A 110,543-nucleotide genomic window follows, 5' to 3' on the forward strand; every position below is an offset into this window, starting at 1 on the left:
CCCCGACTACGTGCCCACCAGCCCCAAGATCATGAAGTACTGGCGGCACACCACCGAGAAGTACGCGAAGGACTGCGGCCGGTCCAAGGCGAAGCGGCTCCTCGGGCACGTCCGCACCACCGACACCGCCACCGACTTCGACCTGCTCCGCCAGGCGATCGGCGTCGACAAGGTCACCTTCTTCGGGTTCTCCTACGGGACCTACCTCGCGCAGGTCTACGCGACGCTCTTCCCCGACCACGTCCAGGCGCTGATCATGGACGGCGTCATCGACCCCGACCGCGTCTTCTACCAGTCCAACCTGGACCAGGACCCGGCCTTCCAGAAGTCGTTCAACGCCTTCCTCGCCTGGGTCGGCAAGTACCCGAAGACCTACCACCTCGGCCGGGGCCGCAAGGCCGTCGAGCGCACCTACGAGCACCTGCGCGCCCGCCTCAAGCGGCACCCCGCGGGCGGCAAGGTCGGCCCGGACGAGCTCGACGACGCCCTGCTGAACGCCGGCTACTACAACGGCTACTACCCGTACGTCGCCGACGCGCTCGCGTCCCTGGTCAACGACGGCAACCCGGCGGGGATCAAGGAGCTCTACCGCAGCTCGAACCCGGTCGGGAAGGCCGCCGACAACAGCTTCGCGATGTACCTCGCCGTCCAGTGCACCGATGCGGTGTGGCCGAAGAGCTGGAAGAAGTGGCGCAACGACAGCCGACGGCTGGACCGCAAGGCGCCGTTCCTGACCTGGGCCAACAACTGGTTCAACGCCCCGTGCCGCACCTGGCCGGTCGCCGGGAAGTCCCGGGTCGACGTGACCGCCGCCGGCCTCGACGACGTGCCGGTGCTGCTGCTCAGCGAGACCCACGACCCGGCGACGCCGTACGCCGGGGCGCTGGCCGTCCGCAAGCTCTTCCCGAGCGCGCGCCTGGTCGCCGGTGTCGGCGGCTACTCGCACGCGGTGTCGCTGTCGGGGGTCGCGTGCACCGACAACGCGATCGCCGCCGTCCTCCGGGACGGCTCGCTGCCGGCCCGCAAGGCGGGCAACCGGGCCGACAAGGAGTGCCGTCCCCTGGCACCGCCGACGCCGCCGAAGGAGAAGGACGCCCGGACGGCGCCCCTGCAGCTGAGGAGCTGGTGGAGCCGGTAGGTCCGACCTGCCGGTCCGACCTGGCAGCCCTCAGGCGTCCCAGGTCCGCAGCCAGATGGTGTGCTCCGACTCGGTGAGCTTCGCGAGCGCGTCGTCGGGCAGTGGGTCCAGGGTGTCGGTGACGACGTACCCCTGCTCGCCGCGCGTGGAGAGGTACTGACCGGTCACGTTGGCGCCGGAGTCCGCGAGGACGCCGTTCACGCCGGCGAGCACGCCGGGGACGTTGACGTGCAGGAAGCCGATCCGGTGGCCGGCCTGGAGCTGCGGCGCGAGGACGGCGGGCACGTTGACCGAGAGCTCGGTGCGGCCCTCGAGGGAGAAGCCCGCGAGCTTGCCGGCGACGAAGTAGCCGATCTCCTCCTGCGCCTCCTGGGTGGAGCCGCCGACGTGTGGGGTGAGGATCACGTTGTCGAGGCCACGCAGGACCGACTCGAACTCGTCGCCCTGTGCCTTCGGCTCGACCGGGAAGACGTCCAGTGCGGCGCCGGCGATGTGGCCGGAGAGGATGTGGTCGCGCAGCGACTCGGTGTCGACGACCATGCCGCGGGCGGCGTTGATGAAGATGCTGCGCGGCTTCATCTTCGCGAACTGCTCGGCGCCGAAGAAGCCGGCGTTGCCCGGCCGGCCGTCGACGTGGAGGCTGACGACGTCCGCCTTCTCGAGCAGGTCGTCGAGGGTCTTCATCCGCTGCGCGTTGCCGTGGGCGAGCCGGTCGGCGGTGTCGAAGAAGATCACCCGCAGGCCGAGGGCCTCCGCGAGGTTGGACAGCTGGGTGCCGATGTTGCCGTAGCCGACGATGCCGAGCGTGCGGCCGCGGACCTCGTGGCTGCCCTTGGCCGACTTGTCCCAGACGCCCTCGTGCATCTTCTGGGTCTTCTCGGTCAGCCGCCGCGCGAGCGCGATGATCTCGCCGATCACGAGCTCGACGACGCTGCGCGTGTTGGAGTACGGCGCATTGAAGACCGCGATGCCGCGGTCCGCCGCGGCCACCAGGTCGACCTGGTTGGTGCCGATGCAGAAGCAGCCGATCGCCAGCAGGTCGGGCGCGCCGTCGAGGACCGCCTCGGTGATGTGGGTGTTGGAGCGGATGCCCAGGAGGTGCACGCCGGGCAGCGCCGCCAGCAGCTCCTCCTCGGAGAGGGAGCCGGTCCGCAGCTCGACCTCGAATCCGCGCGCCTCGAGGATCTCGACGGCGACCGGGTGGATGTTCTCGAGCAGCAGCACCTTCACGATCGACCAGCCTAGGCGCGCCGCGCGCCGGAACCGAACCCGCGCCGGAGCGTGGACTCGGTCAGCCGTCAGCGGAGGTCAGGGTCGCATCCAGTGGGGATGGCTGCGGCTGCCCTTGCAGACGTAGCGGCGGCCCTGGGCGTCCCAGCCGCTGCGGCCGTACTTGCTCTGCGGGCAGAACTGGCCGCCGCGGATGCAGCTGCCACTGGACGTGTGGGTGCACGAGCGCACCTGCGCCGCCGTGGAGCCTGGCCGGAGGCCGTGGTGCCGGCGGTGGCCGGCGTCGCGACGAGTCCGGCGAACACGAGGGTGAAGGTCACCATCAGGGTCCGGAGCTTCATGCCGTGACGCTAGGCACGAGATCCGCTCCTGGCTGCCGGACGGCCGAGTCTTTGCCGAGCCGACCAGACCAGCGAGTTCGACGTCGCTCCGGGTGGCGGGGCGGCATAGTTCGCCCCATGCCTCGTCGTACCGGCCGGACCGCGGCCCTCGTCTCGCTCGCCCTCGCTGCGGCCCTGCTCGTCGGAGGGCTCGTCGTGACGGGGGGCGGGGTCGCCGCGGCGCCTGCTGGCCGGTCGGGCGCCCGGGGCGCCTGGGAGGTCCGCTCGCTCGGCGCCGGGCAGTACGCCGTGAGCTGGACGTCGCCGTCCCGGCTGCCCCTGACCTCGGACCGGCCGACGGTCGTCGGCCCGGCCGGGTGGCTGATCGGCACCTCGACGATCGCACCGGACGGCCGCACGGTCCGGGCGCGGGTGGCCGCACCGACCCGGCCGGACGCCGACCGGCTCGACGTGGTGCTCTCGGGGGACCGTCTCGACGTGGTCGGCCGCGACCGCTCGCAGCGCGGCGCCGCGGCGGTCGACCCGCCGCTGGACCTGCCGGGCACCCAGACCCTGCCGGTCGACCCGGCGACGCCCGGCCCGTACGCCGTCACCACCTCCGACTACACCCTCGACCCGGTCTCGGTGCCGGGCATGCGCACGCCGATCGAGATGGTCGGCCACGTCGTCGAGCCCGGAGCAGCGGAGGCGACCGGACCCCGGCCGCTGGTGCTCTTCCTGCACGGCCGGCACGGTGTCTGCTACGACCCGTCCGACCCGGACGCCTGGTCGGAGAACTGGCCCTGCACGGCGCCGTTCCAGGAGATCCCGAGCCAGCTCGGCTACGACTACATCCAGCAGGTGCTGGCCTCCCAGGGCTATGCGACCGTGTCGATCCGGGTCAACGGCATCAACGCCCAGGACTTCGCCGCCGCCGACGGTGGCGCCGACGCACGTGCCCGCCTGGTGCAGGCCCACCTCGACCACTGGGTCGGCCTTGCCGCCGCGCACCAGGTCGACCTCTCCCGGGTCGTGCTGGTCGGGCACAGCCGTGGCGGCGAGGGCGTGGACCGGGCATCGATCCGGATCCCGCTGACCGCGCCGTACCGGGTGGTCGGCCAGGTGCTCATCGCCCCGACCGACTTCGGCGCCCAGGCGGCGCCGTACGTGCCGACCGTGACGCTGCTGCCCTACTGCGACGGCGACGTCAGCGACCTCCAGGGCCAGAAGTTCACCGACAGCGGCCGCGACCTGACCGCTGACGACACGTCGCTGAAGAGCAGCGTCCTGGTGATGGGCGCCGACCACAACTTCTTCAACTCCGAGTGGACGCCCGGCGCCTCGGCGGCGCCCTCCTCCGACGACTGGGCGGGCGCGACCGACCAGACCTGCGGCACCGGCGACCCGCAGCGGCTCAGCGCCGCCGAGCAGCGTGCGGTCGGCACGGCGTACGTCGCCGGCGCGGTGCACCTCTTCGCGGCCGGCGACCAGTCGGTGCTGCCGCTCTTCGACGGCTCGCGGGCCCGGGTCGCCTCGCAGGGCGACGCCCAGACGCTGAGCGCCGCGATCGGCGGGGGCCGGGCGCTGCGGGTGCCGGGGACCTCGACCGGGCTCACGCTGGCCGACGGCGCGACGACCCGCTTCTGCTCGGGCGTCTACGACAGCGGCCGGATCGCCCTGTGCGGGCGCGACGCGGGTGCCGCCGCCGCGACGCCGCACTGGCCGATGAGCGGTGAGCGGATCCCGGTCCGCACGTTCTTCGAGATGGCCTGGACGGCGAGCGGCCAGACCGGCGGGATGCTGCTCAGCAGCCCGCTCGACCTCACCGGCCGACGGCTGGAGCTGCGCACCATCGTGGACGGCCGGGCGAGCACGGCGGTCCGGGTCCGGATCACCGACGCCGACGGTGCGAGCGCGCTGCTCGACCCCGTCGGCGGCGACGCGCTGCCGACCCTCGGCTCAGCACCCGAGGTGCGCAAGCTCTGGGCGCAGACCCTGGCCGTCGACCCGGCCGGCGCCGCGGTGGACCTGACCCGGGTCGTGGCGGTCGACCTCGTCGGCGTCAGCAACCGGGGTCGGCTCTGGGTGGCCGACCTGTCGTCGGCGCCGGCCACGCTCGCCGCCGTACCGGCCCGGCGGCTGCCGACCATCGACCTCTCCCGGGTGCGGATCGCCGAGGGCGCGGGCGGCGCGAAGGTCGCCCAGGTCCCCTTCCACGTCAACGGCGTGCTGACGGCGCCCGCGCGCTTCGTGGTGCTGACGGTCGGGCAGGCGCGCGGCGACCTGCAGCGGTTCCCGGTCGACCTGGCGCCCGGGCAGACCGGTGGCACGATCCCGGTCGGGTACGTCGCCGACCGGCGCGCCGACTACCGGCGTCTCGTGACCCAGGTCGCCGCTTGGCCGACCCACAACGTGGTGACGGACCGCTACGTCGGCGACCTCACCGTCCAGGACGACGATCCGCGACCGGTCATCCGCGTCCGCACGGTCGCGCGGCGGGTGACCGAGGGGCAGCCGGCGCAGTGGCGGATCCGGATCGACCGCCCGGCCGACCTCGACGTGACCGTCACCGGTCGGGTCGTGCACGGCCCCGGCCGGCCCGTCCGGGTCGCCGACATCGCGTCGTCCTGGACCGACCTGCACGTCGGCCCGGCCAACTCGAGCAAGCCGCTGTGGTCGCTCGGCGCGATGACGTACGACGTCCTGGCCTCGGGCCAGCGCGAGTTGCTCGTCTCGATCCCGACGGCCAGGGACGACGAGACCGAGGCGCCCGAGACGCTCACGCTCCGCTTCCGCGTCGGGAAGGAGTCCTACCGACGCACGGTGACGGTCGTCGATCGCTGACGCGCGTCAGAGGAGCGACGCCACGATGCCGATGACGATGACGGCGAGCGCCACCGCGAGGATCGCGACGAAGATCCCGGGGCCGGCCCGCTTCTGGCGCTCCAGGCCGAGGCGACCGCCGGAGAACTGGTGGTACGGCGGCGCGTAGAACGTGTCGACGGTCTGCCCCTCGACCACGTCGACGTCGAGCGCGGCGCGGCCGTAGGTGCGGACCCAGATGCACTCGACGTCGATGTGCCAGGCGCCCGGCGGCACCGGGAAGACGTTCTCGCCGTAGTGGGACGCCACCGGGTACCCGTTGAGCCTGACCTTCGGCGAGATCATGTTGCTGGTCATCACGCTGCCCTGGACCGTCATCCGGATCCATCCGGTCGGTGCCGGGGCCGGCTGCTGCTGCGTCACGAGACCCAGCATGGCGTGCAGCCGACCCCGGTGGGAATGCCCGGGACCGACGGATCAGTCGCCCTTCACGTTCACGATCTGGCGCAGCGTGTGCCGGACCTCGACCAGGTCGGCGGCGTCCGCCATCACCTGGTCGATGTCCTTGTACGCCGCCGGGATCTCGTCGATGAACGCGTCGGTGTCGCGGTATTCGATCCCGACCATCGCCTCCCGCAGCTGGTCACGGGTGAACGTCCGCCGCGCCCGCGACCGCGAGTACTCGCGGCCGGCACCGTGCGGCGCCGAGTTGAGTGCCACCGCGTTGCCCTTGCCGGAGACGACGTACGACGCCGTGCCCATCGACCCGGGGATCAGCCCGGGACGACCCGCCTCGGCGTTGATGGCGCCCTTGCGCGAGAGCCACACGTCCTTGCCGAAGTGGCGCTCCTGCTCGGTGTAGTTGTGGTGGCAGTTGATCTCCTCCTGCCGCTCCACCGGGCCGTCGACCCACTCGGAGAACTGACGGACGACGCGGTCCATCATCTCCTCGCGGTTGAGCAGCGCGTAGGTCTGCGCCCACCGCATCTGGCCGATGTAGGCGTCGAACTCGTCGGTGCCCTCCGCCAGGTAGGCGAGGTCGCGGTCGGGCAGCGGCACCCACCACCTCTCGCAGAGGTCGCGGGCGACCCGGATGTGGTGCTGAGCGATCCGGTTGCCGACCCCGCGCGACCCGGAGTGCAGGAAGAGCCAGACGCGCTGGAGCTCGTCGACCGTGACCTCGATGAAGTGATTGCCCGATCCCAGGGTGCCCAGCTGGAGCTCCCACCGCTTGGCGTACGCCGCAGGGTCGAAACCGGTCTGCTCGGCCAGCTGCGTCAGCTGCTCGAGGCGCTCGCGGGTGTGCTCGCGGCTGACCTTCCGGTTGCTGGCGCCGGCCGAGAGCGGGACGGCCCGCTCGATGGCCTCGCGGAGCGGTCGGCGGTCGGCCGGCAGCTCGTCGGCGGCGTACTGGGTGCGCACGGCGATCATGCCGCAGCCGATGTCGACGCCGACCGCGGCCGGCATGATCGCGCCGAGGGTCGGGATGACCGACCCGACGGTCGCACCCAGTCCCAGGTGGGCGTCGGGCATCAGCGCGAGGTGCGGGAAGATGAACGGCATCGTCGACGCCGTCATCGCCTGCTCGCGGGTGCCCTGCTCGAGGATCGAGGCCCAGCTCATGAGCCTCGTGGTGATCTGCTCCATCGTCTTCTCCTGCTCGGTCCTTCCTTGCGCTCTTCTCGCCGACCGGTCGGTCGGCGACGCGTCAGGCTAGGTACGCCGAATGGGGTTGCACATCGCATTTCGGGTGTGCGTCGGCGCGCCGCTCGCTACCGTCGTGGGATGGCGCGCGCGGGACGGCTGGCCCTGGTGCTGGGGGCGTCCGCCGCTGCGCTCGTGCTGGTGCCGCTCGCGGGAGGTGCCGAGGCCCGGCACGGGTCGGGCGCCGTCGCCGTGCCGGACCGGCTCGCGGGCTACTCCCACCTGATGGCGGACGTCTCGGCCGCCCCGCCGGGCCGCGCGGTGGCGCTCTACCAGCACGGCTTCGGGGTGGAGCTCCTGGACGCCCCGCAGGCCGTGGTGCTGGCTGCCGACGACGACGTCTACCGCCGGCTCGGTGCCGCCGAGAGCAGGGGTGGCGCGGAGACCCAGGGCGACCCGGGGCCGATGCTGCTCTCGCCCGACGGGCTCCACGTCGCTCTCGGTGACCACGACTCCCGCGCCGCGGACCTCGGGATCGTCGACCTCGGCTCCGGTGACCTCACGTCGTACGACCTGCCCGAGGCACGCAGCGTGATCCCCGTGGCGTGGGCGCCCGACGGCAGCCGGGTCGCGTACGTGTCGGACGGCACCGCGACGAACCCGTACGCCGGTGGGCCGGTCGTGGGCGACCTCGTGGTCCTCGACCTGGCGTCGGGGGAGACGTCGCCGGTGCCGGGTGGGATCGACGTGTCGGTGGCGGCGTTCTCGCCGGACGGCGACGAGCTGGCGATGCAACGCAGCTCCGGGTCCGGTGGCCTGGCGGTGGTCGACCTGTCGTCCGGCGCCGTACGCCGGGTGGACGCCGTCGGCCGGCTCGCCGGTCCCGACGCCTGGTCGCCCGACGGCAGCCTGCTGGCGCTGGCCGGGCCGTCGGAGCTGTCCTTCGTCGAACCGGGAGGGGCGGGCGCACCGCTCACACTGGCCCGCCCGGACCTCGACGGCATCCTCGGGTGGACGGGCAGCCGCGAGGTCGCCGTGCTCGAGTCCTCCGGCTCCGACGACGCCACGATCACGGCGTACGGGCTCGACGGGGGCAGCCGCCCGCTGACCGCGATCCGCGACCTCGGCAGCTACGGCGTCGGCCGCCTCCAGCTCGCCTCCGGCCTGATCGCCGACCTCCAGGTGCGCCCCGCCGGCTCGCCCGACCACGGCCCCTGGCCGCCGGCCTTCCGGATCGGCGTCGCCCTGGTCGTCGGCCTCGTGGTCGCCCTGCTTGCGGCGTTGGTGACCCGTCGCCGGCGGCCGACGACCGGCTGACGGGTCGCAATCTCGTTGCGCCAGGGGTTTCCGCCGTGCGTCACTGCCTTGCGTGACCCCGACCGTCGATGACTTCCAGGCCCTGGCGCGCAGCTCGCCCTGGCGCTGGACGACCCTGCACGTCCGGCACCGGGCGACACTGGTCGAGGACGGCGTGGAGGCGTGGGTGCGACGACCGGGTGAGCTCGTGGTGCGCCAGGCCGATGGCGAGGTCCACCGGGTGCACCAGCAGCCGGGGGCCGGGCGCGGCTACCTCTCGAGCGACCCCGACTTCGTGCCGCCCGAGGTGCGGGTCCCGCAGGACGTCGCGCCGACGTACCGGCCCGACGGTCTCGTCGCCGCCCGACCGGACGACTGGGCGATCGAGTACGACGACCCGATGTGGGTCAACTACCGCTGGGTGGCCGCACTGGACCCGGTCGAGCTGAGCCACCACGTGGCCGTCGACGACCTGCGGGTCGACACCGTCGGCGGCCGCCTCGCGTGGCGGGCGTCCGTGCGCGCGCTGCCGGGCTACGACCCGCGCTGCGGCGGCACCTGCTGCGAGCTGATCTGGAGCGATGCCGGTCGGCTCTGCGAGGTCGAGGACCCCGCGGAGGCCTACCACCCGCCGGGCTACGACTACCCGGACCACTACGCCGTGGCGCTCGACGTGCAGACCGGGATCGTGGTGCGCTGCCTGCCGGTCGACGGCGATCCGCGGAGTCCCTGGCTCGAGAACACCATCCTCGACGTCGGCTGACACACCACGCACCGCTTTCGTGCGGAAACAGGTGCCTGGTGTGTCACCGGCCGCGCGTCGGTCAGGCCCCGACGTCCTCCGCGTCCACGATCCGGTAGGCGTAGCCCTGCTCGGCGAGGAAGCGTTGCCGGTTCTGGGCGAACTCGGCGTCGACGGTGTCGCGGGAGACGATCGTGTAGAAGTGCGCGGTCTTGCCCTCGGTCTTGGGCCGCAGCAGGCGGCCGAGGCGCTGTGCCTCCTCCTGGCGTGAGCCGTAGGAGCCGGAGACCTGGATGGCGACCTCGGCCGACGGCAGGTCGATCGAGAAGTTCGCGACCTTCGAGACGACCAGCAGCCCGACCTCACCGGAGCGGAAGGCGTCGAAGAGCCGCTGCCTCTCCTTCACCGGCGTCTCGCCCTTGATGACCGGGGCGTCCAGCGCCGCGGCGAGCTCGTCGAGCTGCTCGATGTACTGCCCGATCACCAGCGTGGGCTGGCCCGGGTGCGACTCGACCAGCGACCGCACGACGTCGATCTTGTGGTGGGTGCAGGACGCCAGCCGGTAGCGCTCCTCGGGCTCGGCGGTCGCGTAGGTCAGCCGCTCCGACGACGGCAGCGTCACCCGCACCTCGACGCAGTCGGCCGGCGCGATCCAGCCCTGCGACTCGATGTCCTTCCACGGGGCGTCGTACCTCTTGGGGCCGATCAGCGAGAAGACGTCGCCCTCGCGGCCGTCCTCGCGCACCAGCGTCGCGGTGAGGCCGAGCCGGCGCCGTGCCTGGAGGTTGGCGGTCATCCGGAAGATCGGGGCGGGGAGCAGGTGCACCTCGTCGTAGACGATCAGGCCCCAGTCGCGGGCATCGAGCAGCTCGAGGTGGGAGTAGACGCCCTTCCGCTTGGTCGTCAGCACCTGGTACGTCGCGATGGTGACCGGTCGGACCTCCTTGACCGAGCCGGAGTACTCGCCGATCTCGTCCTCGGTGAGCGTCGTACGCCGGACCAGCTCGTCCTTCCACTGCCGCGCGGAGACGGTGTTGGTGACCAGGATCAGCGTGGTCGCCTTGGCCTCGGCCATCGCGGCCGCGCCGACCAGCGTCTTGCCGGCGCCGCAGGGGAGGACCACGACGCCGGAGCCGCCGTGCCAGAAGGACTCCGCCGCCTCGCGCTGGTAGTTGCGCAGGTGCCACTCGGTCTCGTCGAGAAAGATAGGGTGCGCCTCGCCGTCGACGTAGCCCGCGAAGTCCTCGGCCGGCCAGCCCAGCTTGAGCAGCGCCTGCTTGAGGTTGCCGCGCTCGGAGGGGTGCACCGCGACCGTGTCGTCGTCGATCCGCTCGCCGAGCATCCCGGCGACCTTCTTGGCGCGCAGCACCTCCTCGAGCACCGGGCGGTCGTTGGAGACCATGACCAGCCCGTGGATCGGGTTCTTCTCCAGCCGCAACCGTCCGTAGCGGGCCATCGTCTCCGCGACGTCAACGAGCAGCGCGTGCGGCACGGCGTACCGGCTGAACTCGAGCAGCGTGTCGACGACCTGCTCGGCGTCGTGGCCCGCGGCGCGGGCGTTCCAGAGCCCGAGCGGCGTCAGCCGGTAGGTGTGGACGTGCTCGGGGGAGCGCTCCAGCTCGGCGAACGGCGCGATCGCCTTGCGGCAGTCGGCGGCGCGCTCGTGGTCGATCTCGAGCAGCAGCGTCTTGTCCGACTGGACGATGAGGGGGCCGTCATTCACCGGACAAGCCTACGGACCGGGCGAAGTGCGCAGCCGTCGAGGCGCTCAGCTGTAGAGGCAGAAGGGGTGCCCGTCGGGGTCGAGCATCACCCGCACGGTCTCCTGCGGCTGGAACTCCGCCTGCGTCGCCCCGAGCTCGATCGCGTGCTCGACGGCGGTGGCGAGGTCATCCACCTCGAAGTCGAGGTGCAGCTGTTGCTGCTGGAGGTCGGCGGCCGACGGCCAGACCGGGCGCACGTGCTGCTCGTTGAGGTGGAACGCGATGTAGGCGATGCCGTCCGGCGCCCGCAGGGTCACCCAGTCCTCGTCGTCGTTCGCGATCTCCCACTCGAGGAGCGATGCGTAGAAGCGGCCGAGCTCGCGTGGCGTGCGCGAGTCGAGGACGACGCCCCAGTAGTCCTTGCGGGCCTTGCGGTCCGGGTTCGGGTCGTGCGTGATGCGTCCGCGCATGGGGTGACGCTACGCCTCGAGGGTTTCGTCGGTCGGCCGACAGAACTCACGCTTGGACGATGAAGCTTTGTCGTCCAAGCAGGAGTTTCATCGGTCGGCCGATGAAACTCACCCACGTGGCCGGCGGGGGCGCCGCTACGCCTCGATCGCGGCCTTGCGCCGTGCCCGGTACGCCGCGACGTTGGCGCGCGACGAGCAGCGCTCGGAGCAGTAGCGCCGCGAGCGGTTGGGCGAGGCGTCCACGAACGCGTTGGAGCACTGCGCCGAGGAGCACACGCCCAGCCGGTCGGCGCCGAGGTCGCAGACCAGCGTGGCCAGCCCGAGCAGCGACTCCCCGACCACCTGCTCAGCCACGCTGCCCGACCCGGTGCCGACGTGCAGGTGCAGGTTGGACGCGTCGTGGTCGGAGATCTGCGGCGTCATCGGGTGCCGGGTGAGCAGCCCGTTGAGCCCGCTCACGACCGCGGTGATGTCGCCGGCCTCACCGGCGTCGAAGATCGGGCGCAGCTCACGCTGGAGCTTGCGCAGCAGCATGCAGTCGCGATCGATCGCGCGCTCCTGGAGACCCGGGCGCCCGTCCAGGTACGCCACCAGCCCGTCGACCTCGCTGAGGTCGGCGTTCAGGAGCGAGGCCGCTGCCTCGGCGTACCGGATGAAGTCCACGATTCAATCTTACGGAGGGGTGCCTCACGGGGCCGGCAACGGCCGCACCGTGGTGATCCGGTGCACGGCGAAGGTGCGGACGTCGTCGCTGCGGTGGTCGTGGGCCGTGAGGCTGCCGCCGTCGAGCGACACGGGGTCGACGACCCGGTCGGTGCTGGCGCCCTGGTTGTCGACGTAGCCGATGACGACGGTGGTCCCGGTCTCGATCGCCTCGCGCAGCGCGGCCATCGATCCGGTCGGGGTCAGCCGGTCCGTCGGCACCGCTGGCCGCGTGGACTCGGCCCGGTCGCCGGCGCGGATGGCGCTGACCACCTGGCTCGCGAGGGCGGTCTCGCGGGCGGAGCGCTGGGCGCGGCCCCGCGACTCCTTCGGCGTCCGCGCGCGCAGCACGTCGGCCCGCGCGACGTGCACGCTGCCGTCGGGTGACTCCACGACGGGTGCGATGCCGAGGTCGCGCAACCGGGGGAGCAGCACGTCGATCGGCGTCGTGCTGATGACGACCGTGGGGGCCAGGCGGCGCAGGCCGAGCGTGGCGGCCTTGGGGTGGTGCAGCAGCTCGACCAGCGCCGCCTCGTCGTCGGCGCGCAGGAACGCCTCGGCGTGACCGACCCGCACCGAGCCGAACGTCCGGGCGGTGTCGTCGACCAGGTAGGTGAGCGGCTGGGGCACCGGGGTCCGCGAGACCGACGCGATGAACTCGTGCAGCTCCACCGCGGACCAACCGGTGTCGAGCGCGCGGCGTACGGACCCGGGCGTGAAGCGGTAGACCGTGGCCCCGCCGCGCGACTCGACGTCCGCGACCAGCTGGAGCTGACGAGCCAGCTGCGACTCGAGCGGACCGGGCGCGACCGCGGTCAGGTCGGCCTGGAGCAGCACGTGCTCGACCGGTGTGGGCAGCAGTGCGGCGAGGCCGGCGGACGCCTGGTCGTGCTCGCCACCGATCAGGAGCCGGCCGTACGACGCCAGCCCGCCGAGCGCCGCGACGCCGAGCGCGGTGGCCTCCTCGACCGCCCACACGACCTGGTCGGCGCGGGTCCGCGGGCGACGGGGACGCAGCCACTCGACCTGTGAGCGCAGCGACGGGACGCCGGTGCCGGTGGCCAGCACGGTGCCGGGCGCGAGCTCCTCGAGCACCCCGAGCGAGAGCTGTCGGGTCTCGACCTGGTGCACCCCGGAGAGCTCGGGGGCGAGGGCGTTCCACGTCTTCCCGGCGGGGTCCCGCGAGCCGACGAGACCGGGCAGCCGGGGGCTCTCGAGCCAGGCGCCGACCAGGGTCAGCCACCGCTCGGCGGTCGGCCGCGCGGTCCAGGCGTCGAAGGCGTCGGTCGGGATCCACCGCGGCGAGCCGTCGGGACCGGCGGCGGTGGACAGCAGGCCGGCGGCCGAGGCCACCTCGACGAGCAGTGCCGCCACCGGCTCGGTGGCGTGCAGCTCGATCGCCAGCGCGCGCAGGTCGCGGACGCCGAGCCCGCCGCTGCGCAGCGCCCCCGGTGGCCGGGTGCTCCATGCGTCGAGCATCAGCTCCACCTGGTGCACGGCCTCGAACGCCGCACCGGCGGCGGCGCGGTCGACCAGGTCCTGGCCGCGCTCGGAGGTCGCCAGCTCGGGCGGCTCGTCGACGGCGTACGACGTCGTGTGCCCGCCGCGCAGCGCGAGCCCCACCTCGCCGGGAAGCACGACACTGGTGCCCGGGCGCGGGACCAGCAGGCGGCGGGCCAGCAGCTCCTCGGCCGGGGTGCTCGCGTCCTCGGGCAGCACCGTGTGCCGCGACGTGCCGGTGGTGGCGGTGCCGCCCGCCTCGAGGACGTGGTCGAGGAGCGCCCGGGCCTGGGGGGAGATGGCCTCGAGCCGCTCCGCGACCTCGGCTGCGGTCAGCGGGTCCGCGGACACCGGGCGCAGCCCGCTCACTCCCGGCGTACCCGGCGCGAGAGCCTCGGCGACGGTCGTGAGCGGCCGGATCCCCTGCGGGCTCTCCCAGGCGAGGGCCAGGTCGAGCAGCGACTCCAGCGCCGCGCGCACCGACGCGGGTTCGGCGTGCACGACGTCCACCAGCTCGTCGGCGCTGGTTTGACCCACGACGACAAGGGCATCAAGCACACAGAGCTCGCAGCGGTTCAGCTGGTCGAGCGCGCGTAGGACAGAGGACCGGGTGGCCGCCCGCGAGGCGAGCTGGCCGGAGTCGTGAGGGGCTGGAGTGGCGAGATCGGGGCGCAGGTGCAGCAGACGGGACAGCCGTTCGACCGGCCAGCCGCGGAGCTGGTCGGCGAGCGTGCGGTACGCCGTCGTGGACATCCCTCCCACGCTACCGGTCCACGCCCAGGGGGTCCGGTCGTGAGCGCCGGCGGTGGACCCGCCTGGTCGTTCCGCGGTGGTGAGTGGTTCGGCATCTTCGGGCCGAGCGCGACCGTCGTGCTGCCGCCGTCGGAGAAGGACCGTGTGGCCCGGCTCTGGGAGCTGGTCGACGACGGCGCCGGCTTCGACGAGACGCTGGACGCGCTGATCTCGGCCGGCCTGCGCGAGCTGCCCGGTTTCGTGCTGGTCAGCGACGACGACTCCGAGACCAAGGTCGTGATCCGCGGCGCCGCCCGGGTGCACCTGGCCACCGGTGCCGAGGTCGTGCACGTCGAGGGCGACGACGCGACCACCTGGGTCGAACGCAGCGTCCGCGGGGTGACCCGCGTCCGGATCGAGGTCGCGGACGAGGCCGAGCCCGCCGAGGCGCTGGACGGGGTCCTCGACGGTGGCCTGGTCCGGCTCGCCAGCGCCGAGCACCCGCCCGCGGTCGAGGAGGCCGAGCCCTTCGTCGAGGTCGAGCCCGAGGACGTCGCCGACCACGACGGGCTCACCCGCGCCCCGGAGACCGTGCCCGTCGACCTCGTCGCCCCGCGCGAGCCCGGGATCCCCGGCCAGCCGCCCGCTCCGCCGGTGACCGCCCGTCCGGTCGCCCGCCTGCTGCTGCCCGACGGCGACACCGTCGACGTCGACCGCTCCGTCCTGGTCGGCCGGGCTCCCGAGGCGAGCCGCATCGTCACCGAGGGCGAGCCGCGCCTGGTTGCGGTGGAGAGCCCGCACCAGGAGGTCTCCTCGACCCACCTGGAGGTCCGGCCCGGCTCCGGTGCCGACCACGGCTGCGCGGTCGCCACCGACCTCGGCTCGACCAACGGATCGGTCGTCGTCCAGCCCGGCCTGCCGCCCGAGGACCTGCGGCCCGGCGTCACCGTCCAGCTCGTCCCCGGCGCCGTCGTCGACCTGGGTGACGGCGTGAGCATCGAGGTCATCGACGCGTGAGCGGAGAGACCACCCCGCTCGCCACGGTCGCCGACCTCGACCGACGGTTCTACGCGTTCGCGATCGACCGCGCCGTCGCGTGGGGCATCGACGCCGCCGCGGCGGTCGTCATCGTCCAGCTGCTCATCGAGCCCGGCGACGTGTGGGCCGGGGTCGCGGCCATCCTCGGCGTCGTGCTCCTCGTCGGTGCGGTGTTCGCGGTCGTCCTCGGCCTCACCGGCAGCTCGCCCGGCATGGCGGTCTCCGCGATCCGGGTCGTGCACGAGGGCAGCGGTACGCCGATCGGCGTGCGCTCCGCGCTGCTGCGCCAGCTGATCCTGGGTGTCGCCGCGCTGCCGACCCTGGGGCTCGGTATCGCGACCCTGGCGTGGACGGCCGTGATGGACGCCGACGGCCGCCGCCGCGGCTGGCACGACCACGTCACGCACTCCGTCGTCGTGGACGTGCGGCCCACGCCCGAGGAGGTGGAGGAGCCCGACGTCGGCCCCCGCCACGTGGTGAACCTGACCGCCCTCCGGCTCGTCCCCGCGCCTCCTCCCGAGCAGGTCAGCGCCACGGCTCGCACGCCGCGGCCGGCCGCACCCGCGCCCGACGGACCGCCGCCGGCTGCCCCGCCGAGCCCGAAGCACGCCGCCGTCGCGACCGTTGCCCCGCCGGTCCCCGAACCGGCACCGCAGCCGGTTCCCGAGCCGGTTCCCGAGCCGGAGCCCGTCCCCGCCGCGCGTCAGCAGCTCGGCTACCCCCTGGTGCCCGAACCGCGTCCCGACGCCGAGCCGGCCGGCGGTGCGCACGCGGCGCGCGCCGTACCCACGTCCTGGCGGGTCAGCTTCGACACCGGCGAGTCCTTCCGGGTCGAGGGCCTCACCCTGGTCGGTCGGCGACCCGAGGCCCGCGCCGACGAGCAGGTGCGCCACCTGGTCGCGCTGCCGTCCACCGACATGTCCCTCTCCAAGACGCATGCCCAGGTCCAGGTCGCGGCCGACGGTGCGCTGGTCGTCATGGACCGCGGCTCGACCAACGGCTCGTTCCTGGTCCGCCAGGGGGTCCCGCGCGGGCTCCCGGCCGGCAAGGCCGCGACGCTCGTCGACGGCGACCACGTCCGGTTCGGCGACCGCGAGATGACCGTCGCGCGCGAGGGCTGAACCGGCGCTAGATTGCGCTGCATGACCTTCGAGTACGAGCGCACCGTCACCACCACGGCGTCCGCGGCCGACGTCTGGGCCCTCTGGAGCGACATCGGCACCTGGCACGTCTGGGACCCGTCGATCGAGCGGGTGGCGCTGGAGGGTCACTTCGCCGAGGGCGCCGCCGGGACGATGGGGCTGGCGGGCGGCATCGAGGCGCCGTTCACGCTCGAGGTCGTCGAGCCGGGGGCCCGCTTCCTGGACCGGCTCACCATCGGCGACCTGGTGATCAGCATCGACCACGTCGTCGCGGCTTCGGACGGAGGCGCGGAGGTCACCGTCAGCACCGTGGTGGAGGGACCGGGTGCCGACGACATCGGGCCGATGGTCACCGGCGACACCCCCAAGGCCCTCGCTGCGCTCGTCGGGATGGCCGAGCAGAAATCCTGACCGGACCTGTCGTAGCGGCGCCCATCCGTTCGTGGTGTGGGTGAGAACCCATCGAGAGGACCCCCATGCGCAGCCTGATCACCACCCACTTCGTCTCCCTCGACGGCGTCGCCGAGGCTCCCGGCGGCGAGCCCGGATACGCCCACAGCGGCTGGACGATGGACGTCGAGCCCGACCCGGCGCAGTACGCACGCAAGGGCCAGGAGCAGGAGGAGGCGACGGCCTTCCTGATGGGCGGGCGCTCGTACGACGCCTTCGCCGAGGTCTGGCCGACCATGGACTACTTCGCCGGCTGGAACGCGATGCCGAAGTACGTCCTCTCCAGCACCGTCACCGACCCGCAGTGGTACAACACCTCGGTGCTCTCGTCGCTCGACGACGTCCGGGCCCTGAAGGAGACCGACGGCGGCCCGATCTTCGTGCAGGGCAGCATGCTGCTCACCCAGAACCTGCTGAAGGCCGGCCTCGTCGACGAGATGCGGCTGATGGTCTTCCCCGTCGTCCTCGGCAGCGGCCGCGGGCCGTTCCCGACCGACGCCGAGGACAAGGTCAGGCTCACGCTCGTCGACTCCACGACGTACACGAACGGCGTGCAGTACCAGGTGCTCCGCACGCAACGATGAACCAACGTCGCTCGGCGTAGGTTCGGAGCATGGAGTCCTACGCCCAGGGTGAGACCGACCCGCCGCTGCTCGAGGAGACCATCGGCGCCAACCTGGAGCGCACGGTCGCGGCGCGTCCCGACGGCGAGGCGCTCGTCGAGTTCGCGAGTGGCCGTCGGTGGACCTGGGCGGAGCTCGACCGGGACGTGAACGCCGTCGCGCGCGGGTTGATGGCGGCCGGGCTGGAGAAGGGCGACCGGGTCGGGATCTGGGCGCCGAACTGCGCCGAGTGGACCCTCACCCAGTACGCCGCGGCGAAGGCCGGGCTGGTGCTGGTCAACGTCAACCCGGCGTACCGCACCCACGAGTTCGCGTACGCCGTCAACCAGTCCGGCATGAAGCTGCTCGTCGCGGCGACGCGCTTCAAGACCAGCGAGTACCGCGAGATGGTCGAGGCGACCGCGGGGGAGTGCCCGACCCTCGGCCGCACCGTCTACCTCGACACGGATGACTGGGCCGCGCTGGTGGCGAGCGGCGAACAGCTGCCCGACGGTGTGCTGGCCGAGCGGATGGCGACCCTCGCGCCGACCGACCCGATCAACATCCAGTACACGTCGGGCACCACCGGCCGCCCCAAGGGCGCGACGCTGAGCCACCGCAACATCCTCAACAACGGCGACTTCACGACCGAGCTGATCGACCTCGGACCCGACGACCGGCTCTGCATCCCGGTGCCCTTCTACCACTGCTTCGGCATGGTGATGGCCAACCTCGGCTGCACCTCCCACGGCACCACGATGGTGATCCCCGCGCCCGGCTTCGACCCGGAGATCACCCTGCGCGCGGTCGCCGAGGAGCGCTGCACGGGCGTGTACGGCGTGCCCACGATGTTCATCGCGATGCAGCACCACCCGACCTTCGCCGACCACGACCTCTCGTCGCTGCGCACCGGGATCATGGCCGGCTCCATCTGCCCGGTCGAGGTGATGAAGCGCTGCGTCAACGACATGCACATGGCCGAGGTCTCGATCGCCTACGGGATGACCGAGACCTCGCCGGTGTCCTGCCAGACCCGTTCCGACGACGACCTCGAACGTCGTACGGCGACCATCGGGCGGGTCCACCCGCACGTCGAGATCAAGGTCGTCGACCCGGTGACCGGCGAGACCGTCGAGCGCGGCCAGCCGGGCGAGTTCTGCACCCGCGGCTACTCCGTGATGCTCGGCTACTGGGAGGACGAGGAGAAGACCGCCGAGGCCATCGACGCCGACGGCTGGATGCACACCGGCGACCTCGCCGAGATGCGCGAGGACGGCTACTGCAACATCGTCGGCCGGATCAAGGACATGGTCATCCGCGGCGGCGAGAACGTGTACCCCCGCGAGATCGAGGAGTTCCTCTACCAGCACCCCGACATCGAGGACGTCCAGGTGATCGGCGTTCCCGACGAGAAGTACGGCGAGGAGCTCTGCGCCTGGATCAAGATGCGCTCCGGCGCCGACCCGCTCGACGCCGCCGCCGTCCGTGAGTACGCCACCGGCAGGCTCGCGCACTACAAGATCCCGCGCTACGTCCTCGTCGTCGAGGAGTTCCCGATGACCGTCACCGGCAAGATCCGCAAGGTGCAGATGCGTGAGGAGTCGGCCCAGCAGCTCGGCCTCGGCTGACGCCGAGACTGTCGAGACCCGTCAGATGGTCGCCCGGAGCGCCTCCTGACAGCCATCTGACGGGTCTCGACGACGAACCCCCACCCGAAATGGCCGGGCTCTGCGTGAATAGGGGTGTGGAGGACTTCGAGGCCTGGGTGCACGCGCGCGGCAGCGCGCTCGCCCGTACGGCGTACCTCCTCACCGGCGACGTCCACCTCGCCGAGGACCTGGTGCAGGACACCCTCGCGAGGGTCGCCCAGCACTGGCGGAAGGTCGGAGGAGAGCCGGACGCCTATGCCCGTCGGGTGATGCACAACCTGGCGATCGACCGGTGGCGCCGTCGCTCGGTGCGACCTCACGAGGTCGGTGGCGACCATCCCGAGGTCGGACGGACCGGACCGGACGTCGAGCGCCGTCTCGTGCTGCGTGATGCCCTCCTGCGGCTGACCCCGAAGCAACGAGCCGTGCTGTCGCTGCGGTTCTACGAGGACCTCACCGAGGTCCAGGCGGCGGCCGTGCTCGGCTGCTCGCCCAACACCGTCAAGTCCCAGACCCGAACAGCCCTCGAGCGGTTGCGCACCCTCGCCCCGGACCTGCTGGCCGACCTGGCCGGGGAGGAGTCCCGATGAGCGATCTCCAGCACCGACTGGACGACCTGGTCGCCGACGTCCCGGCGTACGTCGTGCCCGACGCCAGCGCCGCCTGGTCGGCCGGCGCGCGACGGCGCACCCGCTACCGGATCGCGGTCGGCGCGGTCGCCCTGGTGGTGCTCGCGGTCCTCGCCAGCGCGGTCACCTGGCTGCCCCGCACCCTCGACCCCGCACCCGCCGACCCCGACGGTGCCGGCGTCGACGGCTACCCCACGCGCGTCGACGACCCCTGGCTGCACCGCGACCTCCCCAGCCAGGCCGGGGCGGTGGCCGGCCTCATCTGGGGCGGGAACGGCACGGTCAGCGCTGTGTCCCCGCGCGGCCGCGTCTGGGAGGTGCCGCAGGACGCAGGGCTCCACGACTTCCCGGTGGCGCTGTCGGCCGACGGCACGAAGCTCGGGTACCTGGAGGCGGACGACCGGTTCGTGCTGCGCGACCTGGTGACCGGGGCGACCACGGTCGCGCAGGGTGTCGACGACGGCAGCGTGGCCGCCTCGGGGTCGGTGGGGGCGCCGTACGCGGTACGGCCGGGGCCGTGGGGCTACTGGTCACCCGACGCCACCCAGCTGTTCGTCGATGGAAGGTCGACCGCCGAGGGTGGAGCCACGGATGCGCTCCTCATCGGCGTCGACGGGACAGTCACCGCGGTGACCGGCCCGGTCGCCCGCGGCGACCACTTCCCGTCGTCGGCCGGGTGGACGAGGGACGGCGCGCTGGTCTGGCTCGCGACGAACGCAGACGGCGTCACAGCGGCGCGGGCGACGGTGGTCGTCACCTCGATGAGCGGTCAGGAGCTGCGCCGCGTGCCCCTCCGGCTCCGCGCCGAGGCGGGATGGAGCCCGATGTTCGGATACGTCTCGCCCGACGGCAGCCGGATCGTCCTGGTCGGCACCCCTGACACGTCCGCTCCGGTCTTCTCCCTCACCGACGGGCGGCAGGTCGGTGAGGTCGTCGCGGAGCTCCTCCAGTGCCCCGTGTCCTGGGCGCGCAACAGTCCTCGACCCGCGTTCCAGGGGAGCGACGTGGTCGCCGCGCGCGACGACGGAGGACGTCCGCTGATCACCGTCGACCCGGCCTTCGAGGCGACCTGTGCGACCTGGGCCGACGACGCGCTGTCGGGGGACGCCCGTCGAGGTGTCGCCGGCCGGGTGCTCGGGTCGAGCAACGCGTGGGCCGCCTGGCGCTGGCAGGAGATCGGCCTGGCCCTCCTGTTGCTGGGCGCCGTCGCCGCTCTGCTCGTCGTACGACGCCGTCGAAGGACGTTGGTGCCGACCTCCTAGGCTGACCCCATGGCAGATCAGCTGGTCGTGGGCTTCGACCTCGACATGACGCTGATCGACACGGCGCCCGGCTTCCGCGACGTGCTGGCGGCGCTGGGCGGTGAGCTCGGGGTCGAGTTCCCGGTCGAGGAGATGACCAAGCAGCTCGGGCCGCCGCTCGACATGCTGCTCGAGCCCTACCTCGACGCCGAGGCGATCCCGGCCGCCGGCGACCGGTTCCGCGCGCTCTACCCCGACCACGCGATCGTCGGCACGTCCGCCTTCCACGGGGCGCACGAGGCGATCGCCGCCGTACGCCGTCACGCCGGCCGCGTCGTCGTGGTCACCGGCAAGTTCCCCGCCAACGCCCAGCTCCACCTCGACCACCTCGCCTTCGACGTCGACCACCTCGAGGGCTGGGTCTGGGGTGTCGGGAAGGCCGACGCGCTGCGTCGCGAGGGCGCGACGATCTACGTCGGCGACCACGTGCACGACGTCGAGGGCGCCTTGGCCGCCGACGCGACCAGCGTCTCGGTGCTCACCGGCGGCTGCACCCGCGAGGAGCTCGAGGCGGCCGGCACCCACGTCGTCCTCGACAGCCTCGAGGACTTCCCGGCCTGGCTCGACCAGCACCTCCTGGACCTGCGGCTGGCCGCGCTCGACGAGGACCTGAAGCGCCGCGGCTCGGTCCTGGTCGCCTACAGCGGCGGCGCCGACAGCGCGCTGCTCCTCGCTGCCGCGGTCCGTGCCCTCGGCCCCGACCGGGTCGCCGCCGCCACCGGCTACTCCCACTCGCTGCCGATGTCCGAGCGCGACCCGGCCCGCGAGTTCGCCGAGAGCCTCGGCGTCGAGGTGCTCACCCCGGAGACCCACGAGATGGAGCGCGAGGGCTACCGCGCCAACGCGGGCGACCGCTGCTACTTCTGCAAGGCCGAGCTCCTCGACGTGCTCACGCCGATCGCCGCCGAGCGCGGCCTCGCCCACGTCGCCACCGGCACCAATGCCGACGACCTCGTCGCCGGCTTCCGGCCCGGCATCCGTGCCGCCGCCGAGCGCGACGCGATCACGCCGCTCGCCGACGCCGGCCTCACCAAGGAGCAGGTGCGCGTCGCGTCCCGACGCTGGGACCTGCCGACCTGGGACAAGCCGGCGGCCGCCTGCCTCTCGTCGCGGATCGCGTACGGCGTGGAGGTCACGCCTCTCCGGCTCGGCCGCGTCGAGCGCGCGGAGGTCGCCGTCCGCGCCGCGCTGGCGGACCTCGGCCTGGCCAACCTGCGCGTCCGGGACCTCGGCGACCGGGCGTCGGTCGAGGTCGACGCCGCCCTGCTGCCGCTCGCGCCCGAGGTCGAGGCGGGCCTGCTCGACGCCGTACGCGTCGCCGGCTTCGACGAGGTGGTCGTCGACCCCCGCGGATTTCGTTCGGGATCCATGAACGAAGCCCTCTAGGCGCGTCTGCTCATCCGGAGGTGCCTGCTACGCGGAGTTTCGCATCCGAGCTGGCGGCGTTGTCGGCGACTCGACGGGCCTCCGGCCCGCCTTCGCACCTCCGCCTTGCCAGATCGGCGCGAAACCCCGCTCGCGACGGCGCCGGATGAGCAGACGCCCCCTAGACTCGGCCACCGCAGCATCCGAGCAACCGAGAATGAGGTCAGACCCGTGCCCACTGGCAAGGTGAAGTGGTACGACGCCGAGAAGGGCTTCGGCTTCCTGTCGCAGGAGGACGGCCCCGACGTCTACGTGCGCGCGGAGGCGCTCCCGGAGGGGACGAGCCTCAAGGCCGGCACGCGGGTCGAGTTCGGGATCGCGCAGGGGCGCAAGGGCGACCAGGCGCTGCAGGTGCGCGTCCTCGACCGGCCGGCGTCGGTCTCGCGCAACCAGCGCGACGCCAAGCGCAAGAAGCCCGACGAGATGGCCACCATCGTCGAGGACCTGATCCGCCTGCTCGACGGCGTCGGCGAGGCCTACCGGCACGGCCGGCAGCCCGACCGCCAGGCCGCCAAGCCGGTCGCCAGCCTCCTGCGCGCCGTCGCCGACGAGCTCGAGTCCTGACGGACTAGTTCCCGGTCCGTACCTCGCGGGACGCCCGGCTCGGGCGCCGGACCAGCACGAAGACCGACCACGCAACCAGGACGGCGGTCGCGACCCCCAGCCCCAGGCGCGGCGGGTCGAGCGGCATCCCGATGCCGATGAAGCCGCCGATCACCCAGGCCAGCTGGAGTGTGGTGTCGCTGCGCGCGAACGCGCTGGCCTGCACCCGGTGCGGTACGTCGCGCTGGATCGTCGCGTCGAGCGAGAACTTCGCCAGCGCCTGACCGAGCCCGGCCACCAGGCCGAGCAGGATCAGTGCGAGCACGCCGTAGAGGACGAAGCCGAACACGACGACCGCGACGTCCGTGACCAGCACGGCCGAGACGGTGACGGACGGGTTGATCCGCTTCAGCATGGATGCCGCGATCACGCCCAGGAAGTTGCCGGCGGCGGCGCCGCCGACGACCAGCGCGGTGAGGACCTCGACGCTCCAACCGCCGATCGGGTTCTCGCGCAGCTGGAACGCCATGAACATGATCAGGAAGCCGGACATCCATCGCGGGCCGCAGTTGGCGCGCAGCGCGTAGGCGACGGCCGGCGGGATCCGGACGCTGCCGGTGCGGGCCCGTCCCTCGGCGCCTCCGCGCAGCACGAGGTCGCCCTCGCCCTCGCTGGAGTCGACCCGCGCGGGCAGCCGGACGGCTGCGACGGTCGCGGCCACGAAGAGCAGGAAGGCGTAGCGCAGCACCCACTCGGGCCCGGCCACCGACGCGAGTCCCGCGATCGGCGCCGACACGGCCACGCCGACGATGCCCGACATCGAGACTCGGCCGTTGGCCTTGACGAGCGTGAAGTCCCGGGGGAGCAGCCGGGGCACGGCGGCGGCGCGCGTGACGCCGTACGCCTTGGACGCGACGAGCACCCCGAGCGCGGCAGGGAAGATCCAGGGCGAGTCGGTGACGACGGCGCCGGCGAGCACCCAGCACAGGAAGGCGCGGATCGCCATCGTCGCGCCGATCGCCCAGCGGCGCCCATGGGCGAAGCGGTCGAGGAACGGCCCGATCAGCGGCGCCACGATCGCGAACGGCAGCATCGTCAGGCCCAGGAAGAGAGCCACCTGGCCGCGCGCCTCGCCCGACGGCACCGTGAAGAAGAGCGTGCCGGCCAGTGAGATCGCCACCGCCGCGTCGCCGGCGGTGTTGAAGAAGTGCATCTGGATCAGGCGGGACAGCCCGGACTCGCCCGCGCCCTGCGCCTCGGCGGCGCGTCGCGCCTGGCGCATCGTGTAGCGCCCGGCCCGCCCGGTCGCGCGGGCGGCACCACCCAGACCCCGGGTGACCCGGGCCCCGCGGCCCGTGGTCGGGGGGCTGCTGGGCTCGTTCATGGGCCCATCCTGCCCGGTCGGACCAGCCCCGACCTGACATCGACGTGCCCGATGCGTCATGATTTCGTCGTGATCACCATCGCGCGCCCGAAGCCCGACTCCGCCACCGTGGCGGCGGTCGACCTCGCCCGCGCCGCCCTCGTCGAGGAGGTCGGTGCCGCCGACGTCGGCGACCACCTCGGCCACGTGGTCGAGGGGGAGCGGGTCGTCACCCACCTGTTCGCCTGCGCCCGCGCGGGCTACGTCGGCTGGCAGTGGTCCGTCACCGTCGCCCGCGCCAGCCGCACCAAGGACGTCACGGTCGATGAGATCGTCCTGGTCCCCGGCGACCGCGCCATCGTCGCCCCGTCCTGGGTGCCCTACCGCGAGCGGATCAAGCCCGGCGACCTCTCGCCCGGCGACCTGCTGCCCGTCGACGACGACGACCCGCGCCTGGTCCCGACGTACTCCTTCGGCGACGACCCGCTCGACGCCGACGAGAAGGCGCAGGTCCGCGCCGTCGCGCAGGACCTCGGCCTCGGCCGGGTCCGCACCCTCGCGCCCGAGGGCCGCGAGCTCGCCGCGCAGCGGTGGTACGACGGCGACGGCGGCCCCGACGCCCCGATCGCCCGGTCCGCGCCGGACCAGTGCACGACCTGCGGCTTCCTGGTGCGCATCGCCGGGCCGCTGTCGGAGATGTTCGGCGTCTGCGCCAACGGCGACGCCAACGACGACGGCCGCATCGTGTCGTTCGACCACGGCTGCGGAGCGCACTCCGAGGTGCGGCTGGCCAAGAAGCACGAGCCGCTCCCGCCGCCTGTCCCCGTCATCGACACGATGACGCCGGACGACGTCGAGAGCTTCTGAGCGTCCGGCGTACCGAGATCTAGGGCTCCTCGCCCTCGATCTCGGCGATCGCGGCGTCCCGCTCGGTCCGTGCGACCCGGCGGCGCCGGCAGTACTCGAGCCCGATCAGGCCCAGGCCGACGCCGGCCATGCACGTCCACAGCCACCACAGGCGGCCGGAGTCCTCGAGCCGCCCGTAGAACGGCAGCAGGGCGAGGAAGCCGATGAACCACAGCGCGGTGCCGACCTCGACGGTGCGTACGCCGTCGACGTCCAGCGGCTCGACGTCCGCGATGAAATAGGTGCGGTTGCCGAACTCGTGCTGCAGCGGCTGGCCCTCGTCGTACTCCACGCACCCACGCTAGTCGACGCCCGTCGGGTCTGGAATGCTGCCGCCCGTGAGCACAACGAACACCACCCCCGCGAGCGGCCTGGACCGCTACTTCAAGATCACCGAGCGCGGCTCGACGGTCGGTCGTGAGGTCCGAGGCGGCCTCGTCACGTTCTTCACGATGGCCTACATCATCGTGCTGAACCCGCTGATCCTCGGCTTCGCCACCGACGAGGACGGCAAGGTCCTCGGCGGCGGGACCGAGCCCAACCTCGCCATGATCGCCGCCGGTACGGCGCTCGTCGCCGGCATCATGACGATCCTGATGGGCGTGGTCGCCAACTACCCGCTGGCGCTCGCGACCGGGCTCGGCCTCAACGCGTTCGTCGCGTTCTCGATCGCCAGCCAGATGACCTGGGCCGACGCGATGGGCCTGGTCGTGATCGAGGGCCTGGTGATCCTCGTCCTGGTGCTCACCGGCTTCCGGGAGGCGGTGTTCCACGCCGTCCCCGCCCAGCTGAAGGTCGCGATCTCGGTCGGCATCGGCCTCTTCATCGCCCTGATCGGCTTCGTCGACTCCGGTTTCGTGCACCGCATCCCCGACGCCGCCAACACCACCGTCCCGGTCCAGCTCGGCGCCACCGGCCAGCTGTCCGGGTGGCCCGTCGTGGTCTTCGCCTTCGGCCTGCTGCTCGTGATCGCCCTGTGGGTGCGCCACGTGAAGGGCGCGATCCTGATCTCGATCGTCGCGACCACGGTCCTCGCCGTGATCGTCGAGGCCATCGGGAGTCCGAAGGCCTGGAGCCTGACCACCCCGGCCTGGCCCGACAAGATCGTCGACACCCCCGACTTCGGCACGCTCGGTCACTTCAGCCTGCTCGGCTCCTTCCAGAACGTCGGGCTGGTCACGTCGGTCCTGCTGATCTTCACCCTCCTGCTGGCCGACTTCTTCGACACGATGGGCACCATGACGGCGATCGGCGCCGAGGCCGGCCTGCTCGAGGAGGACGGCACGCCGCCGAACACCCGTCGGATCCTGGTGGTCGACTCGCTGGCCGCCGCCGCGGGTGGCGCCGCGGGCGTCTCCTCCAACACGTCGTACATCGAGTCCGCCTCGGGCGTCGGTGAAGGCGCCCGTACCGGCCTCGCCTCGATCGTGACCGGGGTGCTCTTCCTCTTCGCGATCTTCTTGGCCCCCCTGGTCGCGATCATCCCGTCCGAGGCCGCGGTGCCCGCGCTCGTCCTGGTCGGCTTCCTGATGATGCAGCAGGTCAAGGGCATCGACTGGGACGACCTCGAGATCGCCATCCCGGCGTTCCTGACGATCGTCCTGATGCCGTTCACGTACTCGATCTCCGTCGGCATCGGTGCCGGTTTCATCGTGTACGTCGTGATCAAGGTCGTCCGCGGCAAGATCGCCGACATCCACCCGTTGATGTGGATCGTCGCCGCTCTCTTCGTCGTCTACTTCTGCATCAACCCGATCACCAGCTGGCTGACCTGACCTCGAGGGGTCGTCCGCTGCGGCGGGCGACCCCTCCTGTCGGTGGAATAGTTAGCATGGGTAATGAGTTATGCTAACGACATGCCCACCGTGGAGAAGGTCGCCCGCACCGATGCCGGGCTCGCCGCCGAGCTTCGCCTCGGCGTGATGCGGCTGCGCCGGCGCCTGGCCGGCGAGCGGCACCCCGACAACGAGCTGAGCCTCAACCAGATGGGCGTCCTCGGCGTCCTCGCCCGTCGCGGCGAGCTGACCGTCGGTGAGCTCGCCGCCGCCGAGAAGGTCCAGCCGCCCTCGATGACCCGCACGGTCAACTGCCTCGAGGAGAGCGGCGACGTCGTCAAGAGCGCGCACCCGACGGACGGCCGTCAGGTCGTCGTCGGCCTCTCCGAGCAGGGCCGCGACCGCGTTCTCGCCGACCGCGCCCGCCGCGACGCCTGGCTGGCCCAGCGTCTCCGCGAGCTCACCCCCGAGGAGCGCACTGTGCTCCGCCAGGCCGCCCCCATCCTCGACCGCCTCGCCCAGCAGGACTGACCAGAAAGCAGCATGAGCCCCACCTTCCGCGCCCTCCGCAACCCGAACTACCGGCTCTACCTCGCCGGTAGCGTCGTGTCGAACACCGGCACCTGGATGCAGCGGGTGGCGCAGGACTGGCTGGTGCTGCACCTGCCCGGCAACAGCGGCACCGAGCTCGGCATCACGACCGGCCTCCAGTTCCTGCCGATCCTGCTGCTCTCGCCGTACGCCGGCGTGATCGCCGACCGGTTCCCCAAGCGTCGGCTGATGCAGCTGACGCAGGCGACGATGGCGTTCACCTCGCTGCTGCTCGGCCTGATCGCCGTGCTCGGGGTGGCCCAGACCTGGCACGTCTACGTGCTGGCCCTCCTCTTCGGCGTCGGCGCCGCCTTCGACACCCCTGCCCGCCAGGCGTTCGTGTCCGAGATGGTCGGCCCCGACGACCTCACCAACGCCGTCGGCCTCAACTCGGCCAGCTTCAACGCGGCGCGCATCGTCGGCCCGGCGGTCGCCGGCCTGATGATCGGCGCGCTGGGCGGCGGCCCCGAGGCCACCGGCTGGGTGATCCTGATCAACGCCTTCTCCTACCTCGCGGTGATCTGGCAGCTCGAGCGGATGGACGTCACCCTGCTGCAGTCGCCGAAGCGGCGACCGCGCGAGCCCGGCATGCTCGTCGAGGGGGTCCGCTACGTCCGCAGCCAGCCGAAGATGATCCTGATCCTGGTGATCGTGTTCTTCGCCGGCACCTTCGGCATGAACTTCCAGATCACCTCGGCCCTGATGGCCACCGAGGTGTTCGGCAAGGGCGCCGGCGAGTTCGGCCTGCTCGGCTCCGCGATGGCGGTCGGCTCCCTGACCGCCGCCCTGCTGAACGCGCGACGGACCCGGATCCGCCTGCGGCTGGTGATCGTGGCCGGCGTCGCCTTCGGCCTGGCCGAGATCGTCGCGGGCCTGCTCCCGACGTACCTGACGTTCGCGCTCTTCGCCCCGGTCATCGGCTTCTTCGCCCTGACCATGCTCAACTCCGCCAACGCCACCATGCAGACCGAGTCCGACCCGGCGCTGCGCGGCCGCGTGATGGCGCTCTACTTCACCGTCGTCATGGGCGGTACGCCGCTGGGCGCCCCCGTGATCGGGTGGATCGGCCAGCACCTCGGCGCCCGCTGGACCCTGGTCGTGGGCGGCGCGCTCTGCGTCGTGGGTGTGCTCCTCGCGGTGGCGATCTACGAGCGGCTGCGCCGAGGCTCGGACGCTGGGATCGAGGCCCGGGACGACGCGGTGCTCGCGCTCCGCTGAGCGTGCCGACGGCGTTTTGACCGTGCTAGGGGCCCCGGGTAGTCTTTTTCCTTGTGTCTGGGACAACCGGACCGCTGTGCGTGCCCGGAAACGTTCGGGCGATCACGATGCTCCTGTCAGGCGACACGCCCGACCTCGGGGGCTAGCCCAGCGGGTTGACCTAGCACCGCCCGGACACACAGCTCCAACACCGTGCGAGCAGGGCGCTCGTACTGACAGCAAACCAGAAGGGGAACCACCCGGTGCCCACTATTAACCAGCTGGTCCGCAAGGGCCGCCAGGACAAGGTGTCGAAGAACAAGACGCCTGCCCTGAAGGGATCTCCGCAGCGCCGTGGCGTCTGCACCCGCGTCTACACCACCACCCCGAAGAAGCCGAACTCCGCCCTCCGCAAGGTCGCCCGTGTGCGCCTGTCGAGCGGCGTCGAGGTCACGGCGTACATCCCGGGCGTCGGTCACAACCTCCAGGAGCACTCGATCGTGCTCGTCCGCGGCGGCCGGGTGAAGGACCTCCCCGGTGTCCGCTACAAGATCATCCGCGGCACCCTCGACACCCAGGGCGTCAAGAACCGCAAGCAGGCTCGCAGCCGCTACGGCGCCAAGAAGGAGAAGAGCTGATATGCCGCGCAAGGGTCCCGCTCCGAAGCGGCCTATCGACATCGACCCCGTCTACGGGTCGCAGCTGGTCTCCCAGCTCGTGTCGAAGGTCCTCCAGGACGGCAAGAAGCAGGTTGCCCAGCGCATCGTCTACACCGCGCTCGAGGGTTGCCGCGAGAAGACCGGCACCGACCCGGTCGTCACGCTGAAGCGTGCGCTCGACAACGTGAAGCCGACCATCGAGGTCAAGTCCCGCCGCGTCGGTGGCGCGACCTACCAGGTCCCGATCGAGGTCAAGGGCACGCGCGGCACCACGCTCGCGCTGCGCTGGCTCGTCGGCTACGCCTCGGACCGTCGCGAGAAGACGATGCACGAGCGGCTCATGAACGAGATCCTCGACGCCTCCAACGGCCTCGGTGCCGCGGTGAAGAAGCGCGAGGACACCCACAAGATGGCCGAGTCCAACAAGGCCTTCGCGCACTACCGCTGGTGACCACGGGCGCAGGCGTGCCCCGCCCACAGGACGGGCCGCCTGCGCTCCACCCGCAATTCCTACTTTCTAAGGAACGCTGACAACAGTGGCTGTCGACATCACCACGGACCTCAACAAGGTCCGCAACATCGGCATCATGGCGCACATCGACGCCGGCAAGACCACCACCACCGAGCGCATCCTCTTCTACACCGGCATCACCTACAAGATCGGTGAGGTCCACGAGGGCGCGGCCACGATGGACTGGATGGAGCAGGAGCAGGAGCGCGGCATCACGATCACGTCCGCCGCGACGACCTGCTGGTGGAAGGACCACCAGATCAACATCATCGACACCCCCGGGCACGTCGACTTCACCGCCGAGGTCGAGCGCTCGCTGCGCGTCCTCGACGGCGCCGTCGCTGTCTTCGACGGTGTCGCGGGTGTCGAGCCCCAGACCATGACCGTGTGGCGCCAGGCGAACAAGTACTCCGTGCCCCGGATGTGCTTCGTCAACAAGCTGGACCGCACCGGCGCGGACTTCTTCCGCTGCGTCGACATGATGGTCGAGCGCCTCAACTCCACCCCGCTGGTCCTCCAGCTGCCGATCGGCGCCGAGTCCGACTTCCTCGGAGTCGTCGACCTCGTCGGCATGCGCGCGCTGACCTGGCGCGGCGAGACCACGATGGGTGAGGACTACACCGTCGAGGAGATCCCCGCGGAGCTGGCCGAGCAGGCCGCCGAGTACCGCGAGAAGCTCCTCGAGACGCTGTCCGAGGCCGACGACGAGATCATGGAGAAGTACCTCGAGGAGGGTGAGTTCACCGTCGAGGAGCTCGAGGCCGCGATCCGTCGCGCCACGCTCGCCGACAAGCTCAACCCGGTCCTGTGCGGTACGGCGTTCAAGAACAAGGGCGTCCAGCCCCTGCTCGACGCGGTCGTCAAGTACCTGCCGTCGCCCCTCGACATCGGCGAGATCATCGGCCACTCGACCAAGGACGAGGAGGAGAAGATCGCGCGCAAGCCGGCCGACTCCGAGCCGTTCTCCGGCCTGGCCTACAAGATCGCGTCGGACCCGCACCTCGGCAAGCTGATCTACGTCCGGGTCTACTCCGGCAAGCTCGAGGCCGGCTCGACCGTGGTCAACTCGGTCAACGGCCGCAAGGAGCGGATCGGCAAGGTCTACCAGATGCACGCCAACAAGCGTGAGGAGATCGCGTCGGTCGGCGCCGGCCAGATCGTGGCCGTCATGGGTCTGAAGGACACCAAGACCGGTCACACGCTGAGCGACCCCAACAACCAGGTCGTCCTCGAGTCGATGACGTTCCCGGCCCCGGTGATCGAGGTCGCGATCGAGCCCAAGACGAAGGGTGACCAGGAGAAGCTGGGCACCGCGATCCAGCGCCTCTCCGACGAGGACCCGACCTTCACGGTCAAGTCCGACGAGGAGACCGGCCAGACGATCATCGCCGGCATGGGCGAGCTCCACCTGGAGATCCTCGTCGACCGGATGAAGCGCGAGTTCCGCGTCGAGGCCACCGTCGGCAAGCCGCAGGTCGCCTACCGCGAGACCCTCCGCAAGGAGGTCACGAACCACAGCTACACGCACAAGAAGCAGACCGGTGGTTCGGGTCAGTTCGCGAAGGTCGTCGTCTCGCTCGGCCCCAACATCGACCCCGAGACGGGCACCGGTGCGGGCTACGAGTTCGTCAACAACGTGTCCGGTGGTCGCGTCCCGCGCGAGTACATCCCGTCGGTCGACCAGGGTGGCCAGGACGCCATGGAGTTCGGCGTCCTCGCCGGCTACCCGATGGTCGACGTGAAGTTCACGCTCGAGGACGGCGCCTACCACGACGTCGACTCGTCGGAGCTCGCGTTCAAGATCGCCGGCAACCAGGCCTTCAAGGAGGCCGCCCGCATGGCCAAGCCCGTGCTGCTGGAGCCGATGTTCGCGGTGGAGGTGACGACCCCCGAGTCGTTCCTCGGCACCGTCATCGGTGACATCAACAGCCGTCGCGGCCAGATCCAGGCACAGGAGGAGCGTCACGGTGACATGGTCATCAACGCCCTCGTGCCGTTGTCCGAGATGTTCGGGTACGTTGGCGACCTGAGGTCCAAGACCTCCGGCCAGGCTTCGTACTCGATGGAGTTCGACTCGTACGCCGAGGTTCCCACGAACATCGCCGACGAGATCATCAAGAAGGTCCGCGGCGAGTAATCCTCGTCAGGACCCTCGGCAGCAACAACCAGTACGAGTCAAGTAACAACCCACACAGGAGGAGCCCCAGTGGCTAAGGCGAAGTTCGAGCGGACCAAGCCGCACGTCAACATCGGCACCATCGGTCACATCGACCACGGTAAGACGACGCTCACCGCGGCGATTACCAAGGTGCTGCACGACAAGCACCCGGACCTCAACGCCGCTTCGGCGTTCGAGGACATCGACAAGGCTCCCGAGGAGCGTCAGCGCGGCATCACGATCTCGATCGCGCACGTGGAGTACCAGACCGAGGCGCGCCACTACGCGCACGTCGACTGCCCGGGTCACGCCGACTACATCAAGAACATGATCACCGGCGCGGCTCAGATGGACGGCGCGATCCTCGTGGTTGCCGCCACCGACGGCCCGATGCCGCAGACGCGTGAGCACGTGCTGCTCGCCCGCCAGGTCGGCGTGCCGGCCCTGGTCGTGGCGCTCAACAAGTGCGACATGGTCGACGACGAGGAGCTCATCGAGCTCGTCGAGATGGAGGTGCGCGAGCTCCTCTCGGAGTACGAGTTCCCGGGCGACGACATCCCGGTCGTTCGCGTTGCCGCCTTCCCGGCGCTGCAGGGCGACGCCAAGTGGGGCGACTCGATCATGGAGCTCATGGACGCGGTCGACGAGGCCATCCCCACCCCCGAGCGTGAGACGGACAAGCCGTTCCTCATGCCGGTCGAGGACGTCTTCACGATCACCGGTCGTGGCACCGTCATCACCGGTCGCATCGAGCGCGGCATCGTCAAGGTCGGCGAGGAGGTCGAGATCATCGGCATCCGCGAGGCGGCCCAGAAGTCGACCGTCACCGGCGTCGAGATGTTCCGCAAGCTGCTCGACGAGGGCCAGGCCGGTGAGAACGTCGGTCTGCTGCTCCGTGGCACCAAGCGCGAGGACATCGAGCGCGGCATGGTCGTCATCAAGCCGGGCACCACGACCCCGCACACCAACTTCGAGGCCTCGGTCTACATCCTCTCGAAGGAGGAGGGCGGCCGTCACACGCCGTTCTTCAACAACTACCGCCCGCAGTTCTACTTCCGTACGACGGACGTGACCGGCGTCGTGACCCTCCCCGAGGGCACCGAGATGGTCATGCCCGGCGACAACACGGAGATGTCGGTCGAGCTGATCCAGCCGATCGCCATGGACGAGGGTCTCCGCTTCGCGATCCGGGAGGGTGGCCGCACCGTCGGCGCCGGCCGGGTCACCAAGATCACCAAGTGATCCAGCACTGACACGAAGGGCCCCGACAGCCGCAAGGCTGTCGGGGCCCTTCTGTCTGTGCTGAGAAGGAGCCGAGCCGGCGCCAGTTTTCCGATGCGCGCAGCGCTCCCGGTGAAAACTGGCGCCGGCTCGGCGATCCCACAGCGGACAGCGAGCCGTCGCGCGAGCGCGGAGCCGTAGGGTCGCCTCGTGAGCAGACGTGTGGACGCGGCAGCCGTCGAGGCTGCGGCCGAGGTGCTGGCCCCCGTCGTACGACGCACCGAGCTCGAGCACAGCGTCCGGCTCAGCGAGATCGTCGGGGCGCCGGTGCTGCTCAAGCGGGAGAACCGCCAGCTGACACGGTCCTACAAGGTGCGCGGCGCCTACCACCTGATCAACGGTCTCACCGACGCCGAGCGCGCCCGGGGCGTCGTGTGCGCGAGCGCCGGCAACCACGGCCAGGGCCTGGCCTGGAGCTGCGCCCGGCTGGGTGTCCAGGGCCGGGTCTACGTGCCCGGCAACACCCCACGCCAGAAGCGGCAGCGCATCCTCGCCCTCGGTGAGGGACGCGTCGAGCTGATCGTCGAGGGCAGCACGTACGACGTCGCGGGCGCCGCCGCGCTCGCCGACTCCCAGCAGACCGGCGCCGTCTACGTCCCGCCGTTCGACGACCTGCGCACGATCGCCGGGCAGGGCACGGTCGCCGTCGAGCTCATGGAGCAGTCGACCGTCCCGATCCACACCGTCGTGGTGCCTCTGGGCGGCGGTGGACTCGTCGCCGGGATCGCGACCTGGCTGCGCGAGCGGCACCCGCAGGTGCGCATCGTCGGCGTCGAGCCCCAGGGAGCGGCGAGCATGACGGCCGCCCTCGCTGCCGGTGGTCCGGTGCTGCTGCCCGACGTCGACACGTTCGTCGACGGCGCGGCCGTCGGCCGGGTCGGTGAGCTGACGTTCCCGATCGTCCGCGACCTGGTCGACGAGGTGGTCACCGTCGAGGCGGGTGCCGTGTGCACCGAGATGCTCGACCTCTACCAGGTCGAGGGCATCATCGCCGAGCCCGCCGGTGCCCTGGCGAGCGCCGCCGTGCGCGACCTCGCCGGCACCTTCCCGGCCGACGGCGCCGTCGCCTGCATCGTGTCGGGCGGCAACAACGACGTCAGCCGGTACGGCGAGATCGTCGAGCGATCGCTGGTCCACCAGGGGCTGCGGCACTACTTCCTGGTGTCGTTCCCGCAGGAGCCCGGCGCGCTGCGGCACTTCCTCGACGACGTGCTCAGCGAGACCGAGGACATCGTCGTCTTCGACTACGTGAAGAAGAACAACCGCGAGACCGGGCCCGCGCTGGTCGGGGTCGAGCTCGACACCGCCGCCGGCCTCGCCGGCCTGCTCGACCGCATGGAGGCGAGCCCGCTCACCATCGAGCGCGTGCCGCCGGGCTCGCCGCTGTTCACGTTCCTGATGTGAGCGCGGCGACCGCCTGACCGAAGACCTCCGTGTGCCGGTCCACGTCGGCGACGGTGTGGTGCGGGCTGAAGAGCGCCATGTTGTGGAACGGCGTCAGCAGCACGCCCCGGTTGAGGCACCACAGGTGCAGCAGGCCTTCCAGCTCCTCGTCGACGGCCGCGGCCGCGGCTGCACCGTCGCGCGGCGGCGGGCAGAACCAGTACTCCGCGCGGCAGCCCAGCCGCTGCACGTGCCACGGCAGCCCGTGGTCGGCGATCACGCCGGCCACGCCGGCCGCGAACCCTTCCGCAAGCGGCACCGCGACCGCGAAGTCCTCCTCGCGCAGGCAGGTCGACAGCGTGGCCCGGATCGCGGCCAGCGCCAGCGCGTTGCCGGTGAGGGTGCCGCCGACGCCGGCGACGTCGATCTCGTGGCCCAGCATCGGCCCGGAGAGCCGCTCGGCCAGCTCGGCGCTCAGGCCGTACGCCGCGCACGGGATGCCACCGCCGATCGGCTTGCCGACCACCACCATGTCCGGGTCGAGGCCCCAGGCGACGGTGGCGCCGCCGGGCCCCGCGCAGAGCGTGTGGGTCTCGTCGTTGACCAGCAGCACGCCGTGGCGGCGGGTCACCTCGCGGACGCCTTCCAGGTAGCCCGGCTCGGGCAGCACGATCCCGATGTTGGTCAGCGCGGGCTCCATCAGGAGGCAGGCCACGTCGCCGACGGCCAGGCGCCGGTCCAACGCGTCGAGGTCGTTGAACGGCACCACGGCCGTGGTCTCGGCGACGTCGACCTGCGGGCCGAGGGCTCCCGGCCGCGGCACCACCCGCCCCGCTTGTCCTGAGCCTGTCGAAGGGTCGAGGACGGCGAGCGTCTCGTCGACGGTGCCGTGGTAGCACCAGTCCATCACCGCGATCCGCGGCCGACCGGTGAGGTGGCGCGCGAAGCGGAGCACGAACCGGTTGGCGTCGGTCGCCGACATCGCGAGCTGCCACGACGGCAGGCCGAAGCGCCGGGCCAGCTCCTCGCCGACCCAGATCGCGTCGGCCGACGGCAGCATCGTGGTGATGCCGCGCGAGGCACGCGCCGTGAGGGCCTCGGTGACCTGGGGGAGTGCGTGACCGGTCATCGCGCCGGTGTCGCCGAGGCACAGGTCGACGTACTCGACGCCGTCGACGTCGGTGAGCCGGGCGCCGGACGCCGACTCGAAGAAGAGCGGGAAGCGGCCCGGCCAGCGCGTCATCCACGGCATCGGCACGCCGGCGAGCAACGGCCCGCGGGCCTGCTCGGCCAGCTCGGCCGACCGCGGGTGCAGCTCGGCGAAGAGTTCCTCCTCCTGGGCGCGGAGGGACGCGATTCGGGTGCGGTCGGTCATGACGGGAAGATAGACGACATGAACGACGAAGGCGTCCGACCCGCGCGCCCGCACCACAAGCTGACCGACGACGGCCGCCGGATGCGCGAGGTGCTCACCTACTCCCGGCGAGGCAGCCGGTTCACCCCGCGGCAGCAGGAGGCGTGGACGGCGTACGCCGAGCGGTGGTGGGTGCCCGACGAGGCCGTCGACGACCCGGCGTTCACGCTGGCCGGTCTCTTCGGGCGCGAGGCGCCGCTGATCGTCGAGATCGGGTCGGGCATCGGGGAGTCGACCGTCGAGCTGGCGCGGACCCGGCCGGACCACGACGTCGTCGCGTTCGAGGTCTGGCGTCCCGGCGTCGCCGACACCCTGGGCCGGATCGGGGACGCGGGCCTGACCAACGTGCGGATGCTCAGCGTCGATGCCGTCTGGTCGATCGAGCACCTGGTCGCGCCGGACAGCCTCGCGGGCCTGTGGATCTTCTTCCCCGACCCGTGGCACAAGGCTCGTCACCACAAGCGTCGCCTGGTCACCCCGGCCTTCGCGTCCCTCGCCGCCCAGCGACTCGCGTCCGGGGCCGAGTGGCGGCTGGCGACGGACTGGGCCGACTACGCGGAGCAGATGGTCGAGGTCCTCGACGCCGAGCCCCTGCTCAGCGGCGGCATCGTCGAGCGCTGGGCGGAGCGTCCGGTGACGAAGTTCGAGCGCAAGGGCATCGCGGCCGGGCGCGACATCGTCGACCTCGCCTACGTGCGCGGCTGAGCCGTCGTCCCGCGCACGACCAGCTGTGTCGGCAGGATCACCTGCTCGGGCTTCCAGTCGTCGTCGGTGAGGGCGGCGAGCACCTGGGTCGCCGCGACCCGGCCCTGCTCGTGCACGGGCTGCGCGACCGTGGTGAGGTCGAAGTAGGTGGCCATCTCGTGGTCGTCGATGCCGATCACCGACAGGTCCTCGGGCACGCGTACGCCGAGCTCTCGGGCGGCCCGCAGCGCACCGATCGCCATCTCGTCGGACGCCGCGAAGATCGCCGTCGGCGCGACCTCGAGGCCGAGCAGCTGCCGAGCCGCACGCTGGCCGCCGGCGACGGTGAACTCGCCGTCCTCCTCGAGCTCGGCCCGCAGCGCCACGCCCGCACCCTCCAGCGTGCACCGGTAGCCCGCCAGGCGCGCCGAGGGAGCGGTGAAGTCGAGGACGCCCTCGGTCGCGCCACCCAGGTAGGCGATGCACCGGTGCCCGAGGTCGACCAGGTGCTGGGTCGCGGTCGCGGCCGCCTCGTGGTCGTCGATGCGCACCGTCGCCCACCCGGGCATGTCGGCGCCGATGATCGTGACCGGGCGACCGAGCCGCGACAGCCGCTCCAGCTCGTCCGGGCTCGGCTTCAGGCTGAGGATCAGGACGGCATCCACGCGCTTGGTCAGCAGGCTGGTCTCGAACACGCGGTGCCGGGCCGAGGGGTCCCCGGCCAGGTTGTAGAGCAGCAGGTCGTAGCCGCGCTCACGGAGCACCTCCTCGGCGCCCTGCACGAGCGCCGCGAAGAACCACTGCGTCACCCGGGGCACGATGACCGCGACCGTGCGGGTCTGCCCGCTGGCCAGCCCGGCGGCGCTCGGGGAGGGCACGTAGCCGAGCCGGCGGGCCGACTCCATCACGCGTTCCCGGGTCTCCTCGGAGACACCCGCGAGCCCGCGCAGCGCGCGCGAGACGGTCGCCGTGGACATCTCCACGTCGCGCGCCACGTCCTTGATGCTCGTCACAGCGGGAGCGCTCCCACTTTCCCGGCCCAGGCACTACGGTGGTGCCCATGACTGTGCACCTCCCGGACGGATCCACCCTCGCCTTCGGTGCCGCGACCGCGGCGTACCAGATCGAGGGGGCGAGCACCGAGGACGGCCGCGGGCCGTCCATCTGGGACACCTTCGCCGCGAAGCCGGGCGCGACCCGGGACGGGCGCGACGGGTCGGTGGCCTGCGACTCCTACCACCGCTACGAGGAGGACCTCGACCTGGTGGCCGGCTTGAACGCCGGCTGGTACCGCTTCTCCGTCGCCTGGCCGCGGATCGTGCCGGCCGGCACGGGAGCCGTCGAGACGCGTGGGCTGGACTACTACGACCGCCTCGTCGACGCGGCCCTGGCGCGCGGGGTGCAGCCGACCGCCACGCTCTACCACTGGGACCTGCCGCAGGCGCTCGAGGACCGCGGCGGCTGGCTCGAGCGCGGCACCGCCGAGGCGTTCGCCGACTACGCGATGGTCGTCCACGACCACCTGGGCGACCGGGTCAAGGTCTGGGCCACGCACAACGAGCCGTGGTGCGCCGCCTACCTGGGGTACGCCGCGGGCATCCACGCGCCGGGTCGCAAGGAGGGCGCCGCCGGGCACCGGGCCGCCCACCACCTCAACCTCGCCCACGGCCTCGCGGCCGCCCGCCTCCACGAGGCCGGCGTCCACGACGTCGGCATCGTGCACAACCTGGCGCCGTTCTGGCCCGAGACCCCGGAGGCAGCACAGGCCGCCGACGAGCTCGACGCCGTGCGCAACCGCATCTGGACGGGCCCGCTCGTCGACGGCGCGTACGACGAGGGCCTGCTGCGGGTCGCCCCGGTGCTCGCCGACGACACCCTGGTCCGCGACGGCGACCTCGCGCTGGTGCACGGCTCGGCCGACTGGCTCGGCGTCAACTACTACACGCCGTTCCGCCCGACCCTCGCCGACCCCAGCCTCGACGTCCACCCCGAGGTCGAGGCCTACCCGGGCGTGACCCCGGTGTCCTTCGTGGTCCGCGAGCCCCGCACCGACATCGGCTGGGAGGTCGACGGCTACGGCCTCGAGGAGCTCCTCGTCGACACCCACAAGCGCACCGGCCTCCCGATCGTGGTGACCGAGAACGGCGCGGCGTACGCCGACGACGTGCTCGTCGAGGGCGCCGCCGGTCACGTGGTCGACGACCAGGACCGGATCGGCTACCTGCGCGACCACATCGCCGCCACCGAGGCCGCCCGAGCGGCCGGTGCCGACGTCCGGGGCTACATCGTGTGGACGCTCCTCGACAACTTCGAGTGGGCCGAGGGCTACACGAAGACCTTCGGGGTCGTGCACATCGACCCCGAGGACCTCGCCCGCACCCCCAAGGCGTCCTACCACTGGCTGAGCGAGCACATCGGCTCCGCTTCGTCCTGACCGCCGCGCCGTCGATCAGCCCTTGACGCTGCCGGCCATCAGGCCGCGCACGAAGTAGCGCTGGAGCGACAGGAAGACGATCAGCGGCACCACCAGCGAGACGAAGGCGCCCGCGGAGAGCAGGTACCAGTCCTGCCCGCGGGTGCCCGACAGCTCGGCGAGCCGGACCGTCAGCGGTGACGTGTCGAGGCTGCCGCCGCTGAACACCAGCGCGACCAGCAGGTCGTTCCAGACCCACAGGAACTGGAAGATGCCGAACGCGGCGATGGCGGGCGCCATCAGCGGCAGCATGATCCGGCTGAAGATCTGCACGTGGCCGGCGCCGTCGACGCGTGCCGACTCGATGAGCTCGCCCGGGATCTGCGACATGAAGTTGTGCAGCAGGTAGATCGCCAGCGGCAGCGCGAAGATCGAGTGCGAGAGCCAGATCGTGTAGAAGCCGCCGCCGGGTGCCTCGGAGCCTGCGAGGCCGAGGTCGACGTACAGGGACTGCAGCGGGATCATCGTCACCTGGATCGGCACGATCTGGAGCGCGAAGACGGCGACGAAGAGCAGGCTCCGGCCCGGGAACCGCATCCAGGCGAAGGCGTACGCCGCCATGGTCGCGATGCTCACCGGGATCAGCACGGCCGGGATCGTGATCACGATCGAGTTGATGAAGAACGTCGCGAAGTCGGTGTTCGGGTCGTTCAGCACCGCGTCGTAGTTGTCGAGCGTGAACGACGGGTTGGTGAAGATCGTCCACCAGCCGCTGGTCTTGACGTCGCCCTCGGGACGGAACGACGTGATGAACAGCCCGATGGTCGGGATCGTCCAGAGGACCGCGATCACGACCGCGGCGAGCGACGCCCAGGGCGAGGTGAGCGCCTTGTGCGCGCTGGTGGCGACGGACTCCTTGGCGACCGTGGCCTCGACGTCGGTGACTGCGGTGCTCATCGTGCCTCCAGCTTGCGCATCTGACGGACGTTGTAGACGACGATCGGGATCACCAGGATGAAGATCAGCACGCCGAGCGCGGCGCCGAGACCCTGGTTGAACGACGTGAAGCTCTGGCGGTAGAACTCGAACGCCAGCACGCTGGTGTCGAAGTTGCCACCGACGGTGGTGCGCACGATGTCGAACGCCTTGAGGGTGGTGATGCTGATCGTGGTGAGCACGACGATCAGCGAGGGGCGGATGCTCGGGACCGTGATCTGGCGGAAGAGCTGCCACGGGCCGGCGCCGTCGAGACGGGCGGCCTCCATGATGTCGTCGGGGATCGCCTTGATCGAGGCGGACAGGATCGTCATCGCGAAGCCGGCCTGGACCCAGATCATGATCACGATCAGGAACAGCGTGTTCCAGGGGGACTCCTGGAGGAAGCGGTAGGTCTCGAAGCCGAGCGACTTCAGGATCTGGTTGGCGATGCCGATCTGGGCGTTCTCCGTGTCGCTGTAGCTGTAGACGAACTTCCAGATGATCGAGGCGCCGACCAGCGAGATGGCCATCGGCAGGAAGATGAGGGCCTTCGCGAACTTCTCGAACCGGGCCCGGTCGATGAGCACGGCGTACACGAGTCCGAACACGGTCGAGAACAGCGGGACCAGGACGACCCAGGCCACCGTGTTGAGCAGCACCCGTACCTGGTCGTCGTCGGTGAAGATCGTGACGTAGTTGTCGAACCCGATGAACTCCTTGCCGCTCGCGTTGAAGAACGACTGGTACATCGTGACGATCGCGGGGTAGACGAGCCCGACGCTGATCATGGCGATCGCGGGGAGGACGAAGGCGGCCGACTGGGCCAGCTCTCCCTTGCGCGACCGCATCCGTTGGGTCGCGAGCAGGATCACCGCGACGACTCCGAAGAAGAGTCCGATCGCGATGAACATCTGGACGAACTTCTCACCTGCGGACATGAAGCACTCCCGGTGGTCGGGCGGCGTAGCGGCGGCTCACGCGGCCGGGTGGACAGGAGAAGGGTGCCGGGCCGCGAGGCCCCCGTCCAGAGGAGGGGGCCCGCGCGGCCCGGCGGGGTGTGGCTGCCCGCCGGCCGGTCAGCGACCGGCCGGCGGGCGGTCGATCACGGCCAGGACGCCTCGATGTTGTCGAGGGTGTCCTGCGTGCTCTGGTTCTCGCCGATCCAGGCAGTCATCTCCTTCCAGAAGGACCCGGCGCCCACGGCACCCGGCATCAGGTCGGAGCCGTCGAAGCGGAAGACCGCGTCGGGGTTCTGCAGGATCTCGACCGACGTCTTGTCGATCGGGCTGGCCACGTTGGCGATGTCCAGGTTCTTGTTCGCGCTGACGAAGCCACCGTTCGGGGTCGCCTTGCCCTTCTCGTTGACCCACTCGCCACCGGAGATGTAGGTCATCAGGGCCTGCGTCTCGATGCTGTCGGTGAACGCCGTCACGAACTCGCCGCCGCCGAGGACCGGGCTGCCGAACTCGTCACCCATCGGGGGCAGGTAGAACGCGTAGGCGTCGCCGTTCTCGGAGACGTCCGTGCCCTCGGGCCAGTTGGCGGCGTAGAAGCTCGCCTGGCGGTGCATCGCGCACTTGCCGTCGAGGATCGGGAGACCCGCGTCGGTGAACTCGGTGCTGGCGATGGACTTCGAGTCACCGAAGCCACCGTTGACGTAGTCCTCGTTCTTGAGGATGTCGCCGACCTTGTCCAGCGCGGTGACCACGGCCGGGTCGTTGAACGCGATGTCGTGGTTGACCCACTGGTCGTAGACGTCCGGGCCGGCGGAGCGCAGCATCACGTCCTCGAGCCAGTCGGTGGCCGGCCAGCCGGTGGCGTCACCGGAGCCGATGCCGGCGCACCAGGGCTTCATGCCGCTGGCCGCGATGGTGTCGGAGAGCTGCAGCATCTCGTCCCACGTGGTCGGGACCTTCCAGCCCTTCTCCGCGAACATCTTCGGGGAGTACCACACGAAGGACTTCACGTTGGCGGTGAGCGGCGGCGCGTAGAACTTGCCGTCGACCGTGCCGTAGGCCTTCCAGTCCGGGCCGTAGAACTCGTCCACGTTGTCGGACACCGTCTTGGGCGCCTCGACGACCTTGCCCGTGTCCTGGACGAGCGTCTTCAGCAGACCGGGCTGCGGGATGAACGCGATGTCCGGCGGGTTGCCGCTCTTGACGCGGACGACCAGCTGGGCCTCGAACTCCTTCGAGCCCTCGTAGTCGACCTTGGCGCCGGTGCAGTCCGTGAACAGCTTGAACGAGTCCTTGTACGGCTGGTCCTCGGGGGCGACGATCGAGGTGTAGATCTTGACCGACTTGCCGCTGAGGTCGCCGAACTGCGTCAGCTGCTCACATTCGGCCTTGCCCTCGCCGGGCGAGGTGCCGCTGGCCTTGTTGCTGCCTTCTGAGTCGCTGCCGCCACAGCCAGCGAGGACGAGTCCTCCGCTGACGAGAACGGCAGCGACTGCCATTCCGCGACGCGTGTTGCGTGATCGCATGCGTGCATTCCTCTCTGGGTTGTCAGCAGGTCCGTCTAGTCCGCGCGCCTTCAAACCCGCTCCGTCGAGGACGATGCAAACGTTTACGCGCGTGTCCGTCAAGGACTGCCGATCACGATTCTGTAACGCAGGTCACATTTCAATGGGAACGCTCCCACGACCGGATGATAGCCACATCTGCCGGGATCGCGCCGCAGGATCTCCGAGTTTGTTTCGGGCAGGTGACGCCCGGTCTGCACCACCGCTGCGGCGCTCGGTCCGTCCGGCGCGAGGCTCCGCTCGCCGCAGAACTTGCGGGCCGACCGCCCGTTCGGGCCACATCAAGGGTTATCCCCCTTGGTCTAGACCAGTGTCTTCGGAAGGGTCGATGGCGTCAGACGGTCCCGACGGAAGGTTCAGCATGTCGAAGAGAGCAGTCATCGCCGTGGCGGTGCTCGCCACCGGTTCGCTCACCGCACTGGGAGCCACCAGTGCCCCGGTCGGCGCGGCGCCCGCGGCGGACAGCGGTCGCGCACCCCTGGTCCGCTCGACCGACGCGGTCGACGGTCAGTACATCGTCGTCCTCGACCACGGCACGACCACGACAGCCCTGAAGGACACCCGGCAGGACGTCCGCCAGGACGGCGGCACGGTCACCGACACCTACTCGCACCTCGGTGCGTTCGCCGCGACCCTCACGGCCGCCGAGCTGTCCGAGGTCCGCGACGACCCGGACGTCGCCTTCGTCCAGGAGAACGGCGTCGTCTCGATCCAGGCGAGCCAGCCGGGCGCGACCTGGGGCCTGGACCGGATCGACCAGGCCGACCTCCCGCTCTCCGGCTCCTACGAGTACGACGCGACCGGGTCCGGCGTGACGGCGTACATCATCGACACCGGCATCAACGCCGGGCACAACGACTTCGGAGGCCGGGTCGGCTCCGGGTACGACGCGGTCGGCGACGGCAACGGCAGCAACGACTGCAACGGGCACGGCACCCACGTCGCGGGCACGGTCGGCGGCGCGACCTACGGCGTCGCGAAGGACGTCGACCTGGTGCCGGTGCGGGTCCTCGACTGCGAGGGCAGCGGCACCGACACCGGTGTCATCGACGGCATGGACTGGGTCGCCGGCCAGGGCGGGTCCGGAGTGGCCAACATGAGCCTCGGCGGCGGCGCGAGCGCGGCGATCGACGCGGCGATCGACCGGATCGTCGCGTCCGGCATCACGGTCGCGGTCGCGGCCGGCAACGAGACGACCGACGCCTGCGACAGCTCGCCCGCGCGGGCCGCGTCGGCGATCACCGTGGCGGCCTCGAACATCGACGACGAGGCGGCGTACTTCTCCAACTACGGCTCCTGCGTCGACCTCTACGCGCCGGGTGAGGACATCACGTCCGACTGGATCGGCAGCAGCTCGGCGACGAACACGATCTCGGGCACGTCGATGGCGACGCCGCACGTGACGGGCGCGGCCGCGCTCTACCTGGAGGAGCACCCGGGGTCGTCCCCGGCGCAGGTCACCTCCGGGCTGCTCGCCGCCGCCACGTCCGGCGTCGTCTCCGGCACCAACGGCTCGCCGAACCTGCTCCTGAACACCGGCTTCTGACGACCGGGTTTTGAGTCCTCGACGTCCTCGACCGGGTGCTGCTGGAGAATCGGCAGCACCCGGTCTCAACCTTTCCGGGGCCCAGACGCTCTTCTCCTCCTGACGGCGGCGAAAGGCTCGGAGGATGAGGACATGACAGGCGCGGAGCTCGGGTTCAGCGAGTTCATGGCTGCTCGCTGGGCGCCGCTCTACCGCACGGCGTACCTGCTCTGCGGCAACGCGCACGAGGCCGAGGACCTGCTCCAGGGAGCGCTCGCCCGCACCTGCGTGCGGTGGGACTCGATCCGTGACAAGGGTGCCGCTGACGCCTACGTACGCCGCGCGATGGTGCACGCCGCCTCGCGGCAGTGGGGCCGGCGCGGCCGCGAGGTCGTCACCGACGAGGTGCCCGACCTCGGCCACCTCGGTGGCCTCGACGTGCGCGCCGACCACCTCGCGCTGTGGGCGGAGATCCGCAGGCTGCCCCCGCGGATGCGCGCCACGCTCGTGCTGCGCTACGTCGAGGACCTCACCGAGGCCGCGACCGCCCACGAGCTCGGCTGCTCCGTCGGAGCGGTCAAGAGCCAGACCCACCACGCCCTGAAGCGGCTGCGCGCAGCCCTTCCCGACCTGCAACTCGCCGAGGAGAAGTCATGACCACCACCGAGGTCCGTGAGGCCCTGTCCGAGGTCCGCGACGCCGTCGCGGTCCCGTCCGTCGACCGGCTCGCCTTCGAGCGGCGGGTCCGCGCCGAGCGGCGACGCCGTACGACGGGCCGGGTGCTGGTCGCGAGCGCCGCGTCGGCGGTCGTCGTGGGCAGCGCCGCGCTCTGGGCGGTGCAGGGCCGGGAGCCGGTGGCTCCGGACGCGACGCCCTCCGCGGTCGCCCCGACGCCCACCGCGCCTGGGCTCGCCGTGGTCGCCCTCGAGGGCGAGCTCAACGTCATCGACCCGCAGGGCGACGGCGGCTACGCGCCCGGCATCGTCGTCGAGCAGGTGCTCGGCCGCACCGCCGGCGGCGTCGCGATCGTGCGCCAGGCCGACCCCGGCAGCCGGGTCGTCGTCGTGCCGATGGAGCCGGACGGGGAACTCGACCGGGACTCGAGCCGCTGGACGGGGTACGGCGGTCCGGTCGTCCTGAGGGCCTGGCTCTCCGCGGACGGCACGACGTTCACGACCCAGGAGGTGGACGGCGCCGTGCACCTGCGCGACGTCGCCACGACCGACGACACCGTGCTCGCCCACCTCGCGACCGGGTCGCAGGTCGCCGCCGCCGACGCAGATCGGTGGGTCGAGCGGCTCGGCGCCGGCACCCTGCGACTGCACACCCCGGACGCCGTGCACGACCTGGACGTCACCGGGTCGTCGAACGCCGTCGGCCGGGTCGAGATCGCCGGTCCGACCGTGGCCGTGCACACGCGTGGCGGCGTGCAGCTGTTCTCCGCCGAGGACGGCAGCCGGGAGGCCGTCGACCCCGGCGACCCCGTCGGCGCCCTGTCCCGTGACGGCAGCCTCTACGCTGCCGCCGATCCCGACACGGTGTCCGTCACCGACCTCGGGACCGGTGCGGTCGTCCGTCTCCGCGGACTCGACGGGGCGCCGCTCGACGCGTCCGTGCCGGTGCGGTGGCAGGACGACGACCGCTTCCTGGTGGTCGGTGTCGACCAGGTCCGGACCGGCAACCACATCCTGTGGGACTGCTCCTACGCGCTGGGTCGCTGCACCGAGCGCTACGACGACCCGACCGGGACGCTCGCGCTGCCTACGAGCTGAGGTCCGCGGGGGTGAACTCCCGCGGCTCGACCAGCACGATCCAGTTGCCCGAGTTGTCGCGGCACAGCGCCTCGACGCCGTACGGCCGCTCCTCGGGCTCCTGGAGGAACTCGACGCCCTTGGCGCTGAGCTCCTCGTAGGTCTTCTGGCAGTCGTCGACGCTCATGCCGAGACCGTTGAGGCCACCGTCGGCCTGGGCGCGATTCATCGCCTCGACCAGCTCGGCCGAGAAGGGCGGGCCCGGGACCGTGAGGTGGACGGCGAGCTCGGGCTGGCTCGGGTGGTTGACGGTGCACCAGCGGTAACCCTCTCCGAGGGTGATGTCGTCCTTGAGCTGGAAGCCGAGCACGTCGACGTAGAAGTCACGGGAGGCGTCGATGTCCTGCACGAAGACCGACGCGATGGCGATGTGGGTGATCATGCGACCACGCTAGGAGCCGCTGACCTCGCCTGGCTTCTCCTGGCTTGCGCGTTCGTGCCCGGACCGTTCGGCCAAGCCCCACTGGAAGATGTAGCAGCCCGGGATCCGCGGCGCGCCGTCCGCGGCGTACCGGCGCTGGAACTCGCTCGGGCTCTCGCCGACCAGCTCGCTGAACCGGCTGCTGAACGAGCCCAGGCTCGAGTAGCCGACCGCGTGGCACACCTCGGTGACGGTCAGGTTGGTGGCGCGCAGCAGGTCCTGGGCGCGCTCGACCCGGCGCTCGGTGAGGTACGCCGCGGGCGTGCGGCCGTACGTCGCCTTGAACAGCCGCTGGAAGTGGAACTTGCTGAGCCCCGCGACCGCGCCGAGCGTCTCGAGGTCGAGCGGCTGGGTGTAGTGCCGGTCGATGTGGTCGCGGGCCTGCCGCAGGTGCACCAGGACGTCGCCGGGCGCGCGCACCGGGGTGCTCATCGACGGGCGACCAGCCGGTGCCGGAGCTGAGCCTCACGGGCGAGCCGGGCGCTGTCGCGCTCGCGGCGGGCCGCGACGACCGCCGCGAGGTAGGCCTCCGGAGGGGTGCCCGGCGGCGGTGCCGGCGCGACGTACTCGCTGACGGCGCTGGCGAGGCGCTCGCCGATCGCGGCCCGGGCGGCGGGGTCGATCTGCTGGCGCCCGAGGAACTGTCGTACGGCGAGGGCGAGCCCGGTCGGGAGCCGTGCCATGTCGGCCTGGGCGGCCCAGGCGGCGAGCGGCGGCGGCATCGCGGCGGGCGGGCCCAGGACGAGCCGGACCCGGTCGCGGACGACGTACGTCCCGGCGGCGTAGTCGCCGAGCCGCTTGCCGCGCGCGCTGACCAGGGCGGAGAAGAACGCCGGCGCCCCGAAGAAGACGTAGATCTCGACCACGCCGACCAGGGCGCGCACGAACGCGTGCTGGAAGGAGATCGGGCCGGCGTCGTCGCGGACGGTGCGCAGGCCCAGGGCGAGCTTGCCGAGCGACTTGCCCCGTGTGAGGGTCTCGAACGTCGTGGGGAAGACGACCAGGGACACGATCACCGCGCCCAGCGACGCGACGGCGATCAGCGCCGCGTCGGCCTGGAGCGCCGCGATGACCAGCGCGAGGACGAGCCCGATCAGCAGGCAGAACGTGGCGACGACGTCGATCAGGCCCGACGCGATCCGGGTGCCGAGGCTGGCCGGGGGCAGGTCGAGCGCCACCGCCTCGCCGGTCACGAGGTCGTCGGTGGTGAGCGTCGCGAACTCCGGTGTCGCCATCGTCGGTGAGTCTAGGGCCGGGCCAGGCCCTAGGCTCCGGGCCATGGACCTCGACGCGTACGTCGCGGCGCACGTCGCCGAGTGGCGCCGGCTCGAGGAGCTGTCGCGGCGCCGGCGGCTGTCGGGTCCGGAGTCCGACGAGCTGGTGGAGCGCTACCAGCAGGTCGCGACCCAGCTCTCCGTCGTACGCACCTCGGCGCCCGACGCCAGTGTGGTCGCCTACCTCTCGACGCTGCTGGCGCGGGCCCGCAACCGCGCGTCCGGCACCCGCACCAGCACCTGGCGCGGCGTCCGCGGGTTCTTCGTCGACCGCTTCCCGGCCGCGCTCTTCCGGCTGCGCCGGTGGTGGCTCGGCACGCTCGCCGCCAACGTGGTGGTGACCGGCGTGATGATGGTCTGGCTGCTCGGCCACCCCGACGTCGAGCAGAGCCTGCTCTCGCCCGAGCAGGTCGACCAGCTGGTCAGCCACGACTTCGAGGACTACTACAGCGACTACGCCGCCAGTCACTTCGCGGCGCAGGTCTGGGTCAACAACGCGTGGGTGGCCGCCCTGTGCATCGCGCTCGGCGTCCTCGGGCTGCCGGTGATCTACCTGCTCTTCCAGAACATCGCCAACCTGGCGATCGTCGGCTCGATCATGATCCGCCACGACCACGGCTCACACTTCTGGGGGCTGATCCTCCCGCACGGCCTGCTCGAGCTGACCGCCGTGTTCGTCGCCGGCGGCACCGGGCTCAAGCTCTTCTGGTCGTGGGTCGAACCCGGGGCGCTGACCCGCACCCAGTCCCTGGCCCGCGAGGGCCGCACCGCCGGCACGATCTCCCTCGGCCTGGTCGCGGTGCTGTTCGTCAGCGGGGTCATCGAGGCGTTCGTGACGCCGTCCGGCCTGCCCACCTGGGCGCGCGTCGGGATCGGCCTGCTCGCCGAGGCCGTCTTCTTCGCGTACGTCTTCGTCCTCGGCCGCCAGGCCTTCCACCGCGGTCAGACCGGCGACCTCGACGCCGCCCTCCTCGAGGACCGCGTCGCGACCCAACCCTGAACCGACCGTCAGAGGAGGCCGCGGGCCTTGAGGGCGAGGTAGTGGTCGGCGAGCACGGGCGGCAGGTCGTCCGCGTCGACGACGTCGACGCCGAGCGCCCGCAGCAGCCCGGCGGTGTAGCGCCGCCGGCCGATCACCTGCTCGGCGGCCGCGGCGTCGTACACCTCGTCGAGGGTCGTGCGCGTGCCGCTGAGCTGCTCCAGCTCGGGGTCGCGCACCGACGCGAGCACGACCCGGTGGTGCCGGGTCAGGGCGGCGAGCACCGGCAGCAGTCCCTCCTCGACGGCCGACGGCTCGAGCGGCGTGAGCAGCACGACCAGCGCACGCTGCCTGCCCAGTCCGTTGACGGCGCCGGCCAGGGCGTCCCAGCTCGCCTCGGCGATCACCGGGTCCAGCTCGGCCATCGCCTCCTGGAGCCGGGCCGCGATGTCACGGTTGCCGGCGAAGCGGAGCCGGCTGCGGACCCTGCGGTCGCCGGCCACGAAGTCCACCCGGTCGCCGGCCCGGGTCGCGAGCGAGGCGAGCAGCAGGGCCGCGTCCATCGCCGAGTCGAGCCGGGGCACGTCGCCGATCCGGCCCGCCGACGTACGCGACGTGTCGAGGACCAGCACCACCCGGCGGTCACGTTCGGGCTGCCAGGTGCGCACGACCACGCTGCGACTCCGGGCGCTGGCACGCCAGTCGATGGAGCGTACGTCGTCGCCCTGGACGTACTCCCGCAGCGAGTCGAACTCCGTGCCCTGGCCGCGCACCCGGACGGCGGCCCGGCCGTCGAGGTCGCGGAGCCGGGCCAGCCGGCTGGGCAGGTGCTTGCGCGAGTCGAAGGGCGGCAGCGCCCGGACGCTGCCCTCCACCACCCGGGTGCGCTGGCGGGCGGCCAGCCCGAGCGGCCCGCGCAGCCGCACGGTCACGCCGATCGCGCGCAGGTCGCCCCGGCGCCGGGGGAGGAGCGGCGTCGTGAGCACGACCCGGTCGCCGGGCGGGAGCGAGACCCGGTGCCGGTTGGGGTCGGCGCCCGCGGTCGGCTGCCACGCGTCGCGTACGACGCCGTGCAGGCGTCGGCGCGAGTCGTTGGTCGCCAGCAGCACGGTCGCGGTCGGCTCGCCGAGGCGGACCGCACCGACCGGGGGCCGCACGAGGCCGAGGATCGCGGGCGACGGTGCGAGCAGCAGGTCGACGACCACCAGCAGCAGCACGGCGAGCACCCACAGCCACACGGTGCTCATCTCCGGGCGCAGCACGACCGCCCCTGCTCCCAGCAGGAGCAGCAGCGGGACGCGTCCGGAGATCGACACGGCTACCTCGGCACCGGCACCGAGCCGAGCGCGGACGCGAGCACCTGTGCGACGTCCACGCCCTCGAGCTCCGCCTCCGGGCGCAGCCCGAGCCGGTGCACGAGCGTCGCGTGCGCGAGCGACTTCACGTCGTCCGGCGTCACGAAGTCGCGACCGGTGAGCCAGGCCCAGGCCCGCGCCGACCGCAGCAGCGCGGTCGCGCCGCGGGGGCTGACGCCGAGGCTGAGCGACGGCGACTCCCGGGTCGCCCGGGCGATGTCGACGATGTAGCCGGCGACCTCCGGGCTCACCTGCACCTGGCCGACCGCCGCCCGGCCGGCGGCGATGTCGTCGGCTCCCGCCACCGGTCGTACGCCGGCGCCGGCGACGTCGCGCGGGTCGAACCCGGCGGCGTGGCGACGCAGGATCTCCAGCTCGCTGGCGCGGTCGGGCACCGGCAGCATCACCTTGAGCAGGAAGCGGTCGAGCTGTGCCTCGGGGAGCGGGTAGGTGCCTTCGTACTCGACCGGGTTCTGGGTCGCGGCCACCAGGAACGGCCGCGGCAGCTGGCGCGAGACGCCGTCGACGGAGACCTGGCCCTCCTCCATCGCCTCGAGCAGCGCCGACTGCGTCTTGGGGGGCGTCCGGTTGATCTCGTCGGCGAGCAGCAGGTTGGTGAAGATCGGCCCCTCGCGGAAGTTGAGCTCGCCCTGCCGGCTGTCGATCACCATCGAGCCGGTGATGTCGCCCGGCATCAGGTCGGGCGTGAACTGCACGCGCCGGGTGTCCACGGACAGCGCACCGGCGAGGGTGCGCACGAGCAGCGTCTTGGCGACGCCGGGCACCCCCTCCATCAGCACGTGGCCGCCGCAGAGCAGCGCGACGAGCAGGCCGGAGACGGCGGCGTCCTGGCCGACGACGGCCTTCGCGACCTCGGTGCGTACGGCGGCCAGGCGCTCGCGGGCCTCGTCGCCGGTGGGGGTCTCGCTCATGAGCGGCGTACCTCTTTCTCGAGCTCGGCCAGCTGGTCGGCCAGCGTGATCAGGTCGTGGTCGGTGGAGGGGGGAGTGGCGCGGGGGCCGATCAGGGCGTCGACCTCGGCGAGCGGGCGTCCGGTGTGCCGGGCGACGTCGCGGACCAGCGCGTCCGGGTCCGGGTGCGCACCCAGGCGGAGCAGCTCCGCGACCCGCCCCCGCGCGGCCGAGCGCAGCACGGCGGCGGCGTGCGCACGGTCGCCGGCCTTGCGGTAGAGCCGGCCGCGGCTGCGGGTGGTCTCGATCGCCTTCACGGCCACCGGCAGCGGCTCGATCGCCAGCGGGCCGAGCCGTCGCGCCCGCCACACCATCAGGCCGAGCGTCGCGATCGCGACCAGCCACAGCGCCGGGCGCAGCCACGGCGGCAGCAGCGTGGAGACGCTGACACCGTCGTCGGCGACCAGGTCGTCGAGCGACGGGACGTACCAGACGAGCCGGTCGGACGTGCCGAGCAGCCGCAGCCCGACGGCGGCGTTGTCGGCACGCAGCACCTGGTCGTTGCTGAGCGCCTGCCCGGCACCGAGCAGCTCGACGCGGGGCCGGGGCTCGACCAGGAGCGAGCCGTCGTCGGTGGGGAAGCAGCCCCCGTCGACGGCGTAGGCCAGCGCGTCGTCGACGGCCACCGACAGCCCGGCGTACGTCGGGTCCGCACAGCCGGCGCTGACCGCGTCGTCGACCTGCACGGTGGTCGGGAGCTCGGTGACGCCGAGGGCGTCGGTGGTGCCGGGACCGGGCTCGACGACCACCAGCCGCCCCGCCGCGGTGCGGTCGAGCAGCCGGTCGGTGGTGCTCCGCCCCAGCAGCTCCGTCGACGTCACCACCACGGTCGTGTCGGCGTCGACGTCGGTGTCGTCCAGCGCGTCGGCGCTGCGGACGACGGTCAGGTCGACGCCCTGGTCCTCGAGCACCCGCGCGATCGCCTGGGCGCCGCCGGGGCCAGGGTTGTCGGGGTCGAGCGCGGCGGTCCGGCCGGAGTCCTGCCCGGCGAGCACGATCGCGGTGACCACGGCGAGGACCAGGCCCCCGACGATCAGCACCGTGGACCCGCTCGGCCTGCGGCTGGTCCGCTCCACGGTCGGCGCGCTCATCGGTGTCCCGCCAGCGCGTCGTCGAGCGCGAGGACGTCGGCGGCCTGGTCGCGGGTGGCGGGCCGGTCGCCGTACCGGACCGCGTCGAAGAGCGCCGCGCTGCTGGACACCGGGACCTGCTGGTCGGGGTACGTCGAGGCGAGGGCGCCCGCGACCTCGCGGGCCGTCGCGCCGGGCCGGTCGTCGAGGCGACCGCGCTCGACCTGCCGCACGGTCAGGGCGCGGAACCCGTCGACGAGCGCCGCACCGTTCCGGCCCTCGGCGAGCGCCCGCTCCGCCGAGGCCCGCAGCTGGGCCGCGGTCACCGTCGAGTCCTCGACGACCGGCCCGGGACGGGCCGCCGCCCGCGCCGTACGCCGCGCCCGCGACAGCAGCCAGGCCAGCGCCAGCCCGAGGAGGAGGAAGGCGACGATGGCGGCGAACGCCGACAGCGGCGGAGTGTCGGCGGCGGAGTCGATCAGCCCGTTGAGCTCCCGGTCGAGCCAGTCCAGCAAGCGCAGGAAGAGGTTGCCGTCGTGGTACTCCGGGTGCGCCAGCTCGCGGCGCAGCAGCGAGTGCGCCTCGTCCCCGGACGGGTCGAGCGGCGGATCCGCGGTCAGCACCCGCAGCAGGAGGCTCACGACGCGGTGATCCCCGCCTGCGTCATCAGCTCGACGTCGTACGCCTCCTTGCGCATCCGCTGGTCGAGGTACTGCAGCGAGCTGACCGCCGAGGTGAACGGCGCCACGAACGCCGTGGCCAGCACCGTGCCGAGCGCGTTGACGACGACCAGGATCAGGACGGCGGCGCCCTCGTCGGAGACCGCCAGGCTCGCCAGCGGTCCGATGATCGCGAACGGCACGACGATGATCTGCGAGGCGACGCTGGTGACCACGACCGTCAGCAGCGCGATGCCGAACGTGCGCCAGAACTGGCGCCGGGTGAGCCGGTAGCCGCGGCCGATCGCCGCGAAGACGCCGATCCGCTCGATCATCAGCGCGGGCACCGGCAGGTAGGTCACCCGGATCCAGAGCCACCACGTCGCGGCCACGACCGCGGGACCGGTGACGACGAACCAGACGAGCACGACGACCCACGAGCCGGCGAGCACGATCAGCACGACCGACAGGAGCGCGTACACGCCGAACAGGCCGACCCAGATCAGTCCGATGACGGCGGTCAGGCCGAGCAGCCGCCACCGCGAGCCGCGCGTCGCCGCCCAGGCCTCGCCGAGCGAGAGCCGGCGTCCGATCGCGGCGGCGGCGGTGACGTGGGCGATCATCCCGGTCACGAAGATCAGGCCGACGTACTGGAGGATCGAGCCGACGACGGTCGTCAGGTAGAGCGCACCGACGCCCACCAGGTCGGCGGAGTCGTCGCCCAGGGAGTCGCTGGACAGGTCGACCACCGAGGTCGCGACCGCGGTGACCAGCACGGGGATGGCCATGGCGACGGCCGCGACCAGCACCGCCGACCCCACGGTCGCCTTCGGGTTGAACCGGATGATCCGGAACGCCGCGTCGTAGAAGTCGCCCAGCCCGAGCGGTCGCAGCGGCATCGCGCCCGGCTTGTGGGCCGCGCCGAGCATGCCGGGCGCCCACTGCGGTGGCGGCGGGCCGGCGCCGTACCCGGGAGGCGGTCCCCACTGCTGGGGCGGTGCTGGCGGAGGCGGAGACCATCCCGGCGGGGGTGGGTCGACGGGGCCACCGCCCGGCGGTGGGAACGGCTGGCTGCCCGACATGGGCACAAACCTAGTGCCCGGTCTGCTGCGGTACGGCGTGGCTGGGCAGCACGCACGCCGCATCGAGGCCGAGCACGTGGTTGAGACGGCCGAACGCGAGCCACGACCCGAGGCACATCGAGATCTCGACGATCTCCCGGTCGGAGTAGTGCTCCTTCATCCGGGTCCAGAAGCCGTCGTCGAGCCCGTGGTGGTCGAGGGCGTACCGCTCGGCGTACTCCGCGGCGAGGCGGGTGCGCGCGTCGAAGCTCGACGTGGTGCGCCAGGCGGTCACCGCGTCGGCGAAGGTGTCCTCGACGGTCACCCCGTCGCGCTCGGTGCGCCAGTCCTGGCAGAAGAGGCATCCGTTGATCTGGGCGATCCGCAGCCGGGCCGCCTCGAACTCCCGCAGCCCGAGGGTGGTGTGCTCGTAGACGCTGCCCGCGAACTTCGAGGCGGCGATGCCGATGCCGGGCACCATCTCCCCCCACACGTACATGATCGGGTCCTTGTCCTCGGGCAGGTCGATGATCACGGTGTGCTCCTTCCGATACGGCCGTGCGCAGGGGTGAGGGGTACGTCGAGCCCGCCGTACAGGCCCGGTTGCGCCGCGGTCAGCCACGGGATGGCGTTGACCAGGCGGTTGGCGGCCGTGGCGTTGCCGCCGGCGGCCCGGTTGTCGCCCTCGTCGGTGGCCTCGAGGCTCACCTCGATCCGCGGGCGACCCTCGATCACGACCTTGTGCGCGCCGGCTCCGCCGTCGGGCGGCAGCGGCCAGTCGGGTGCGCAGTCGGGGGAGATCCGGGTGACGTGCTCGACCACGATCCGGGGTACGCCGTCGACCACGCCCTGGACCTCGAAGCGGAGCGCACCCTGCGTGCCGGCCTCGAAGAGGCCCATCGCGTTGGAGACGTCGGACTCCAGCGGACGGCGCTCCAGCGTCTCGCGGATCTCGTCGAGCTCGACCCCGAGCGCCCGGGCGATCATCCGCACCTGACCGCCCCAGACCATCGTGGGGACGCCGGCGGCCACCATCGGCGGCTCGTGGTCCATCGGCTGCCCCATGCCGACCAGCAGTCGCACGGAGTCGGGCTGGTCGTACGTCGAGTAGTCGAAGATCTCCTGGCAGCGCACCTCGTCGACGGTGCCGGCGACCCCGGAGAGCAGGGCGGGGAGCACGTCGTTGCCCCAGCCGGGGTCGACCCCGCTGGCGAACAGCGCACTGGCACCTTCCTTGGCCGCCTCAGACAGCGGGCCGGTCAGCTCCGGCGGCGCGCTGCGGTGGTCGTACAGGGCGTAGAGCGCCGGGGTCACGACGACGGCACCCTGCCGCAGGCACCGCTCGACGTCGGTCGCCGCGTCGTCGGGCCGGATGTCGCCGGACGCCATGTAGGCGACGGCGCCTGCGCCGCCGAGCGTGACCAGGGCCGCGTCGACGTCGGTCGTCGCGGCGACCCCGAGCACCCGGTCGAGGTCGGCAAGGTCGCCGGCGTCCCGGCCGGCCTTGGCGGGGGAGGAGACGACCACGGCCGCGAGCTCGAGGCCGGGGTTCGCGTCGATCGAGCGAATCGCCGCGCGGCCCATGTTGCCGGTCCCCCAGACGACCACGGGTACCCTGGCGCCGACGCGGGCCGCCGGGTAGAACGTGTTCTCGTCCTGCATGTGGGGACGATAGCCGAACTGGTCGGGTTTCGAGACGCGTCGCGAGCCTCCGGCCGAGCGGCCGGTGAATTTGGCGTCGCGCGGGATCTCTGTCAAGATAGTTCGGTTGCTTCGGTGGGTTGCCGGGGTGCACCGCACATCTTGACTTCTGAATCGCGTCTCTAGGACTTGTTCAGTGCTTGGCGTGTGTGGCCGCACCGAACCTGGAGACCCGATCTGCCTGACGAACCGTCGGGCGCCACCAACACCAAGAGCGAGATCCCGGTCTCGTGTTGTGCTCACCAGCGCGACACGCCCGACCGCGGGGGTCGGAGCAGGCGGGGTGGAGGAGCAGCAGGGAGGGGCCGACTCAAGCCGGAGGACGCCTCGGAACACGCACGCGGTACAGAGCGAGAAGGACGAGAGAGACCTATGGCGGGACAGAAGATCCGCATCAGGCTCAAGGCCTATGACCACGAGGTGATCGACACCTCGGCGCGCAAGATCGTGGACACGGTCACCCGTACGGGTGCCAAGGTCGCCGGCCCGGTGCCGCTGCCGACCGAGAAGAACGTGTACTGCGTCATCCGCTCGCCCCACAAGTACAAGGACTCCCGCGAGCACTTCGAGATGCGCACCCACAAGCGCCTCATCGACATCATCGACCCCACCCCGAAGACGGTTGACTCGCTGATGCGGCTCGACCTTCCCGCCGGTGTGGACATCGAGATCAAGCTCTGAGGTCGAGGACATGACTTTCGAACGCAACGTGAAGGGGCTGCTGGGCACCAAGCTCGGCATGACCCAGGTCTGGGACGAGAACAACAAGGTCGTCCCGGTGACCGTCATCGACGCCGGCGCCAACGTGGTGACCCTGGTCCGCACGCCCACCGTCGACGGCTACAACGCCGTCCAGGTCGGGTACGGCGAGATCGAGGGCCGCAAGGTGAACAAGCCGCAGGCCGGCCAGTTCACCAAGGCCGGCACCACCCCCCGTCGTCACATCGTCGAGATCCGCACCGCCCTCGCGACCGACTACACGGTCGGCCAGGAGCTGCCCGTCGACACCTTCGCCGCTGGCGAGGAGATCGACGTGACCGGCACCAGCAAGGGCAAGGGTTTCGCCGGTGTCATGAAGCTGCACGGCTTCCACGGTGTCTCTGCGTCCCACGGCGCGCACCGCAACCACCGCAAGCCCGGCTCGATCGGCGCCTGCGCGACCCCCGGTCGCGTCTTCAAGGGCACCCGGATGGCCGGCCGGATGGGTTCCGACACCGTCACCACCCAGAACATCACCGTGCACGCCGTCGACGTCGAGAAGGGCCTGATCCTCCTCAAGGGTGCCGTTCCCGGCCCCAAGGGTGGTCTCGTCGTCCTCCGCACGGCCGCCAAGAAGTCGCAGGAGGTCTGAGCATGGCTACTACCGAGAAGCCCGCAGCGAAGAAGACTGCCGCGAAGAAGACCACCGCGAAGAAGGCTGCCGCGCCGAAGAAGGCCAGCGTCGACCTGCCCGCCGAGATCTTCGACGTCGAGGTCAACATCCCGCTGATCCACCAGGTCGTCGTGGCCCAGCAGGCGGCTGCCCGCCAGGGCACGCACTCGACCAAGCGTCGTGGCGAGGTCCGCGGCGGTGGCCGCAAGCCCTACAAGCAGAAGGGCACCGGTCGCGCCCGTCAGGGCTCGACCCGCGCGCCGCAGTTCGCCGGCGGTGGCATCGTCCACGGCCCGAAGCCGCGTGACTACGACCAGCGGACCCCCAAGAAGATGAAGGCCGCCGCCCTGCGTGGCGCCCTGTCCGACCGGGCCCGCAACGACCGCGTCCACGTCGTCGACGCGCTGGTGGGCACCGAGGCCCCGTCGACCAAGGCGGCCATCGCCGCGCTGGCGACCCTCTCCGAGCGCACCAACTTCCTGGTCGTGCTCGAGCGGACCGACTCGGTCACCTGGCTCTCGCTGCGCAACGCCCCCGAGGTGCACATCGTGGCGGTCGACCAGCTCAACACGTACGACGTGCTGGCCTCCGACGACGTCGTCTTCACCCAGGGTGCTTTCGACGCGCTGGTCAACGGCGGCAAGACCACTGAGGAGGATGCCAAGTGAGCACCCTGCACAAGGACCACCGCGACGTCCTGCTCGCGCCGGTCGTGTCCGAGAAGAGCTACTCGCTCCTCGACGCGAACAAGTACACCTTCCTGGTGCACCCGGACGCGAACAAGACCGAGATCAAGATCGCGGTCGAGAAGATTTTCAACGTCAAGGTGACCGCGGTCAACACGCTGAACCGCCCCGGCAAGACGCGGCGCACCCGCAACGGCCTGGGCAAGCGCAAGGACACGAAGCGGGCGATCGTCAGCCTCGCCGAGGGCGACCGGATCGACATCTTCGGAGGCCCGGTCTCCTGACCGGCGCGGACTAGAGGACTGAAGACACATGGCTATCCGTAAGTACAAGCCGACCACCCCGGGCCGTCGCGGCTCGTCGGTCGCCGACTTCGTCGAGATCACCCGGACCACTCCGGAGAAGTCGCTGACGCGTCCGCTGCCCAAGAAGGGCGGCCGCAACAACCAGGGCCGGATCACCACCCGGCACCAGGGCGGCGGTCACAAGCGTGCCTACCGCATCATCGACTTCCGTCGCTACGACAAGGACGGCGTGCCGGCCAAGGTCGCGCACATCGAGTACGACCCCAACCGCACCGCGCGCATCGCGCTGCTGCACTACGCCGACGGCGAGAAGCGCTACATCATCGCGCCGAAGGACCTGACGCAGGGCACGCCGGTCGAGTCGGGTCCCAACGCCGACATCAAGCCGGGCAACAACCTGCCGCTGCGCAACATCCCCGTCGGTACGACGATCCACTGCGTGGAGCTGCGTCCCGGTGGCGGTGCGAAGATCGCCCGCTCGGCCGGCAACAGCGCCCAGCTGGTCGCCCGTGAGGGCTCCCGCGCCACGCTGCGTCTGCCCTCGGGCGAGATGCGCTTCGTCGACGTGCGCTGCCGCGCCACGGTGGGCGAGGTCGGCAACGCCGAGCAGTCCAACATCAACTGGGGCAAGGCCGGCCGCATGCGCTGGAAGGGCAAGCGCCCGACCGTCCGCGGTGTCGTCATGAACCCGGTCGACCACCCGCACGGTGGTGGCGAGGGCAAGACCTCCGGTGGCCGTCACCCGGTCTCCCCGTGGGGCAAGCCCGAGGGCCGTACGCGCAAGCGCAAGGCCTCCGACTCCCAGATCATCCGTCGCCGCAAGTCCGGCAAGGGTAGGAAGTAACTGAGATGCCTCGCAGCCTGAAGAAGGGCCCGTTCGTCGACGACCACCTCCAGAAGAAGGTGGACGCCGAGAACGCCAAGGGTTCTCACAACGTCATCAAGACCTGGTCGCGCCGGTCGATGATCGTGCCGGACATGATCGGTCACACGATCGCCGTGCACGACGGTCGCAAGCACGTGCCGGTCTTCGTGACCGACGCGATGGTCGGCCACAAGCTCGGGGAGTTCGCTCCCACCCGCACCTACCGCGGGCACGTCAAGGAAGACCGGAAGGGGCGTCGTCGATGAGCACCACCGAGCGCCAGCGCACCAGCGCGCGCCGCGACTCGCTTCTCGGCGACCAGCCGGGAGCCTTCGCCAGCGCCCGCTTCGTGCGGATCACGCCGATGAAGGCCCGCCGTGTCGTCGACATGGTCCGCGGCCTGTCCGTCGAGGAGGCTCGCCCGCTGCTGCAGTTCGCGCCGCAGGCCGCGTCCGAGACCGTGCTGAAGGTGCTGAACAGCGCCGTCGCGAATGCTGAGACCACCGAGGGCCTCGCCACGAACGACCTGGTCATCTCCGTGGCCCAGGTCGACGAGGGCCCGACGATGAAGCGGTGGCGTCCGCGTGCGCAGGGTCGTGCGACCCGGATCAACAAGCGCACCAGCCACATCACGCTGGTCGTCCAGCCGGCCGACGTCGTCGCCGCGGCGAAGACGGCCCCCAAGAAGAGGAAGAGTGCCTGATGGGCCAGAAGATCAACCCGAACGGCTTCCGCTTGGGCATCTCGACGGACCACAAGAGCCGTTGGTACGCCGACAAGCTCTACAAGTCGTACGTCGGCGAGGACGTCGCCATCCGCAAGCTGCTCTCCAAGGGCATGGAGCGGGCCGGCATCGCCAAGGTCGAGATCGAGCGCACCCGTGACCGCGTCCGCGTGGACATCCACACGGCCCGCCCGGGCATCGTCATCGGTCGCCGTGGCGCCGAGGCCGACCGCATCCGCGGCGAGCTCGAGAAGCTCACCGGCAAGCAGGTGCAGCTGAACATCCTCGAGGTCAAGAACCCCGAGATCGACGCGCAGCTGGTCGCCCAGGGCGTCGCCGAGCAGCTCACCGGTCGCGTGCAGTTCCGTCGCGCCATGCGCAAGGCCATGCAGACCTCGATGCGCTCCGGTGCCAAGGGCATCCGGATCCAGTGCTCCGGCCGCCTCAACGGCGCCGAGATGTCGCGCACCGAGTTCTACCGCGAGGGTCGCGTCCCGCTGCACACGCTGCGTGCCGACATCGACTACGGCTTCTACGAGGCCAAGACCACCTTCGGCCGCATCGGCGTGAAGGTCTGGATCTACAAGGGCGAGGTCGCCGGCACCCGTGCCGAGCGTCAGGCCCAGGCCGCCGCCCGCGCCGGTGTCCCCGGTCGCAGCGGTCGCCCGCAGCGTGACGGTGCCCGCGGTGGCGAGCGCCCGACCCGCGGCACCCGGTCCGACCGTCCGACGCGTGCGGACCGCGGCGACGCCGCTCCCGCCGCCGAGGCCCCGGCCGAGGCCGCGGCTCCCGCTGCTGAGACCCCGAAGGAGGCCTGAGCCATGTTGATGCCCCGTCGTGTCAAGCACCGCAAGCAGCACCACCCCAAGCGGACCGGTGCGGCCAAGGGTGGCACGAAGCTCGCCTTCGGCGACTTCGGCATCCAGGCGGTCGAGGGTCACTACGTGACCAACCGGCAGATCGAGTCGGCGCGTATCGCGATGACCCGTCACATCAAGCGTGGCGGCAAGGTCTGGATCAACATCTACCCGGACCGCCCGCTGACCAAGAAGCCTGCCGAGACCCGCATGGGTTCCGGCAAGGGTTCCCCGGAGTGGTGGATCGCCAACGTGAAGCCCGGCCGTGTCATGTTCGAACTCTCCGGCGTCGACGAGACGGTTGCCCGCGAGGCCATGCGCCGCGCGATGCACAAGCTCCCGATGAAGTGCCGGTTCGTCTCCCGTGAGGCAGGTGAATTCTGATGGCAGTCAAGTCTCACGAGCTCGACGACCTGAACGCTGTGGACCTCGAGTCCAAGCTGCGCGAGGCCAAGGAGGAGCTCTTCAACCTCCGTTTCCAGGCGGCCACCGGCCAGCTGGAGAGCCACGGCCGTCTCCGGACGGTCAAGAAGGACATCGCCCGGATCTACACCGTGGTGCGTGAGCGCGAGCTCGGCATCCGGCCGACCCCGGGCCAGGACAGCAGCAACGAGGATGGTGACGCATGAGCGAGCAGACCGCTGAGCGGAACGCCCGCAAGACCCGCGAGGGCCTGGTCGTCTCCGACAAGATGGACAAGACCGTGGTCGTGTCCGTCGAGGACCGCGTCAAGCACGCCATGTACGGCAAGGTCCTTCGCCGGACCAGCAAGTACAAGGCGCACGACGAGAACAACGAGTGCGGCATCGGCGACCGCGTGCTCCTCATGGAGACCCGCCCGCTGTCGGCCACCAAGCGCTGGCGCGTCGTCGAGATCCTCGAGAAGGCCAAGTAATCCACCCGTTCGGCCAGGCTCACCGCTCGTGAAGCGTTGAGAACCGGCACGACAAGCAGGAGAAGAAATGATTCAGCAGGAGTCGCGACTCAAGGTCGCCGACAACACCGGTGCGAAGGAGATCCTCTGCATCCGTGTTCTCGGTGGCTCGGGTCGCCGCTACGCCGGCATCGGTGACGTCATCGTCGCCACCGTCAAGGACGCGATCCCCGGTGGCAACGTGAAGAAGGGCGACGTCGTCAAGGCGGTCGTCGTTCGCACCGTCAAGGAGCGTCGCCGCCCCGACGGTTCGTACATCCGCTTCGACGAGAACGCCGCCGTCATCCTCAAGACGGACGGCGAGCCGCGAGGCACCCGCATTTTCGGCCCGGTGGGCCGCGAGCTGCGCGAGAAGAAGTTCATGAAGATCATCTCGCTCGCACCGGAGGTGCTCTGACTCATGGGCAAGAACAGCGTGAACATCAAGAAGGGCGACACCGTCAAGGTGATCGCTGGCAAGGACAAGGGCGCCGAGGGCAAGGTCATCCAGGTGCTCCGTGAGGAGCAGCGGGTGATCGTCGAGGGTGTCAACCGCATCAAGCGGCACACCAAGGTCGTCAACCAGGGCGGCCGCGCCGGCACCACCGGCGGCATCATCACCGCCGAGGCCCCGATCCACATCTCGAACGTGATGCTGGTCGACGGCGACGGCGTGACCCGGATCGGCTTCCGCCGTGACGAGGTCACCAAGCGGCGCCCCGACGGCTCGACCTACCAGGCTGAGCGCAGCGTTCGCATCTCGCGCAAGACCGGTAAGGAAATCTGATGACCGAGACCATCAACGAGTCCGGCACCACCGCCTCGGCGGCGGTGACCCCGCGTCTGAAGACCCGCTACCGCGAGGAGATCCTCCCCGCGCTCAAGAGCGAGTTCGAGATCGCGAACGTCATGCAGGTGCCCGGCCTGACCAAGATCGTGGTCAACATGGGCGTCGGCGAGGCCGCGCGCGACTCGAAGCTGATCGAGGGTGCCGTCAAGGACCTCACCGCGATCACCGGCCAGAAGCCGCTCGTGACCAAGGCCCGCAAGTCCATCGCGCAGTTCAAGCTGCGCGAGGGCATGCCGATCGGTGCGCACACCACGCTGCGCGGCGACCGGATGTGGGAGTTCCTGGACCGCCTGCTGTCGCTGGCGCTGCCCCGGATCCGTGACTTCCGCGGCCTGAACCCGAACCAGTTCGACGGTCGTGGCAACTACACGTTCGGTCTGACCGAGCAGGTCATGTTCCACGAGATCGACCAGGACCGGATCGACCGGTCGCGCGGTATGGACATCACCATCGTCACCACCGCCACCAACGACGAGCAGGGTCGCGCGCTGCTGAAGCAGCTCGGCTTCCCGTTCAAGGAGAACTGACATGGCGAAGACCGCTCTCAAGGTCAAGGCGGCCCGCAAGCCGAAGTTCGCGGTGCGTGGCTACACCCGTTGCCAGCGCTGCGGCCGGCCGAAGTCCGTCTACCGCAAGTTCGGCCTGTGCCGGATCTGCCTGCGGGAGATGGCCCACCGCGGCGAGCTCCCCGGCGTGACCAAGTCCTCCTGGTAATCACCTCTACACGTTGAAGGTCGCCCCAGCCGATGGCGGGGCGAAACCACGGCGAGAAAGAACCACATCATGACGATGACTGACCCGATCGCAGACATGCTCACTCGTCTGCGCAACGCCAACCAGGCGTACCACGACGCGGTTTCCATGCCGTACAGCAAGCTCAAGCAGGGTGTCGCCGACATCCTGAAGCAGGAGGGCTACATCACGTCGTACGACGTGGCCGAGCCCGCCGAGGGCGAGGTCGGCAAGACGCTGACCATCACGCTGAAGTACGGCCGCAACCGCGAGCGTTCCATCGCTGGCGTGCGCCGCATCAGCAAGCCCGGCCTGCGGGTCTACGCCAAGCACACGGGTCTCCCGAAGGTGCTCGGCGGCCTGGGCGTCGCGATCATCTCGACGAGCCAGGGTCTGCTGACCGACCGCCAGGCAAACCAGAAGGGCGTGGGTGGGGAAGTCCTCGCCTACGTCTGGTAACGACGAGACCGAGAAGGAGAAGAACAGCATGTCGCGTATTGGCAAGCTCCCCGTCGCGGTCCCGTCCGGTGTCGACATCGCGATCGACGGTCCGCTGGTGACGGTCAAGGGCCCCAAGGGCACCCTGTCCCACACCGTTGCGGCGCCGATCACGGTCGAGCAGGGCGAGGGCGTCCTCGACGTCAAGCGTCCCGACGACGAGCGTCAGAGCAAGGCTCTGCACGGCCTCACCCGCACCCTGGTCAACAACATGGTCGTGGGTGTGACCGAGGGCTACGAGAAGAAGCTCGAGATCGTGGGCGTGGGCTACCGCGTCCTGTCCAAGGGTCCGACCCAGCTGGAGTTCCAGCTCGGCTACTCGCACCCCATCACGTTCAACGCCCCCGAGGGCATCACCTTCACGGTGGAGGGCCCGACCAAGCTCGGTGTCCAGGGCATCGACAAGCAGCTGGTCGGCGAGGTCGCCGCCAACATCCGCAAGCTGCGCAAGCCGGAGCCGTACAAGGGCAAGGGCGTTCGCTACTCGGGTGAGCACATCCGCCGCAAGGTCGGAAAGGCTGGTAAGTGACCATGGCGATCTCGCTTTCGAACAACAAGCACACCGCAGCGCGCACGAAGTCGCGCCTGCGTCGCCAGGTCCGGGGACGCAAGAAGATCTCCGGCACCGCCGAGCGTCCGCGCCTGGTGGTCACCCGCTCGACGAAGCACATCACCGTCCAGGTCGTCGACGACCTGGTCGGCAAGACGCTGGCCTACGCCTCCACCATGGAGGCGGACCTGCGCGGCTTCGACGGCGACAAGACCGCGAAGGCCACGAAGGTCGGTGAGCTCGTCGCCGAGCGCGCCAAGTCGGCCGGCGTCGACTCGGTCGTCTTCGACCGGGCCGGCAACAAGTACCACGGTCGCATCGCGGCCCTGGCGGACGGCGCTCGCGCCGGCGGCCTGACCTTCTGATCGCGATAGATACGAAGTAGAGAGAAGAGGAAGTCTCATGAGCGGAGCCCAGCGCGGACAGCGTGGTGGCGGGCGCCAGGGGGGCCGTGACGACCGTCGCGGCGGCCAGGGTGCCGAGAAGACCGCCTACATCGAGCGCGTCGTCGCGATCAACCGTGTCGCCAAGGTCGTCAAGGGTGGTCGGCGCTTCAGCTTCACCGCCCTCGTGATCGTCGGCGACGGTGACGGTCTCGTCGGCGTCGGCTACGGCAAGGCCAAGGAAGTCCCGGCTGCGATCGCCAAGGGTGTCGAGGAGGCGAAGAAGAACTTCTTCCGCGTCCCCCGCATCCAGGGCACGATCCCGCACCCGGTCCAGGGCGAGAAGGCCGCAGGCGTCGTCATGCTGCGTCCGGCCGCGCCCGGTACCGGTGTGATCGCCGGTGGCCCCGTGCGCGCCGTGCTCGAGTGCGCCGGTATCCACGACATCCTGAGCAAGTCGCTCGGGTCGTCCAACCAGATCAACATCGTCCACGCGACGGTCGAGGCCCTGAAGATGCTGGAGCAGCCCGAGGCTGTCGCCGCTCGTCGTGGCCTGCCCGTCGAGCAGGTCACCCCGGCCGCGCTGCTCAAGGCGCGCGTCGAGGTTCCCGCGGGTGTCTCCGAGGAGGTGTCCCACTGATGGCTCAGCTCAAGGTCCAGCAGAAGCGGGGCACCGTCGGCATCAAGGCCAACCAGCGCGAGACCCTGCGCACGCTCGGTCTGAAGCGGATCGGCGATGTTGTCGTGAAGGAAGACCGCCCGGAGATCCGGGGCATGGTCAACACCGTTCGTCACCTCGTGACGGTTGAGGAGGTCGAGTGACATGACGCTCAAGCTGCACCACCTGCGTCCGGCGCCCGGCGCCAAGACCGCGAAGACCCGCGTGGGTCGCGGTGAGGCCTCGAAGGGCAAGACCGCCGGTCGCGGTACCAAGGGCACCAAGGCCCGCTACCAGGTTCCGGTCGCCTTCGAGGGTGGCCAGATGCCGATCCACATGCGGCTCCCGAAGCTCAAGGGCTTCAAGAACCCGTTCAAGGTGGAGTTCCAGGTCGTCAACCTCGACCGCATCAACGACCTCTTCCCCGAGGGCGGCACCATCGGTGTCGACGACCTCGTGGCGAAGGGCGCCGTCCGCGACGGTCACCCGGTCAAGGTCCTCGGCCAGGGCGACCTGTCCGTCAAGGTCCAGGTGAGCGCCAACGCGTTCTCCGGCTCCGCCAAGGAGAAGATCGAGGCGGCCGGCGGCACCACCACGGTCGTCTGATCGTTATCACCAACGTCGAGGGCGCGGCGGTCCTGTCTTTGACAGGACCGGCCGCGCCCGACGCGCATTCTGGCCCCTCGTGGTGGCCTGTTAGGCTTCACCGGGTCCTTGCGAGTGAGTCGCAGGGGCCGCTTCACGCTTGGAGAAAGAGGATCTCGTGCTGAGCGCGTTCGCGAACGCTTTCCGGACTCCGGACCTGCGGCGCAAGCTGCTGTTCGTCCTGTTGATCATCGTGATCTTCCGCCTCGGGTCGCAGATCCCGACCCCGGGTGTCGACGTGGCCAACGTCCGTACCTGTGTCGACATCGCCAAGGACGGCGACTCCGCCGGGCTCTACAACCTGGTGAACCTGTTCTCCGGCGGTGCGCTGCTCCAGCTGACGATCTTCGCGCTCGGGATCATGCCGTACATCACGGCCAGCATCATCCTGCAGCTGCTCGTCGTGGTGATCCCACGGCTCGAGGCCCTCAAGAAGGAGGGGCAGTCGGGTCAGACCAAGATCACCCAGTACACCCGCTACCTCACCCTCGGCCTCGCCGTGCTCCAGGCGACCGGCATCGTAGCGCTCGCCCGGTCCGGCAACCTCCTGGCCGGCTGCAACGAGAAGCTGCTGCACAGCGACGGCACCGCGACCTTCCTGGTCATGGTCGTGACCATGACCGCCGGCACCGCGGTCATCATGTGGCTCGGCGAGCTGATCACCGAGCACGGCATCGGCAACGGCATGTCGATCATGATCTTCACCCAGGTCGTCGCCGGCTTCCCGGCCTCCCTGTGGGCCGTCCAGCAGTCCAAGGGCTACTGGGTCCTCGGCGTCGTGCTGGCCATCGGCATGGTCATCATCGCCGCCGTCATCTACGTCGAGCAGGCCCAGCGCCGCATCCCCGTGCAGTACGCGCGTCGGATGGTCGGTCGCAAGATGTTCGGCGGCAGCTCGACGTACATCCCGCTGAAGGTCAACCAGGCCGGCGTCATCCCGGTCATCTTCGCGTCGTCGCTGCTCTACCTGCCGGCGATGATCGTGCAGTTCAACCAGAACTCCAGCAGCTCGGTGCTCGACTGGATCAACGCCCACCTGGTGCGCGGCGACCACCCGCTCTACATGATCCTGTTCTTCGCACTCATCGTCTTCTTCACGTACTTCTACGTCTCCATCACCTTCAACCCGCAAGAGGTGGCAGACAACATGAAGAAGTACGGCGGCTTCATCCCCGGGATCCGGGCGGGCAAGCCGACCGAGGAGTACCTCTCCTACGTCCTGTCCCGCATCACGCTGCCGGGTGCTCTGTACCTCGGCCTCGTCGCGCTCATCCCGCTGATCGCCTTCGCCGTGATCGGTGCCAGCCAGAGCTTCCCGTTCGGCGGCACCAGCATCCTGATCATGGTCGGCGTCGCGCTCGACACGGTGAAGCAGATCGAGAGCCAGCTCCAGCAGCGCAACTACGAAGGATTCCTCCGCTAATGCGCTTGATCATCATGGGTCCGCCCGGGGCAGGAAAGGGCACGCAGGCGAAGTTCATCGCCGAGCACTTCAAGATCCCGGCGATCTCGACCGGCGACATCTTCCGCGCCAACGTCTCCGAGGGGACGGAGCTCGGTCTCGAGGCCAAGCGCTACATGGACGCGGGCGAGTACGTCCCGGACGAGGTCACGAACCTCATGGTGCGCAACCGCATCGACGACCCCGACGCCGTCTCCGGCTTCCTCCTCGACGGCTACCCGCGCACGCTCGCGCAGGTCGAGGAGCTCGACGGCATGATCAAGTTCACCGGCCACTCCCTCGACGCGGTGGTCTGCCTGACCGTCGACCAGGACGAGATCGTCGCGCGCCTGCTCCAGCGGGCCCAGGTCGAGGGCCGTGCCGACGACACCGAGGACGTCATCCGCAACCGCCAGCGGGTCTACCTGGAGCAGACCGAGCCACTCATCTCGGTCTACCAGGAGCGCGGGATCGTGCACGAGATCGACGGCCTCGGCGAGGTCGCCGAGGTCACCGCGCGGATCTTCGAGGCCCTGGACATCATCCCCGAGTCGTAATGGGGCTCCTCGACCGCGGCGTCGAGATCAAGACGCCCGAGCAGATCGACGGGATGCGCAAGGCCGGCCTGGTGGTCGGCCGCACCCTCGAGCTGCTGCGCGGCCACGTCCGCGCCGGCATCACGACCGGCGAGCTCGACGGGATCGCCGAGGACAGCATCCGCTCCGCGGGAGCTACGCCGTCGTTCCTCGGCTACCACGGCTTCCCCGCCTCGATCTGCGCGTCGGTCAACGACGAGGTCGTGCACGGCATCCCGGGCGACCGCGTGCTCGCCGAGGGCGACCTGGTCTCGATCGACTGCGGCGCCATCACTCTCGACGATTCTGGGCGTGGCTGGCACGGCGACTCGGCCATCACCGTGTCGGTCGGCCCGGTGCCCGCCGAGGTCGAGGCCCTGATGGCCGTCACCGAGGAGGCCATGTGGCGCGGGATCGCCGCCGCGCACCTGGGCGGCCGCGTCACCGACATCTCGCACGCCGTCGAGCGGCACGTGCGCTCGCAGGGCGGCTTCGGCATCGTCGAGGACTACACGGGTCACGGCATCGGCTCCGCGATGCACCAGCCGCCCGACGTCCCCAACGTCGGGCGCCCCGGCAAGGGTCCGCGCCTGGTGCCCGGCCTGGCGCTCGCGGTCGAGCCGATGATCACGCTCGGGACCAAGGAGACGGACCTGCTCGAGGACGACTGGACCGTCGTCTCCACCGACGGCAGCTGGGCCGCCCACTTCGAGCACACCTTCACGATCACCACCGAGGGCACCTGGGTGCTGACGGCCCTCGACGGCGGGGAGCAGCAGCTGTCCGAGCTCGGCGTGAAGTTCGGTGGACGCTAGCCGTGTGACAGGATGAGTCCTGCAGGGGGGAGTATTCCTTCGCTGCGGGTTCGTCAACACGAGTGAGAGCTCCGGGCCCGCAGGTCGTCCGAGACGGCGGGAGAGACCTCTGACGACTTGTCGTCCCCCAACTGCAGGAGCTGTCCGTGGAGATCTCCACCCTCGAATGGACCGTCACGATCGGCATCACCGTCGCGGTGCTGCTCTTCGACGTCATCGTCATCGCGCGTGACCCGCACGAACCGTCGTTCAAGGAGTGCGCGATCGCGCTCAGCGTCTACATCGGCGCCGCCGTGCTCTTCGGCGCCTGGATCTGGGCGTCCCACGGCCACGACATGGGGATCCAGTTCTACGCCGGCTGGCTGACGGAGTACTCGCTGTCGATCGACAACCTCTTCGTCTTCATCATCTTGATGGCGGCGTTGCGGGTGCCTCGTGAGTACCAGCAGGAAGCCCTGATGGTGGGCATCATCCTGGCGCTCATCTTCCGTGGCATCTTCATCGCGCTCGGCTACCAGCTCATCAACAACTTCAGCTGGATCTTCTACGTCTTCGGCGCCTTCCTCGTCTACACGGCGGCCACCCTGGTGAAGAGCTACCGCAGCCACGAGGAGGAGCACCCGGAGAACAACCGGGTCGTGCGGTTCGCGCAGAGCCACCTGAACGTCGGTGAGGAGTACCACGGGCTCAAGCTCTGGTACCGCGAGAACGGCGCCCGGGTGATCTCCCCGATGCTCATCGTGATCGTCGCGCTCGGCACGACCGACCTGCTCTTCGCGCTCGACTCGATCCCGGCGATCTTCGGCATCACCCAGGAGCCCTACCTGGTCTTCACGGCCAACGTGTTCGCCCTGATGGGGCTGCGCCAGCTCTACTTCCTGCTGGGCGGGCTGCTGGAGCGCCTGGTCTACCTCTCGCTCGGCCTGGCCTTCATCCTCGCCTTCATCGGGGTGAAGCTGGTCCTGCACGCGATGCACGAGAACGAGCTGCCGTTCATCAACGGCGGCGAGCCCCTGCACGTGCCCGACATCTCGTCCCTGGCCAGCCTCGGCGTCATCATCGTGACGCTCGTGGTGACCGGTGTCGCGAGCCTGGTCAAGGACAAGAAGGACAACGAGGAGCAGGCGGCGACGGCGGAATAGGCACCCGGGGCGGGAGGGTTGTCCCAGGGATGAGCGAACGACGTACGACCCTCTCCGTCCTGGACCTGGTGCCGGTCCGCAACGACCAGGCCACCGCCGATGCGTTGGCGTCCACGCTGGCGCTGGCGCGCGTCGCCGACGAGCTCGGGTACGAGCGCTACTGGCTGGCGGAGCACCACAACATGCCGGCGGTGGCGGCGACGAACCCACCCGTGCTGATCGGCCTGGTCGCCGGTGCGACCTCGCGGATCCGGGTCGGCTCGGGCGGCGTGATGCTCCCCAACCACGCACCGCTGGTGGTCGCCGAGCAGTTCGCGCTCCTCGAGGCGGCGTTCCCGGGCCGGATCGACCTCGGCATCGGCCGGGCGCCGGGCAGCGACCCCGTCACCAGCTTCGCGCTGCGGCACGGTGCCGGCGGTGTGAGCGACGAGGCGGTCACCCACTTCCCGGAGTACGTCGACAACGTGCTCGCGATGATGGAGCCCGACGGCGTCGGCCTGTCGGTCCAGGGCCGCAGCTACCCGCTCAAGGCGACACCGTCGGCCCGTTCGGTCCCGACGATCTGGCTGCTGGGCTCCTCGGACTACTCGGCGCGGCTGGCCGCGGAGAAGGGGATGCCCTACGTCTTCGCGCACCACTTCTCGGGCCAGGGGACCGCCGAGGCGCTCGAGCTCTACCGGAGCACCTTCCGGCCCTCGCCCGAGCTCGCCGAGCCGCGCACGTTCCTGACCGTGAACGCCTCCGTCGCCGCCACCGACGAGGAGGCGCAGCGGCTCGCGCTGCCGCAGCTCCAGGCGATGCTGAGTCTGCGCACCGGCGGCGAGCTGAAGCCGCAGCGCCTGGTCGAGGAGGCCGAGAAGGTCGAGCTGCCCCCGGCGCACGCCGACCTGGTGGCCGCGATGGCGGCACGCTGGGTCATCGGTGCCCCGGAGGCCGCCCGCGCGCGGATCGACGAGCTCGCCGCGACGTACGGCGTCGACGAGGTGATGGTCCACCCGGTGGCGGGTGCCTACACGGGCACCGAGCCCGGTCGGAGCCCGGCGCGCGAGGAGACGCTGCGCCTGCTCGCCGGCTGATTCGTGTTTCTCGCCGGTTTCCGACTAAACTGGCGTGTCGGCCCAACGTGGGTCTGCTTCGTGGTGCCTCGCGGCTGCCCGGGAGCCTGAGAACTCGCTCGAGAGAGTGGTTCGGTGGCGTGCCCGGGATGAGGATCCCGGAGCGGCTGCACGAGGTCCACCACCGCTCGCGGTGGAGGTTCCCGGGCCACCCGGTTCCGGCCCAGTCCGGCTCCGGTGCACCACGGTAGACAACCGATCGACAGATTGTGGAGGACATGCCGAAGAAAGAAGGCGTGATCGAGCTCGAGGGCACCATTACGGAAGCCCTGCCGAATGCCATGTTCCGCGTCGAGCTGAGCAATGGCCACAAGGTTCTCGCCCACATCAGCGGCAAGATGCGCCAGCACTACATCCGGATCCTCCCCGAGGACCGTGTGGTGGTGGAGCTGTCGCCGTACGACCTCACCCGAGGTCGGATCGTCTACCGCTACAAGTAAGCAGCCAACCTGAAAGGGCCTCCCCAGTGAAGGTCAAGCCGAGTGTCAAGCCGATCTGTGACAAGTGCAAGGTGATCCGTCGCCACGGCCGCGTCATGGTGATCTGCGAGAACCCGCGCCACAAGCAGCGCCAAGGCTGATTCAGCCCAGCTCCACCGAACAACCCAACAACGTGATCGCTTAGCCGTCGTACGACGGCGAACCACCTCCGGAGCAGACGGCCGGGGCCCGGAACACCACGAGGCCGGGACGCGACACGACCGAAACCGCTGCGAACAACCGTAAGGAAACCGCCACATGGCACGCCTCGTCGGTGTTGACCTCCCGCGCGACAAGCGCATCGAGATCGCACTCACCTACATCTACGGCATCGGCCGTACTCGCGCCCAGCAGCTGCTGGAGACCACCGGCGTCAGCCCGGACCTCCGCGTGCACCAGCTGGGTGACGAAGAGCTGGTCAAGCTCCGTGACGCCATCGAAGCCAACTTCAAGATCGAGGGTGACCTCCGTCGCGAGGTCCAGGCCGACATCCGTCGCAAGATCGAGATCGGCAGCTACCAGGGTCGCCGCCACCGTCAGGGCCTTCCGGTCCGCGGTCAGCGCACCAAGACCAACGCTCGTACCCGCAAGGGCCCGAAGCGCACGGTTGCCGGCAAGAAGAAGGCCAAGTAGGTCTCGATACGCCGTTCGCTCGCACCTCGCGAACTGCTACTCGACCACCGAACGCCGTCTGATCAACCACCAGACCAGCTACTTCAGGAGATAACTGCATGCCTCCCAAGAGCCGCACCGCGGCCGGCGCCAAGAAGGTGCGCCGCAAGGAGAAGAAGAACGTCGCCGTGGGCGAGGCCCACATCAAGAGCACGTTCAACAACACGATCGTCACGATCACCGACCCCACCGGGGCGGTCATCTCGTGGGCCTCGGCCGGCACCGTCGGTTTCAAGGGTTCCCGCAAGTCCACCCCGTTCGCTGCGCAGATGGCTGCTGAGGCCGCCGGTCGCCGGGCGATGGAGCACGGCATGAAGAAGATCGACGTCTTCGTCAAGGGTCCGGGTTCGGGCCGCGAGACGGCGATCCGGTCCCTGGGTGCGATCGGCCTCGAGGTCGGCACCATCCAGGACGTCACGCCCACGCCCCACAACGGCTGCCGCCCGCCCAAGCGTCGCCGCGTCTGATCTGCGACTGAGAACAGGAGACTTGTAGAAATGGCCCGTTACACCGGACCCATGACCCGGAAGTCCCGCCGTCTCGGCGTGGACCTCGTCGGTGGCGACTCGTCCTTCGAGCGCCGCCCGTACCCCCCCGGCCAGCACGGCCGCGCGCGCATCAAGGAGAGCGAGTACCGCTCGCAGCTCCAGGAGAAGCAGAAGGCCCGCTTCACCTACGGCGTGATGGAGCGTCAGTTCCACAACTACTACGTCGAGGCCTCGCGCCGCGCCGGCAAGACCGGTGACAACCTGCTCCAGCTGCTCGAGTGCCGTCTCGACAACGTCGTGTACCGCGCCGGCTTCGCCCGGACCCGTCGCCACGCGCGCCAGCTGGTGACGCACGGCCACTTCCTGGTGAACGGCAAGAAGGTCGACATCCCGTCCTTCCAGGTCACCGCCCACGACGTCATCGACGTGCGTGAGAAGTCGCTGGAGATGACCCCGTTCATCGTGGCTCGCGAGACCCACGGCGAGCGCGTCGTCCCCGCCTGGCTCGAGGCCATCCCGTCGCGGATGCGCGTCCTCGTGCACCAGGTCCCGGTCCGGGCCCAGATCGACCTCCCGGTCCAGGAGCAGCTCATCGTCGAGTACTACTCGAAGAAGTGACACCCGGTTCCTGTCCCGTCCTCGCGGCGGGGCAGGCACCAACCATCCTTCCGTCACCAGCACATTCGGACCTGTCAAATAGCGGGTAGGTCCGGAAAGGAAAGAACCAGTGCTCATCGCACAGCGCCCCACCCTGTCGGAAGAGTCCGTCGACGAGTTCCGCTCGCGGTTCGTGATCGAACCGCTGGAGCCCGGCTTCGGCTACACGCTCGGCAACTCGCTGCGTCGTACGCTCCTCAGCTCCATCCCGGGTGCGTCCGTCACCAGCATCAAGGTCGACACCGTCCTCCACGAGTTCTCGACCATCGAGGGCGTCAAGGAAGACGTCACCGAGATCATCCTCAACCTGAAGGGCCTGGTCGTCTCCTCGGAGCACGACGAGCCCGTCACCATGTACCTGCGCAAGTCGGGTGCCGGTGACGTCACCGCTGCTGACATCGCGCCCCCGGCCGGTGTCGAGGTGCACAACCCCGACCTCAAGATCGCCACCCTGTCCGACAAGGGCAAGCTGGAGATGGAGCTCGTCGTGGAGCGTGGCCGTGGCTACGTGTCTGCCGTCCAGAACAAGGGCGCGGACAACGAGATCGGCCGGATGCCGGTCGACTCGATCTACAGCCCGGTCATGAAGGTGACCTACAAGGTCGAGGCGACCCGTGTCGAGCAGCGCACCGACTTCGACAAGCTCGTCATCGATGTCGAGACCAAGCCGTCGATCCGTCCCCGCGACGCGATCGCCTCGGCCGGCAAGACCCTGGTCGAGCTGTTCGGCCTGGCCCGCGAGCTGAACGTCGAGGCCGAGGGCATCGACATCGGCCCGTCGCCGGTCGACGAGCAGCTGGCTGCCGACCTCGCCCTCCCGGTCGAGGACCTGCAGCTGACCGTCCGCTCGTACAACTGCCTCAAGCGCGAGGGCATCCACACCGTGGGTGAGCTCATCAGCCGCTCGGAGCAGGACCTGCTCGACATCCGCAACTTCGGCGCGAAGTCGATCGACGAGGTCAAGGCCAAGCTGGTCGAGATGGGCCTGTCCCTCAAGGACAGCGCGCCCGGCTTCGACCCGCACGCCGCCCTCGCGGCGTACGGCGACGACGACGACGATGCCTTCGTCGAGGACGAGCAGTACTGACACCCAAACCGACCGTCATCGTGGCGGTCGTCTACCCCGGTACCTGACACGGCCGGAGAGAAAAGAGAGAAGCAATGCCCAAGCCCACCAAGGGTGCCCGCCTCGGCGGTAGCGCCGCTCACCAGCGCCTGATCCTGGCCAACCTCTCGACGCAGCTGTTCGAGCACGGCCGGATCACGACGACCGAGTCCCGGGCCCGCGCCCTGCGCCCGGTCGCCGAGAAGCTGATCACCAAGGCGAAGAAGGGCGACCTGCACAACCGTCGCGAGGTCCTCAAGACCATCCGCGACAAGTCGGTCGTCCACGTGCTCTTCACGGAGATCGCGCCCACCTTCGCCGAGCGTCCGGGTGGCTACACCCGGATCACCAAGATCGGTCCGCGCAAGGGCGACAACGCCCCCATGGCGGTCATCGAGCTGGTGACCGAGGCCTACCAGCCGAAGCCGGCTGCCAAGGCCAAGAAGGCTGCTCCGGCCCCCGCCCCGGTCGAGGAGGCTCCCGCCGAGGAGACCACCGAGGTCGTGGCCGAGGAGGAGACTGTCGTCGAGGTCGAGGGCGTCGACGCCGACGTCTTCGAGGAGACCGAGGGCGGCACGTCCGGCAAGTACGCCGGGTCCAGCGCGCCGCTCGAGGACGCCAGCGTCGCCCCCGAGGGTTTCCCGATCAAGGGCAACGAGGACTCGATGAAGTACCACACGCCGGACGGCCAGTGGTTCGAGCAGACCGTTGCCGAGGTCTGGTTCGACACCGAAGAGTCGGCGATCGCCGCTGGCTTCACCAAGGCCGGCGAGACCGAGTAGCACCCAGCAGTCAGCCGAAGGCCCGTCACCTGAGAAGGTGGCGGGCCTTCGTCTTGCCGACCGGTCGGCCGCCCAGGTCCGCCCGCTGGCCGGCAACCCAGCCGTCGGCGGCTCCGGACCCCGACAGGGTGCGGGGGCGGGCCGTGGTGAGGCCGGGGTAGGTGGCGTTCATCGTGGCCTCCACCTGCGCGGAACGGTCGGCGAGCACGAGGGCGGAGGTGCGGCCGGCGGCCGCGAACCGCGACGCGGCCGCGTCCTCCGCACGGATCTCGGCCGCGGCGAGCCGGCGTCCGACAGCCAGCCGGAAGCCAGCCAGCCAGGAGCGTCGGAAGGCGGCCTTGTGCTCGTACGGCGGAACCGGTGCGCGGGCCAGCCCGGTCGCGCTCTGGAGCAGCAGACTCGTGTAGAGCAGCTCGGTGCGCTCGAGGTCGGACGCGTGACCGAAGAGGTGGGTCGAGCGCTGCTTGCCGCCCACCGTGTGACGGGTCCGGACGACCGCACGACAGCGCAGGTGCGCGGCGATCGTGGAGAGCAGCTCGGCCTTGTCGGCGGCGTACGGCGCGTCGAGGTCGAGGACGCGGTCGCCCACCGGGTCGGAGCCCGGTCGGGCGACGGCCAGCAGCGCTGCGTCGATGCCGTAGTCAGCGATCAGCTGGGCGGCCTTGGCGGTGTAGGTCTCCGCCTCGTGGGTGGTGGCAGCGGGATCCTCGGCCAGGGCGAGCAGCTTGCGCACCTTGGCGAGGATGGGGTCGTCACCGGTGGTCGTCATCCGTCCTCCGAGAGTGTCTGGATCGTGGTGGTGACACCCTGACAGCGACCGGGGACATCGGCGCCGTCGCCGGGCTACCAGGACCGTTCGACGAGGTGGACGGCCTCAGCCTGCGTGAGTCCGAGGCGACGCGCGTCGGCGATGTACGCCGCGGCTGCGGCGACCGCGTCCGTGGACCCGGCGGCGGCTGTGGCGGACACGAACGTGCCGCGGCGTCCCTCCGTCGTGATGACTCCGTCGGACTCGAGGGCACGGTAGGCCTTGGCGACCGTGTTGACCGCGAGCCCGAGCTCGGCGGCGAGCGCACGGACGGTCGGCAGGCGGGTGCCCGCGGGCAGGTCGCCGCTGGCGGCCCGGGTCGCCACCTGGGCCCGCAGCTGCTCGAACGGCGCGACGGTCGAGGACGGGTCGAGCGGGTGCACGTGCATGTCCGCATGGTAGAGACAGGGCATGGATCGTGACGTGCTGGTGGTGGGCGAGGCCCTGGTCGACATCGTGCACGCCGCGGACGGGTCGACGCGGGAGTACGCCGGGGGCAGTGCCGCCAACGTGGCCGTGGCGCTCGCGCGGCTGGGCCGCCCGGTGCGGTTCGTGACGGCGTGGGCCGACGACGCCCGCGGAGCCGTCCTCGCCGAGCACCTCGCCGGGGCGGGTGTCGCGATGGCGAGCGACCCGCAGGTGCTGGAGCGGACCGCGACCGCGGCGGCGACGATCGGGGCAGACGGCTCCGCGTCGTACGACTTCGACCTGGACTGGCGGCTGGGAGAGGTGGAGACCGGGGACCCGGTGGCCGTGCACGTGTGCTCGATCGGCGCCGTGCTCGAGCCGGGCGCCGGGCAGGTGCTGGACCTCGTCACCGGGCTGCGCGGCTCGGCGACGATCAGCTACGACATCAACGCCCGCCCCGCGATCACCGGCACCGGCCCCGACCTGGTGGCACGGGTGGAGCGGATGGTGGCGGTCGCCGATCTGGTCAAGGCCTCCGACGAGGACCTGGACAACCTCTACCCACAGCTCGGGATCGCCGAGGCAGCCGCGCACCTGCTGGCGCTCGGACCGGCCGCGGTCGTGGTCACCCGGGGCGGCGAGGGAGCAACCTGGGTGAGCGTCGGGGGCACGGTCGAGGTGGCGTCGCTGCCGGTCGAGGTGGCCGACACCATCGGGGCCGGCGACACCTTCGGGGCCGCGGTCATCGACGCGCTGTGGGACCGGAAGGTCGCGGACCTGACCACCGGCGAGATCGAGGGGATCCTCGCGCATGCGGCCCGCGCCGCGGCCGTGACCGTGTCCCGGCCGGGCGCGGACCCGCCGTACCGCTCCGAGCTCTAGACCGTCTGCTCCTCCGGGGCGGGCGCGAGCCACGCGTGCACGAGGGGCACCACCGAGGCGCCCTCGCCGCTGGCGGACGCCACCCGCTTCATCGAACCGGAGCGGATGTCGCCGGCGGCGAAGACCCCGGGGACGGTGGTGGCGAGGTTCTCGGGCGGCAGGCCGTCGGACCACTGGTCCCGCGGCACGTCGCGGCCGGTGAGCACGAAGCCGCGCTCGTCGCGGGCGACATCGTGCGGCAGCCAGTCGCACTGGGGCTCGGCACCGAGCAGCAGGAAGAGGCCGTACGCCGGCACCCGGTCGACCTGGCCGGTGCGGACGTCCTCGAGGCCCAGCCACTCGAGCCGGCCGTCGCCGCCGCCGTCGACGACCTGGCAGCAGGTGCGCACGGTGATCCGGGAGTTGTACTCGATCTCGCCGATCAGGTACGCCGACATCGTCTCAGCGAGGTCGGGGCGCCGGACCAGGATCGTGACCGAGCGGGCGAAGCGGGCCAGGTGGACGGCGGCCTGGCCGGCGGAGTTGCCGCCCCCGACCACGAAGACGTCCTGGTCCTCCATCTCGCGTGCGGCCGTCATCGCGGCGCCGTAGTAGACGCCCATCCCGACCAGCTCCTCGATCGGGTCGACGCGGAGCTTGCGGTAGGCGACGCCGCTGGTGATCACGACCGAGCGGGCCCGGACCTCGCCGCTCTCGGTGCAGAGCACGTGCGGCTCGCCCTCGAGGCCCACGCGCAGCTCGTCGACGACCTGGCCGGTGAAGAAGCGGGTGCCGAAGCGCAGCGCCTGGTTGCGGGCGCGCTGGGCGAGCCGCATGCCGGAGATGCCGCGCGGGAAGCCCAGGTAGTTGCGGATCATCGAGCTGGTGCCGGCCTGGCCGCCGATTGCCTCGGCCTCCAGCAGGACCGTGTTGAGGCCCTCGGACGAGGCGTAGACCGCGGCCGCGAGACCGGCCGGGCCGCCGCCGACGACTGCGACGTCGACGACGTGGTCGAGGTCGATCTCGGTGGGCGCGCCGTACATCGTGATCGCGACGTCTCGCACCGAGGTGGCCACGATCGTGCCCCGGCTGGGTGCGTAGACGAGCGGGAAACCGACCTCGCCGTCGTAGAGGTCCAGCACGAACCGTCCGGCCTCGCTGTCGGGGGCGTAGACGCCGCTGGGCATGCCCATCCGGTCGAGGAAGTCGCGGATCGCGAGGGTGAGCCCGTCGCGGGTCGGGGAGATGATCTTGATCGACACGATCTCCGGGTCCGGCACCGTGGAGCCCCAGTCGGAGAGCAGGTCGGTGATCGCGTTGTGGAACTCCTCGTCGCGCACGCCGCGCGGCATCAGCAGGTAGGCGTCGAACTTGCCCTTGGCCATGCCGGGGCGCAGCGCCGGTGCGTCGGTGATGAAGCGGTCCCAGTGCGCCGCGACGAGGCGGCGGGCGGTCGGGACCTTCTCGCGCAGCTTGTGGAACGCCATGTGCACGTCGGCGTCGGGGAGCACCGACTCGGTGACGAAGAGGGCGACGGTGCCGCCCTCGGCGACGATGTCGTGGGTCGTCGTCAGCGCCTCGCGGAGCGAGCCCGTCACGCGGACGTCGTACTCGTGGGTGTAGCGGGCGAAACCCGCGACCATCTCGGTCGGGTGCTCCTCGGAGATCAGCACGATGGCCGGCATCGGAGTGCTCACATGAGAAGCCTAGAGAGCAGCGCAATAGGATTGCCCACCGTGCGCATCCGTCTCGACCTCGCCTACGACGGCACGGACTTCCACGGCTGGGCGACCCAGCCGCGGTTGCGCACCGTCCAGGGCGAGCTGGAGGCGGCGCTCGCGACGATCCTGCGGGTCGGGTCGGTCGCGGTCGTCTGCGCGGGACGCACCGACGCGGGGGTCCACGCCCGCGGCCAGGTCGTGCACCTCGACGTCGAGCAGGCACCCGACCTGGAGAGGCTGGTACGACGCCTCAACGGCGTCCTGGCCCCCGACGTGCGGGTGCGGCGTGCGGTCGAGGCGCCGGCCGGCTTCGACGCGCGGTTCGGCGCGCTGCGCCGGCGCTACGCCTACCGGATCGCCGACACCCCGGCCGCGGTCGACCCACTGACCCGGCGCGAGGTGCTCGCCTGGCCGCGTCCGCTGGACCTCGACGCCATGAACGCCGCGGCGGCGCTGCTCGTCGGACGCCAGGACTTCGCGTCCTTCTGCAAGCAGCGTGAGGGGGCCACGACGATCCGCACGCTCGAGGAGCTGTCGTGGGTGCGTGACGAGTCAGGCGTCGCGGTCGGCACCGTCGTCGCCGACGCGTTCTGCCACAGCATGGTGCGCGCCCTGGTCGGCTGCCTGATCGCCGTCGGCGAGGGCCGGCAACCGGTCGCGTGGGCCGGCGAGATCCTGCGCGCCGAGGCCCGCAACCCGGCCGTGGCGGTCGTGCACGCGCACGGCCTCACGCTCGAGGAGGTCGTCTACCCCGCCGACGACGAGCTGGGCGCGCGGGCCGAGCAGACGCGAGCGAAGAGGGTGGCCGATGCCTGAGTCCGAGGATGAGCACTACTTCAGCGCCGACCCGTCGGTGCCGTTCACGCGCGAGTCCTTCACCTGCGAGGTGTGGGGCCACGAGCTGACCCTGGTCAGCGGGGCGGGCGTCTTCAGCCGTGGTCACCTCGACCACGCGACGGCGATCCTCTTCCGCGAGGTCGAGCCGCCCGCGCAGGGCCGCTTCCTCGACCTCGGCTGCGGGTACGGCGTGATCGGGCTGGCGATCGCCGCCGCCGTACCCCTCGCCACGGTCACCGCCGTCGACGTCAACGACCGCGCGATCGCACTGGCCAACGAGAACGCCCGCACTCTGGGCGTCCACGGCCGCTTCGTCGCCTGCCGGCCCGAGCAGGTGCCGGGGGGCGACGTGTACGACGAGATCTGGTCCAACCCGCCGATCCGGATCGGCAAGGACGCCCTGCACGACCTGTTGCTCACCTGGCTGCCCCGGCTCGTGCCGGGTGGCCGGGCGGTGATGGTCGTCGGCAAGAACCTCGGTGCCGATTCGCTCCAGCGGTGGCTGGGGGAGCGGGGCTTCCCGACCGAGCGGCTCGCCAGCGCGAAGGGCTTCCGCGTCCTCGAGACGCGCCCGGCCGATCGAGGCTAGGTTGCGCCCATGACTCTCGAGGCGATCGCGGCGCCTGTGCGGACGACGCCTCCGCAGCCGCTGCGACACCTTGCATTCTGCGGCATCGCCTGGGCGCTGCTCCTCTGCAGTGCCGCGCTGCTCGCCACCGGTCTGCTCGCCGGTGAGCGGGCCTCGACGTACGACGAGCTGCAGCACGCGGTCGCCAGCGGTGACGTGCGATCGGTGGTCGTGACGGGCGGGATCTCGGAGTCCTTCCGAGGACGACAGGGCGTGACCGTGCACTGGCGGGAGGGGGCGATCGGCCACCAGGCCACCGTCATCGAGCAGCACCCACTGCGATGGACGGTGACGCCTGCCGGGCTGCCGGTGGTCTACAGCGTCGAGCGAGACCTGGCATGGCTCGATCCGGACATCTCGGTCGAGCGACGACCCCACGATTTCCCGGACTACTACGAGGTGCACGGCTGGCGCCTGCCCCAGTGGACCTCGGTCGTGACGGTGGTGCTCGGTCTCGGAGGCCTGCTGCTGCTGATCGCAGGTCCCCAGCCGCGTCGGGCGACGCGCTGGGCGTGGTTCTGGATGATGTCGACGGCGCCGCCGCTGGGGTTCGTCGCCTTCCTGACGCTCGGCGGCGCGCTCTCGCCACGACCGCGGCCGGACCTCGGACGTCGACTGACGGGTGGCCGGGCCTTCCTGCTGTCGATCGTCGTCGGCGCCGCCCTCAGCGCGATGGCGACCGCGTTTCTCTAGTTCGCGTCCTGAGTCGGACGGCCCATCCGCACCGGACCGGGCGCTCGAGGGTGACGTGGACGTGTGCACGCACGTGCGTTCAGCATGAACACACGTGCGTGCATGTGGGATCCGACCACCCTCCGACCCAGGTCGCCGGTGGGGGTCGCGGCTCAGCTCAGGGCGCGATCGGCAGCGCGAGCAGGGCGGCGGCCGCGGGATCCGCGCACTCCTGCCGGTGCCACAGCATGAGCAGGACGTCGGCCGCGGGCGCGACCACCTCGACCACCGGCTCGGCCTCGCCGATGCGGACGGGCGTGGAGCCGGGGAGGTCGGCGGCGACCAGGTGCAGGGTGCCGGGGATCGGCTCGGTGCGACCGAGCCGCACCTGGCGGGGGTAGAACTCGGTCGCGACCTCGTGCACGCCGTCCCAGGCCAGCTCGGGGGCCAGCTCCCACTCGTCGACCCAGCCGCCGGCCTCGAGGAGGTCGCGGGTGTGCATCCGGGTCTCGTGGGTCTGGCGCCGCAGCCACCAGCCGGCGGTCGACTCGGTGCCGAACGTCCAGGCCGGTCCCGTCGGTCCGGCGGCGGCCAGCGCGTCGCGGAGCGAGCCCGCGTGCCCGGCGTACCAGCCCACGAGCTCGGCGGGGTCGGCCGGCGCCGGCTCCGGCTGGCCGTCGGCGTTGCCGAAGACCACGGCGTGCCACGCCCACTGGTGCACGCCGCCGAGGTGGTCGACGAGGTCGGCCACGGTCCAGCCCGGGCAGGAGGGGACGGGGTCGGTGGCCTCGGAGTCCTCGAGGACGTCCGCGAAGGCCGAGGTCGCCGCCGCCAGCAGGTGCTCCCAGTCGTCCGTCACGACCGGAATTGTTCCAGCCGCGACGGACGACCCGGGACCCACCCCAGGACTCAGTCCACGGGGTCGACGTCCGGGATGCCGCTCTCCGGCGGGGCGTCGTCGGCCTGGCCGGAGCCGTCCTCGGTGATCTCGGCGTCGCCGACGTCGGTCGTCAGGACCTTGGTGAGCGGCTCACCCTTGCCGTTCTCGAGCTTGACCAGCTCCATGCCGGAGATGCCGAGGTGGCTGTCGTCGCTGTAGCGGTACGGCGCGAGGTTCGGCCCCTCGAGCGAGGAGCCGACCTGCTCGAGCGCGTCGACCAGGCCCTCACGCGTCAGGTCCTTGCCGGCGGCCTGGAGCGCCTGGACGAACGTGTAGGCCCAGGACATGCCGTAGATCCGGTAGTTGGTGAGCTCGCCCTGCCCGCCGTTCTGGTCCCAGACCTTCTGCCAGAGCTTGACCCAGGCGTTGTCCGGGGCGTCGATGCCGGGGATGTACTCGGACGACATCACGCCGTTGAGCGCCGAGGCGTCGCCGGGCACCTTGCCCTCGGAGAACTTCGCCAGCAGCCCGCCGACCAGGGCCGGGTCGGAGCCGACGTTGGAGACGTACCACTGCGGCTTGAAGCCCAGCGAGAGCGAGGTCAGCTGGGCCAGCGCCGTGTACGACGGGGTCGTGAACGCCAGCACGATGTCGGGCTTCTTCGCCTGGAGCGCCGCGATCTGCGGGCCCACGTCGGTGTTGCCGGAGGTGTAGCGCTGGACGTCGACGATCTGGTCGTCGACGTACTGCCGCACGCCCTTCTCGGCGTCCTCACCGAAGTCGTCGTCCTGGAGAAAGAGGCCGACCTTGGCGTCGGGCATGTTGTCGGCGACGTACTGGCCGATGACCTTGCCCTCGATCTCGTAGTCGGGCTGCCAGCCGAAGGTCATCGGGCGCGACTCCGGGTCCTCGCCCCAGCCGAGCGAACCGGACGAGACGAAGAGGTCGGGCACCTCCTCGTCGTTGAGGAAGTCGACGACCGCACTGTGCGTCGGCGTGCCGAGCGAGCCCACCGTGGCGAACACCTGGTCCTTGAGCACCAGCTCGTTGGTGAGGCTGCTGGTCTTGGTGGGGTCGTAGCCGTCGTCCTTGACCGTGAAGTCGATCTGGCGGCCGTTGACACCGCCGGCGGCGTTGACGAAGTCGAAGTAGGCCTTCGCACCGGTCGGGATCTCGCTGTAGCCGGGGGCGGCCACGCCGGTCAGCGGGAACGTGCCGCCGATCGCGATCGAGTCGTCGGTGACACCGACGGTGGATCCCGCGTCGCCGTCACCGTCACCGTCGTCGTCGCTGCGGCCGCCGGCGCCGCACGCGGCGACCAGGACCAACGAGGTGAGGACGCCGGTCGTGCCGACCAACCTCCTGCGCCATGAGTTCATCTGGGTTCTCCCTTCGAGGTGGTGGTCCTGCGCGGCCGGTGCCACGCGAGACGGAGGCTGCCGACGAGGCCGGCGGGAGCGAGCAGGATCACGGCCACCAGCACCAGGCCGTAGATGAGCGGCGCGAGCTCGGCCGCGCGGATGTCGTCGAGGCCGGCGGAGACGCCGGCGTCGGTGACCACCTGCGGCAGGAACGTCAGCAGCGCGGCGCCGAGGAGGGCGCCGGTCAGGCTGCCGAGGCCGCCGAGCACCACGGCGGTCAGGAGGGTGAGGCTCAACGTCAGGGAGTAGCCGCTGGGTGCGGCCAGGCGCACCGACAGCGCCATCACGAACCCGGCGGCCCCGGCCGCGGCCGCGCTGACCACGAACGCGGACACCCGGGCCCGGCCCAGGGAGATGCCGGCCACCTCGGCCGCGACCTCGTCGTCGCGTACGGCGCGCCACCGGCGGCCGACCCGGCCGCGGGAGAGGTGCGCGAGCCCGAGGTAGGTGACGACCAGGACGCCCCAGCCGAGGAAAGCGACGTACTTGCTGGGGGTGAGGTCCTGGCCGGTGACGAAGTACGCCGCGTCGAGCACCCAGTCGGGTGCGTCCGGGACCCGAACCCGGAGCCCCTGCTCGCCGCCGAGCGTCTCACCGAAGTAGAGCGCGATACCGGGCACGGCGACGGCCAGGGCCAGGGTGGCACCGGCGAGGTAGGGGCCGTGCAGCCGCGCCGCGGCGACGCCGATCGCGGCGCCGACGACGAGGGTCACGACGGTCGCGACGACGAGGACTCCGAGGAGCGGCAGCACCGGCTCGTCGTCCTGGAGCAGCAGCGCCGTCGTGTAGGCGCCGATCGCCATCAAGGCGCCGTGCCCCAGGGAGATCTGGCCGTTGAGGCCGGTCAGCACCGTCAGGCCGCCGGCGGCGATGCCGAGGTAGGCCATCTGCGTGAGCTGGACGGAGCGGAAGTCGTCGACGGTGGTGAGCACCAGGACGATCACGACCACGCCGAGCGCGGCCAGCACCACCGGCTGGGCGAGGACTCTTCCGATGCGGGCCTGCATCCTCACACCCGCCGTTCGCGGGCCTGGGAGAAGAGGCCCTGCGGCCGCAGCAGCAGCACCGCCATCAGGATCGCCAGCGCCGCGAGGGCGACCAGCTGGGACCCGACGTACCCGGAGACGAGGCTGAGCGAGAGGCCCAGCAGCAGGCCGCCGACGACCGCGCCCGCGGGACTGTCGAGGCCGCCGAGCACCGCGGCCACGAAGCCGTAGACCACGACGGCGTCCATGTAGCCCGGGTGCACGAGGCTGCCACCCGCGATGAGGAGGCCGGCCAGCGAGCCGACCAGGGAGGCGAGAGCCCAGCCCAGGGTGAGCATCCGGCCGACGCGTACGCCGAGCAGCCGGGCCACCTCCTGGTTGAACGCGGCCGCGCGCATCCGCAGGCCGAGGTCGGTGAAGCGGAAGAGCAGCACCAGCAGGCCCATCACGGCCAGCACCGCCAGGATCGTGAAGATGTCGAAACCGGTCAGGGCGATCGTGGTGTCGCCGACCTCCAGGCCGCGGATACCGAACGCGGCGGGGAAGGACCGGTAGCGGTTGCCGAAGACGACCGACGCCAGGGCGTGGAGCACGATGAAGAGCCCGAGCGTCAGGATGACGGCGTTGATCTCCGCCTTGCCCTCGACCGGCCGGATCAGGACCCGCTCGACCACGGCGCCGAGGACGAGGCCCGCGACCAGGGCGGCCGCGAACGCGAGCCAGTACGAGTGGCCGCCCTCGATGATCTGGAGCGCGATGAACGTCGTGACCATGGCCATCGGCGCCTGGGCGAAGTTCACGATCCGGGTGGAGCGCCAGATCAGCACCAGCGCCAGCGCGAAGGCGGCGTAGACCATGCCGAGCGTCAGGCCTCCCAGGACCGTGTTGACGAACTGCTGCACGATCGGCTCCCGTCAGAATCCGAGGTAGGCGTGCCGGAGCTGGTCGTCGCCGGCCAGCACCTCGGCGCGCTCGTCGACGACGACCCGGCCGAGGCTGAGCACGACGCCGCGGTGGGCGATGGACAGGGCGCTGCGGGCGTTCTGCTCGACCAGCAGCACCGTGAGCCCCTGGTCGACGACGAGGGACTGGACGAGCTCGAAGAGCTGGGCCACGATCCGGGGGGCGAGGCCGAGGGACGGCTCGTCGAGCAGCAGCACGGAGGGCTCGGCCATCAGGGCCCGTCCGAGGACGAGCATCTGCCGCTCGCCGCCGGAGAGCACGTGCGCGAGCGCCGCGCGACGGTCGGCGAGCGCGGGGAAGAGGGCGTAGATCCGCTCGAGGTCCTCGGGCTTGACGCGGCCGCCGCGGCCGAGGCCGCCGAGGCGGAGGTTCTCCTCGACGGTCAGCTCGGTGATCACACCGCGGCCCTCGGGGACGTGGGCGATGCCGAGGCTCGGCATCAGCTCAGGCGCGGTGCGGGTGAGCTCGCGGCCGTCGTACGTCGCGCTCCCGCCCTGGGCGCGCACCAGCCCGGTGATCGTGCGCAGCAGCGTGGTCTTGCCGGCACCGTTGGCGCCGAGCACGGCGGTCACCTCGCCGTGGGCGGCGGTGAAGCTGACGTCGCTCAGGGCGCGGACCGCGCCGTACGACGTCGAGAGCTCGCGGACCTCAAGCATCGGTGACCGCCTCGCCGAGGTAGGCGGCCTGCACCGCCGGGTCGTCGCGCACCTCGGCGGGGCTGCCGGTCGCGATCACCCGGCCGAAGTCGAGGACCACCAGGTCGTCGCAGACCGACATGACCAGGTCCATGTGGTGCTCCACGAGCATCACGGCCATCCGGTCGGTGAGGCCGCGCAGGAGCGTCCCGAGGTCGGACATCTCGGTGTCGGAGAGCCCGCTGGCGGGCTCGTCGAGGAGCAGCAGCTCGGGCTCGGAGACCAGGGCGCGGGCGAGTGCGACCTTCTTGCGCACGGCGTAGGGCAGGCTCGCGGGGTAGCGGTCGGCGTACGACGCGACGTCGAGCTCGTCGAGGACGCCCCGGGCACGGTCCCGGAGCCGGGCCTCGTCGCGGGTCGAGCGGGGGAGCGACAGCAGGTCGGACCAGAAGCGGGACCGCGCGTCCCGGTCGGCACCGACCAGCACGTTGTCGAGCACCGTCATCCGGTCGAAGAGACCGAGGCCCTGGAGGGTGCGCGAGATGCCGAGGCCGGCGAGGTCGTGCGGCCGGAGCCGGGGCAGTCCCTGGCCGCCCCACGAGAGCGAGCCGGAGTCGGGGCGCACGAACCCGCACGCGACGTTGAAGAGCGTGGTCTTGCCGGCGCCGTTGGGGCCGATCACGCCGAGCACCTCGTGCGGGCGGGCCTCGAGCGAGACGCCCGACAGTGCGGTGAGCCCACCGAAGGTGACGGTGATGTCCTGCATCGCGAGGCCGGGACGAGCGTCGCCCATCGCCGTACCTCCCTCACCACCCGGATGTGACGGGCACCACCTTGGTCTGAGCGCACAGGTTGCGCACTGGGCGCAGGGCACAGCGCATGTCGGGCGGAGCGCCCCGTGGTGCGCTGGGTGGTGGCGCGATTTGTGCTCCGAGTGCGAAGGTGCCTGCATGCGTCCGTTCTCCGGGGAGGTGACGCCTGCCCTCGATGCCCAGGTGGCCGAGGCCTGGATGTCCGTCCTGGGACAGTCCGAGGCGATCGCCGACGACATCTGCCTCTCGCTGCTGGAGAAGGACCCGGAGGTCTACGAGCGGACCGGCCCGGAGTTCCAGGCCGACGTCCGGGCGAGCACCCGTGACCACATCCGGCGCGGGATCGAGGCGATGGCCGGCGTCGACAACGCCACCCACGGCACCGCGGAGCTGTGGCGCCAGACCGGGCGTCGCCGGGCCCGGCAGGGGATCCCGATGGAGATGGTGCTCAACGCCTACACGCTGGGGACCCGCGTGCTCTGGGAGGCGCTGCTCACGCAGGGCGCCCGCGACAACATCGACGAGCAGGTGCTGCTCGTCGCGGGCCAGCAGGTGTGGTCCGCGCTCGACGTGCAGAACGCCGTCTTCATCGAGGCCTACCGCCGCGAGAGCGTGCGGCTGCACCGGCGTGACCTCCAGCGGCAGCAGAGCATCCTCGACGCGCTGGTCGAGGGTCGCGGCGCCGACCCGGGTTTCGCCGCCGACGCCCGCGAGGTGCTCGGCATCGGCCCCGAGATGACGGTCGCCTGCGTCGTCGCGCCGTACGACGGGTCGCTGGAGGAGCCGCTCATCGCGCCGACCGACCCGCTCGAGCGGCTCGGGATCGTGTCGCACTGGCACGTGCGTGGCGGCCTCTACTTCGGCCTGCTCGCCGGCGACCTGGCGCGCGACGCCGAGCTCGCCGAGCTGTTGTCCCCGCTGGCGACCGGCCGGGTGGCGGTGGCCTCGTCACCCGACGGCGTCGCCGGGTTCGCGACCGCCTTCCAGCTCGCCGCGCGCGCGACCGACACCGCCCCGGTGGGCGAGCCGTCGGTCGTGGCGGTCAGCCAGCGGCTGCCCGAGGTGCTGCTCGCCGGGAGCCCGGAGGTGGCGGCCCTGCTGGTGCGGGAGACCGTCGCCCCGATCCTGGCGCAGCCGCCGCACGTCGCCGACACGCTCCGCCAGACCCTGGCTGCGCTGCTCGAGCACGACGGCTCCGCCAAGCACGCCGCCGAGGCGCTCTACTGCCACCGCAACACGGTGATCTACCGCGCGAAGCAGATCGAGGAGCTCACCGGCCGCTCGCTCTCCGACCCGCGCGACAAGCTGCTGCTGGGCCTGGGGCTGCTCGCGCACGGGCGGTGAGCCAAGGCTCAGCCGTGCAGCACCTTCCGGAAGAGCGCGCACGTCTCGTCGAGCGCGGCCTGGGCGCCGGGGGAGTGGCGGCCCATGTCGGCGAAGCCGTGGATCATCCCGTCGAAGCTGCGGAGCTCGACCGGGACGTCCGCGGCCGACAGCGCGGCGGCGTACGCCAGGCCGTCGTCGCGGAGCGGGTCGAACTCCGCGACCACGACGACCGCGGGTGCCAGGCCCGTGAGGTCGCCGTGCAGGGGTGCCAGGCGTGGGTCGTGGTCGTCGACGTCGGGGAGGTGCCCGACGTACTGCTGGTCGAACCAGACCATCGTGTCGACGTCGAGGAAGTAGCCGGTGGCGTTCTCGACCTGGGAGGGATAGCTGCCGTGCCCGTCCGTGACGGGATAGAGGAGCAGCTGCCCGGCGAGCCCGACGCCCTCGTCACGCATCGCCTGGGCGACGACGGCGGACAGGTTGCCGCCGGCGCTGTCGCCGGCGACCGCCAGGCGACCGTCGCCGCCGAGCGACTCCAGTGTCGAGGATGCCCAGCGGGTCGCGGCGATCGCGTCCTCGACGCCCGCCGGCCACGGGTCCTCCGGGGCCAGCCGGTAGTCGACCGACACCACGACGGCGTCGCAGGCGGTCGCGAGCGTGCGGGCGGTGAGGTCGTGCGTGTCGAGGTCGCCGATCACGAAGCCGCCGCCGTGCAGCAGCACGATCGTCGGCAGCGGGCCCGGCACCATCGGCCGGTAGACCCGGGCGGGACGGTCGCCGTCGCCGCCGGGGACGACGATCTCCTCGACCGAGTCGACCTCGGGCAGTGCCTCGGACGGCCGGGCGTCGACCGTCAGGGCCCGGAAGCCGGCGCGCGCGGCCTCCGGCGTGCCCTGCGACATGGGCGGCAGGCCGGCGGACTCGATGAGGTCGAGCAGCCCCTGGAGGTGCGGGTCGACAGGCATGGATCTCCTCAGACGAAGGCGTTGACGCCGGTCTCGGCGCGGCCGATGAGCAGCTTCTGGATCTGGCTGGTGCCCTCGTAGAGCGTCATCACCCGGGCGTCGCGGAGGTACTTCGCGGGCGGGTACTCGTCGATGAACCCGGCACCGCCGTGCACCTGGATCGCGTTGTTGGCGGCGCGTACGGCGGCCTCGGACGCGAAGAGCTTGGCCTTCGAGGCCGCGGTACCGAAGGGCTCGCCGCGGTCGATCAGGTCGGCGCAGCGCCAGACCAGCAGCCGGGCCGCGTCGGCGTCGACGGACATGTCGGAGATCAGCTCCTGCACCAGCTGGAAGCCGGCGAGCGGCTTGCCGAACTGCGTGCGGGACGTCGCGTACTCGACGGACGTCTCCAGGCAGCCCTGCACGATGCCGACGCAGCCGGCCGCGACCGAGACCCGGCCCTTGTCGAGGGTGGTCATCGCGATCTTGAAGCCCTTGCCCTCCTCGCCGAGCAGCGCCGAGGCGGGCACGCGGCAGTCGGAGAGGAAGAGCTCGGCGGTGGCCTGGCCGCGCAGGCCGAGCTTGCCCTTGATCTCGCGGGCCTCGAAGCCAGGGGCGTCGGTCGGGACCAGGAACGCCGAGACGCCGCGCGGTCCGTCGTCGCTGGTGCGCGCGAAGACCAGCGCCACGTCGGCCCAGGTGCCGTTGGTGATGAAGAGCTTCTGGCCGTTGAGGACGTAGTCGCCGCCGTCCTTGCGGGCACGCGAGGTCAGGTTGCCGGCGTCGGAGCCGGTGTCCGGCTCGGTCAGGCCGAAGCAGCCGAGCTTGGTACCGTCGGCGATGCCGGGCAGCCACTCCTGCTTCTGCTCCTCGGTGCCGAAGCCCAGCACCGACTTGCCGAAGAGGCCGTTGGAGACCGACACGATGCCGCGCAGTGCGGAGTCGGCACGACCGAGCTCCTCCATGCCGAGCACGTAGGTCAGGTAGTCGCCGCCGAGACCGCCGTACTCCTCCGGGATGGTGAGCCCGAAGAACCCGATCTCGGCCATCTTGGGGATGATGTCGAGGTCGACGGACTCGTCGCGGTCCCACTGGGTGCGGTGCGGGATCGCCTCGCGGTCGAGGAACTCACGGGCCAGGTCTCGGAAGGCCTGCTGCTCCTCGTTCAGGGTCAGGTCCATGGGATGCCTCTCAGGATGGTGCGGGCAGGTCGACGAGCACGGCGAGCGCGGCCCGGTGCGCCTCGGCGGAGCCGAGCAGCAGTGCGTCGGCCTTGGCCCGCTTGAGGTGCAGGTGGGCGGGGTGCTCCCAGGTCATGCCGAGGCCGCCGTGGAGCTGGATCGCCTCCTCGGCCGCGTGGACAGCGACCTCGCTGCAGAAGGCGGCCGCGACGTGCACCGCGATCGGTGCGTCGGCGTCCCCGCTCGCCAGCGTGGCGGCGGCGTAGCGGGCGGCCGCGTCGGCCTGCTCGACCTCGGCGTACAGGTCGGCCAGCCGGTGCTTGAGCGCTTGGAAGCCGCCCACGATGCGCCCGAACTGCCGGCGCTCCTTGAGGTAGGCGATCGTCGTCTCCAACGACCAGCGGGCCACGCCGACCTGCTCCGCAGCGAGCAGCCCGGCGCCCATCAGCAGGGCAGCGTCGATCGCGGCGGAGGCGTCGTCGGAGACCAGGGTCCGCTCGGCTCCGTCGAGGTCGACGTCGGCGAGTGGCCGGGTCATGTCGAGCGACGAGACCGGGCTGACCGCCGCACCGCGTACGGCGTACAGCGCGTTGCCCTCGGGCACCAGGAGCACGTCCGCCGGCAGACCCACGGGCGGGCCGACCAGCAGCGCGGCGGTCTGCTCGCCCGACGCCAGCGTCGGCAGGATCTCGGTGTCGCCCAGCGCGACCAGGACCGTGGTGGCCACCACGGAAGACGTGAGGAACGGCGAGGGCGCCGCGGCCCGGCCGAGCTCCTCCAGCACCGCGGCCGCCTCGCGGGCCGAGGCGCCGGCGCCGCCGAGCGACTCGGGCACGAGCAGGCCGGGCAGGCCGAGCTCGGTGAACGCCGACCAGAGCGGGGCGGTGACGTCGTCGCTGCCGTCGTACACCCCGTTCACGCGCTCGGGCGGGGCGTGCTTGTCGATCGCCTTGCGCACCGACGCACGCAGGTCGGTCTCGACGTCGTCGGCCAACAGGCTGACGTCGGCCGGGGAGGTGAAGGTCATCGGGGTCCCCTCGGCGTTGTCGGACGGAGGAGCGAAGCGGGGGAGGCCGAGAACGGCGTGGGGTGAGTCATCGGGGGAGGTCCTTCCAGGGCACGTCCTTGTCGACGCGGTGCTCGGTGGGCAGGCCGAGGATGCGTTCGGAGACCACGTTGCGCAGCACCTCCGACGTCCCTCCCTCGATCGAGTTGCCCTTGGCGCGCAGGTAGCGGTAGCCCGCGTCCTTGCCGAAGAAGTCGACCCGGGTGGGCCGTCGCATCTCCCAGCTCTCGTAGCGCAGCCCGTCGTCGCCGAGCAGGTCGACCTCGAGGGACGAGAGCTGCTGGTTGATCCGAGCGAAGGACAGCTTCATCGCCGAGCCCTCCGGGCCGGGTACGCCGGCGGCCATCTTCTGCCGCAGCCGCGTCGCGGTGATGCGGGCGACCTCGGTGTCGATCCACCCGCGCAGCAGGCGCTCGTGGGTCTCGGGGGTGCGCAGCTCGGGGCGCTCGCGCCAGGTCTTGGCGACGTTCATGACCATGCCGAACTCGCGGGGGAACGCGCCGCCGCCGATCGCGACCCGCTCGTTGGAGAGCGTGGCGTTGGCGACCTTCCAGCCCTCGCCGACCGCACCCAGCCGGTCGGCGTCGGGGATCCGCGCGTCGGTCAGGAACACCTCGTTGAACTCGGCCTCGCCGGTGATCTGGCGCAGCGGCCGCACCTCGACGCCCGGGTCGTGCATGTCGAGCGCGAAGTACGAGAGACCGGCGTGCTTCGGCTGGTCGGGGTCCGTGCGGACGATCAGGATCGCCCGGTCGGCGATGTGGGCCGAGGACGTCCACACCTTCTGGCCGTTGACGATCCAGGTGTCGCCGTCGAGGACGGCGCGCGACGACAGGCCCGCGAGGTCGGAGCCCGCGCCCGGCTCGGAGAAGAGCTGGCACCAGACCTCCTCGCCGCACCACAGCGGCCGCAGGTAGCGCTGCTTCTGCTCGTCGGTCCCGAAGGCGAGGATCGTCGGTGCGGCCATGCCGAGGCCGATGCCGATCTTGCGCGGGTCGTTGTCGGGCGCGCCAGCGGCGTACAGCGCCTTCTCGACGATCGGCTGCATCCCGCGCGGCAGCCCCAGCCCGCCGAGACCCTCGGGGAAGTGCACCCACGCCAGGCCCGCGTCGAAGCGCGCGTGCAGGAAGTCGAGCCGGTCGGTCGACCCCGGAGGGTTGTCAGCCAGGAGCCGGTCGATCCGCTCCTTCAGCTGTGCTTCATCCATCTGCGGTGTGCTCCATCGTGTGCCGGGCGATCTCGGTCTTGGCCAGGGAGTTCTTGTGCACCTCGTCCGGCCCGTCGGCGAACCGCAGCGTGCGGATGCCGGCGTACGCCGAGGCGAGCGGGAAGTCCTGCGAGAGCCCGCCGGCGCCGTGCGTCTGGATCGCCTTGTCGAGGATCCACTGGACGGTCTGCGGGGTGGCGATCTTGATCGCCTGGATCTCGGTGTGGGCGCCGCGGTTGCCGACGGTGTCCATCAGCCACGCGGTCTTGAGCACCAGCAGGCGCAGCTGCTCGATGCGCACCCGCGACTCCGCGATCCAGTCGCGGACGACGCCCTGGTTGGCGATCGGACGGCCGAAGGCCACCCGCGAAGCGGCACGCTTGCACATCAGCTCGATGGCCGCCTCGGCCACGCCGATGGCGCGCATGCAGTGGTGGATGCGGCCAGGACCCAAGCGGGCCTGGGCGATCGCGAAGCCGGCACCCTCCTCGCCGATCAGGTTGGTGACCGGGACCCGGACGTCGGTGAAGCGCAGCTCGGCGTGACCGCCGTGCTCGTGGTCGTCGTACCCGAAGACCTCCATGCCCCGGATCACCTCGAGGCCGGGGGTGTCCCGCGGCACGAGGATCTGGCTCTGCTGACGGTGGCGCGACGCCGACGGGTCGGTCTTGCCCATCACGATCATGATCTCCGCGTGCGGGTTCATCGCACCGGTGATCCACCACTTGCGGCCGTTGAGGACGTACTCGTCGCCGTCGCGCTCGATCCGGGTCTCGATGTTGGTCGCGTCGGAGGAGGCGACGTCCGGCTCGGTCATCGCGAAGGACGAGCGGATCTCGGCGGCCAGCAGCGGCCTGAGCCAGCGCTCCTTCTGCTCGGGGGTGCCGAAGAGCGAGAGCACCTCCATGTTTCCGGTGTCCGGCGCCGCGCAGTTCAGCACCGCGGGCGCGAGGTGGCCGGCGCGGCCCGTCAGCTCGGCGAGCGGGGCGTACTGCAGGTTGGTGAGCCCGGGGCTGTCGGCGTGCTCCTTCGGGAGGAAGAGGTTCCAGAGCCCGAGCTCGCGCGCCTCGGCCTGGAGCTCCTTGAGCACCGGCGTCTCCGACCACGCCCACCGGTCGTCCGCGGCGGCGAGCTGGTCGTGGAAGACCGGCTCGGACGGCACGATCCTCTCGGCCAGGAAGGTCGAGAGCTTGTCGTGCAGCTCGGTGGTCGTGTCGTCGAGACCGAAGTCCATGTGTGTCTCAATCCCTTTCGAGTGCGGCGAGGCCGGCCTGGATCAGGGGGTCGAAGCCCGCGCCGATCTGGTCGAAGCCCTCGCCGACGGTCTGGCCCTGCAGGAAGCGGAAGTTGATGCCCTCGAGGATCACCGCGAGCTTGAAGTAGGCGAGCCCGAGGTGGAAGCCCATGTCGCCCAGGTCGCGTCCGATCGCCGCGGCGTACCGGTCGAGCTGGGTGGCGGTGTCCGGGTAGCCGGGTGCGGTGCTGACGTCGGAGACCAGGCCGCTGCCGGGCAGCGACGCCAGCCGGTCGTAGACGAGCAGCAGTGCGACGTCGGTGCGGGTGTCGCCGAGCGTCGCCATCTCCCAGTCGACGACGGCCTTGATCTCGTCGTCGTCGCCGGTGAGCAGGTTGTCGAGGCGGTAGTCGCCGTGCACGATGCCGACCACCGACGGGTCGTCGGCCGGCACCCGCGCGGTGAGGAGGCGGTGCAGCTCCTCGGCGTCGGGGTGCTCACGGGTCTTCGAGCCCTCGAGCTGCTTGCCCCAGCGCCGCACCTGGCGCTCGAGGAAGCCGGCGGGCCGGCCGAACTCGCCGAGCCCGACCTCCGCCGGGTCGACCGAGTGCAGCGCCGCGAGCACGTCGATCATCCGGCCGGCGATGGTGGCGGTCCGCTCCGGGCCGAGGGCCTGGAGCTGGGTGCTCTGGCGGTACGCCGTGCCGAGGATCCGCTCCATCACGTAGAACGGCGCGCCGAGCACGTCGGGGTCGTCGCAGTGGGCGTAGGTCGTGGGCACCGGCACGTCGGTGGGCACGAGCGCGCTCATCGCGGTGTACTCGCGGCCCATGTCGTGGGCGGTCGCCTGCACGTGGCCGAGCGGCGGTCGCCGCACGATCCACCACGACGAGCCGTCGGTGACCTCGTAGGTGAGGTTGGAGCGGCCTCCCGCGATCACCCGCCCGCGGAGGTCGGGGCTGAGCTCGCCGGGCCGCTCGCCGTCGTACCACCGGCGGAACGCGTCGAGGTCGAGTCCGGGGATGTCGGAGGTCTGGAGGTCGTCGCTCATCACACGGCTCCCGCTTCGTCGACCTTCTGCTGCAACCGGCGCATGCCGGCCAGCCAGCGGTCGGTGTCGGTGGCGCGAGCGGCGTAGTAGCCCGCGACCTCGGGGTGGGGGAGGACCAGGAACCGGCCCTCGCTGATCGCGACGACCGCCGCCTCGGCGACCGCCTCGGGTGGCAGTGCGCTGTCGCGGGAGAGCAGTGCCTGCAAGGGGCCTGCGTCCTCGAGCATCTTGGTCTGCACGCCCTGCGGGCAGATGGCGTGCACGTCGACGCCGCGCCCGCCGTACGTCACCGAGAGCCACTCGGCGAAGCCGACGGCGGCGTGCTTGGTGACGGAGTACGGCGCGCTGCCGATCATCGTGAGCAGGCCGGCGGCCGAGGCGGTGACGACGAAGCGCCCGCCCTGGCCGTCGTCCAGCCACCGCGGCACCAGCTCGCGCGCGGCGCGGACGTGGGCCATCACGTTGACGTCCATCACCCGCTCCCAGACGTCGTCGGGCGTCTGGAGGCTGTCGGGCCCGCCGGCGCCGTCGATGCCGGCGTTGGCGAAGAACACGTCGATGCGTCCGAGGGCCTCGGTCGCGGTGTCGACCACGGTGCGGACACCGTCGGCCGAGGAGACGTCACCCGGCACGGCGGTGCCCCCGATCTCGGCGGCGACCGCTCGGGCGTTGTCGGCGTCGAGGTCGTTGACGACCACGCGGGCGCCCTCGGCGGCCATCCGGGTCGCGAGCGCGCGGCCGATGCCGCGGCCGGCACCGGTGACGACGACGCCCTTGCCCTCGAGCTGCTCGGTCATCAGTGACCGCCGGCCAGGGTGACGCCGCCGTCGAGGGTGATCGTCTGGCCGGTCACCCACGAGGCGTCGTCGGAGAGCAGGTAGGCGACCGCGCCGGCGACGTCCTCGACGACGCCGAGCCGCTTGAGCGGGTAGAGCGCGGCGACCTCGTCCTCGCGGCCCTCGAAGAGCGGGCCGGCGAACGCGGTCTTCACGATGGCCGGCGCGACGGCGTTGACCCGGACCGTGGGGCCGAGCTCGACGGCCAGCGACTCGGTCAGGCTGATGAGCATCGCCTTGGACGCGCCGTACATCGCGATCCCGGGGGCGGGCTTCACGCCGGAGACCGACGAGATGTTGACGACCGATCCGCCGTGCTCGCCCATCCACGCACGGTGCGCCTCCTGCACCCAGGCGAGCGCGCCGAGCGCGTTGACCTCGACGATCTTGCGGGCGGCGCCGAGGTCGAGGTCGACCAGGCTGGTGAGCACCGGGTTGATGCCGGCGTTGTTGACGAGCAGGTCGAGGCTGCCGAACGTCTCGATGGTCCGGCGTACGGCGTCCGCGCGGTGGTCGGGGTCGTCGGCCTTGCCGGCGACGGCGATCGCGCGGTCGGGGCCGCCGAGGGTGGCCACCGCCTCCTCGAGCGCCTCGGGCTTGCGAGCCGTGAGGCACACCCGCGCTCCCTCGTCGACCAGCCGCTGGGCGATGCCCAGCCCGATGCCGCGGCTGGCTCCGGTCACGATCGCGACCTTGCCGTCGAGTCCCTGCACGCTCCACGCTCCTTGCCTGTTGACTAAGCGCTTGCTTACCATGCCTCTCGTGACCTCGTCCACCCCCGCGCTCGACGCCCGGACCCGGCTGGCGCGCGCCGCGGTGGAGGCGTTCTCCACGCGTGGCTTCCACGGCACGACGACCCGCGACATCTCGACGGCCGCGGGGATGAGCCCGGCGGCCCTCTACGTGCACCACCGGTCGAAGGAGGAGCTCCTCTTCGAGCTCGCCCACGTCGGTCACCAGCGGGTCCTCGACATGGTGCGGGCGTCGGTCGCCACGTCCGACGACCCGGTCGAGCAGCTCGGCACGCTGGTCGAGGACTTCGTCCGCGACCACGCCCTGGTGCACACCGGGGCGCGCGTCATCAACTACGAGCTGGCGGCGCTCAGCGCGGAGCACCTGGCCGAGATCGTGGCCATCCGCCACGACATCGACGAGGTCGTGCGCGACGTCATCGACCGCGGGGTCGCCGCCGGCGTCTTCCACACCCCCGACCCCCACATGACCGCCCTCGCCGTGCTGTCGCTGGGCATCGACGTCGCCCGCTGGTTCCGCGACGAGGGTCGGTGGTCGCCCGACCAGGTGGCCGTCCACTACCGGCTGCTGGCCCTGCGGATGGTCGGGGCGGCGGGTGGTCTCGAGGCTCGGGCCTAGCGGCCCTCACACCTCAACCACCGAATGGCAGGATCGACCCATGACCTACGAGGCTGCCGAGAACCGTTACGACCCGTCGACCGGGATGCGCTACCGCCACACCGGGCGCAGCGGGCTCCAGCTGCCGGTGATCTCGCTCGGGCTGTGGCAGAACTTCGGGACGGACCGGCCCGAGGAGACGCAGCGCGCGATCCTGCGGCGCGCGTTCGACCGCGGTGTCACCCACTTCGACCTGGCCAACAACTACGGCCCGCCGTACGGCCGCGCGGAGGAGAACTTCGGGCGCTACCTCAAGGACGACTTCGCGCCCTACCGCGACGAGCTGGTCATCTCGACCAAGGCCGGCTACGACATGTGGCCGGGGCCCTACGGCCAGGGCGGCGGGTCGCGGAAGTACGTGCTCGCCTCGCTCGACCAGTCGCTCGAGCGGATGGGGCTCGACTACGTCGACATCTTCTACAGCCACCGCTTCGACCCGGACACTCCCGTCGAGGAGACGATGATGGCGCTCGACCAGGCGGTCCGCCAGGGCAAGGCGCTGTACGCCGGCATCTCGTCCTACTCGGCCGCGAAGACGCAGGAGGCGGCGTCGATCGCCCGCGACCTGGGCACGCCGCTGCTGATCCACCAGCCGTCGTACTCGATGCTCAACCGCTGGATCGAGGAGGACCTGCTCGACGAGCTGGAGCAGCAGGGCATGGGCTGCATCGTGTTCACCCCGCTCGCCCAGGGCCTGCTGACCGACCGCTACCTCGACGGCATCCCCGCGGACTCGCGGGCTGCGCGCGAGGGCTCGTCGATCGGTGGCGACCACCTCGACGAGTCGACGCTGCGCCACGTACGCCGGCTCAACGAGATCGCCGCCGGCCGCGGGCAGAAGCTCGCCCAGCTCGCCCTCCAGTGGGCGATCCGCGACCTGCGGGTGACCTCCGCGGTCATCGGCGCCTCGAGCGTCGAGCAGCTCGACGCCAACCTCGACGCCCTCTCCGGCCCCGAGCTGACGGCCGAGGAGCTGCGGCTGATCGACGAGGACGCGGTCGAGGCCGGCATCAACCTCTGGGCGAAGTCGACCGAGGACTGACGTCCGACCTCTACCCTCGACCCATGAGCACGGTCGCCCACGAGCACGGAGCACTCCGCGAGAACCTCGTGGCCGCACTGCGTGACGACATCGTCTCGGGCCGGCTGGCGCCGGGGACCCCGCTGCGGACCGAGGTCGTCATGCAGCGCTTCGGGGTCTCGAACTCGCCGCTCCGCGAGGCGTTCGCGCAGCTGGCGTCGGAGGGCCTCGTGGTCGTCCAGCGCAACCGCGGCGCCACGGTGGCGCCGCTGGACCGCGCCCATGCCGCCGACGTGTTCCGGGTCAGCGGGATGCTGATGGAGCACGTCGTCCGCTGGGGCCTGCCCCGCTTCGTGCCGGCCGACGTGTCGACGCTGCGGCGCATCCAGCTGGACCTCGACCTCGCCTACCGCAGCGGCGACCTCGTCACGGCGTTCGCCGACTCGGACCGGTTCGGCGAGATCCTGCTCGACCGCTGCGGCAGCCAGGAGCTCGCCCGCGCCGTACGCACGCTGCTGCCGCAGCTGCAGCGGCTGGTCCGGCTGATCGACCCGCTGGAGTTCCTCGCGCTCCAGCAGTCGCTCCAGTCCGCGGTCCTGGCGTCGGCCGAGGACCACGACGTCGAGAGCGCCGTCGTCGCGATCGGCTCGATCTGGCGGCAGGTGGAGCGGGCGGTCGATGCCCTGGGCGACGACGTGATCGCCCACTGAGGGACTCGTCGTGACCGCCGTGGCGCCGCACCCCTCGGTCGTCGCGCTGCGCCGCCGCCAGAGAGCCGGCGCGATCAACCGTCGCGTCGGCTGGGTGCTGCTGCCCGTGATGGTCGCGGCGACCGCCGTGCACTACCTTCCCCTCGGCACCTCGACGCTGGCCGGCGTGCTCGTGGCGCTGGTGGTCGGGCTCAACACGACGCACCTGGGCCTCTCGGTCTACGTGTTCGGCCTCGTGCGCCCACGCCGGACCCTCAAGGTCTTCCACATCTACTTCGGCTATGCGCTCGGCGTGGTGATCTGGGTGTCGCAGACCAACCTCGACAACGAGCCGCTGCACACCTACCTGACCGTCCTGATGTTCGCCGGGATCGCGGTGCACCTGGTGCTCGCCACGCGCTACGCGGCCCGGCGCCGGGCCGCGCAGCACGTCGCGAGCACCTACCTCAGGAGCTGAGCCTCATCGGATGACGACGCGGGCGCTGTCCACCGCCGCGGTGTCACGCAGGGCCGGGCTCACCCGCAGCCCGGCGTACCGCACGATGACCCGGCCGGCGACCGTCGGCCGGTAGACCACCTTCCCCTGCTGCACACCGGCAGCGGCCCGGCGCAGCGTGATGGTGCCGAGGCGGACCTGCCTGCCCCGGGCCGGGTCGAAGACGACCACGACCGTACGACGTGCGCCGCCGTCGGCCCCACGGAGCCGGACCGACCAGGTGGCCTTCCTCCCTGCGCGCACGGCCTGCCGGGCCGGGCCGACCCTGAGCGTGCTGCGCACCGTGGTGACCGGGGTCGTGGTGGGAGACGTCGAGGGGGTGGGGGTCGGGCTCGGCGTCGTCTCGGTGTCGCGCGTCCAGATCGCGAGCGTGTCCTGGTCGAAGGAGCTGAAGACGAGCTCGTTGCCCTCCCGACCGTTCAGGTCGGCGACCACCGCGCCGCCGGCCTGGCCGAAGTACTCGCCCTGGTCCGTGAGGCGGTGGAGTGCGGTCTCGCCGTCGCCGAGGTTCTCGATCCACCACAGGCGGCGGTCGCCGTCGCCCGACACGGCGAGGTCGACGTCGCCGTCCCCGTCGACGTCGCCGTACCCGAGCACGCCGGGCGCGCCCTGGCCGGGGCCGTAGCGCGACGTGATCGCGTTGCTGAACTCGGGGTAGTCGTCGCGGTTGGTGCCGTAGTCGGACGGGCATGCCTCCGGCGGCGTGGCCGGGTCGGAGAGCGTCGTCCGGGCCCAGGGCGCAGCGAGGTCGTCGCCCGGGGTGAACTCGATGACCTGCTCCGGCCACGCGAACGACGCGTTCAGGAGCGCGAAGGTGCAGCGGTTGACGTGGTTGGTGCCGATCCACGAGACGGTGCCCGGACCGTGGAAGCCGGGCACCGGGCGGATCTGGAAGCCCATGCCGACGTCGGTGAGCTTGGCGATCGTGTGCGGCGTGAAGTCCGCGGCGGCGAGGACGCCGTCCGTGTCGGTGTTCTCGAGCCAGAGGAAGGACGCCGAGGTCGACATGCTGTTCAGCAGGTGGAAGTACTGCGACGACACGATGTCGAGGTCGTCGTCCCCGTCGACGTCGTACACCACCGGCTGGCTGCCGCCGAGGTTCACCGCGAGCTCGACGGGCGCGGCGAAGGCGCCGCCGCCGAGCCCCTGGAAGAACTGCGTGCGCACCTCGTCGTCGACCTGGTTGCCCGCCTGCTTGGCCTCCTCGCTGACCGCCACCAGGTCGAGGGTGCCGTCGCCGTCGAGGTCGACGTGCTGGACGCCGTGGTACGAGCCGGCCTGGCCCTCGACGACGACGTGCTTGGTGAACGGCGTGCCGGCCCCTTTGTTCTCCCACCAGGTGATCGCGCCGGTGGTGTTCAGCCAGGTCGGTGCCGACGCGTCGGTCCCGAAGAAGTAGCCGGACGGCACGATGATGTCGTTGTCGCCGTCACCGTCCACGTCGTCGATCGTGGTGGCGTTCGGGAAGACGATGCCCGCGCCCGCACCGAACACCGGGACCTTGGTCCAGGTGTTCAGCCTCGCGCCCGGCCGGTAGAGCTGGAGGGTGCCGCCGCCGACGGGGCGGCCGTTGTCGTCGAGCTCGCCGTAGCCGCTCGTCACGATGTCCTGCTCGGTGCCGAGCACCTGGCCGACCGAGGTGAAGCTGGCCCCGAGGATCCCGGTGTCGATGTCGATGCGGCGGAACGTCGGGGTCTCGGTGGCGTCGCCGGACGCGTCGGCGGGCAGCACGACGAGGGCGGCGGGGATCGCGGCGATGCCGGCGGTGACGATCGCGGCCAGCAGGACGGGACGGAGCGGGGTCACGGGCGGTCCTTCCGATGGGGGAGTGACCACCGTGCCAGTATTTCGCACAATCCAGAGGAATTTTGCGAAACTTCGTATATCAGAGATGACTTGCGGGGTCGGGCGCCCGAGCCCGGTCCCGGCTGTTCTCCCAGAGCTGGCAGCCGACCAGCACGACCACCGCGAGGACCGCGCCGGCGAGCACGTCGATCACGTAGTGCTCCGCGTAGTAGACGAGCGTCGTGCACATCAGCAGCGGGTAGAGCGCGAGCAGCCAGCGCCACGGCGTACGCAGCCGCTGGATGCCGTAGATCGCGATCAGGAAGGTGATCCCGGCGTGCAGCGACGGCATGGCGGCCACCGGGTTGCCGACGCCCTGGAGCACGACGTCCATGCGGCCGAGGCCGATGTCGTGCCACCCGCGGCCGGTGATCCGGACGACGTCGGCGTGCAGCCAGCCCTCCTCGGAGGCCATCCACGGCGGCGCCATCGGGTAGGCGATGTAGACGACGAGGGCGCCGAAGTTGATGATCACGTAGCGGCGCATCCACTTGATCCACTCGGCCCGGTTGCGCACCCACAGCACGGCCGCGATGGTCAGGCCGGTGACGAAGTGCGTCGCGTAGACGGTCGTGAAGAGCACGTCGTACCAGCGCGGCTCGCTGGTCCGCAGGCACGGGTCGCCGCAGAGCGCGTGCTGGAGCCGCTCGGTGGGTGTCTGCCCGAAGCCGATCCACTCGTCGAAGTGGATCGGCATGTAGACGTGCACCGGCAGCCCGAGCTCGTCGGTGAGCCCACGCGTGAAGAAGTAGATGACGAGGCCGGCGACCGGGATCCACCAGTCCTTGAGGAAGTTCAGGTGGTAGCGCGGCTCGGCCTCGATGTTCCACGCGACGGTGCCGAGCCACAGCCAGAGGAAGACCCCGATGGTGTCGTTGGGGATGCCCAGCGTCTCCGACCACAGGATCAGGAGCGCGGCGTACGCCAGCATCGCGACGAGGCGGACCTTGCGCCGGGTCCGCGGGTACGGCGTGGGCCGGGAGATGTCGGCGAGCTGGTGCTCGTCCTCCTCGGCTCCCCGCGTCATGCCGGTGATTCTAGGAGGACGTTCACCGAGCGTTCATGCCGGCTCTCAGTCGGTGCGGTTGCCCGACACCACGCCGGGGTAGGCCGCGACCAGTCCGCGCAGGGCCTTCCGGGACCGGTCGAAGCCGAACTCGTGGCGCAGGTGCGCGACCACGGTCTGGCGGATGGCGGGCCAGGCCTCCGTCGGGGGCAGTGCCGGCGGGCTGCACCCGTCGGTCGCCAGGGCCACGAACGACTCCGGGACCGGCAGGCCGAGGAGGTCGGCGATCGCGAGCAGTCCGCCGTCGCCGGCGCCGATCTCGCAGAGGTCGCTGAAGGCGTGGTGGCCGCCGCCGACGAGCACCAGGCGCTTCGGGTCGCGCAGCTGGTCGTACGCCGCCTCCATCCGGTCCGGGGTGATGATCCCGTCGGCCGTGCCGGCCATCAGGAGACCGGGCTGGTGCGGGACCTTGGTGCGTGGGCCCTTCGCGTCGCCGGTGAGGGCGCCGACGCTGGCGCCGGCCAGGCCGACGAACGTCGTGATGCGCTTGTCGACGGCGGCGAGCGCCTCGACCGCGCTGCCGCCGGCGGAGTGGCCGACGGCGCCCACCAGGTCGGTGTCGACGTGACCGCTGAAGCGGCCGCGGGCGGCCCGGTCCAGGGAGCGCATCAGGGTGATGGTCCGGCTCAGGTCCTTCACGTCGGGGTCGCCGGTGCTGCTCGTGCTGAAGCTCAGCGCGGCCGCGAGGTCGCGGTTGGGGTGGTCGGGCGCCGCGACGACGAAGCCCCACGACGCCAGCCACGACGTCAGGAACGACGACTGCGTGGGGAAGCCGGCGAACCCGTGGCTGAACACCACCAGCGGGAAGCGGCCGCGCGCGACGTCGAGGCCGCGCACCCCGCCGCTCGGGTAGGTGACCGAGGCGCCGTCCGGGACGACCGCCTGGTACGACGGCGGCAGGGCGTCGACGACGTCGTACCTCGCCGGGCGCTTGCCCTTCGCGTCGGCCTTGCGGGACGGGTACCAGACCTCGACGGCCGACCCGGTCGGCGGCAGCTTCAGCCTGGCCTCGCCGACCGCGAACGGTCCCCGCACGGCGAAGCTCGTCGGGCCGAGGTCCGCGACCTTCGGGACCCGGTCGGCGGCGTCCGCGGTCGCCGCTGGTCCGGCGAGGGAGAGCGACAGGGCGAGGGTCGATCCGAGCGCCGCGAGGACGGCGAGCGGTCGGACGGTGCGGCGCGGTGTGTCGTCGGTCACGCCGGCACCGTAGCGGCCGGCGTCCGGCGCCCGTGGCAAAACCGGTGTCCCGCAGCGGTGCGAGCAGGGAGAATCACCCGACGTGGGACACGTGGATGTGGCAGGGGTGCGCTACGAGCTGCCGGACGGCCGGGTGCTGCTGGACGACGTGTCCTTCCGGGTCGGCGAGGGCGCGAAGGTCGCCCTGGTCGGCGCCAACGGGGCCGGCAAGACGACCCTGCTCCGGATCATCACCGGCGACCTGGCGCCGCACGCGGGGGCGATCACCCGCTCGGGCGGCCTCGGGGTGATGCGGCAGAACGTCGGTGCCGCACTCGGCGACGACCCCACCGTCGGCGACCTGCTGCTCAGCGTCTCCCCGCCGAGGGTCCGTACGGCGGCGGCCGGGGTCGAGCGCTACGAGCTCGCCCTGATGGAGACCGACGACGAGCAGACGCAGATGGCCTACGCGCACGCGCTCTCGGAGTTCGCGGACGCGGGTGGCTACGACATCGAGGTCACCTGGGACGTCTGCACGATGGCGGCGCTGGCGCTGCCCTACGACCGCGCCAAGTACCGCACGCTCAGCACCCTGTCCGGCGGCGAGCAGAAGCGGCTGGTCCTCGAGCTGCTGCTGCGCGGCCCCGACGAGGTGCTGCTGCTCGACGAGCCCGACAACTACCTCGACGTACCCGGCAAGATCTGGCTCGAGGAGCGGATCCGCGAGTCCGACAAGACCATCCTGATGATCAGCCACGACCGCGAGCTGCTGAACAACACGGCGACGCGCGTCGTCACCGTCGAGCTCGGCGCCGGCGGCAACACCGTCTGGACGCACCCGGGCGGGTTCGCGTCGTACCACGAGGCGCGCCGCGACCGCTTCCTGCGCTTCGAGGAGCTGCGCAGGCGCTGGGACGAGGAGCACGCGAAGCTCAAGCAGCTCGTGCTGCACTACAAGATCAAGTCGGAGTACAACGACGGGATGGCGTCGCAGTACCGCGCCGCACAGACCCGGCTGCGCAAGTTCGAGGAGGCCGGCCCGCCCACCGAGCAGCCGCGCGAGCAGCAGGTCACGATGCGTCTCACCGGCGGTCGCACCGGCAAGCGCGCGGTCGTCTGCGAGGACCTGGAGCTGACCGGCCTGATGAAGCCCTTCGACCTCGAGGTCTGGTACGGCGAGCGGGTGGCGGTCCTCGGCTCCAACGGGTCGGGGAAGTCCCACTTCCTGCGGCTGCTCGCGATCGGGGGCAGCGACCCGGACGTCGAGCACCGGCCGGTCGGAGACGTCGAGATCAAGCCCGTCGTCCACTCCGGCAAGGCGAAGCTCGGCGCCCGGGTCCGCCCCGGCTGGTTCGTGCAGACCCACGAGCACCCCGAGCTGGTCGGTCGCACGCTGCTCGAGATCCTGCACCGCGGCGACGGCTCGCCCCACGGTCGCGCCGGCATGGGCCGCGAGCAGGCCGCCCGCGTGCTCGACCGCTACGAGCTGGCGCACGCCGGCGAGCAGCGCTTCGAGTCCCTGTCCGGCGGGCAGCAGGCGCGCTTCCAGATCCTGCTGCTCGAGCTGTCCGGCGCCACGCTGCTGCTGCTCGACGAGCCGACCGACAACCTCGACGTGCAGTCGGCCGAGGCGCTCGAGGACGGGCTCGCCGCCTTCGACGGCACCGTCCTCGCCGTCACCCACGACCGGTGGTTCGCCCGGGGCTTCGACCGGTTCCTGGTCTACGGCGCCGACGGCGAGGTCTACGAGTCCGACGGGCCGGTCTGGGACGAGGGCCGCGTGCAGCGCACCCGATGAGCGACCTCGAGATCGTCCGGCTCGACGTCCACGACGACGAGGCCTTCGACGCCTGGCACCACGCCTACGAGGTCGCCGAGGCTGCGTCGGGGCCCGACGTCGCCGCGCCCTGGCAGCTCGAGGAGGTCCGGGCGCTGATGCAGCGTGAGGGCCGCCGCTTCTGGGACGAGGGGTGGTCCGGGCTCGTCGACGGACGCGTCGTCACCGCCGGCTGGGTCCGCCTCTCGCTGCTCGACAACACCGACCGCGCGGAGCTCGCGGTGCACACCGTCCCCGATGCGCGCCGTCGCGGGTACGCCGCCGCGATGCTCGACCACGTCGAACGCGTCGCGCGCGAGCACGGCCGCACGACGATGTTCGGCGAGAGCTCCTGGCCGTACGCCGGCGGCCCGGCGGGCGCCGGGGAGCCGGGACCCGAGTTCGCCCGGGCTGCCGGCTACGACCTCGCCCTGGGCGACGTGAAGCGGACGCTCGCGCTGCCCGTGCCGTCGGGCGTCCTCGAGCGGATGGCGGCTGAGGTCGCTCCGCACCACGACGGCTTCACCCTGCGCTCCTGGGCCGGGCCGGTCCCCGACGACCTCGTGGAGGGGTGGGCGCGCCTCAACGGAAGCCTGACGACCGAGGCGCCGATGGGCGACCTCGACCTCGAGCCGGAGTACGCCGACGTCGGGACCGTGCGCGAGACCGAGGCGCTGATCGTGGCCCAGGGGCGGACGAAGTACAACACCGTCGCGTTGGACCCGGCCGGTGAGCTCGTGGCGTTCACGGACCTCGCGACCACCGTGCACGAGCCGGGGAGGGCCTACCAGTGGGGGACCCTGGTCCGCGGTGACGCCCGCGGCCGCCGCCTCGGCCTGGCCGTGAAGCTGGCGAACCTGCGCCTGCTCCAGACCGAGCGTCCCGACATCCACACGCTCACGACGTACAACGCCGAGGTCAACCGGCACATGGTGGAGGTCAACGAGCGGCTGGGCTTCGTCCCGGTCGCCCGCCTCGGCGAGTTCCAGAAGCGACTGCCCAGGACCAAAGAGGAGGGCCCCTCCGGCTGACAGGGAGACGGGCCCGGTTGCCGGTGGGACCCTCCACCCCTCCCGTGTCTCGGGCGCGGAAGGGGCGTCAGGTGGTCAGGAGTTGGACGTGCTCTCGTCCGAGTCGAGCGTGAGGTGGGTGGTCTTGGTCTCGCCGTCGTGGGTGTAGGTCACGGTGACGCCGTCGCCGGGCCGGTAGGAGCGGATCGTCGCGACCAGCGAGTCGGCCCCGGTGATCAGCTCGTCGTCGACCTTGGTGATCACGTCGCCCTTGGCGATCCCGGCGTCCGCGGCGGTCGACCCGGCGCTGACCTCCTTGACCTCGGCACCCTGCACGACCTCGGCGCCGTCCTGGCTGGCGACGTCGGCGACGGAGATGCCGAGCCGGGCGTGGGTCGGGGTCTCGCCCTTGCTCATCTGGTCGACGATCGGCAGCACCTCGTCGATCGGGATCGCGAAGCCGAGGCCGATCGACCCGGCCTCGCCCTCGCTCGAGCTCGCGGTGCGGATCGAGGAGTTGATGCCGACGACGTTGCCGTTCATGTCGACGAGCGCGCCGCCGCTGTTGCCGGGGTTGATCGCCGCGTCGGTCTGGATGGCGGGGTACGTCGTGCTGTTGCCGTCGCCGTCGGAGCCGACGTCGACCGGGCGGTTGAGCGCGCTGACGATGCCGCTGGTGACGGTGGAGTCGAGGCCGAACGGCGAGCCGATCGCCACGACGCCCTCGCCGACCTTGAGGTCGGCCGACTTGCCGATCGTCGCCGGGGTCAGCCCCGAGACGCCCTCGGCCTTGATCACCGCGGTGTCCGTCAGCGGGTCGGTGCCGACCACGGAGGCCTTGGCCGACGTGCCGTCGTTGAAGAAGACGGTCATCGAGCCGCCGTCGCCGGCGATCGCCGCGACGTGGTTGTTGGTGAGGATCTTGCCGTCGGAGCTGAGGATGATGCCCGACCCGGAGCCGGCACCCTGGCTGCCGCTGACGTCGATCTTGACGACCGACGGGAGCACCTTGGCCGCGACCTGCTCGACCGAGCCGTCGGCGGCGGGGGAGCTGGGGGTGTCGACGACCTGCGAGGTCTGCGCAGCGCCGGCGTCGTTGCTGCCGGAGTCGCTGTCGTCGAAGGCGTTCCACGCGGCGGCGCCGCCGACACCAGCAGCGGCGCCCACGACGAGGGCGGTGGCGACGACCGCGGCGGCCAGGCCGGTGCGCCGGGGGCGGCGCTGCGTCGGCAGGGTCTCGGTCTGCGGAGCGCCCGACGGGGCGGGACCGTACGCCTGGGCCGGCGGGCCCTGGGGGCGGGGACCCTGCGGAGCGGGGTAGGAGAAGTACGGGTTGTGCGGGTCCTGCGGGCCTTGCGGGGGAGTCGTCGGCTGGTCGCTCATGCCCCCACTGTGTTGCGCCAGCCTGTGATCAACCTGAGACGTCGCTGGACGACCCAGAAGAAACCTCGTCCTCGGGTGCCTCCGTCACGAGCGTCATCTTCTTGAGCAGCGCCGCGAGCATCGCGCGCTCCTCGGCGTCCAGGGCGTGCACGACCTCGTCCTCGGCCCGGCCGCGCAGCTCCATCGCCCGTCGCCAGATCGCCGCGCCGCCCTTGGTGATCTCGATGCCGACCCGGCGGCGGTCGTCCGCGTCCGGGTGTCGCTGGATCCAGCCCGCCTTCTCCAGCGAGTCGAGACGCCCGGTCATGCCGGCGTTGCTGATGCCGAGGTCCTCGGCGAGGGCCGAGGGGCTCGCCAGCCCGGGGGTGTCGCGGATCATCAGGTGGTGGAGGGTGTCGTACTCGAAGTCCTGGAGCCCGACCTCGACCAGGGCCTGCTGCGTCGTCAGCTTGAAGTAGCGCTTGAGACGCCCGATCCGGACGACGATCGCCTCGACGTCGTCCTCGAAGCTCACGTCGATCCAGTGGTCGCGCCAGCGCGCGACGTGGCGGTCCGCCCAGTCCTCGGTCACCGGAAAATCCTACCGCTTCGGTGGCGAATAGTTCGTCAGCGAAGTAATATCCTCCTCGTGCACGACCGCCTGTCCGCCTTCCGCTACCGGGACTTCCGGTTCCTCGTCGCGGGCACGGCGTCCAGCTCGCTCGGCAACTCGATCACCCCGATCGCCCTGGCCTTCGCCGTCCTCGACCTCGGCGGTTCCGCGACCGACCTCGGCCTGGTCGTCGGGGCGTTCGCGCTGGCCGACGTCGTCACGGTGCTCTTCGGCGGTGTGCTCGGCGACCGCCTCCCGCGCAAGCTGATGATGGAGGGGTCGGCTGCCGGCAGCGCCCTGACCCAGGCCTTCCTCGCGACGTCGCTGATCGTCGGGTTCGGCACCGTCGCGATGCTCGGGATCGTCGGCGCCCTCAACGGCTGCCTCTCCGCGCTGAGCCAGCCGTCGTCGCGGGCGATGACCCGCGAGACCGTCCCGCCCGAGCACCTGCCCTCGGCGGTCGCCGGCCGGTCCCTGCTCCAGACGGGCGCCGCCACGGTCGGGTATGCCGTGGGTGGCGTGTTGGTCGCGGTCGCCGGCTCGGGCTGGGCGATCGGCGTCGACGCGCTCACGTTCGCGATCGCGGCGTACTGCTACTCCCGGCTGCGGGTCCCGCACTCCGTCCCCGAGGGCGAGCGGGCGTCGATGCTCGCCGACCTCGGAGACGGCGCCCGCGAGGTGCTCGCGCACCCCTGGCTGTGGCTGCTCATCGGGCAGGCGATGCTCTACCACCTCTTCTACGGCGGGGCGCAGACCGTGCTCGGTCCGATCGTGGTCGGCGACGAGTTCGGCCGCTCCTCCTGGGGCTGGGCGATGGCGACACTGATGGCGGGCTTCGTGGTGGGCGGCCTGGTCTGCCTGCGCTGGCGTCCGCGGCGCAGCCTGCTGATCGGCACCGTGCTGCTCAGCCTGACGGCGCTCTTCCCGATCGCGATGGCGGTCTCCGAGCATCTCTGGATCGTGCTCGTCGGCGCCTTCCTGCACGGCTTCGGGCTCCAGGTGTTCGACGTCTTCTGGGACCTCTCCATCCAGCAGAACGTCGCGCCGGACAAGCTCGCCCGCGTCTACTCGTTCGACGCCGTCGGCTCCTTCGTGGCACGCCCGCTCGGGCTCGCCCTGACCGGCCCGATCGCCGTCGTCGTCGGCTATCAGGAGTGGCTCCTCGTCGTCGGCTGCGTGATGGGGGCCTCGGCGCTGCTGGCGCTCACCTCCGCCGACGTGCGCAACCTGACCCGTCGTACGCCGATCGAGACGCCGCCGGAGCCCGTCACCGCCTGAGCCTGAGCGTCAGAAACTCAGGTTTCACGCAAGGTTGGGCGTGCGAGCCGGTTTCGGATGGCGGCGCCGCGCGGCTTGCTGCCACAGTGGGGTCAACGACCTAGCTGGGGGGTTAACGTCGTGGGGGGAACTGCTGCACGTCCGCGCGCTGTCAGCGCGCTGAGAGTGCCTACTGTCATGGCCGTCGTCGCTGCCGCGGCGCTGGTCGCCGTCGTCGCGCCGATCAACGGCAGCGCCGACGCCGCCGTGTGCTCGAGCGGCACCTCGGCGTCCAACGTGTTCGGTGCCGCGACCGGCTGGACCGAGTTCGTCGAGGGCAACGGCAGCCGCGGGTCGGAGTCGGAGGGCACGGTCGCGTACGGCGGCAACCTGCCGACCGGCATGACGCTCGGCACCCGCCTCACCGGCTTCGCGGCGAGCTCGCCGAGCCTCGTGGTCGCGGGCTCGCACGGCTCGGGCTACAACCTCCAGTACGGCAGCGCCTACGTCACGCCGAAGTCGGGCGTGAACTTCAACGGCGGCTCCGGCACCGGCTACCTCAACGCGAACCCCATCGACTTCGCGACCGCCTTCACCGACCTGCGCGCGACGTCGACCGCGTGGGGCTCCGCCGCCTCGACCGGCACCGTCACGTCCGGCACCACCGGCGGCAACGCGGCGATCGTGCTGACCGGCACCAACGCGTCGCTCAACGTCTTCAACCTCTCGGCCGGTGACGCCGCGGCTCTCGCCAGCGGCAAGCACCTCGGGCTCAGCGTCCCCGGTGGCGCGACCACGATCATCAACGTGCCCGGCGCGACCCCGACGATCGCAGGCCAGGCCTGGCTCGGCAGCGGGTCGAGCTGGAACCAGGCGTCCGACGGCAACATCAAGGGCGCGTACGCCGGGCTCGTCTGGAACTTCCCGGCGGCCACGGCGGTCACCATCAGCTACGGCGCGGCCTTCCCGGGGACGATCCTGGCCCCGAACGCCGCGGTGACGATCGCCTCGGCCGGCCACACCATCGGCCAGATCCTCGCCAAGTCGTTCAGCTCCAACTACGAGACGCACCTGAACACGTTCCCGAGCACCGCCTGCGTGCCGTCGCCGCCGTCGAGCCCCGGCACCTCGGACGTCACGGTCACGAAGTCGGCCTCCGTCGCGAGCCCGCACGGCGGCGACACCGTGACGTACACCTTGACGGCGAAGAACGTCGGCGACGCGACCGCCACCGG

General features: G+C 71.2%; 121 protein-coding genes (2 of these 121 only partly in view). 74 read left to right on the plus strand and 47 right to left on the minus strand.

What is annotated here, in order from left to right:
• Positions 1-1,138: the 3' portion of an alpha/beta hydrolase gene (locus ACFPYL_RS15565; RefSeq protein WP_379156057.1), read on the plus strand. Its footprint begins 461 nt before the window's first position; only the last 1,138 of its 1,599 coding nucleotides appear in the window; the start codon falls outside the window, past its left edge; its stop codon occupies positions 1,136-1,138.
• Between the two features lie 30 nt (positions 1,139-1,168).
• Here the strand turns inward: ACFPYL_RS15565 and serA are convergent, their stop codons facing one another.
• Positions 1,169-2,368: a phosphoglycerate dehydrogenase gene (serA, locus tag ACFPYL_RS15570; RefSeq protein ID WP_379156060.1), complete on the minus strand. Its 1,200-nt coding sequence runs from the start codon at positions 2,366-2,368 to the stop codon at positions 1,169-1,171.
• Between the two features lie 78 nt (positions 2,369-2,446).
• The gene (locus tag ACFPYL_RS15575; RefSeq protein WP_379156062.1) at positions 2,447-2,599 is read right to left on the minus strand and encodes a hypothetical protein; all 153 of its coding nucleotides are present in this window, start codon (positions 2,597-2,599) and stop codon (positions 2,447-2,449) included.
• A gap of 227 nt (positions 2,600-2,826) precedes the next feature.
• On the opposite strand from ACFPYL_RS15575, the gene ACFPYL_RS15580 reads away from it, so the two are divergent.
• Positions 2,827-5,532, plus strand: coding sequence for a hypothetical protein (locus ACFPYL_RS15580; protein ID WP_379156065.1), 2,706 nt, complete (start codon positions 2,827-2,829; stop codon positions 5,530-5,532).
• A 6-nt stretch (positions 5,533-5,538) separates the two neighbouring features.
• Here ACFPYL_RS15580 and ACFPYL_RS15585 read toward each other — a convergent pair whose 3' ends face one another.
• Positions 5,539-5,934, minus strand: a complete 396-nt coding sequence (locus ACFPYL_RS15585; RefSeq protein ID WP_379156067.1) for a hypothetical protein — start codon at positions 5,932-5,934, stop codon at positions 5,539-5,541.
• Between the two features lie 54 nt (positions 5,935-5,988).
• Complete coding sequence (locus ACFPYL_RS15590) at positions 5,989-7,158, minus strand: RtcB family protein (protein WP_379156070.1); 1,170 nt, start codon at positions 7,156-7,158, stop codon at positions 5,989-5,991.
• A 138-nt stretch (positions 7,159-7,296) separates the two neighbouring features.
• On the opposite strand from ACFPYL_RS15590, the gene ACFPYL_RS15595 reads away from it, so the two are divergent.
• Positions 7,297-8,472, plus strand: a complete 1,176-nt coding sequence (locus tag ACFPYL_RS15595; RefSeq protein ID WP_379156072.1) for a TolB family protein — start codon at positions 7,297-7,299, stop codon at positions 8,470-8,472.
• A 52-nt stretch (positions 8,473-8,524) separates the two neighbouring features.
• On the plus strand, positions 8,525-9,214 hold the full coding sequence (locus ACFPYL_RS15600) for a hypothetical protein (RefSeq protein ID WP_379156075.1): 690 nt from the start codon (positions 8,525-8,527) through the stop codon (positions 9,212-9,214).
• 61 nt (positions 9,215-9,275) lie between these two features.
• Here ACFPYL_RS15600 and ACFPYL_RS15605 read toward each other — a convergent pair whose 3' ends face one another.
• The 4 genes from ACFPYL_RS15605 to ACFPYL_RS15620 form a co-directional block, all read right to left on the minus strand.
• Complete coding sequence (locus ACFPYL_RS15605) at positions 9,276-10,916, minus strand: DNA repair helicase XPB (RefSeq protein WP_379156077.1); 1,641 nt, start codon at positions 10,914-10,916, stop codon at positions 9,276-9,278.
• Positions 10,917-10,961: 45 nt separating this feature from the next.
• The gene (locus tag ACFPYL_RS15610; protein WP_379156079.1) at positions 10,962-11,366 is read right to left on the minus strand and encodes a VOC family protein; all 405 of its coding nucleotides are present in this window, start codon (positions 11,364-11,366) and stop codon (positions 10,962-10,964) included.
• Positions 11,367-11,501: 135 nt separating this feature from the next.
• Complete coding sequence (locus ACFPYL_RS15615) at positions 11,502-12,029, minus strand: CGNR zinc finger domain-containing protein (RefSeq protein ID WP_379156082.1); 528 nt, start codon at positions 12,027-12,029, stop codon at positions 11,502-11,504.
• 24 nt (positions 12,030-12,053) lie between these two features.
• A complete protein-coding gene (locus tag ACFPYL_RS15620) occupies positions 12,054-14,321 on the minus strand; it encodes a helicase-associated domain-containing protein (protein ID WP_379156085.1) in 2,268 nt (755 codons plus the stop codon).
• A 39-nt stretch (positions 14,322-14,360) separates the two neighbouring features.
• Here ACFPYL_RS15620 and ACFPYL_RS15625 point away from each other — a divergent pair, with 39 nt between their 5' ends.
• The 9 genes from ACFPYL_RS15625 to ACFPYL_RS15665 all read left to right on the plus strand — a co-directional run bounded on the left by ACFPYL_RS15625 (position 14,361) and on the right by ACFPYL_RS15665 (position 23,100).
• Complete coding sequence (locus tag ACFPYL_RS15625; protein WP_379156087.1) at positions 14,361-15,317, plus strand: hypothetical protein; 957 nt, start codon at positions 14,361-14,363, stop codon at positions 15,315-15,317.
• Positions 15,314-16,459 carry an RDD family protein gene (locus tag ACFPYL_RS15630; RefSeq protein WP_379156090.1) on the plus strand — a complete coding sequence of 382 codons (1,146 nt, stop codon included), beginning with the start codon at positions 15,314-15,316 and terminating at the stop codon, positions 16,457-16,459. Before ACFPYL_RS15625 ends, ACFPYL_RS15630 begins: the two co-directional genes overlap by 4 nt.
• A gap of 21 nt (positions 16,460-16,480) precedes the next feature.
• On the plus strand, positions 16,481-16,891 hold the full coding sequence (locus tag ACFPYL_RS15635) for an SRPBCC family protein (protein WP_379156092.1): 411 nt from the start codon (positions 16,481-16,483) through the stop codon (positions 16,889-16,891).
• 65 nt (positions 16,892-16,956) lie between these two features.
• Positions 16,957-17,514 carry a dihydrofolate reductase family protein gene (locus ACFPYL_RS15640; RefSeq protein ID WP_379156094.1) on the plus strand — a complete coding sequence of 186 codons (558 nt, stop codon included), beginning with the start codon at positions 16,957-16,959 and terminating at the stop codon, positions 17,512-17,514.
• A 29-nt stretch (positions 17,515-17,543) separates the two neighbouring features.
• A complete protein-coding gene (locus ACFPYL_RS15645) occupies positions 17,544-19,160 on the plus strand; it encodes an AMP-binding protein (RefSeq protein ID WP_379156097.1) in 1,617 nt (538 codons plus the stop codon).
• Between the two features lie 116 nt (positions 19,161-19,276).
• Positions 19,277-19,771 (plus strand): SigE family RNA polymerase sigma factor, encoded by a 495-nt coding sequence (locus ACFPYL_RS15650; protein WP_379156100.1) that lies wholly within the window; start codon positions 19,277-19,279, stop codon positions 19,769-19,771.
• Positions 19,768-21,072, plus strand: a complete 1,305-nt coding sequence (locus ACFPYL_RS15655) for a hypothetical protein (protein ID WP_379156103.1) — start codon at positions 19,768-19,770, stop codon at positions 21,070-21,072. Before ACFPYL_RS15650 ends, ACFPYL_RS15655 begins: the two co-directional genes overlap by 4 nt.
• A gap of 9 nt (positions 21,073-21,081) precedes the next feature.
• Positions 21,082-22,497: an ATP-dependent sacrificial sulfur transferase LarE gene (gene larE, locus ACFPYL_RS15660; RefSeq protein WP_379156104.1), complete on the plus strand. Its 1,416-nt coding sequence runs from the start codon at positions 21,082-21,084 to the stop codon at positions 22,495-22,497.
• A 210-nt stretch (positions 22,498-22,707) separates the two neighbouring features.
• Complete coding sequence (locus tag ACFPYL_RS15665; RefSeq protein WP_379156107.1) at positions 22,708-23,100, plus strand: cold-shock protein; 393 nt, start codon at positions 22,708-22,710, stop codon at positions 23,098-23,100.
• 4 nt (positions 23,101-23,104) lie between these two features.
• Here ACFPYL_RS15665 and ACFPYL_RS15670 read toward each other — a convergent pair whose 3' ends face one another.
• Positions 23,105-24,463, minus strand: coding sequence for an MFS transporter (locus tag ACFPYL_RS15670; protein ID WP_379156110.1), 1,359 nt, complete (start codon positions 24,461-24,463; stop codon positions 23,105-23,107).
• A 51-nt stretch (positions 24,464-24,514) separates the two neighbouring features.
• On the opposite strand from ACFPYL_RS15670, the gene ACFPYL_RS15675 reads away from it, so the two are divergent.
• A complete protein-coding gene (locus tag ACFPYL_RS15675; protein ID WP_379156112.1) occupies positions 24,515-25,309 on the plus strand; it encodes a DUF3027 domain-containing protein in 795 nt (264 codons plus the stop codon).
• 19 nt (positions 25,310-25,328) lie between these two features.
• Here the strand turns inward: ACFPYL_RS15675 and ACFPYL_RS15680 are convergent, their stop codons facing one another.
• Positions 25,329-25,640 (minus strand): DUF2530 domain-containing protein, encoded by a 312-nt coding sequence (locus ACFPYL_RS15680; protein ID WP_379156114.1) that lies wholly within the window; start codon positions 25,638-25,640, stop codon positions 25,329-25,331.
• A gap of 34 nt (positions 25,641-25,674) precedes the next feature.
• On the opposite strand from ACFPYL_RS15680, the gene ACFPYL_RS15685 reads away from it, so the two are divergent.
• From ACFPYL_RS15685 to ilvA, 8 genes are all read left to right on the plus strand, one after another.
• The gene (locus ACFPYL_RS15685; RefSeq protein WP_379156117.1) at positions 25,675-27,123 is read left to right on the plus strand and encodes an NCS2 family permease; all 1,449 of its coding nucleotides are present in this window, start codon (positions 25,675-25,677) and stop codon (positions 27,121-27,123) included.
• Positions 27,124-27,204: 81 nt separating this feature from the next.
• Positions 27,205-27,654: a MarR family winged helix-turn-helix transcriptional regulator gene (locus ACFPYL_RS15690; protein ID WP_379156119.1), complete on the plus strand. Its 450-nt coding sequence runs from the start codon at positions 27,205-27,207 to the stop codon at positions 27,652-27,654.
• Between the two features lie 12 nt (positions 27,655-27,666).
• Entirely contained in the window at positions 27,667-28,932 is a 1,266-nt protein-coding gene (locus ACFPYL_RS15695) for an MFS transporter (RefSeq protein ID WP_379156122.1), read from the plus strand.
• 242 nt (positions 28,933-29,174) lie between these two features.
• Complete coding sequence (gene rpsL / locus ACFPYL_RS15700; protein ID WP_028636428.1) at positions 29,175-29,549, plus strand: 30S ribosomal protein S12; 375 nt, start codon at positions 29,175-29,177, stop codon at positions 29,547-29,549.
• A 1-nt stretch (position 29,550) separates the two neighbouring features.
• Entirely contained in the window at positions 29,551-30,021 is a 471-nt protein-coding gene (rpsG, locus tag ACFPYL_RS15705) for a 30S ribosomal protein S7 (RefSeq protein ID WP_056151822.1), read from the plus strand.
• An 85-nt stretch (positions 30,022-30,106) separates the two neighbouring features.
• The gene (gene fusA / locus ACFPYL_RS15710; RefSeq protein WP_379156126.1) at positions 30,107-32,218 is read left to right on the plus strand and encodes an elongation factor G; all 2,112 of its coding nucleotides are present in this window, start codon (positions 30,107-30,109) and stop codon (positions 32,216-32,218) included.
• Positions 32,219-32,287: 69 nt separating this feature from the next.
• A complete protein-coding gene (gene tuf, locus ACFPYL_RS15715; RefSeq protein ID WP_379156129.1) occupies positions 32,288-33,481 on the plus strand; it encodes an elongation factor Tu in 1,194 nt (397 codons plus the stop codon).
• Positions 33,482-33,670: 189 nt separating this feature from the next.
• A complete protein-coding gene (gene ilvA / locus ACFPYL_RS15720) occupies positions 33,671-34,924 on the plus strand; it encodes a threonine ammonia-lyase IlvA (RefSeq protein WP_379156132.1) in 1,254 nt (417 codons plus the stop codon).
• On the opposite strand, the gene ACFPYL_RS15725 is transcribed toward ilvA, so the two are convergent.
• Positions 34,908-36,278 carry an aspartate aminotransferase family protein gene (locus ACFPYL_RS15725; protein WP_379156135.1) on the minus strand — a complete coding sequence of 457 codons (1,371 nt, stop codon included), beginning with the start codon at positions 36,276-36,278 and terminating at the stop codon, positions 34,908-34,910. The two genes, ilvA and ACFPYL_RS15725, sit on opposite strands and share 17 nt — an antisense overlap.
• An 18-nt stretch (positions 36,279-36,296) precedes the next feature.
• Between ACFPYL_RS15725 and trmB the strand changes: the two genes are divergently transcribed.
• Positions 36,297-37,022 (plus strand): tRNA (guanosine(46)-N7)-methyltransferase TrmB, encoded by a 726-nt coding sequence (gene trmB, locus ACFPYL_RS15730; RefSeq protein WP_379156138.1) that lies wholly within the window; start codon positions 36,297-36,299, stop codon positions 37,020-37,022.
• Here trmB and ACFPYL_RS15735 read toward each other — a convergent pair.
• Complete coding sequence (locus ACFPYL_RS15735; RefSeq protein ID WP_379156140.1) at positions 37,007-38,014, minus strand: LacI family DNA-binding transcriptional regulator; 1,008 nt, start codon at positions 38,012-38,014, stop codon at positions 37,007-37,009. The genes trmB and ACFPYL_RS15735 overlap by 16 nt on opposite strands.
• A 47-nt stretch (positions 38,015-38,061) precedes the next feature.
• Between ACFPYL_RS15735 and ACFPYL_RS15740 the strand changes: the two genes are divergently transcribed.
• Entirely contained in the window at positions 38,062-39,435 is a 1,374-nt protein-coding gene (locus ACFPYL_RS15740) for a GH1 family beta-glucosidase (protein WP_379156143.1), read from the plus strand.
• A 15-nt stretch (positions 39,436-39,450) separates the two neighbouring features.
• On the opposite strand, the gene ACFPYL_RS15745 is transcribed toward ACFPYL_RS15740, so the two are convergent.
• The 3 genes from ACFPYL_RS15745 to ACFPYL_RS15755 form a co-directional block, all read right to left on the minus strand.
• Positions 39,451-40,371 carry a carbohydrate ABC transporter permease gene (locus ACFPYL_RS15745; protein ID WP_379156146.1) on the minus strand — a complete coding sequence of 307 codons (921 nt, stop codon included), beginning with the start codon at positions 40,369-40,371 and terminating at the stop codon, positions 39,451-39,453.
• Positions 40,368-41,330: a carbohydrate ABC transporter permease gene (locus ACFPYL_RS15750; protein ID WP_379156149.1), complete on the minus strand. Its 963-nt coding sequence runs from the start codon at positions 41,328-41,330 to the stop codon at positions 40,368-40,370. The genes ACFPYL_RS15745 and ACFPYL_RS15750 overlap by 4 nt, the downstream gene beginning before the upstream one ends.
• Positions 41,331-41,494: 164 nt before the next feature.
• On the minus strand, positions 41,495-42,874 hold the full coding sequence (locus tag ACFPYL_RS15755) for an ABC transporter substrate-binding protein (RefSeq protein WP_379156152.1): 1,380 nt from the start codon (positions 42,872-42,874) through the stop codon (positions 41,495-41,497).
• A gap of 400 nt (positions 42,875-43,274) precedes the next feature.
• Between ACFPYL_RS15755 and ACFPYL_RS15760 the strand changes: the two genes are divergently transcribed.
• The 3 genes from ACFPYL_RS15760 to ACFPYL_RS15770 all read left to right on the plus strand — a co-directional run bounded on the left by ACFPYL_RS15760 (position 43,275) and on the right by ACFPYL_RS15770 (position 46,210).
• Complete coding sequence (locus tag ACFPYL_RS15760) at positions 43,275-44,459, plus strand: S8 family peptidase (protein ID WP_379156155.1); 1,185 nt, start codon at positions 43,275-43,277, stop codon at positions 44,457-44,459.
• Positions 44,460-44,591: 132 nt separating this feature from the next.
• Positions 44,592-45,095, plus strand: coding sequence for a SigE family RNA polymerase sigma factor (locus tag ACFPYL_RS15765; RefSeq protein WP_379156158.1), 504 nt, complete (start codon positions 44,592-44,594; stop codon positions 45,093-45,095).
• Positions 45,092-46,210 (plus strand): hypothetical protein, encoded by a 1,119-nt coding sequence (locus ACFPYL_RS15770; RefSeq protein WP_379156160.1) that lies wholly within the window; start codon positions 45,092-45,094, stop codon positions 46,208-46,210. The genes ACFPYL_RS15765 and ACFPYL_RS15770 overlap by 4 nt, the downstream gene beginning before the upstream one ends.
• Here the strand turns inward: ACFPYL_RS15770 and ACFPYL_RS15775 are convergent.
• From ACFPYL_RS15775 to ACFPYL_RS15785, 3 genes are read right to left on the minus strand one after another with little or no spacing between them, the layout of a single operon-like run.
• The gene (locus ACFPYL_RS15775; protein WP_379156163.1) at positions 46,200-46,631 is read right to left on the minus strand and encodes a VOC family protein; all 432 of its coding nucleotides are present in this window, start codon (positions 46,629-46,631) and stop codon (positions 46,200-46,202) included. The genes ACFPYL_RS15770 and ACFPYL_RS15775 overlap by 11 nt on opposite strands.
• 9 nt (positions 46,632-46,640) lie before the next feature.
• Positions 46,641-47,102 carry a helix-turn-helix domain-containing protein gene (locus ACFPYL_RS15780; RefSeq protein WP_379156166.1) on the minus strand — a complete coding sequence of 154 codons (462 nt, stop codon included), beginning with the start codon at positions 47,100-47,102 and terminating at the stop codon, positions 46,641-46,643.
• Complete coding sequence (locus tag ACFPYL_RS15785) at positions 47,099-47,905, minus strand: RDD family protein (RefSeq protein WP_379156169.1); 807 nt, start codon at positions 47,903-47,905, stop codon at positions 47,099-47,101. Before ACFPYL_RS15785 ends, ACFPYL_RS15780 begins: the two co-directional genes overlap by 4 nt.
• A gap of 43 nt (positions 47,906-47,948) precedes the next feature.
• Between ACFPYL_RS15785 and ACFPYL_RS15790 the strand changes: the two genes are divergently transcribed.
• Positions 47,949-48,944, plus strand: a complete 996-nt coding sequence (locus ACFPYL_RS15790) for a stage II sporulation protein M (protein WP_379156172.1) — start codon at positions 47,949-47,951, stop codon at positions 48,942-48,944.
• 8 nt (positions 48,945-48,952) lie between these two features.
• Here the strand turns inward: ACFPYL_RS15790 and ACFPYL_RS15795 are convergent, their stop codons facing one another.
• The 7 genes from ACFPYL_RS15795 to ACFPYL_RS15825 form a co-directional block, all read right to left on the minus strand.
• Positions 48,953-50,239, minus strand: coding sequence for a DUF58 domain-containing protein (locus tag ACFPYL_RS15795; protein WP_379156175.1), 1,287 nt, complete (start codon positions 50,237-50,239; stop codon positions 48,953-48,955).
• 2 nt (positions 50,240-50,241) lie between these two features.
• A complete protein-coding gene (locus ACFPYL_RS15800) occupies positions 50,242-51,210 on the minus strand; it encodes an AAA family ATPase (RefSeq protein ID WP_379156178.1) in 969 nt (322 codons plus the stop codon).
• Positions 51,207-52,340 carry a DUF4350 domain-containing protein gene (locus ACFPYL_RS15805; protein WP_379156181.1) on the minus strand — a complete coding sequence of 378 codons (1,134 nt, stop codon included), beginning with the start codon at positions 52,338-52,340 and terminating at the stop codon, positions 51,207-51,209. The genes ACFPYL_RS15800 and ACFPYL_RS15805 overlap by 4 nt, the downstream gene beginning before the upstream one ends.
• Positions 52,337-52,960: a DUF4129 domain-containing protein gene (locus ACFPYL_RS15810; protein ID WP_379156184.1), complete on the minus strand. Its 624-nt coding sequence runs from the start codon at positions 52,958-52,960 to the stop codon at positions 52,337-52,339. Before ACFPYL_RS15810 ends, ACFPYL_RS15805 begins: the two co-directional genes overlap by 4 nt.
• Positions 52,957-53,907, minus strand: coding sequence for a hypothetical protein (locus ACFPYL_RS15815; protein WP_379156186.1), 951 nt, complete (start codon positions 53,905-53,907; stop codon positions 52,957-52,959). The genes ACFPYL_RS15810 and ACFPYL_RS15815 overlap by 4 nt, the downstream gene beginning before the upstream one ends.
• A gap of 163 nt (positions 53,908-54,070) precedes the next feature.
• Positions 54,071-54,574, minus strand: coding sequence for a carboxymuconolactone decarboxylase family protein (locus tag ACFPYL_RS15820; protein WP_379156189.1), 504 nt, complete (start codon positions 54,572-54,574; stop codon positions 54,071-54,073).
• Positions 54,571-55,701: an NAD(P)H-dependent amine dehydrogenase family protein gene (locus tag ACFPYL_RS15825; RefSeq protein WP_379156192.1), complete on the minus strand. Its 1,131-nt coding sequence runs from the start codon at positions 55,699-55,701 to the stop codon at positions 54,571-54,573. Before ACFPYL_RS15825 ends, ACFPYL_RS15820 begins: the two co-directional genes overlap by 4 nt.
• Positions 55,702-56,112: 411 nt before the next feature.
• Here ACFPYL_RS15825 and rpsJ point away from each other — a divergent pair, with 411 nt between their 5' ends.
• The 33 genes from rpsJ (at position 56,113) to rplQ (ending at position 75,049) form a co-directional block, all read left to right on the plus strand.
• On the plus strand, positions 56,113-56,421 hold the full coding sequence (gene rpsJ / locus ACFPYL_RS15830) for a 30S ribosomal protein S10 (RefSeq protein WP_008360994.1): 309 nt from the start codon (positions 56,113-56,115) through the stop codon (positions 56,419-56,421).
• 10 nt (positions 56,422-56,431) lie between these two features.
• Positions 56,432-57,091 carry a 50S ribosomal protein L3 gene (gene rplC / locus ACFPYL_RS15835; protein WP_379156195.1) on the plus strand — a complete coding sequence of 220 codons (660 nt, stop codon included), beginning with the start codon at positions 56,432-56,434 and terminating at the stop codon, positions 57,089-57,091.
• Between the two features lie 2 nt (positions 57,092-57,093).
• Entirely contained in the window at positions 57,094-57,780 is a 687-nt protein-coding gene (rplD, locus tag ACFPYL_RS15840; protein WP_379156198.1) for a 50S ribosomal protein L4, read from the plus strand.
• Positions 57,777-58,082 (plus strand): 50S ribosomal protein L23, encoded by a 306-nt coding sequence (gene rplW / locus ACFPYL_RS15845; RefSeq protein ID WP_056151898.1) that lies wholly within the window; start codon positions 57,777-57,779, stop codon positions 58,080-58,082. Before rplD ends, rplW begins: the two co-directional genes overlap by 4 nt.
• Before the next feature lie 28 nt (positions 58,083-58,110).
• Positions 58,111-58,947 carry a 50S ribosomal protein L2 gene (gene rplB, locus ACFPYL_RS15850; protein ID WP_379156201.1) on the plus strand — a complete coding sequence of 279 codons (837 nt, stop codon included), beginning with the start codon at positions 58,111-58,113 and terminating at the stop codon, positions 58,945-58,947.
• Between the two features lie 5 nt (positions 58,948-58,952).
• Entirely contained in the window at positions 58,953-59,234 is a 282-nt protein-coding gene (gene rpsS, locus ACFPYL_RS15855) for a 30S ribosomal protein S19 (RefSeq protein WP_091025716.1), read from the plus strand.
• Positions 59,231-59,671, plus strand: coding sequence for a 50S ribosomal protein L22 (gene rplV, locus ACFPYL_RS15860; RefSeq protein WP_379156204.1), 441 nt, complete (start codon positions 59,231-59,233; stop codon positions 59,669-59,671). Before rpsS ends, rplV begins: the two co-directional genes overlap by 4 nt.
• Positions 59,671-60,510 carry a 30S ribosomal protein S3 gene (gene rpsC / locus ACFPYL_RS15865; RefSeq protein ID WP_056151909.1) on the plus strand — a complete coding sequence of 280 codons (840 nt, stop codon included), beginning with the start codon at positions 59,671-59,673 and terminating at the stop codon, positions 60,508-60,510. The genes rplV and rpsC overlap by 1 nt, the downstream gene beginning before the upstream one ends.
• A 3-nt stretch (positions 60,511-60,513) precedes the next feature.
• On the plus strand, positions 60,514-60,933 hold the full coding sequence (gene rplP / locus ACFPYL_RS15870; protein ID WP_056151911.1) for a 50S ribosomal protein L16: 420 nt from the start codon (positions 60,514-60,516) through the stop codon (positions 60,931-60,933).
• Positions 60,933-61,178, plus strand: a complete 246-nt coding sequence (rpmC, locus tag ACFPYL_RS15875; protein WP_379156208.1) for a 50S ribosomal protein L29 — start codon at positions 60,933-60,935, stop codon at positions 61,176-61,178. The genes rplP and rpmC overlap by 1 nt, the downstream gene beginning before the upstream one ends.
• Positions 61,175-61,444, plus strand: a complete 270-nt coding sequence (gene rpsQ / locus ACFPYL_RS15880) for a 30S ribosomal protein S17 (protein ID WP_056151918.1) — start codon at positions 61,175-61,177, stop codon at positions 61,442-61,444. The genes rpmC and rpsQ overlap by 4 nt, the downstream gene beginning before the upstream one ends.
• A gap of 67 nt (positions 61,445-61,511) precedes the next feature.
• Entirely contained in the window at positions 61,512-61,880 is a 369-nt protein-coding gene (gene rplN, locus ACFPYL_RS15885; RefSeq protein ID WP_056151920.1) for a 50S ribosomal protein L14, read from the plus strand.
• 3 nt (positions 61,881-61,883) lie between these two features.
• Positions 61,884-62,249, plus strand: coding sequence for a 50S ribosomal protein L24 (gene rplX, locus ACFPYL_RS15890; protein ID WP_449289716.1), 366 nt, complete (start codon positions 61,884-61,886; stop codon positions 62,247-62,249).
• Positions 62,249-62,839, plus strand: coding sequence for a 50S ribosomal protein L5 (gene rplE, locus ACFPYL_RS15895; protein ID WP_379156212.1), 591 nt, complete (start codon positions 62,249-62,251; stop codon positions 62,837-62,839). The genes rplX and rplE overlap by 1 nt, the downstream gene beginning before the upstream one ends.
• Position 62,840: 1 nt before the next feature.
• Positions 62,841-63,026: a type Z 30S ribosomal protein S14 gene (locus ACFPYL_RS15900; RefSeq protein ID WP_056151931.1), complete on the plus strand. Its 186-nt coding sequence runs from the start codon at positions 62,841-62,843 to the stop codon at positions 63,024-63,026.
• Between the two features lie 69 nt (positions 63,027-63,095).
• The gene (gene rpsH / locus ACFPYL_RS15905; protein ID WP_056151934.1) at positions 63,096-63,503 is read left to right on the plus strand and encodes a 30S ribosomal protein S8; all 408 of its coding nucleotides are present in this window, start codon (positions 63,096-63,098) and stop codon (positions 63,501-63,503) included.
• Positions 63,504-63,531: 28 nt separating this feature from the next.
• Positions 63,532-64,071 carry a 50S ribosomal protein L6 gene (gene rplF, locus ACFPYL_RS15910; RefSeq protein WP_056151937.1) on the plus strand — a complete coding sequence of 180 codons (540 nt, stop codon included), beginning with the start codon at positions 63,532-63,534 and terminating at the stop codon, positions 64,069-64,071.
• A 2-nt stretch (positions 64,072-64,073) separates the two neighbouring features.
• Complete coding sequence (rplR, locus tag ACFPYL_RS15915) at positions 64,074-64,457, plus strand: 50S ribosomal protein L18 (protein ID WP_056151939.1); 384 nt, start codon at positions 64,074-64,076, stop codon at positions 64,455-64,457.
• A gap of 37 nt (positions 64,458-64,494) precedes the next feature.
• On the plus strand, positions 64,495-65,115 hold the full coding sequence (rpsE, locus tag ACFPYL_RS15920) for a 30S ribosomal protein S5 (protein ID WP_056151942.1): 621 nt from the start codon (positions 64,495-64,497) through the stop codon (positions 65,113-65,115).
• Entirely contained in the window at positions 65,115-65,297 is a 183-nt protein-coding gene (gene rpmD / locus ACFPYL_RS15925) for a 50S ribosomal protein L30 (protein ID WP_028644811.1), read from the plus strand. The genes rpsE and rpmD overlap by 1 nt, the downstream gene beginning before the upstream one ends.
• 1 nt (position 65,298) lies before the next feature.
• Complete coding sequence (rplO, locus tag ACFPYL_RS15930; RefSeq protein WP_379156218.1) at positions 65,299-65,739, plus strand: 50S ribosomal protein L15; 441 nt, start codon at positions 65,299-65,301, stop codon at positions 65,737-65,739.
• 157 nt (positions 65,740-65,896) lie between these two features.
• Positions 65,897-67,201, plus strand: a complete 1,305-nt coding sequence (gene secY / locus ACFPYL_RS15935) for a preprotein translocase subunit SecY (protein WP_379156221.1) — start codon at positions 65,897-65,899, stop codon at positions 67,199-67,201.
• The gene (locus ACFPYL_RS15940) at positions 67,201-67,776 is read left to right on the plus strand and encodes an adenylate kinase (RefSeq protein ID WP_379156224.1); all 576 of its coding nucleotides are present in this window, start codon (positions 67,201-67,203) and stop codon (positions 67,774-67,776) included. Before secY ends, ACFPYL_RS15940 begins: the two co-directional genes overlap by 1 nt.
• Positions 67,776-68,609 (plus strand): type I methionyl aminopeptidase, encoded by an 834-nt coding sequence (gene map, locus ACFPYL_RS15945; RefSeq protein WP_379156227.1) that lies wholly within the window; start codon positions 67,776-67,778, stop codon positions 68,607-68,609. Before ACFPYL_RS15940 ends, map begins: the two co-directional genes overlap by 1 nt.
• Before the next feature lie 146 nt (positions 68,610-68,755).
• On the plus strand, positions 68,756-69,751 hold the full coding sequence (locus ACFPYL_RS15950) for a TerC family protein (protein ID WP_379156230.1): 996 nt from the start codon (positions 68,756-68,758) through the stop codon (positions 69,749-69,751).
• 29 nt (positions 69,752-69,780) lie between these two features.
• On the plus strand, positions 69,781-70,827 hold the full coding sequence (locus ACFPYL_RS15955) for an LLM class flavin-dependent oxidoreductase (RefSeq protein ID WP_379156232.1): 1,047 nt from the start codon (positions 69,781-69,783) through the stop codon (positions 70,825-70,827).
• A gap of 257 nt (positions 70,828-71,084) precedes the next feature.
• A complete protein-coding gene (gene infA / locus ACFPYL_RS15960) occupies positions 71,085-71,306 on the plus strand; it encodes a translation initiation factor IF-1 (RefSeq protein WP_026145687.1) in 222 nt (73 codons plus the stop codon).
• Between the two features lie 26 nt (positions 71,307-71,332).
• A complete protein-coding gene (rpmJ, locus tag ACFPYL_RS15965) occupies positions 71,333-71,446 on the plus strand; it encodes a 50S ribosomal protein L36 (RefSeq protein ID WP_011757308.1) in 114 nt (37 codons plus the stop codon).
• A 157-nt stretch (positions 71,447-71,603) separates the two neighbouring features.
• Entirely contained in the window at positions 71,604-71,978 is a 375-nt protein-coding gene (gene rpsM, locus ACFPYL_RS15970; RefSeq protein WP_379156235.1) for a 30S ribosomal protein S13, read from the plus strand.
• Positions 71,979-72,076: 98 nt separating this feature from the next.
• Positions 72,077-72,484 (plus strand): 30S ribosomal protein S11, encoded by a 408-nt coding sequence (rpsK, locus tag ACFPYL_RS15975; RefSeq protein WP_028644819.1) that lies wholly within the window; start codon positions 72,077-72,079, stop codon positions 72,482-72,484.
• 30 nt (positions 72,485-72,514) lie between these two features.
• Positions 72,515-73,123, plus strand: coding sequence for a 30S ribosomal protein S4 (rpsD, locus tag ACFPYL_RS15980; RefSeq protein WP_056151972.1), 609 nt, complete (start codon positions 72,515-72,517; stop codon positions 73,121-73,123).
• A gap of 109 nt (positions 73,124-73,232) precedes the next feature.
• Positions 73,233-74,249 carry a DNA-directed RNA polymerase subunit alpha gene (locus ACFPYL_RS15985; RefSeq protein WP_056151974.1) on the plus strand — a complete coding sequence of 339 codons (1,017 nt, stop codon included), beginning with the start codon at positions 73,233-73,235 and terminating at the stop codon, positions 74,247-74,249.
• Positions 74,250-74,323: 74 nt separating this feature from the next.
• Entirely contained in the window at positions 74,324-75,049 is a 726-nt protein-coding gene (gene rplQ, locus ACFPYL_RS15990) for a 50S ribosomal protein L17, sunset domain variant (RefSeq protein ID WP_449289717.1), read from the plus strand.
• 25 nt (positions 75,050-75,074) lie between these two features.
• Here the strand turns inward: rplQ and ACFPYL_RS15995 are convergent, their stop codons facing one another.
• Together ACFPYL_RS15995 and ACFPYL_RS16000 are read right to left on the minus strand one after the other, a co-directional pair.
• Positions 75,075-75,818, minus strand: coding sequence for a DUF2786 domain-containing protein (locus ACFPYL_RS15995; protein ID WP_379156240.1), 744 nt, complete (start codon positions 75,816-75,818; stop codon positions 75,075-75,077).
• 74 nt (positions 75,819-75,892) lie between these two features.
• Positions 75,893-76,246, minus strand: a complete 354-nt coding sequence (locus tag ACFPYL_RS16000) for a GntR family transcriptional regulator (RefSeq protein WP_379156243.1) — start codon at positions 76,244-76,246, stop codon at positions 75,893-75,895.
• Positions 76,247-76,268: 22 nt separating this feature from the next.
• On the opposite strand from ACFPYL_RS16000, the gene ACFPYL_RS16005 reads away from it, so the two are divergent.
• Positions 76,269-77,147 (plus strand): PfkB family carbohydrate kinase, encoded by an 879-nt coding sequence (locus ACFPYL_RS16005; RefSeq protein ID WP_379156245.1) that lies wholly within the window; start codon positions 76,269-76,271, stop codon positions 77,145-77,147.
• On the opposite strand, the gene ACFPYL_RS16010 is transcribed toward ACFPYL_RS16005, so the two are convergent.
• Positions 77,144-78,823 carry an FAD-dependent oxidoreductase gene (locus tag ACFPYL_RS16010; RefSeq protein WP_379156248.1) on the minus strand — a complete coding sequence of 560 codons (1,680 nt, stop codon included), beginning with the start codon at positions 78,821-78,823 and terminating at the stop codon, positions 77,144-77,146. The two genes, ACFPYL_RS16005 and ACFPYL_RS16010, sit on opposite strands and share 4 nt — an antisense overlap.
• A gap of 39 nt (positions 78,824-78,862) precedes the next feature.
• Here ACFPYL_RS16010 and truA point away from each other — a divergent pair, with 39 nt between their 5' ends.
• From truA to ACFPYL_RS16025, 3 genes are read left to right on the plus strand one after another with little or no spacing between them, the layout of a single operon-like run.
• Positions 78,863-79,663 (plus strand): tRNA pseudouridine(38-40) synthase TruA, encoded by an 801-nt coding sequence (gene truA / locus ACFPYL_RS16015; RefSeq protein WP_379156250.1) that lies wholly within the window; start codon positions 78,863-78,865, stop codon positions 79,661-79,663.
• Positions 79,656-80,273, plus strand: coding sequence for a class I SAM-dependent methyltransferase (locus ACFPYL_RS16020; protein ID WP_379156253.1), 618 nt, complete (start codon positions 79,656-79,658; stop codon positions 80,271-80,273). The genes truA and ACFPYL_RS16020 overlap by 8 nt, the downstream gene beginning before the upstream one ends.
• Positions 80,274-80,282: 9 nt before the next feature.
• Positions 80,283-81,005 carry a hypothetical protein gene (locus ACFPYL_RS16025; RefSeq protein ID WP_379156256.1) on the plus strand — a complete coding sequence of 241 codons (723 nt, stop codon included), beginning with the start codon at positions 80,283-80,285 and terminating at the stop codon, positions 81,003-81,005.
• A gap of 157 nt (positions 81,006-81,162) precedes the next feature.
• On the opposite strand, the gene ACFPYL_RS16030 is transcribed toward ACFPYL_RS16025, so the two are convergent.
• The 6 genes from ACFPYL_RS16030 to ACFPYL_RS16055 are packed head-to-tail and all read right to left on the minus strand — an operon-like array spanning position 81,163 to position 86,662.
• Complete coding sequence (locus tag ACFPYL_RS16030; RefSeq protein ID WP_379156259.1) at positions 81,163-81,843, minus strand: maleylpyruvate isomerase family mycothiol-dependent enzyme; 681 nt, start codon at positions 81,841-81,843, stop codon at positions 81,163-81,165.
• A 50-nt stretch (positions 81,844-81,893) separates the two neighbouring features.
• Positions 81,894-83,243, minus strand: a complete 1,350-nt coding sequence (locus ACFPYL_RS16035; protein ID WP_379156262.1) for an ABC transporter substrate-binding protein — start codon at positions 83,241-83,243, stop codon at positions 81,894-81,896.
• The gene (locus ACFPYL_RS16040; RefSeq protein WP_379156265.1) at positions 83,240-84,292 is read right to left on the minus strand and encodes a branched-chain amino acid ABC transporter permease; all 1,053 of its coding nucleotides are present in this window, start codon (positions 84,290-84,292) and stop codon (positions 83,240-83,242) included. Before ACFPYL_RS16040 ends, ACFPYL_RS16035 begins: the two co-directional genes overlap by 4 nt.
• Positions 84,293-84,294: 2 nt before the next feature.
• Positions 84,295-85,173 carry a branched-chain amino acid ABC transporter permease gene (locus ACFPYL_RS16045; protein WP_379156268.1) on the minus strand — a complete coding sequence of 293 codons (879 nt, stop codon included), beginning with the start codon at positions 85,171-85,173 and terminating at the stop codon, positions 84,295-84,297.
• A gap of 12 nt (positions 85,174-85,185) precedes the next feature.
• Complete coding sequence (locus tag ACFPYL_RS16050; protein WP_379156271.1) at positions 85,186-85,890, minus strand: ABC transporter ATP-binding protein; 705 nt, start codon at positions 85,888-85,890, stop codon at positions 85,186-85,188.
• Positions 85,883-86,662, minus strand: coding sequence for an ABC transporter ATP-binding protein (locus ACFPYL_RS16055; RefSeq protein WP_379156273.1), 780 nt, complete (start codon positions 86,660-86,662; stop codon positions 85,883-85,885). Before ACFPYL_RS16055 ends, ACFPYL_RS16050 begins: the two co-directional genes overlap by 8 nt.
• 157 nt (positions 86,663-86,819) lie before the next feature.
• Between ACFPYL_RS16055 and ACFPYL_RS16060 the strand changes: the two genes are divergently transcribed.
• A complete protein-coding gene (locus ACFPYL_RS16060; protein WP_379156276.1) occupies positions 86,820-88,025 on the plus strand; it encodes a PucR family transcriptional regulator in 1,206 nt (401 codons plus the stop codon).
• An 8-nt stretch (positions 88,026-88,033) separates the two neighbouring features.
• Here ACFPYL_RS16060 and ACFPYL_RS16065 read toward each other — a convergent pair whose 3' ends face one another.
• The 8 genes from ACFPYL_RS16065 to ACFPYL_RS16100 form a co-directional block, all read right to left on the minus strand.
• Positions 88,034-88,972: an alpha/beta hydrolase gene (locus tag ACFPYL_RS16065; RefSeq protein ID WP_379156278.1), complete on the minus strand. Its 939-nt coding sequence runs from the start codon at positions 88,970-88,972 to the stop codon at positions 88,034-88,036.
• 8 nt (positions 88,973-88,980) lie between these two features.
• Positions 88,981-90,132, minus strand: a complete 1,152-nt coding sequence (locus ACFPYL_RS16070) for an acyl-CoA dehydrogenase family protein (protein ID WP_379156281.1) — start codon at positions 90,130-90,132, stop codon at positions 88,981-88,983.
• Positions 90,133-90,142: 10 nt separating this feature from the next.
• Entirely contained in the window at positions 90,143-91,159 is a 1,017-nt protein-coding gene (locus ACFPYL_RS16075) for an acyl-CoA dehydrogenase family protein (RefSeq protein WP_379156284.1), read from the minus strand.
• 67 nt (positions 91,160-91,226) lie between these two features.
• Positions 91,227-92,405: an acyl-CoA dehydrogenase family protein gene (locus ACFPYL_RS16080; protein WP_379156287.1), complete on the minus strand. Its 1,179-nt coding sequence runs from the start codon at positions 92,403-92,405 to the stop codon at positions 91,227-91,229.
• Entirely contained in the window at positions 92,398-93,639 is a 1,242-nt protein-coding gene (locus ACFPYL_RS16085) for an acyl-CoA dehydrogenase family protein (RefSeq protein ID WP_379156290.1), read from the minus strand. The genes ACFPYL_RS16080 and ACFPYL_RS16085 overlap by 8 nt, the downstream gene beginning before the upstream one ends.
• A gap of 7 nt (positions 93,640-93,646) precedes the next feature.
• Positions 93,647-94,690 carry a phosphotransferase family protein gene (locus ACFPYL_RS16090; protein ID WP_379156292.1) on the minus strand — a complete coding sequence of 348 codons (1,044 nt, stop codon included), beginning with the start codon at positions 94,688-94,690 and terminating at the stop codon, positions 93,647-93,649.
• Positions 94,690-95,487, minus strand: coding sequence for an SDR family NAD(P)-dependent oxidoreductase (locus ACFPYL_RS16095; protein ID WP_379156295.1), 798 nt, complete (start codon positions 95,485-95,487; stop codon positions 94,690-94,692). Before ACFPYL_RS16095 ends, ACFPYL_RS16090 begins: the two co-directional genes overlap by 1 nt.
• Positions 95,487-96,239: an SDR family oxidoreductase gene (locus tag ACFPYL_RS16100; RefSeq protein WP_379156297.1), complete on the minus strand. Its 753-nt coding sequence runs from the start codon at positions 96,237-96,239 to the stop codon at positions 95,487-95,489. The genes ACFPYL_RS16095 and ACFPYL_RS16100 overlap by 1 nt, the downstream gene beginning before the upstream one ends.
• A 40-nt stretch (positions 96,240-96,279) precedes the next feature.
• Between ACFPYL_RS16100 and ACFPYL_RS16105 the strand changes: the two genes are divergently transcribed.
• The 4 genes from ACFPYL_RS16105 to ACFPYL_RS16120 are packed head-to-tail and all read left to right on the plus strand — an operon-like array spanning position 96,280 to position 99,124.
• Positions 96,280-96,897 carry a TetR/AcrR family transcriptional regulator gene (locus tag ACFPYL_RS16105; protein WP_379156867.1) on the plus strand — a complete coding sequence of 206 codons (618 nt, stop codon included), beginning with the start codon at positions 96,280-96,282 and terminating at the stop codon, positions 96,895-96,897.
• Between the two features lie 40 nt (positions 96,898-96,937).
• Positions 96,938-97,978 carry an L-glyceraldehyde 3-phosphate reductase gene (gene mgrA / locus ACFPYL_RS16110; protein WP_379156300.1) on the plus strand — a complete coding sequence of 347 codons (1,041 nt, stop codon included), beginning with the start codon at positions 96,938-96,940 and terminating at the stop codon, positions 97,976-97,978.
• Between the two features lie 23 nt (positions 97,979-98,001).
• Positions 98,002-98,667, plus strand: a complete 666-nt coding sequence (locus ACFPYL_RS16115) for a GntR family transcriptional regulator (RefSeq protein ID WP_379156302.1) — start codon at positions 98,002-98,004, stop codon at positions 98,665-98,667.
• Positions 98,668-98,677: 10 nt separating this feature from the next.
• Positions 98,678-99,124, plus strand: a complete 447-nt coding sequence (locus ACFPYL_RS16120; protein WP_379156305.1) for a hypothetical protein — start codon at positions 98,678-98,680, stop codon at positions 99,122-99,124.
• 3 nt (positions 99,125-99,127) lie between these two features.
• On the opposite strand, the gene ACFPYL_RS16125 is transcribed toward ACFPYL_RS16120, so the two are convergent.
• The 3 genes from ACFPYL_RS16125 to ACFPYL_RS16135 form a co-directional block, all read right to left on the minus strand.
• Positions 99,128-100,969 (minus strand): FG-GAP-like repeat-containing protein, encoded by a 1,842-nt coding sequence (locus tag ACFPYL_RS16125; protein ID WP_379156308.1) that lies wholly within the window; start codon positions 100,967-100,969, stop codon positions 99,128-99,130.
• A 79-nt stretch (positions 100,970-101,048) separates the two neighbouring features.
• Entirely contained in the window at positions 101,049-102,035 is a 987-nt protein-coding gene (locus tag ACFPYL_RS16130; RefSeq protein WP_379156311.1) for a phosphatase PAP2 family protein, read from the minus strand.
• 45 nt (positions 102,036-102,080) lie between these two features.
• A complete protein-coding gene (locus tag ACFPYL_RS16135) occupies positions 102,081-103,271 on the minus strand; it encodes an alpha/beta hydrolase family protein (RefSeq protein ID WP_379156313.1) in 1,191 nt (396 codons plus the stop codon).
• Positions 103,272-103,353: 82 nt separating this feature from the next.
• Here ACFPYL_RS16135 and ACFPYL_RS16140 point away from each other — a divergent pair, with 82 nt between their 5' ends.
• Positions 103,354-105,048: an ABC-F family ATP-binding cassette domain-containing protein gene (locus ACFPYL_RS16140; RefSeq protein WP_379156316.1), complete on the plus strand. Its 1,695-nt coding sequence runs from the start codon at positions 103,354-103,356 to the stop codon at positions 105,046-105,048.
• A complete protein-coding gene (locus tag ACFPYL_RS16145; protein WP_379156319.1) occupies positions 105,045-106,097 on the plus strand; it encodes a GNAT family N-acetyltransferase in 1,053 nt (350 codons plus the stop codon). The genes ACFPYL_RS16140 and ACFPYL_RS16145 overlap by 4 nt, the downstream gene beginning before the upstream one ends.
• A gap of 75 nt (positions 106,098-106,172) precedes the next feature.
• Here the strand turns inward: ACFPYL_RS16145 and ACFPYL_RS16150 are convergent, their stop codons facing one another.
• Positions 106,173-107,459 (minus strand): S1C family serine protease, encoded by a 1,287-nt coding sequence (locus tag ACFPYL_RS16150; protein WP_379156321.1) that lies wholly within the window; start codon positions 107,457-107,459, stop codon positions 106,173-106,175.
• 28 nt (positions 107,460-107,487) lie between these two features.
• Positions 107,488-108,030 carry a MarR family winged helix-turn-helix transcriptional regulator gene (locus ACFPYL_RS16155; RefSeq protein ID WP_379156324.1) on the minus strand — a complete coding sequence of 181 codons (543 nt, stop codon included), beginning with the start codon at positions 108,028-108,030 and terminating at the stop codon, positions 107,488-107,490.
• Positions 108,031-108,087: 57 nt separating this feature from the next.
• Between ACFPYL_RS16155 and ACFPYL_RS16160 the strand changes: the two genes are divergently transcribed.
• Together ACFPYL_RS16160 and ACFPYL_RS16165 are read left to right on the plus strand one after the other, a co-directional pair.
• Positions 108,088-109,329, plus strand: coding sequence for an MFS transporter (locus tag ACFPYL_RS16160; protein ID WP_379156327.1), 1,242 nt, complete (start codon positions 108,088-108,090; stop codon positions 109,327-109,329).
• A 177-nt stretch (positions 109,330-109,506) separates the two neighbouring features.
• Positions 109,507-110,543, plus strand: the start of a protein-coding gene (locus ACFPYL_RS16165) for a choice-of-anchor A family protein (protein WP_379156330.1). Its footprint extends 1,426 nt past the window's final position; 1,037 of the gene's 2,463 nt are visible here — the first part of the coding sequence; its start codon is at positions 109,507-109,509; the stop codon falls past the right edge of the window.

The sequence above is a fragment of the Nocardioides hankookensis genome, from assembly GCF_042658885.1.
Taxonomy (GTDB): Bacteria; Actinomycetota; Actinomycetes; order Propionibacteriales; family Nocardioidaceae; genus Nocardioides; species Nocardioides hankookensis.

Coding starts and splice junctions, on each gene's coding strand:
- ACFPYL_RS15580 (WP_379156065.1), top strand. CDS start 2,827: ATGCCTCGTCGTACCGGCCGGACCGCGGCCCTCGTCTCGCTCGCCCTC.
- ACFPYL_RS15590 (WP_379156070.1), bottom strand. CDS start 7,158: ATGGAGCAGATCACCACGAGGCTCATGAGCTGGGCCTCGATCCTCGAG.
- ACFPYL_RS15595 (WP_379156072.1), top strand. CDS start 7,297: ATGGCGCGCGCGGGACGGCTGGCCCTGGTGCTGGGGGCGTCCGCCGCT.
- ACFPYL_RS15610 (WP_379156079.1), bottom strand. CDS start 11,366: ATGCGCGGACGCATCACGCACGACCCGAACCCGGACCGCAAGGCCCGC.
- ACFPYL_RS15620 (WP_379156085.1), bottom strand. CDS start 14,321: ATGTCCACGACGGCGTACCGCACGCTCGCCGACCAGCTCCGCGGCTGG.
- ACFPYL_RS15635 (WP_379156092.1), top strand. CDS start 16,481: ATGACCTTCGAGTACGAGCGCACCGTCACCACCACGGCGTCCGCGGCC.
- ACFPYL_RS15640 (WP_379156094.1), top strand. CDS start 16,957: ATGCGCAGCCTGATCACCACCCACTTCGTCTCCCTCGACGGCGTCGCC.
- ACFPYL_RS15645 (WP_379156097.1), top strand. CDS start 17,544: ATGGAGTCCTACGCCCAGGGTGAGACCGACCCGCCGCTGCTCGAGGAG.
- ACFPYL_RS15655 (WP_379156103.1), top strand. CDS start 19,768: ATGAGCGATCTCCAGCACCGACTGGACGACCTGGTCGCCGACGTCCCG.
- larE (WP_379156104.1), top strand. CDS start 21,082: ATGGCAGATCAGCTGGTCGTGGGCTTCGACCTCGACATGACGCTGATC.
- ACFPYL_RS15670 (WP_379156110.1), bottom strand. CDS start 24,463: ATGAACGAGCCCAGCAGCCCCCCGACCACGGGCCGCGGGGCCCGGGTC.
- ACFPYL_RS15675 (WP_379156112.1), top strand. CDS start 24,515: ATGCGTCATGATTTCGTCGTGATCACCATCGCGCGCCCGAAGCCCGAC.
- ACFPYL_RS15685 (WP_379156117.1), top strand. CDS start 25,675: ATGCTGCCGCCCGTGAGCACAACGAACACCACCCCCGCGAGCGGCCTG.
- ACFPYL_RS15690 (WP_379156119.1), top strand. CDS start 27,205: ATGCCCACCGTGGAGAAGGTCGCCCGCACCGATGCCGGGCTCGCCGCC.
- ACFPYL_RS15695 (WP_379156122.1), top strand. CDS start 27,667: ATGAGCCCCACCTTCCGCGCCCTCCGCAACCCGAACTACCGGCTCTAC.
- rpsG (WP_056151822.1), top strand. CDS start 29,551: ATGCCGCGCAAGGGTCCCGCTCCGAAGCGGCCTATCGACATCGACCCC.
- ACFPYL_RS15725 (WP_379156135.1), bottom strand. CDS start 36,278: ATGACCGACCGCACCCGAATCGCGTCCCTCCGCGCCCAGGAGGAGGAA.
- trmB (WP_379156138.1), top strand. CDS start 36,297: ATGAACGACGAAGGCGTCCGACCCGCGCGCCCGCACCACAAGCTGACC.
- ACFPYL_RS15740 (WP_379156143.1), top strand. CDS start 38,062: ATGACTGTGCACCTCCCGGACGGATCCACCCTCGCCTTCGGTGCCGCG.
- ACFPYL_RS15745 (WP_379156146.1), bottom strand. CDS start 40,371: ATGAGCACCGCAGTCACCGACGTCGAGGCCACGGTCGCCAAGGAGTCC.
- ACFPYL_RS15750 (WP_379156149.1), bottom strand. CDS start 41,330: ATGTCCGCAGGTGAGAAGTTCGTCCAGATGTTCATCGCGATCGGACTC.
- ACFPYL_RS15755 (WP_379156152.1), bottom strand. CDS start 42,874: ATGCGATCACGCAACACGCGTCGCGGAATGGCAGTCGCTGCCGTTCTC.
- ACFPYL_RS15760 (WP_379156155.1), top strand. CDS start 43,275: ATGTCGAAGAGAGCAGTCATCGCCGTGGCGGTGCTCGCCACCGGTTCG.
- ACFPYL_RS15765 (WP_379156158.1), top strand. CDS start 44,592: ATGACAGGCGCGGAGCTCGGGTTCAGCGAGTTCATGGCTGCTCGCTGG.
- ACFPYL_RS15770 (WP_379156160.1), top strand. CDS start 45,092: ATGACCACCACCGAGGTCCGTGAGGCCCTGTCCGAGGTCCGCGACGCC.
- ACFPYL_RS15775 (WP_379156163.1), bottom strand. CDS start 46,631: ATGATCACCCACATCGCCATCGCGTCGGTCTTCGTGCAGGACATCGAC.
- ACFPYL_RS15780 (WP_379156166.1), bottom strand. CDS start 47,102: ATGAGCACCCCGGTGCGCGCGCCCGGCGACGTCCTGGTGCACCTGCGG.
- ACFPYL_RS15785 (WP_379156169.1), bottom strand. CDS start 47,905: ATGGCGACACCGGAGTTCGCGACGCTCACCACCGACGACCTCGTGACC.
- ACFPYL_RS15790 (WP_379156172.1), top strand. CDS start 47,949: ATGGACCTCGACGCGTACGTCGCGGCGCACGTCGCCGAGTGGCGCCGG.
- ACFPYL_RS15800 (WP_379156178.1), bottom strand. CDS start 51,210: ATGAGCGAGACCCCCACCGGCGACGAGGCCCGCGAGCGCCTGGCCGCC.
- ACFPYL_RS15805 (WP_379156181.1), bottom strand. CDS start 52,340: ATGAGCGCGCCGACCGTGGAGCGGACCAGCCGCAGGCCGAGCGGGTCC.
- ACFPYL_RS15815 (WP_379156186.1), bottom strand. CDS start 53,907: ATGCTCGGCGCGGCCCACAAGCCGGGCGCGATGCCGCTGCGACCGCTC.
- ACFPYL_RS15825 (WP_379156192.1), bottom strand. CDS start 55,701: ATGCAGGACGAGAACACGTTCTACCCGGCGGCCCGCGTCGGCGCCAGG.
- rpsJ (WP_008360994.1), top strand. CDS start 56,113: ATGGCGGGACAGAAGATCCGCATCAGGCTCAAGGCCTATGACCACGAG.
- rplC (WP_379156195.1), top strand. CDS start 56,432: ATGACTTTCGAACGCAACGTGAAGGGGCTGCTGGGCACCAAGCTCGGC.
- rplD (WP_379156198.1), top strand. CDS start 57,094: ATGGCTACTACCGAGAAGCCCGCAGCGAAGAAGACTGCCGCGAAGAAG.
- rplB (WP_379156201.1), top strand. CDS start 58,111: ATGGCTATCCGTAAGTACAAGCCGACCACCCCGGGCCGTCGCGGCTCG.
- rpsS (WP_091025716.1), top strand. CDS start 58,953: ATGCCTCGCAGCCTGAAGAAGGGCCCGTTCGTCGACGACCACCTCCAG.
- rplV (WP_379156204.1), top strand. CDS start 59,231: ATGAGCACCACCGAGCGCCAGCGCACCAGCGCGCGCCGCGACTCGCTT.
- rpsC (WP_056151909.1), top strand. CDS start 59,671: ATGGGCCAGAAGATCAACCCGAACGGCTTCCGCTTGGGCATCTCGACG.
- rplP (WP_056151911.1), top strand. CDS start 60,514: ATGTTGATGCCCCGTCGTGTCAAGCACCGCAAGCAGCACCACCCCAAG.
- rpmC (WP_379156208.1), top strand. CDS start 60,933: ATGGCAGTCAAGTCTCACGAGCTCGACGACCTGAACGCTGTGGACCTC.
- rpsQ (WP_056151918.1), top strand. CDS start 61,175: ATGAGCGAGCAGACCGCTGAGCGGAACGCCCGCAAGACCCGCGAGGGC.
- rplN (WP_056151920.1), top strand. CDS start 61,512: ATGATTCAGCAGGAGTCGCGACTCAAGGTCGCCGACAACACCGGTGCG.
- rplX (WP_449289716.1), top strand. CDS start 61,884: ATGGGCAAGAACAGCGTGAACATCAAGAAGGGCGACACCGTCAAGGTG.
- rplE (WP_379156212.1), top strand. CDS start 62,249: ATGACCGAGACCATCAACGAGTCCGGCACCACCGCCTCGGCGGCGGTG.
- ACFPYL_RS15900 (WP_056151931.1), top strand. CDS start 62,841: ATGGCGAAGACCGCTCTCAAGGTCAAGGCGGCCCGCAAGCCGAAGTTC.
- rpsH (WP_056151934.1), top strand. CDS start 63,096: ATGACGATGACTGACCCGATCGCAGACATGCTCACTCGTCTGCGCAAC.
- rplF (WP_056151937.1), top strand. CDS start 63,532: ATGTCGCGTATTGGCAAGCTCCCCGTCGCGGTCCCGTCCGGTGTCGAC.
- rplR (WP_056151939.1), top strand. CDS start 64,074: ATGGCGATCTCGCTTTCGAACAACAAGCACACCGCAGCGCGCACGAAG.
- rpsE (WP_056151942.1), top strand. CDS start 64,495: ATGAGCGGAGCCCAGCGCGGACAGCGTGGTGGCGGGCGCCAGGGGGGC.
- rpmD (WP_028644811.1), top strand. CDS start 65,115: ATGGCTCAGCTCAAGGTCCAGCAGAAGCGGGGCACCGTCGGCATCAAG.
- rplO (WP_379156218.1), top strand. CDS start 65,299: ATGACGCTCAAGCTGCACCACCTGCGTCCGGCGCCCGGCGCCAAGACC.
- ACFPYL_RS15940 (WP_379156224.1), top strand. CDS start 67,201: ATGCGCTTGATCATCATGGGTCCGCCCGGGGCAGGAAAGGGCACGCAG.
- map (WP_379156227.1), top strand. CDS start 67,776: ATGGGGCTCCTCGACCGCGGCGTCGAGATCAAGACGCCCGAGCAGATC.
- ACFPYL_RS15955 (WP_379156232.1), top strand. CDS start 69,781: ATGAGCGAACGACGTACGACCCTCTCCGTCCTGGACCTGGTGCCGGTC.
- infA (WP_026145687.1), top strand. CDS start 71,085: ATGCCGAAGAAAGAAGGCGTGATCGAGCTCGAGGGCACCATTACGGAA.
- rpsM (WP_379156235.1), top strand. CDS start 71,604: ATGGCACGCCTCGTCGGTGTTGACCTCCCGCGCGACAAGCGCATCGAG.
- rpsK (WP_028644819.1), top strand. CDS start 72,077: ATGCCTCCCAAGAGCCGCACCGCGGCCGGCGCCAAGAAGGTGCGCCGC.
- rpsD (WP_056151972.1), top strand. CDS start 72,515: ATGGCCCGTTACACCGGACCCATGACCCGGAAGTCCCGCCGTCTCGGC.
- rplQ (WP_449289717.1), top strand. CDS start 74,324: ATGCCCAAGCCCACCAAGGGTGCCCGCCTCGGCGGTAGCGCCGCTCAC.
- ACFPYL_RS15995 (WP_379156240.1), bottom strand. CDS start 75,818: ATGACGACCACCGGTGACGACCCCATCCTCGCCAAGGTGCGCAAGCTG.
- ACFPYL_RS16000 (WP_379156243.1), bottom strand. CDS start 76,246: ATGCACGTGCACCCGCTCGACCCGTCCTCGACCGTCGCGCCGTTCGAG.
- ACFPYL_RS16005 (WP_379156245.1), top strand. CDS start 76,269: ATGGATCGTGACGTGCTGGTGGTGGGCGAGGCCCTGGTCGACATCGTG.
- ACFPYL_RS16020 (WP_379156253.1), top strand. CDS start 79,656: ATGCCTGAGTCCGAGGATGAGCACTACTTCAGCGCCGACCCGTCGGTG.
- ACFPYL_RS16025 (WP_379156256.1), top strand. CDS start 80,283: ATGACTCTCGAGGCGATCGCGGCGCCTGTGCGGACGACGCCTCCGCAG.
- ACFPYL_RS16035 (WP_379156262.1), bottom strand. CDS start 83,243: ATGAACTCATGGCGCAGGAGGTTGGTCGGCACGACCGGCGTCCTCACC.
- ACFPYL_RS16040 (WP_379156265.1), bottom strand. CDS start 84,292: ATGCAGGCCCGCATCGGAAGAGTCCTCGCCCAGCCGGTGGTGCTGGCC.
- ACFPYL_RS16050 (WP_379156271.1), bottom strand. CDS start 85,890: ATGCTTGAGGTCCGCGAGCTCTCGACGTCGTACGGCGCGGTCCGCGCC.
- ACFPYL_RS16055 (WP_379156273.1), bottom strand. CDS start 86,662: ATGGGCGACGCTCGTCCCGGCCTCGCGATGCAGGACATCACCGTCACC.
- ACFPYL_RS16060 (WP_379156276.1), top strand. CDS start 86,820: ATGCGTCCGTTCTCCGGGGAGGTGACGCCTGCCCTCGATGCCCAGGTG.
- ACFPYL_RS16065 (WP_379156278.1), bottom strand. CDS start 88,972: ATGCCTGTCGACCCGCACCTCCAGGGGCTGCTCGACCTCATCGAGTCC.
- ACFPYL_RS16070 (WP_379156281.1), bottom strand. CDS start 90,132: ATGGACCTGACCCTGAACGAGGAGCAGCAGGCCTTCCGAGACCTGGCC.
- ACFPYL_RS16075 (WP_379156284.1), bottom strand. CDS start 91,159: ATGACCTTCACCTCCCCGGCCGACGTCAGCCTGTTGGCCGACGACGTC.
- ACFPYL_RS16080 (WP_379156287.1), bottom strand. CDS start 92,405: ATGGATGAAGCACAGCTGAAGGAGCGGATCGACCGGCTCCTGGCTGAC.
- ACFPYL_RS16085 (WP_379156290.1), bottom strand. CDS start 93,639: ATGGACTTCGGTCTCGACGACACGACCACCGAGCTGCACGACAAGCTC.
- ACFPYL_RS16090 (WP_379156292.1), bottom strand. CDS start 94,690: ATGAGCGACGACCTCCAGACCTCCGACATCCCCGGACTCGACCTCGAC.
- ACFPYL_RS16095 (WP_379156295.1), bottom strand. CDS start 95,487: ATGACCGAGCAGCTCGAGGGCAAGGGCGTCGTCGTCACCGGTGCCGGC.
- ACFPYL_RS16105 (WP_379156867.1), top strand. CDS start 96,280: ATGCCTCTCGTGACCTCGTCCACCCCCGCGCTCGACGCCCGGACCCGG.
- mgrA (WP_379156300.1), top strand. CDS start 96,938: ATGACCTACGAGGCTGCCGAGAACCGTTACGACCCGTCGACCGGGATG.
- ACFPYL_RS16115 (WP_379156302.1), top strand. CDS start 98,002: ATGAGCACGGTCGCCCACGAGCACGGAGCACTCCGCGAGAACCTCGTG.
- ACFPYL_RS16130 (WP_379156311.1), bottom strand. CDS start 102,035: ATGACGCGGGGAGCCGAGGAGGACGAGCACCAGCTCGCCGACATCTCC.
- ACFPYL_RS16145 (WP_379156319.1), top strand. CDS start 105,045: ATGAGCGACCTCGAGATCGTCCGGCTCGACGTCCACGACGACGAGGCC.
- ACFPYL_RS16150 (WP_379156321.1), bottom strand. CDS start 107,459: ATGAGCGACCAGCCGACGACTCCCCCGCAAGGCCCGCAGGACCCGCAC.